The sequence below is a fragment of the Mycobacterium sp. 360MFTsu5.1 genome, assembly GCF_000383495.1.
In the GTDB taxonomy this organism is placed as follows: Bacteria; Actinomycetota; Actinomycetes; order Mycobacteriales; family Mycobacteriaceae; genus Mycobacterium; species Mycobacterium mucogenicum_B.
Window position 1 is genome coordinate 583,662 of sequence record NZ_KB911462.1, and the last position, 89,831, is coordinate 673,492.

89 protein-coding genes (1 of these 89 only partly in view) are annotated in these 89,831 nt (G+C 68.2%); 48 read left to right on the forward strand and 41 right to left on the reverse strand.

The window, feature by feature from the left end:
* Positions 1-170, forward strand: partial view of a bifunctional cytochrome P450/NADPH--P450 reductase gene (locus H289_RS0103090; protein WP_020099284.1) — the end only. The gene continues 2,974 nt to the left of window position 1, outside the view; only the last 170 of its 3,144 coding nucleotides appear in the window; the start codon falls outside the window, past its left edge; the stop codon is at positions 168-170.
* On the opposite strand, the gene H289_RS0103095 is transcribed toward H289_RS0103090, so the two are convergent.
* Complete coding sequence (locus H289_RS0103095) at positions 143-1,414, reverse strand: uracil-xanthine permease family protein (RefSeq protein ID WP_036420053.1); 1,272 nt, start codon at positions 1,412-1,414, stop codon at positions 143-145. The two genes, H289_RS0103090 and H289_RS0103095, sit on opposite strands and share 28 nt — an antisense overlap.
* A gap of 63 nt (positions 1,415-1,477) precedes the next feature.
* Positions 1,478-2,002, reverse strand: a complete 525-nt coding sequence (locus H289_RS0103100; protein ID WP_020099286.1) for a DUF1697 domain-containing protein — start codon at positions 2,000-2,002, stop codon at positions 1,478-1,480.
* Between the two features lie 54 nt (positions 2,003-2,056).
* Here H289_RS0103100 and H289_RS0103105 point away from each other — a divergent pair, with 54 nt between their 5' ends.
* Together H289_RS0103105 and H289_RS0103110 are read left to right on the forward strand one after the other, a co-directional pair.
* On the forward strand, positions 2,057-2,500 hold the full coding sequence (locus H289_RS0103105; RefSeq protein WP_020099287.1) for a PPOX class F420-dependent oxidoreductase: 444 nt from the start codon (positions 2,057-2,059) through the stop codon (positions 2,498-2,500).
* A gap of 18 nt (positions 2,501-2,518) precedes the next feature.
* The gene (locus tag H289_RS0103110) at positions 2,519-2,707 is read left to right on the forward strand and encodes a DUF5302 domain-containing protein (protein WP_020099288.1); all 189 of its coding nucleotides are present in this window, start codon (positions 2,519-2,521) and stop codon (positions 2,705-2,707) included.
* 147 nt (positions 2,708-2,854) lie between these two features.
* Here H289_RS0103110 and H289_RS0103115 read toward each other — a convergent pair whose 3' ends face one another.
* The 3 genes from H289_RS0103115 to H289_RS0103125 are packed head-to-tail and all read right to left on the reverse strand — an operon-like array spanning position 2,855 to position 5,950.
* A complete protein-coding gene (locus H289_RS0103115) occupies positions 2,855-4,144 on the reverse strand; it encodes an acyltransferase family protein (protein WP_020099289.1) in 1,290 nt (429 codons plus the stop codon).
* A gap of 44 nt (positions 4,145-4,188) precedes the next feature.
* Positions 4,189-5,409 carry an MFS transporter gene (locus tag H289_RS0103120; protein WP_051128365.1) on the reverse strand — a complete coding sequence of 407 codons (1,221 nt, stop codon included), beginning with the start codon at positions 5,407-5,409 and terminating at the stop codon, positions 4,189-4,191.
* Positions 5,410-5,419: 10 nt separating this feature from the next.
* Positions 5,420-5,950: a helix-turn-helix domain-containing protein gene (locus H289_RS0103125; RefSeq protein ID WP_029104731.1), complete on the reverse strand. Its 531-nt coding sequence runs from the start codon at positions 5,948-5,950 to the stop codon at positions 5,420-5,422.
* Positions 5,951-6,050: 100 nt separating this feature from the next.
* Here H289_RS0103125 and H289_RS0103130 point away from each other — a divergent pair, with 100 nt between their 5' ends.
* Both H289_RS0103130 and H289_RS0103135 read left to right on the forward strand, forming a co-directional pair.
* Positions 6,051-6,836 (forward strand): aldolase, encoded by a 786-nt coding sequence (locus H289_RS0103130; RefSeq protein WP_020099292.1) that lies wholly within the window; start codon positions 6,051-6,053, stop codon positions 6,834-6,836.
* A gap of 23 nt (positions 6,837-6,859) precedes the next feature.
* On the forward strand, positions 6,860-7,747 hold the full coding sequence (locus tag H289_RS0103135) for a dihydrodipicolinate synthase family protein (protein WP_020099293.1): 888 nt from the start codon (positions 6,860-6,862) through the stop codon (positions 7,745-7,747).
* A 6-nt stretch (positions 7,748-7,753) separates the two neighbouring features.
* Here H289_RS0103135 and H289_RS0103140 read toward each other — a convergent pair whose 3' ends face one another.
* Entirely contained in the window at positions 7,754-8,050 is a 297-nt protein-coding gene (locus H289_RS0103140) for a hypothetical protein (RefSeq protein WP_020099294.1), read from the reverse strand.
* Positions 8,051-8,170: 120 nt separating this feature from the next.
* On the opposite strand from H289_RS0103140, the gene H289_RS0103145 reads away from it, so the two are divergent.
* Positions 8,171-8,749 carry an HhH-GPD-type base excision DNA repair protein gene (locus tag H289_RS0103145; protein WP_020099295.1) on the forward strand — a complete coding sequence of 193 codons (579 nt, stop codon included), beginning with the start codon at positions 8,171-8,173 and terminating at the stop codon, positions 8,747-8,749.
* A gap of 13 nt (positions 8,750-8,762) precedes the next feature.
* On the opposite strand, the gene H289_RS0103150 is transcribed toward H289_RS0103145, so the two are convergent.
* Positions 8,763-9,425, reverse strand: a complete 663-nt coding sequence (locus tag H289_RS0103150; protein WP_029104732.1) for a nitroreductase family protein — start codon at positions 9,423-9,425, stop codon at positions 8,763-8,765.
* 33 nt (positions 9,426-9,458) lie between these two features.
* Here H289_RS0103150 and H289_RS32200 point away from each other — a divergent pair, with 33 nt between their 5' ends.
* The 5 genes from H289_RS32200 (at position 9,459) to H289_RS0103175 (ending at position 12,926) form a co-directional block, all read left to right on the forward strand.
* Positions 9,459-9,608: a DUF1059 domain-containing protein gene (locus H289_RS32200; protein WP_064859942.1), complete on the forward strand. Its 150-nt coding sequence runs from the start codon at positions 9,459-9,461 to the stop codon at positions 9,606-9,608.
* Between the two features lie 172 nt (positions 9,609-9,780).
* The gene (locus H289_RS0103160) at positions 9,781-10,209 is read left to right on the forward strand and encodes a MarR family winged helix-turn-helix transcriptional regulator (protein WP_196809973.1); all 429 of its coding nucleotides are present in this window, start codon (positions 9,781-9,783) and stop codon (positions 10,207-10,209) included.
* A 32-nt stretch (positions 10,210-10,241) separates the two neighbouring features.
* On the forward strand, positions 10,242-10,604 hold the full coding sequence (locus H289_RS0103165; protein ID WP_029104734.1) for a nuclear transport factor 2 family protein: 363 nt from the start codon (positions 10,242-10,244) through the stop codon (positions 10,602-10,604).
* Positions 10,605-10,662: 58 nt separating this feature from the next.
* Positions 10,663-11,403, forward strand: coding sequence for an SDR family NAD(P)-dependent oxidoreductase (locus tag H289_RS0103170; protein ID WP_020099300.1), 741 nt, complete (start codon positions 10,663-10,665; stop codon positions 11,401-11,403).
* A 98-nt stretch (positions 11,404-11,501) separates the two neighbouring features.
* Positions 11,502-12,926, forward strand: coding sequence for a CYTH and CHAD domain-containing protein (locus H289_RS0103175; protein WP_020099301.1), 1,425 nt, complete (start codon positions 11,502-11,504; stop codon positions 12,924-12,926).
* On the opposite strand, the gene H289_RS0103180 is transcribed toward H289_RS0103175, so the two are convergent.
* Both H289_RS0103180 and H289_RS29575 read right to left on the reverse strand, forming a co-directional pair.
* Positions 12,927-13,943 carry an Rv1157c family protein gene (locus tag H289_RS0103180; RefSeq protein WP_020099302.1) on the reverse strand — a complete coding sequence of 339 codons (1,017 nt, stop codon included), beginning with the start codon at positions 13,941-13,943 and terminating at the stop codon, positions 12,927-12,929.
* Between the two features lie 45 nt (positions 13,944-13,988).
* Positions 13,989-14,771, reverse strand: coding sequence for a hypothetical protein (locus H289_RS29575; RefSeq protein ID WP_353583053.1), 783 nt, complete (start codon positions 14,769-14,771; stop codon positions 13,989-13,991).
* 184 nt (positions 14,772-14,955) lie between these two features.
* Here H289_RS29575 and H289_RS0103190 point away from each other — a divergent pair, with 184 nt between their 5' ends.
* The gene (locus H289_RS0103190; RefSeq protein ID WP_020099304.1) at positions 14,956-16,104 is read left to right on the forward strand and encodes a mannosyltransferase; all 1,149 of its coding nucleotides are present in this window, start codon (positions 14,956-14,958) and stop codon (positions 16,102-16,104) included.
* Here the strand turns inward: H289_RS0103190 and H289_RS0103195 are convergent.
* Positions 16,085-16,360, reverse strand: coding sequence for a 4a-hydroxytetrahydrobiopterin dehydratase (locus tag H289_RS0103195; RefSeq protein ID WP_020099305.1), 276 nt, complete (start codon positions 16,358-16,360; stop codon positions 16,085-16,087). The two genes, H289_RS0103190 and H289_RS0103195, sit on opposite strands and share 20 nt — an antisense overlap.
* A 196-nt stretch (positions 16,361-16,556) precedes the next feature.
* Here H289_RS0103195 and H289_RS29580 point away from each other — a divergent pair, with 196 nt between their 5' ends.
* Both H289_RS29580 and H289_RS0103205 read left to right on the forward strand, forming a co-directional pair.
* Positions 16,557-17,444: a hypothetical protein gene (locus tag H289_RS29580; RefSeq protein ID WP_020099306.1), complete on the forward strand. Its 888-nt coding sequence runs from the start codon at positions 16,557-16,559 to the stop codon at positions 17,442-17,444.
* Between the two features lie 73 nt (positions 17,445-17,517).
* On the forward strand, positions 17,518-17,895 hold the full coding sequence (locus H289_RS0103205; protein WP_020099307.1) for a (deoxy)nucleoside triphosphate pyrophosphohydrolase: 378 nt from the start codon (positions 17,518-17,520) through the stop codon (positions 17,893-17,895).
* Here the strand turns inward: H289_RS0103205 and H289_RS0103210 are convergent.
* Together H289_RS0103210 and H289_RS32785 are read right to left on the reverse strand one after the other, a co-directional pair.
* Positions 17,889-18,161: a hypothetical protein gene (locus H289_RS0103210; protein ID WP_020099308.1), complete on the reverse strand. Its 273-nt coding sequence runs from the start codon at positions 18,159-18,161 to the stop codon at positions 17,889-17,891. The genes H289_RS0103205 and H289_RS0103210 overlap by 7 nt on opposite strands.
* Positions 18,162-18,254: 93 nt before the next feature.
* Positions 18,255-18,422: a hypothetical protein gene (locus tag H289_RS32785; RefSeq protein WP_020099309.1), complete on the reverse strand. Its 168-nt coding sequence runs from the start codon at positions 18,420-18,422 to the stop codon at positions 18,255-18,257.
* Positions 18,423-18,490: 68 nt separating this feature from the next.
* Between H289_RS32785 and typA the strand changes: the two genes are divergently transcribed.
* Complete coding sequence (typA, locus tag H289_RS0103220) at positions 18,491-20,395, forward strand: translational GTPase TypA (protein ID WP_020099310.1); 1,905 nt, start codon at positions 18,491-18,493, stop codon at positions 20,393-20,395.
* A gap of 46 nt (positions 20,396-20,441) precedes the next feature.
* Here typA and H289_RS0103225 read toward each other — a convergent pair whose 3' ends face one another.
* Positions 20,442-21,302 (reverse strand): hypothetical protein, encoded by an 861-nt coding sequence (locus tag H289_RS0103225; protein WP_020099311.1) that lies wholly within the window; start codon positions 21,300-21,302, stop codon positions 20,442-20,444.
* Positions 21,303-21,366: 64 nt separating this feature from the next.
* Here H289_RS0103225 and H289_RS0103230 point away from each other — a divergent pair, with 64 nt between their 5' ends.
* A complete protein-coding gene (locus H289_RS0103230) occupies positions 21,367-23,289 on the forward strand; it encodes an ABC transporter family substrate-binding protein (RefSeq protein WP_020099312.1) in 1,923 nt (640 codons plus the stop codon).
* Here the strand turns inward: H289_RS0103230 and H289_RS0103235 are convergent.
* The gene (locus H289_RS0103235) at positions 23,276-24,574 is read right to left on the reverse strand and encodes a chloride channel protein (RefSeq protein ID WP_020099313.1); all 1,299 of its coding nucleotides are present in this window, start codon (positions 24,572-24,574) and stop codon (positions 23,276-23,278) included. The two genes, H289_RS0103230 and H289_RS0103235, sit on opposite strands and share 14 nt — an antisense overlap.
* A gap of 28 nt (positions 24,575-24,602) precedes the next feature.
* Between H289_RS0103235 and mshB the strand changes: the two genes are divergently transcribed.
* The gene (mshB, locus tag H289_RS0103240) at positions 24,603-25,481 is read left to right on the forward strand and encodes an N-acetyl-1-D-myo-inositol-2-amino-2-deoxy-alpha-D-glucopyranoside deacetylase (RefSeq protein ID WP_020099314.1); all 879 of its coding nucleotides are present in this window, start codon (positions 24,603-24,605) and stop codon (positions 25,479-25,481) included.
* Between the two features lie 90 nt (positions 25,482-25,571).
* Positions 25,572-26,024, forward strand: coding sequence for a hypothetical protein (locus H289_RS0103250; RefSeq protein WP_081633287.1), 453 nt, complete (start codon positions 25,572-25,574; stop codon positions 26,022-26,024).
* Between the two features lie 114 nt (positions 26,025-26,138).
* On the opposite strand, the gene H289_RS31680 is transcribed toward H289_RS0103250, so the two are convergent.
* Positions 26,139-27,524, reverse strand: coding sequence for a prolipoprotein diacylglyceryl transferase (locus H289_RS31680; protein ID WP_155944000.1), 1,386 nt, complete (start codon positions 27,522-27,524; stop codon positions 26,139-26,141).
* Positions 27,525-27,737: 213 nt separating this feature from the next.
* Between H289_RS31680 and H289_RS0103260 the strand changes: the two genes are divergently transcribed.
* Both H289_RS0103260 and H289_RS0103265 read left to right on the forward strand, forming a co-directional pair.
* On the forward strand, positions 27,738-30,317 hold the full coding sequence (locus H289_RS0103260) for a bifunctional FO biosynthesis protein CofGH (RefSeq protein ID WP_029104738.1): 2,580 nt from the start codon (positions 27,738-27,740) through the stop codon (positions 30,315-30,317).
* 95 nt (positions 30,318-30,412) lie between these two features.
* Positions 30,413-30,877: a DUF2231 domain-containing protein gene (locus H289_RS0103265; protein WP_020099319.1), complete on the forward strand. Its 465-nt coding sequence runs from the start codon at positions 30,413-30,415 to the stop codon at positions 30,875-30,877.
* Between the two features lie 119 nt (positions 30,878-30,996).
* Here the strand turns inward: H289_RS0103265 and H289_RS0103270 are convergent, their stop codons facing one another.
* Positions 30,997-33,012, reverse strand: coding sequence for an NADPH-dependent 2,4-dienoyl-CoA reductase (locus tag H289_RS0103270; protein ID WP_020099320.1), 2,016 nt, complete (start codon positions 33,010-33,012; stop codon positions 30,997-30,999).
* Positions 33,009-33,575, reverse strand: coding sequence for a PadR family transcriptional regulator (locus H289_RS0103275; RefSeq protein ID WP_020099321.1), 567 nt, complete (start codon positions 33,573-33,575; stop codon positions 33,009-33,011). The genes H289_RS0103270 and H289_RS0103275 overlap by 4 nt, the downstream gene beginning before the upstream one ends.
* A gap of 257 nt (positions 33,576-33,832) precedes the next feature.
* On the opposite strand from H289_RS0103275, the gene fdxA reads away from it, so the two are divergent.
* The 3 genes from fdxA to H289_RS0103290 are packed head-to-tail and all read left to right on the forward strand — an operon-like array spanning position 33,833 to position 36,310.
* The gene (gene fdxA, locus H289_RS0103280) at positions 33,833-34,153 is read left to right on the forward strand and encodes a ferredoxin (protein WP_020099322.1); all 321 of its coding nucleotides are present in this window, start codon (positions 33,833-33,835) and stop codon (positions 34,151-34,153) included.
* Positions 34,154-34,155: 2 nt separating this feature from the next.
* Positions 34,156-35,259 (forward strand): succinyldiaminopimelate transaminase, encoded by a 1,104-nt coding sequence (gene dapC / locus H289_RS0103285; RefSeq protein WP_036420063.1) that lies wholly within the window; start codon positions 34,156-34,158, stop codon positions 35,257-35,259.
* Between the two features lie 25 nt (positions 35,260-35,284).
* Entirely contained in the window at positions 35,285-36,310 is a 1,026-nt protein-coding gene (locus H289_RS0103290) for a TIGR03617 family F420-dependent LLM class oxidoreductase (protein WP_020099324.1), read from the forward strand.
* Between the two features lie 156 nt (positions 36,311-36,466).
* Here the strand turns inward: H289_RS0103290 and H289_RS0103295 are convergent, their stop codons facing one another.
* Positions 36,467-37,393 (reverse strand): LysR family transcriptional regulator, encoded by a 927-nt coding sequence (locus tag H289_RS0103295; protein ID WP_020099325.1) that lies wholly within the window; start codon positions 37,391-37,393, stop codon positions 36,467-36,469.
* Between the two features lie 69 nt (positions 37,394-37,462).
* Here H289_RS0103295 and H289_RS0103300 point away from each other — a divergent pair, with 69 nt between their 5' ends.
* The gene (locus tag H289_RS0103300; protein ID WP_020099326.1) at positions 37,463-40,918 is read left to right on the forward strand and encodes a proline dehydrogenase family protein; all 3,456 of its coding nucleotides are present in this window, start codon (positions 37,463-37,465) and stop codon (positions 40,916-40,918) included.
* Here H289_RS0103300 and H289_RS0103305 read toward each other — a convergent pair.
* The 4 genes from H289_RS0103305 to H289_RS0103320 form a co-directional block, all read right to left on the reverse strand.
* On the reverse strand, positions 40,906-41,925 hold the full coding sequence (locus tag H289_RS0103305) for an isopenicillin N synthase family dioxygenase (RefSeq protein WP_051128366.1): 1,020 nt from the start codon (positions 41,923-41,925) through the stop codon (positions 40,906-40,908). The genes H289_RS0103300 and H289_RS0103305 overlap by 13 nt on opposite strands.
* Before the next feature lie 83 nt (positions 41,926-42,008).
* Complete coding sequence (locus tag H289_RS29590; RefSeq protein WP_138158331.1) at positions 42,009-42,245, reverse strand: hypothetical protein; 237 nt, start codon at positions 42,243-42,245, stop codon at positions 42,009-42,011.
* A gap of 106 nt (positions 42,246-42,351) precedes the next feature.
* Positions 42,352-42,894: an NUDIX domain-containing protein gene (locus tag H289_RS0103315; protein WP_020099329.1), complete on the reverse strand. Its 543-nt coding sequence runs from the start codon at positions 42,892-42,894 to the stop codon at positions 42,352-42,354.
* 23 nt (positions 42,895-42,917) lie between these two features.
* Positions 42,918-43,901 carry an NAD-dependent epimerase/dehydratase family protein gene (locus tag H289_RS0103320; RefSeq protein ID WP_020099330.1) on the reverse strand — a complete coding sequence of 328 codons (984 nt, stop codon included), beginning with the start codon at positions 43,899-43,901 and terminating at the stop codon, positions 42,918-42,920.
* A 141-nt stretch (positions 43,902-44,042) separates the two neighbouring features.
* On the opposite strand from H289_RS0103320, the gene H289_RS0103325 reads away from it, so the two are divergent.
* Positions 44,043-45,440 (forward strand): acyl-CoA synthetase, encoded by a 1,398-nt coding sequence (locus H289_RS0103325; RefSeq protein WP_020099331.1) that lies wholly within the window; start codon positions 44,043-44,045, stop codon positions 45,438-45,440.
* Here the strand turns inward: H289_RS0103325 and H289_RS0103330 are convergent.
* Positions 45,437-46,780, reverse strand: coding sequence for a hypothetical protein (locus H289_RS0103330; RefSeq protein ID WP_502685693.1), 1,344 nt, complete (start codon positions 46,778-46,780; stop codon positions 45,437-45,439). The genes H289_RS0103325 and H289_RS0103330 overlap by 4 nt on opposite strands.
* Positions 46,781-46,938: 158 nt before the next feature.
* On the opposite strand from H289_RS0103330, the gene H289_RS0103335 reads away from it, so the two are divergent.
* Positions 46,939-47,352, forward strand: coding sequence for a TIGR03618 family F420-dependent PPOX class oxidoreductase (locus tag H289_RS0103335; protein WP_020099333.1), 414 nt, complete (start codon positions 46,939-46,941; stop codon positions 47,350-47,352).
* Positions 47,353-47,400: 48 nt separating this feature from the next.
* On the opposite strand, the gene dapD is transcribed toward H289_RS0103335, so the two are convergent.
* Both dapD and H289_RS0103345 read right to left on the reverse strand, forming a co-directional pair.
* Complete coding sequence (gene dapD / locus H289_RS0103340; RefSeq protein WP_020099334.1) at positions 47,401-48,324, reverse strand: 2,3,4,5-tetrahydropyridine-2,6-dicarboxylate N-succinyltransferase; 924 nt, start codon at positions 48,322-48,324, stop codon at positions 47,401-47,403.
* 123 nt (positions 48,325-48,447) lie between these two features.
* Positions 48,448-50,262, reverse strand: coding sequence for an NAD(P)/FAD-dependent oxidoreductase (locus tag H289_RS0103345; protein ID WP_020099335.1), 1,815 nt, complete (start codon positions 50,260-50,262; stop codon positions 48,448-48,450).
* Between the two features lie 114 nt (positions 50,263-50,376).
* On the opposite strand from H289_RS0103345, the gene H289_RS0103350 reads away from it, so the two are divergent.
* From H289_RS0103350 to H289_RS0103375, 6 genes are all read left to right on the forward strand, one after another.
* Positions 50,377-51,423 carry a 2,3-butanediol dehydrogenase gene (locus H289_RS0103350; RefSeq protein WP_020099336.1) on the forward strand — a complete coding sequence of 349 codons (1,047 nt, stop codon included), beginning with the start codon at positions 50,377-50,379 and terminating at the stop codon, positions 51,421-51,423.
* A 14-nt stretch (positions 51,424-51,437) separates the two neighbouring features.
* Positions 51,438-52,232 carry an acetoin reductase gene (locus H289_RS0103355; protein WP_020099337.1) on the forward strand — a complete coding sequence of 265 codons (795 nt, stop codon included), beginning with the start codon at positions 51,438-51,440 and terminating at the stop codon, positions 52,230-52,232.
* A 23-nt stretch (positions 52,233-52,255) separates the two neighbouring features.
* Positions 52,256-53,536 carry a GAF domain-containing protein gene (locus H289_RS0103360; RefSeq protein WP_029104739.1) on the forward strand — a complete coding sequence of 427 codons (1,281 nt, stop codon included), beginning with the start codon at positions 52,256-52,258 and terminating at the stop codon, positions 53,534-53,536.
* A gap of 108 nt (positions 53,537-53,644) precedes the next feature.
* Positions 53,645-54,709: a succinyl-diaminopimelate desuccinylase gene (gene dapE, locus H289_RS0103365; RefSeq protein ID WP_020099339.1), complete on the forward strand. Its 1,065-nt coding sequence runs from the start codon at positions 53,645-53,647 to the stop codon at positions 54,707-54,709.
* Positions 54,706-55,068 (forward strand): RNA-binding S4 domain-containing protein, encoded by a 363-nt coding sequence (locus tag H289_RS0103370; protein WP_020099340.1) that lies wholly within the window; start codon positions 54,706-54,708, stop codon positions 55,066-55,068. Before dapE ends, H289_RS0103370 begins: the two co-directional genes overlap by 4 nt.
* Before the next feature lie 143 nt (positions 55,069-55,211).
* On the forward strand, positions 55,212-56,816 hold the full coding sequence (locus H289_RS0103375) for an ABC-F family ATP-binding cassette domain-containing protein (RefSeq protein ID WP_029104740.1): 1,605 nt from the start codon (positions 55,212-55,214) through the stop codon (positions 56,814-56,816).
* A gap of 159 nt (positions 56,817-56,975) precedes the next feature.
* On the opposite strand, the gene H289_RS31685 is transcribed toward H289_RS0103375, so the two are convergent.
* Both H289_RS31685 and H289_RS29600 read right to left on the reverse strand, forming a co-directional pair.
* On the reverse strand, positions 56,976-57,827 hold the full coding sequence (locus H289_RS31685) for a type VII secretion target (RefSeq protein ID WP_020099342.1): 852 nt from the start codon (positions 57,825-57,827) through the stop codon (positions 56,976-56,978).
* A gap of 70 nt (positions 57,828-57,897) precedes the next feature.
* Positions 57,898-59,598 (reverse strand): hypothetical protein, encoded by a 1,701-nt coding sequence (locus H289_RS29600; protein WP_051128382.1) that lies wholly within the window; start codon positions 59,596-59,598, stop codon positions 57,898-57,900.
* Between the two features lie 59 nt (positions 59,599-59,657).
* Here H289_RS29600 and log point away from each other — a divergent pair, with 59 nt between their 5' ends.
* Positions 59,658-60,221 (forward strand): cytokinin riboside 5'-monophosphate phosphoribohydrolase, encoded by a 564-nt coding sequence (log, locus tag H289_RS0103390; protein ID WP_020099344.1) that lies wholly within the window; start codon positions 59,658-59,660, stop codon positions 60,219-60,221.
* Between the two features lie 11 nt (positions 60,222-60,232).
* A complete protein-coding gene (fadD6, locus tag H289_RS0103395; RefSeq protein WP_020099345.1) occupies positions 60,233-62,014 on the forward strand; it encodes a long-chain-acyl-CoA synthetase FadD6 in 1,782 nt (593 codons plus the stop codon).
* Between the two features lie 52 nt (positions 62,015-62,066).
* Here the strand turns inward: fadD6 and H289_RS29605 are convergent, their stop codons facing one another.
* Positions 62,067-63,161: a glycosyltransferase gene (locus tag H289_RS29605; protein WP_110772312.1), complete on the reverse strand. Its 1,095-nt coding sequence runs from the start codon at positions 63,159-63,161 to the stop codon at positions 62,067-62,069.
* 368 nt (positions 63,162-63,529) lie between these two features.
* Here H289_RS29605 and folP point away from each other — a divergent pair, with 368 nt between their 5' ends.
* The 5 genes from folP (at position 63,530) to H289_RS32205 (ending at position 66,543) form a co-directional block, all read left to right on the forward strand.
* Positions 63,530-64,354 (forward strand): dihydropteroate synthase, encoded by an 825-nt coding sequence (gene folP / locus H289_RS0103405; protein WP_051128383.1) that lies wholly within the window; start codon positions 63,530-63,532, stop codon positions 64,352-64,354.
* A gap of 5 nt (positions 64,355-64,359) precedes the next feature.
* Complete coding sequence (locus H289_RS0103410; protein ID WP_020099348.1) at positions 64,360-65,292, forward strand: glucosyl-3-phosphoglycerate synthase; 933 nt, start codon at positions 64,360-64,362, stop codon at positions 65,290-65,292.
* A 46-nt stretch (positions 65,293-65,338) separates the two neighbouring features.
* Positions 65,339-65,644, forward strand: coding sequence for a DivIVA domain-containing protein (locus tag H289_RS0103415; protein WP_020099349.1), 306 nt, complete (start codon positions 65,339-65,341; stop codon positions 65,642-65,644).
* Complete coding sequence (locus H289_RS0103420) at positions 65,641-66,222, forward strand: DNA-3-methyladenine glycosylase I (protein WP_020099350.1); 582 nt, start codon at positions 65,641-65,643, stop codon at positions 66,220-66,222. Before H289_RS0103415 ends, H289_RS0103420 begins: the two co-directional genes overlap by 4 nt.
* 153 nt (positions 66,223-66,375) lie before the next feature.
* Complete coding sequence (locus tag H289_RS32205; RefSeq protein ID WP_005059648.1) at positions 66,376-66,543, forward strand: DUF3117 domain-containing protein; 168 nt, start codon at positions 66,376-66,378, stop codon at positions 66,541-66,543.
* Position 66,544: 1 nt separating this feature from the next.
* Here the strand turns inward: H289_RS32205 and glgA are convergent, their stop codons facing one another.
* A complete protein-coding gene (gene glgA / locus H289_RS0103430; protein ID WP_020099351.1) occupies positions 66,545-67,714 on the reverse strand; it encodes a glycogen synthase in 1,170 nt (389 codons plus the stop codon).
* 77 nt (positions 67,715-67,791) lie between these two features.
* Here glgA and glgC point away from each other — a divergent pair, with 77 nt between their 5' ends.
* Positions 67,792-69,006 (forward strand): glucose-1-phosphate adenylyltransferase, encoded by a 1,215-nt coding sequence (gene glgC, locus H289_RS0103435; protein ID WP_020099352.1) that lies wholly within the window; start codon positions 67,792-67,794, stop codon positions 69,004-69,006.
* On the opposite strand, the gene H289_RS0103440 is transcribed toward glgC, so the two are convergent.
* The 6 genes from H289_RS0103440 to H289_RS0103465 all read right to left on the reverse strand — a co-directional run bounded on the left by H289_RS0103440 (position 69,003) and on the right by H289_RS0103465 (position 74,607).
* Positions 69,003-69,620 carry a DUF4126 domain-containing protein gene (locus H289_RS0103440; RefSeq protein WP_020099353.1) on the reverse strand — a complete coding sequence of 206 codons (618 nt, stop codon included), beginning with the start codon at positions 69,618-69,620 and terminating at the stop codon, positions 69,003-69,005. The two genes, glgC and H289_RS0103440, sit on opposite strands and share 4 nt — an antisense overlap.
* Before the next feature lie 71 nt (positions 69,621-69,691).
* On the reverse strand, positions 69,692-70,366 hold the full coding sequence (locus H289_RS0103445; protein ID WP_020099354.1) for a methyltransferase family protein: 675 nt from the start codon (positions 70,364-70,366) through the stop codon (positions 69,692-69,694).
* Positions 70,367-70,374: 8 nt separating this feature from the next.
* Positions 70,375-72,012 (reverse strand): ABC transporter permease, encoded by a 1,638-nt coding sequence (locus tag H289_RS0103450; protein WP_029104742.1) that lies wholly within the window; start codon positions 72,010-72,012, stop codon positions 70,375-70,377.
* Positions 72,009-72,932, reverse strand: a complete 924-nt coding sequence (locus H289_RS0103455) for an ABC transporter ATP-binding protein (protein WP_020099356.1) — start codon at positions 72,930-72,932, stop codon at positions 72,009-72,011. The genes H289_RS0103450 and H289_RS0103455 overlap by 4 nt, the downstream gene beginning before the upstream one ends.
* The gene (locus H289_RS0103460; RefSeq protein ID WP_020099357.1) at positions 72,929-73,582 is read right to left on the reverse strand and encodes a TetR/AcrR family transcriptional regulator; all 654 of its coding nucleotides are present in this window, start codon (positions 73,580-73,582) and stop codon (positions 72,929-72,931) included. Before H289_RS0103460 ends, H289_RS0103455 begins: the two co-directional genes overlap by 4 nt.
* Positions 73,583-73,857: 275 nt before the next feature.
* The gene (locus H289_RS0103465) at positions 73,858-74,607 is read right to left on the reverse strand and encodes an O-methyltransferase (RefSeq protein ID WP_020099358.1); all 750 of its coding nucleotides are present in this window, start codon (positions 74,605-74,607) and stop codon (positions 73,858-73,860) included.
* A 237-nt stretch (positions 74,608-74,844) separates the two neighbouring features.
* Between H289_RS0103465 and sigE the strand changes: the two genes are divergently transcribed.
* The 4 genes from sigE (at position 74,845) to tatB (ending at position 78,177) form a co-directional block, all read left to right on the forward strand.
* Positions 74,845-75,678 carry an RNA polymerase sigma factor SigE gene (sigE, locus tag H289_RS0103470; protein ID WP_020099359.1) on the forward strand — a complete coding sequence of 278 codons (834 nt, stop codon included), beginning with the start codon at positions 74,845-74,847 and terminating at the stop codon, positions 75,676-75,678.
* Between the two features lie 90 nt (positions 75,679-75,768).
* Positions 75,769-76,176 (forward strand): anti-sigma E factor RseA, encoded by a 408-nt coding sequence (gene rseA / locus H289_RS0103475; protein WP_020099360.1) that lies wholly within the window; start codon positions 75,769-75,771, stop codon positions 76,174-76,176.
* An 85-nt stretch (positions 76,177-76,261) separates the two neighbouring features.
* A complete protein-coding gene (htrA, locus tag H289_RS0103480; protein ID WP_029104745.1) occupies positions 76,262-77,755 on the forward strand; it encodes a serine protease HtrA in 1,494 nt (497 codons plus the stop codon).
* A complete protein-coding gene (tatB, locus tag H289_RS0103485; protein ID WP_020099362.1) occupies positions 77,755-78,177 on the forward strand; it encodes a Sec-independent protein translocase protein TatB in 423 nt (140 codons plus the stop codon). Before htrA ends, tatB begins: the two co-directional genes overlap by 1 nt.
* 5 nt (positions 78,178-78,182) lie before the next feature.
* Here tatB and H289_RS0103490 read toward each other — a convergent pair whose 3' ends face one another.
* Entirely contained in the window at positions 78,183-78,890 is a 708-nt protein-coding gene (locus H289_RS0103490) for a TetR/AcrR family transcriptional regulator (RefSeq protein ID WP_020099363.1), read from the reverse strand.
* A gap of 140 nt (positions 78,891-79,030) precedes the next feature.
* Between H289_RS0103490 and H289_RS0103495 the strand changes: the two genes are divergently transcribed.
* From H289_RS0103495 to H289_RS0103505, 3 genes are all read left to right on the forward strand, one after another.
* Positions 79,031-80,116 carry an oxygenase MpaB family protein gene (locus H289_RS0103495; protein WP_020099364.1) on the forward strand — a complete coding sequence of 362 codons (1,086 nt, stop codon included), beginning with the start codon at positions 79,031-79,033 and terminating at the stop codon, positions 80,114-80,116.
* Between the two features lie 41 nt (positions 80,117-80,157).
* The gene (locus H289_RS0103500; RefSeq protein WP_020099365.1) at positions 80,158-81,849 is read left to right on the forward strand and encodes an aldehyde dehydrogenase family protein; all 1,692 of its coding nucleotides are present in this window, start codon (positions 80,158-80,160) and stop codon (positions 81,847-81,849) included.
* 228 nt (positions 81,850-82,077) lie between these two features.
* Positions 82,078-82,989 (forward strand): acyl-ACP desaturase, encoded by a 912-nt coding sequence (locus H289_RS0103505; RefSeq protein WP_020099366.1) that lies wholly within the window; start codon positions 82,078-82,080, stop codon positions 82,987-82,989.
* A gap of 4 nt (positions 82,990-82,993) precedes the next feature.
* Here the strand turns inward: H289_RS0103505 and H289_RS0103510 are convergent, their stop codons facing one another.
* The 5 genes from H289_RS0103510 to H289_RS0103530 all read right to left on the reverse strand — a co-directional run bounded on the left by H289_RS0103510 (position 82,994) and on the right by H289_RS0103530 (position 88,738).
* Entirely contained in the window at positions 82,994-83,998 is a 1,005-nt protein-coding gene (locus tag H289_RS0103510) for a beta-ketoacyl-ACP synthase III (protein WP_020099367.1), read from the reverse strand.
* A gap of 28 nt (positions 83,999-84,026) precedes the next feature.
* On the reverse strand, positions 84,027-85,160 hold the full coding sequence (locus H289_RS0103515) for an Mrp/NBP35 family ATP-binding protein (protein WP_020099368.1): 1,134 nt from the start codon (positions 85,158-85,160) through the stop codon (positions 84,027-84,029).
* Between the two features lie 43 nt (positions 85,161-85,203).
* On the reverse strand, positions 85,204-86,715 hold the full coding sequence (locus tag H289_RS0103520) for a lytic murein transglycosylase (protein WP_020099369.1): 1,512 nt from the start codon (positions 86,713-86,715) through the stop codon (positions 85,204-85,206).
* A gap of 119 nt (positions 86,716-86,834) precedes the next feature.
* On the reverse strand, positions 86,835-87,428 hold the full coding sequence (locus tag H289_RS0103525; protein WP_020099370.1) for a DUF1003 domain-containing protein: 594 nt from the start codon (positions 87,426-87,428) through the stop codon (positions 86,835-86,837).
* Positions 87,425-88,738: a magnesium transporter MgtE N-terminal domain-containing protein gene (locus H289_RS0103530; RefSeq protein ID WP_020099371.1), complete on the reverse strand. Its 1,314-nt coding sequence runs from the start codon at positions 88,736-88,738 to the stop codon at positions 87,425-87,427. Before H289_RS0103530 ends, H289_RS0103525 begins: the two co-directional genes overlap by 4 nt.
* Before the next feature lie 25 nt (positions 88,739-88,763).
* Here H289_RS0103530 and H289_RS0103535 point away from each other — a divergent pair, with 25 nt between their 5' ends.
* Positions 88,764-89,729 (forward strand): HpcH/HpaI aldolase/citrate lyase family protein, encoded by a 966-nt coding sequence (locus H289_RS0103535; protein WP_020099372.1) that lies wholly within the window; start codon positions 88,764-88,766, stop codon positions 89,727-89,729.
* The last annotated feature ends 102 nt before the right edge of the window (positions 89,730-89,831 follow it).

Consider the following 89,831-nt stretch of genomic DNA (forward strand, 5'->3'; position numbering starts at 1 on the left):
ACACCCACGTCTATGTATGCGGCGACGGTGCCCGGATGGCCCCCGCGGTGCGCGCGGCGTTCCAGGACATCTACCGCAGCAAGACCGGCGCCGACGACGACGCCGCCCGCGCCTGGCTGGCCGGCCTGGTCAACACCGACCGCTACGTCGAGGACGTCTGGGCAGGCTGACTCGTCCTGCCGCGAAGGGCGATCAGTCCGCGCATGCTGTGGTAGATCACCAGCGCGGCAACGGATCCGAGCGCGATGCCGGTGAACGTCAACGGTCCGGCCTGCCAGGTGAAGTCGGCGATGCCGATGATCAGGGGGATGGCGGCGGTCATCTGGTTGATCGGCTGCGAGAAGTCCACGTGGTTGGTCAGCCAGATTCGCACCCCGAGGATGCCGACCAGACCGTAGAGCACGATGGTCGCCCCGCCGAGCACGCCGGGCGGGATCGCGGAGATAGCGGCACCGACCTTGGGGCACAACGACAGTGCGACGGCCACGGCGGCAGCCACCCAGTACGCGGCGGTCGAATAGATGCGCGTCGCGGCCATCACTCCGATGTTCTCGGCGTAGGTGGTGGTGGCCGAGCCACCGCCCGCGCCGGCCAGCACGGTGGCCACGCCGTCGGCCGCCAGCGCCCGGCCCATCAACGGATCCAGATCCTTCCCGGTCATCTGGCCCACCGACTTCACGTGCCCGATGTTCTCGGCGATCAGCGCGATCACCGCCGGCAGGAACATCGGCAGGACCGCCAGACTGAATGACGGACCGTGGAATTCGGGTAACCCGATCCACGGCGCGGCGGCGATGGCCGCGGTGTCCACATCGCCGAGCGCCAGCGCCAGCAGGTAGCCGATGACAACGGCCAGGAAGATCGCCAGCCGGCCGATGATGCCGCGGAAGAACGCCAGCGTCGCGACCAACAGCACCAGCGTCACCAGCCCGACCAGCGGCCCCTTCTCGAAATTGTGTTTCGCCGCCGGCGCCAGATTGAAACCGATCAGCGCGACGATCGCGCCGGTGACCACCGGCGGCAGCGTCACATCCAGCCAGTGCGTGCCCACCAGATGCACCACCCCGCCGACCAGGATCAGCAGCAGGCCCACGGCGATCAGACCGCCCAGCGCGCTGCCGGTTCCGTGTGCCGCGGTCGCGGCGGTCACCGGTGCGATCACCGAGAAGCTCGAGCCGAGATAGCTCGGCAGTCGGTTTCCGGTAATCAGGAGGAACGCGATCGTCCCGATGCCGGAGAACAAGAGCGTCGTGGCCGGCGGGAAACCGGTCAGCACCGGCACCAGGAAGGTGGCCCCGAACATCGCCACCACATGCTGGGCGCCGATACCGATGGTGCGCGGCCAGCTGAGCCGTTCATCGGGGCCGACGACGGCGGCATCCGGCCCGACCGGCGTCCAGGAGAGCGGAATCATCCGGCCATACTGCCCGACCGGGTTCACTTTCGCTGTCTGTCAGCGCCTTTGGACCGGGATGAACTAGTCGCCTGCAGCCAGCACTTTCTCGACGGTCCGAAGATTGCGGGTGGTGGTGGACGACTTGTAGCGCTTCTTGCCCATGGTTTTGCTGATCGCACTGCTCAGGGTGTCGCCGCGCGCCACCTGCCAATACAGGACGCCGTGACCGCGGCTGATCAATTCGTTGCCCACCGGTTCGAGCGCCGCCAGCTCGTCCAGGACAGCGGGGTCACTGACGAATGTGATGTAGGAATGGTGGCCGTCGACCTCACGCTCGAAGGGGTAGTCCGCCGAGATGGTCCGGAGTTCCTCGATGGGGTACACCAGCACCCAGGCGTCGTAGCCAAACGATTCCCGAAGCGCCGCTTCGGCTTTCGTGCGCACCGTCGCCGCCTTCGCGGCGCTGGACAACACCACGTTGCCACTGGCGAGCAGCGTCTTGACATCGTCGAAGCCGGCCTCGCGGAAGGCGGCGGCGACCTCCGCCATCTTCAGATTCACCCCGCCGACGTTGACGCCGCGCAGAAACACCGAGTAGCGCGTCATACGAACTCCGTCATGACACCCAATGGTAGGCAGTTGCCCCGTACGCTGGGTCCCATGACCCGTCAGGTCTTCGAAGACAAGCTGCTCGCGCTGATCAGCGACAATTCGCTGGGCGTACTGGCCACCATCAAGCGCGACGGTCGACCGCAGTTGTCGAACGTGTCCTATTACTTCGACCCACGGGCCGTCACCATCGGGGTGTCGGTCACCGAACCCCGGGCCAAGACGCGCAATCTGCGGCGCGACGCCCGGGCGTCGATCTACGTCCGATCCGACGACGGGTGGGCGTACGCGGTGGCCGAGGGAGACGCGGTGCTGAGCCCGCCTGCCGCGGCACCCGACGACGACACCGTCGAAGGCCTGATTACCTTATACCGCAACATCTCCGGCGAACACCCGGACTGGGACGACTATCGCCGGGCGATGGTGGCCGACCGCCGGGTCCTACTCACCATGCCCATCACTCACTTGTACGGGCTGCCTCCGGGCGTGCGCTGAACGCGCTAGTCTGCGTGCATGGCCGAGAACTCCGCCGAAGGTTCAGCATCGTCCGACGAGACCAAGCGCAAGTTCCGCGAGGCGCTCGAGCGTAAGAAGGCCGGTTCCGCCGGCGGCACCGCCCACCGGGACGGCGGGGCCAAGCAATCGAAGTCGCACGGCGCGGTCGGCGGTGGGCGCCGGGAGTTCCGTCGTAAGAGCGGATAGTACCGGGTGACGGTGTTCGCAGCCGTCACTGCAGTCACCGGCTGTCTTGACCCATACGACTTCGGAACCCGGTATCGCCGGTGATATCGAGTTCCGAAGTCATGTCGGCCATCTCAGAGCGGTGCCCCGGCGCCGCATGGGCATCGGTCACGCCGTTTGTCGGGCCAGCAGCCGAGCCGCGAGCAGCGCCGCCAGCATCACCGAAACACACTGCAGGCCGGTGTCTTTCAGGCCCCAGCCGACTGACGCCAGGGTGGCGGCGCCGGCGATGACCAACAGTGTGCCGACGGTCGCGCTGCGCCAACCCGGTGCCGAGACCCGGCCGCCGTCCCACAGCGGCAGCGGGTTGTTCTCCAGCGGGCGCAGGAGCAGGAACAGCCCGGCGACCAGCACCGCCATGATCGTCATCTGATAGACGCTCAAGACCAGGAAATGCGGCTGGCCGGGGTAGCGGGGCAGGCCCGCGAGGTCGAAGGCCAGGTGCATGCCGAGCAGGGCGGGCATGTGCCACAGGTACAGCGTCATGGCGCCGGTGTTGCCGATCACCGCGAGGCGCCACACCTGCGGTCGGGCGGCCCAGCGGCTGATGGCCGGGGCGGCCGCAATCGCGAACGCGCACATCATGATTGCGTGGCCGGCCAGCAGCAGCGACGGCGGCGTCATGTTCTTGATGTGCTGCGTCTCGATGCCGACGAGGCTCAGCTCATACGGGCCGATCCAGACCAGCGCCACGTTGACCGCCAGCATCCCGAGGCCCACACGCAGGGCGGCCGTGGTGGTCAGCAGCCCACGGCGATACGCCACCCCGAGCATGCCGGGGATGAGCCACACCACGAAGTTCAGGTAGCCCAGCGCGGCCCAGGCGTGGTCGTTGATGCGGATGGCGTCTACGAGCGAGACCATGGCGTAGGTGCCGGCCACCGAGGCGATGAGCCGGCCGAGGGTCGTGATGCGCGCCAGCAGCGGCACCGCGGCCAGCACCAGCACGTAGGCACCCAGGAACCACAACAGCTGCGTGCTGATGCCGGCGACGGGTTCGTAGACGTGGATCGGCAGCAGCGGCTTGAGGATCAGCAACGCCGCGGCCCAGAAGGCCAGGTAGTAGAACACCGGCCGGTACAGCCGGGTGCAGCGCTTGAGCAGCCATCCGCCCCAGCTCGTCCCGCTCCCGTACGAGCCGACCGAGGCCGCGACGCCGGCGAAGAAGAACAGCGGCATGATCTGGAACACCCAGGTCAGCGCCTGGAACACCACGGACGTGGTCAGCAGGTTGCCCCAGCGGAAGACCGCGTCGTCGATGATGCTGGTCGCCATAATGGTGTGCCCGGCGACGACGCCGACCAGCGACACGATGCGGATGACGTCGATGGCGCGGTCACGGTCGGCCGGCGTGCGCTGCGCGATCTCGGCAGCGGAAGGAAAGACGCGGGTGGTCATGCCTTTGAACGTAAGGGCCCGACCCCTAGGTATTGCTACTCAAATCAGGCTGACCTGCGGCGTTCCTGCCAGAGCACGGCAGCCAGGCAGACGGCTGCCAGGACCGCGATGATGACGGCGAAGCTGACCCCGGCCGCCTGCAGACCCCACCGCTGCGCGGCGAAGCCCAGGCTGACAACCGGCAGCGAGATGGCCACGTAGGCCACGACGAAGTACGTCGAACTGACTTCGGCGCGACGCTCGGTCGCGGTGCCTTCCACGACGGCCGCCAAGCCCCGGCTGAAGCTGATGCCCTGCCCGATGCCGGCCACGACAGCGGCGACCAGCAGGCCGGCCAGCGATGAAAATTGCAGGGCCACAGCCAGAATCGCCATCCCCGCGACCAGGATCGCGCAGCCCAGCGCGACGGCCCGCGGGGGATGCAGGCGCCGCCCGGCCAGTTGCGCGGCGGCGGAGGCGGCGAAGATCGATGCCGCGACAGCACCGCCGACGGCGTGGTTGTCGATGCCGATGACGCTGCTGACGAACGACGGTGCCACCGCCGTGAACAGGCCCATCACCGCGAATCCGGCGAAGGCGGCAGTGGCCGCGAGGACGAAGGTGGCCCGGACCTCGGCGGGGACCGACAGCCGCTGGAAACCGATTCGGCCGGTGCGGTTCGACGTCTCGGGGACCAGCCACACCGCGGCGATGGCCAGCACGGCCAGCACGATGTGCACGAGGAACGGCAGTTGCAGCGGGTGCGGCGCGTACTGCACCAGCAGGCCGGCCACGACGGGCCCGGCGCCCAGTCCGCCGATGTTGGCGATCGTGGCGCCGGCTGCGGCCTGCTCGCGCCGCTCCTCCGGCACGGACTCGACGACGGCGGCCGTCGCGGTACCGGTGAAGATGCCCGCCGACAGCCCGGACAGCAGGCGTCCCACCAACAGCAACGGCACGCTGTCGGCATAGAGGAAGACGACGGCGCTCGCGATGGCGGCCACCGCACCCGCGATCAGCACCGGACGCCGGCCGACGGCGTCGGACCAGCGGCCGAACAGCAGCAGCGCGGCCAGCACGCCGATGGCGTAGGCCGAGAAGATGACCGTCGTCGTCAGGACCGCGAAGTGCAGTTCGTGGGCGTACAGCGCGTAGATCGGCGTCGGCAGCGTGGTGCCCAACATGATGGCGGCGAAGGCGTAGGCCAGCAGCGGAAAACCAAGGCGCGAGGTCACGGTTCGAGTCTGGAGCACGGGTAAGGCAACACGGGCAAGACCCGCTGGCATTCCGTGGCGCTCATCGGACGGTGCGCGGTGGTGCGGGAGACGTCACGACGATCACCTCGGCGGTCTCGTCGCCGACCTGGCGGAGCTTGTGCTGCGTGGCCGCGTCGAAGTAGGCGCAGTCACCTGTGGACAGCTCGACGAGGCGGCCGTCGTAGTTGAGTTCGACGGTCCCGGAGTGCACGAACACGAACTCCTGACCGGGATGCGTCGGATGGGCATGGGCGGCGAACTGGCGGCCCGGGCGCACGACGAACGGCGACATGGCCTTCCCGAGCATGCCCGCGGCGATCGCCTGATTGCGGGCGGTGCCACGGTCGGCGGCGCGTTCAACGGCGAAGGTGGTGACTTCCGGATCGTCGGAAAACAGTTGCGCCACATCGACATCGAGCGTGCGTGAGATTTTCAGCGCGGCGGCGATGGACGGCACGCTCTGGCCGCGCTCGACCTTGGACAGGTAGCTCTTGGTCAGCCCGGTACCGGCTGCCAGCTCCTCCAGCGTCATTCCGCGTTGCTGGCGCACCGCACGCAACAAGCCACTCACGGCACTGAGGATACCGCATTGACTGCATGACACTTTGTGTCCTATGGTCGGCAATGTGTCATCAAGGTGCGGCCACGCACCGAGGCTGAGGGAGGTTCCGATGACCGACACCATGCACGACTCCAAGAGCGAACTGATGCAGCGCGCCGAAGACGGGCTGAACCGCCATATCGCGGAGTCCGAACTGACCGTCCGCGAGAAGCTGGCGCTGACCTGCCGGGCGCTGTTCGATGCCGGCCACGATTCGGGCCTGGCCGGGCAGATCACCGCCCGCGCCGAGGAGCCCGGCACGTACTACACGCAGCGGCTCGGGCTGGGCTTCGACGAGATCACCGCGGGTAACCTGCTGCTCGTCGACGAAGACCTCAATGTCCTCGACGGCGGTGGAATGGCGAACCCTGCCAACCGTTTTCACTCCTGGATCTACCGCGCCCGGCCAGATGTGAACTGCATCGTGCACACGCACCCGTTCCACGTCGCGGCGCTCTCGATGCTCGAAGTGCCCCTGGTCGTGTCGCAGATGGACATCGCGCCGCTGTACGACGACTGCGCCTTCCTGGCGGACTGGCCGGGCGTGCCCGTCGGCAACGAGGAAGGCGAGATCATCTCCGGTGCGCTGGGGGACAAGAAGGCGATCCTGCTGGCCCACCACGGTCAGGTCGTCGCCGGCGCCAGCGTCGAGGAAGCCTGCTCACTGGCCATGCTCATCGAACGCGGCGCCAAGCTCCAGCTGGCCGCCATGGCTGCCGGCACCATCGCCCCGCTGCCCGACCGGCTGGCCCGCGAGGCCCATGACTGGACGCTGACGCCCAAACGCAGCGTCGCCAACTTCGCCTACTACGCGCGCCGTGCCCTGGTGCGCCACCCCGACGCCCTCGACCACTGACCAACAGTAGAAAGCAGACACCCATGACTGAGACACCCACGATTCACGGCATCATCGCCTACCCGATCACCCCATTCACCGCCGACGGTGGCGCCGTCGACACCGAGACGCTGGCCGCCGTCGTCGAGCAACTCGTCAGCACCGGCGCGCACGCCATCGCTCCGCTGGGCAGCACCGGCGAATCGGCGTACCTCACCGAGGACGAGTTCGACGCCGTCGTCGACACCACGGTCGCCACCGTCGCCGGCCGCGTCCCTGTCATCGTCGGGGCCTCAGACCTGACCACTGCCAACACCATTCGGCGCGCGCGGTACGCGCAGCAGGCCGATGCCGACGCGGTGATGGTGCTGCCGATCTCGTACTGGAAGCTGAACGAGCGCGAGATTTTCCAGCACTACGCCAGCATTTCGGCCGCCGTCGACCTGCCGATCATGGTCTACAACAACCCCGCCACCAGTGGCATCGACATGGCGCCGGAACTGCTGGTGCGGATGTTCAACGACATCGACAACGTGCGCATGGTCAAGGAATCGACGGGCGACCTGACCCGGATGCTGCGCATCAAGGAGCTCTCCGGCGGGGCGCTGCCGTTCTACAACGGAAGCAATCCATTGGTGCTCGACGCGCTACTCGCCGGTGCGTCCGGATGGTGCACGGCCGCACCGAATCTGCGCCCGCGGCCCTGCGTCGAGCTGTACGACGCGGTGCGCAGCGGTGATCGGGTGCGTGCCCAGGAGATCTACGACGAACTCGCGCCGCTGCTGCGCTTCATCGTCGCCGGTGGTCTGCCGACGACCGTCAAAGCCGGGCTGGATCTGCTGGGGCGCAATGCCGGTGATCCGCGTCCGCCGCTGTTGCCGCTCGACGAGGACGGCCGCGCCGAACTCAAAGGCCTGCTGGCCAGCGCGTGAGTACGGTTACTGAACCGGGCAGGCGTACTTGCGGGCCACGTCCATCACGCGCTGCTGCGCGCCGGGCCCGATGACGCCCTGTGCGGCCAGTTCGAGATTGATGTAGCCGGGGATGCCGCCGATGCACGCCTGGTGCGCCACGCGCCAGGCGGTGTCGGGGTTCAGGTTGTAGCCGTTGCGCTCCAGGCCCTGCAGGTACTGGTCGAATTCCGGCGTGCCCTGGTCGGGTATGGCGCTGGCCGCGCCGGCCAGCGCCACTGCGGCAGCCACCGCCGCGAAAAATGCCGCGACTGTACGTCTCATGTCCGTCCCCCTACAGGCATGTCCACCGGGTATCGGCTTACACGTTCGCATATCGCGCCGACGCAGAAACTACGAACCGTCGTAATCGGGGTGCGCTCACCAGAGTCCTAGACTGACGTGATGTCGAAGCTGCAGCTGGTTCAGGAGCCGTCCGCCGACGCACTGCTGGAGTCCAACCCGTTCGCACTGCTGGTCGGGATGCTCTTGGATCAGCAGATTCCGATGGAAGTCGCGTTCGCCGGACCGAAGAAGCTCGAGGACCGGATGGGCTCGCTCGACGCCCGCGAGATCGCCGAGTACAACCCTGACAAGTTCGCCGAGCTGTTCGCGCAAACCCCTGCGGTGCACCGCTTTCCGGGCTCCATGGCCAAGCGCGTGCAGGCCCTGTCGCAGGTGATCGTCGACGAGTACGACGGTAACGCCGCGGCCCTGTGGACCACCGGTGACGCCGACGGTAAAGAGGTGCTGCGCCGGCTCAAGGCGCTGCCCGGCTTTGGCGAGCAGAAGGCCAAGATCTTCCTGGCGCTGCTCGGCAAGCAGTACGGCGTCACGCCCGAGGGCTGGCGCGCCGCGGCCGGCGACTACGGGAAGCAGGGCACGCACATGTCCGTCGCCGACGTCGTCGACAAGGGCTCACTGGATCAGGTTCGTGCCTACAAGAAGCAGATGAAGGCAGCGGCGAAGGCCGCCAAGGCCTGAGCGCTCGACGCGATCAGAGCGGCGGACCATCGAACCGCTCGCGGGTGGCGAACTCCGAAACCGGACGCCGGGTCAGCTTCGTCACCTGCTTGACCGGCTTGCCCAGCGGCAGCATGCATGCGACGGCGTAGTTGTCGGGGATGCCGAGGAGGTCGCGCACCTTGGGCTCCTGCGCGACCACCATGGTCGTCAGCACGCCGCCGTAGCCCTCGTTGCGCGCGGCCAGCAGGATGCCCCAGACGAACGGGTAGATCGACGCGCCGCTGATGACGCCGATGCGATCCAGGTGCTGATCGAACGCCGCCGCCACACCGAGATCCAGGCACACGACGAGCACGACCTCGGCGCCCAGCAGCGTCCCGGTGACCATGCCGTCGGGGACCGGCGTGGCCTCGACGACCGCGGGGTCAACACCGCAGGGCTGCAACGGGTTCCAGGGGCCTTCGCCGGCAGCGATCTGCGCGATGTACTGCCGGGCGCCGGGCTTGGACAGCTCGCCCAGCTTCTTGCGGGTTTCGACGTCACGCACCGCGATCACCCGCGCGCCCTGACGGTTGCCGCCACTCGGGGCGAAGCGCGCGTTGTCGAGGATGCGCTCGAGCACCTCGTCGGGCAGGGGCTCGCCGCTGAACTTGCGGACAGCCCCGGTCGTGCGCATGACGTCGTAAATCTCCATACCGACCATCATGCGTATGGGATGGTGATGTGCATGGCTAAGACACACTTGAATTGCCCCTGCGGCGAGGCGATTTCCGGCAGCGACGAGGACGATCTGGTCGAGAAGGCCCAGGCCCACCTCGCCGAGCAGCACCCCGGTCGCGAGTACGACCGCGAGATGATCCTATTTATGGCTTACTGAGCCACCCAAAAAGCGAGCGTGGCTGCCGTTGGGGGGTAGCCACGCTCGCTGCTGTGTAGTCGGGTCGTGTCCGGCCGTCATACTGGCGACCGTGACGCCGAGAAAGGCAGGGGAGCCGACTCCCGAGCGGGGCTGGCTGACGCCGAAGCAACAGCGGGCCTGGGTCGCCTACATGCGGGTACAGCTTCGGATGAACTACGAGATGAACCGGCAGCTGCAAGCCGACTCGGGGCTCTCGCTCGCCGACTACGACGTGCTGGTCGCGCTCAGCGGCGACAACGGCGGCGGCCTGCGCGTCAGTGACCTGGCCGCGCAGATCGGCTGGGAACGCAGCCGGCTCTCGCATCAATTGCGGCGCATGGAAGAACGCGGCTTGACCGAGCGCCGCCCGAGCACCGAGGACGGCCGCACGACCAATGTCGTGCTCACCGCCAGCGGGCGGCGGGCGATCGCCGAGGCCGCGCCCGCACACGTCGACCTGGTGCGGAGTCTGTTCTTCGATCCGCTGCCGGAGAACCTGCTCGGACCGTTCACCGCGGCGCTGGAGCACATTCACGTCAACCTCGATCACAACAGCTCGCTCCCGCCCGCACCGGGCTAAGATTAGGTGATAAATCACCTATAAGGAGCCTCATGAGCGAAGTTATCGCCCGTTTGATGGAAGCCAATCTGCTCGCCGTGTTCGATGAACGCGATCCACAGCTCCGTGCCGCCGCGATCGCGGAGACCTACTCGGACGACGTCACGTGGATCGATGACGACGGCATCACCGTCGGCCACGAGCAGTTGAATGCCAAGGCAGCTGAGCTGCAGGAAAAGCTGACCGGCTTGCACTTCGTGAAGGCCGGCCCGGTGCGCCAGACACGCGGTCTGGGTTTCCTGGCGTGGGAGGTTCGCGCGCCGGACGGTGTCACGGTGGCATCGGGTTTCGACGTCGCAGAGATCGTCGACGAGCGTATCGTTCGGCTGTGGACCGTGCTGGATGCCGTGGAATAGGTGATAGATCACCTATGTTGTGACTGCCGTACAGCACACAACAGTGAGGACAACGATCATGGGACAGCTCGACGGCAAGACGGCACTGGTCACCGGAGGAACGTCGGGCATCGGCCTGGCGACCGCAAAGCGCCTCGCGGACGAGGGCGCGTACGTCTTCATCACGGGACGTGACCGCGCGCGGCTCGACGAGGCCGCTGCAGCCATCGGTGCGCACGGTGTCCAGAGCGACATCAGCAAGCCTGAGGAACTCGACGTCCTGGCCGCCGCGATCGCCGAGCACGGCGCGGGGCTCGACGTCGTCTTCGCAAATGCCGGCGGCGGCGACTTCGCGACCCTCGCCGATGTGACACCGCAGCACTACCGCGACAACTTCGACCGCAACGTGGCCGGCACGGTGTTCACGGTGCAGAAGACGCTGCCGCTGCTCAATGACGGCGCGTCGATCATCCTCGCCGGCTCCACCGCCGCGTCTGAAGGTGTTCCGGCGTTCGGGCTCTACGCCGCATCCAAAGCTGCCATCCGGTCGCTTGGTCGCACGTGGGCGGCCGAGCTCGCCGATCGCAACATCCGGGTCAACACCGTCGTCCCTGGCCCGATCGAAACGCCTGGACTGACCGGCTTGGCGCCGGCCGAGCAGAAGCAGGGTCTGCTTGACGGCCTGGCTGCCCAGGTACCGCTGAAGCGGTTGGGCCGCCCTGAGGAGATCGCGGCCGCGGTGCTGTTCCTGGCTTCGGACCAGAGCAGCTTCATGACCGGTGCCGAATTGGCCGTCGACGGTGGCCAGATTCAGCTCTGACTGCCATATCGGGACGATGCCGTGAGCTGGTTGACCGCGGTATCGTCCCGACGCCACGGCTGGTTTGATCGCCCGAGTACGCGGCTATGCCCCTGGGTATGCACGAGGTTCTGGAACGCGAAGGCAAGTGGGACGTCGATGACCGGTTTCGGTTGCCCGATCTACGCGGCATCGTCGCCGACGCTGACATCGAGCACGACACCGTCGACCTCACCAGCGACTACTACGACACCAGCGACCGTGACCTACTTGCGCACCGCGTCCAGTTGCGTCGCCGCTCCGGCGACGCAGACACGGGGTGGCAGTTGAAGGTCCCGGCGGCCGATGGGCGCGTCGAACTGCACTGGACGTCCACGGAGAAACTGCCCGATGCAGCCGCCGAACTCCTCAGTGGCATCAGCCTCGGCAAGCAACTGGCGAGCATCGCCACGATCCACACCGTCCGAGATCGGTACCGGCTGGCCGAGCCCGGATCCGGCGAACTCTATGCCGAAATTGCCGACGACTCGGTGCGCGCATCGGCGAACGAGCGGCTGCTCGCTTGGCGCGAGGTCGAGGTTGAACTCGGGCCGCACACCCCGTCGATTCCGAAGCGCCTCATCCGCCGTCTGAAAGCCGCGGGCGCCCGGCCGTCGCGCTTTCCGTCGAAGCTCGCCCACGTCCTGCCGCAGATCCGGTCCGTCGAGCACGTGTCGCCCGCGGCGCGCGCATTGCTCCGGTACCTCGACGGCCAGATCGACCAGATCGTGTTGGGCGACATCGAATTACGGCGTGGGCAGGACCCCATCCACGACACGCGGGTGGCGATCCGGCGGCTGCGGAGCACGCTGCGGGTGTTCGGCAAGCTGCTGGATCAGACCTCGGTCGAGCAGCTCGACGAGGACCTGCGATGGTTCGCCGGGCTGCTCGGCGAGGTCCGCGACTGTCAGGTGCAACAGCGCAGATTCGCCGAAGCGCTCGACGAGTTGCCCGAGGAATTGGTCCTGGGTCCGGTCCGGGCGCGCATTCGCAACGACCTGCAAGCGATCGAGTTGCCCGCCCGTGTGCGCGTCACCGAGGCCATGGACTCGCCGCGGTACCGGGCGATGATGACGGTGCTGCGGTCATGGCGCACCGCGCCGCCGGTGGATCTCGAGACGCGCACCGCCGAACTCGTCAAGCGGGCGCGTAAGGCCCAGCGGAAAGCCGATCGACGGCTCGTCGCAGCGCTCGGTGGCGATGATTTTGACTCCGCGCTGTTGCATCGTGCCCGCAAGGCTGCCAAGCGCGCCCGGTATGCCGCGGAGCTATGTCGGGACGTCGGCGGCTCGAAGCAGACGAAGCGAACGGTCAAGCACTACAAGCAGTTTCAGTCGATCCTGGGTGATCATCAGGACACCGTGGTCGCTTCGGGCATACTGCGCCGCCTGGCGCTGGCGAGTGGCACGACGGCCGGCGAGAACGGCTTCACCTTCGGCCTGCTGTACGGCCGCGAACAGCGGATAGCTGACGCGTGCCGACAGCAGGCGCGAGAGATGTTGTGATTACGGCACCACCGACGAACCAATGGTGGGCATGAACTGGCACTGCTTCTCGGTCGTCGTCACCTGACCGAAGATGGTCGACATGATGCTGCCCGAGCCGGTGTCGACGATGGCGGTCAGCGTCGTCGGGCCCTGCGGGTTGATGTCGGCCTGCGGCTTGAGCGTCGCACTGCCCGACTTGCCGGTGGTCAGGTTGACCCAGGTGACGTTCAGCGGCAGCTTCTGCTCGGCGGCGGGGCCGGGCGTGCCCACCGCGGTGAACACGTAGGCGGTCTGGCCGGGGCCGGGGCCCGGGGTCGGAATCTTCGCGGGACCGGCGACGCTGATGGCCGTCGCCAGGATGTTGCCGCCGTCGGCGCCGCAGCCGTTGCTGATCGACGGGTACATGAAGTCCTGCGTGATGGGCGTGCCCGGGCCGAACGCGCCGGCCGGCGCGGGCGCCGGGGCGGCGTCGGGAGCCGGGACCGTCGCGGCGGCCTGGGTGACCGGAGCGGCGGCCGGCACGGCTTCAGGGGCCGGAGCCGGAGCCGGCGCGGGTGCCGGAGCGGGCGCCGGAGCAGGGGCTGCGGCGGGCGCAGGTGCGGGTGCGGCTTCGGGGGCCGGTGCCGGTGCGGCCTCGGCCACCGGGCCGACGGCGTGCACCGGGTCGACGCCCGCGGGCAGGTGGGCCTCGGCGCCCGGCACCGCGCCGGGAGCCGGCACGTGGTTCGCGGCCGGGTCGGCGGCGAACTGGTTCACGGCGTTGGCCAGATTCTTCGAATCCGACGGTGCCGCCTTGTTCCCGGCGAACGCCCGGGCTGCTGCCATGAGCAGCTCCGCGGCACCCGCCGGGTCAGCGGCGGCCTGCTGGATCACCGGGGCGAGAGTCTGCATGGCCGGCAGGCCAGGAGCCTGAAGGCCATCGATGGGCAGCGGCAACGGCAGTGGCGACGCTGGATCAGCGTGCGCGACGGTGGCCGCGCTGATCGTGAGTGCGACGGACGCGCCGAGTGCGACGAACAGCTTCCTCGATTGCATGACTCTCTCCCCGGTTTCGTATCGGTTATCTGGTTACGGCGCGGATCACGGCAAGCCGGAGGTGATGACCGGCGCGAGGCTGGTCAGGCTCATGAGTCCCGGCACGACGCCCGGGATGGCCTGTGCTGCCGGCGCGGCAGCTGCCACAGCGGCGGGTGCGGTGGCCAGCGGCGACGCCGCAGCCGGAGCGGCGAGCGGAGCCGTGGCGGCGGCCAGCGGTGCGGCAGCGGCCGGAGCAGCGGCAGCCAGCGGTGCGGCCAACGGTGCGGTCGCGGCGGCGAGCGGTGCAGTCAGCGGCGAGGTCGCAGCGGTTGCGGCGGTCGCAGCCGGCGCGGCGGCAGCAGCGGGCTGCGGCAGCAGGTTCGCCAGCGGGGTACCGGCCGGCAGCAGCGAGGTCAGGTCACCGGGGAAGGCGACCTGCTTCGGCAGCGGCACGGGCGAGCCCGGAATCTGCGGCAGGTTGATGTTGGCCGACGGGATCAGGCCCTGGGCCGGAGCCGGCGCAGCAGCGGCAGCCGGGGCAGCGGCCGCCGGTGCGGTGGCGCCGGGGACCAGGTTCTGGGGCAGGGTCACCGACGCGGTGGCGGCGGGAGCGGCCGGTGCGGCGGCCGGCGCGCCCGAGGTCAGGGCCTGGGTGACACCCGACAGCGCCTGGACCGGAGCCTGGGCGAGTTCGTTGACCAGCGGCGTGCCGGGCACGACGGGGGCCGGGGCCGCGGGGGCCGGGTCGGCGGCGGCGACCGCGCTCAGCGCGATCGCCACCGGCACTGCTCCGGCGGCGGCAATCATGCTGGTGGCCAACAATTTTCCAGTGGTGCGTGTGCGCATTTTGGGGGTCCTCCCGGTCCAAGTCGTGGCGCGTCATCACCGAAGCTATTCAGTTACTGGTGTTACTCAAGTGACACGTGTGGCATTTATAGATCCGTTACTGATCGGAAGGCGAAGGGTGACCGACCGTTACAGTCATGCGATAAACACCGCCACGCGATCAGTTCTCCGCTGGGCGCCGCTGATGCTGGCGCTCAGCGTCGCTGCGCGCTTCGCCTGGACCTACCTGGTGCCCAACGGAGCCAACTTCGTCGACCTCCACGTGTACGTCGGCGGCGCGGCGACTCTCGGCAGTGGCCACCCGCTGTACGACTACGTCTACGCCGACCAGACGCCCGACTTCCCGCTGCCGTTCACCTATCCGCCGTTCGCGGCGGTGCTGTTCTATCCGCTGCACTTCGTGCCGTTCGGTTTGCTGGCGTTCTGCTGGCAGGTCGGCATCATCGGCGCGCTCTACGGCGTGGTGTGGATCAGCTTGCGGCTCATCGGTTCTGCCGATCCCGCGCATCGGCTGGCCATGGCGTGGACGGCCGTCGGCATCTGGACCGAGCCGCTGCGCAGCACGTTCGACTACGGGCAGATCAACGTCATCCTCGTACTGGGCGCTCTCTACGCGGTCTACAGCACCCGCTGGTGGTGGTCCGGTCTGCTGGTCGGTCTGGCCGCCGGGGTGAAGCTGACACCCGCGGTGACGGGGCTCTATTTCCTGGGCGTCCGCCGGTGGGGTGCTGCGGTGTTCGCGGCCGTCACCTTCGCCGGCACTGTGCTGGTGTCGTGGCTGGTGCTGCGTGGTCAGGCGCTCTACTACTTCACCGACCTGCTCGGCGACGCCAACCGGATCGGTCCCGTCGCGACGTCGTTCAACCAGTCCTGGCGCGGCGCGATCTCACGAATCGTCGGCCACGACGCCGGTTTCGAGCCCGCGGTGCTGATCGCGGTGGTGCTGACGGCCGTGCTGGCGGTGTTCGCCTGGCGCGCCGTCTACGGTCCCGACCGGCCCGACCGACTGGGCGCGCTGCTCGTCGTGCAGTTGTTCGGGCTGCTGTTCTCGCCGATCTCGTGGACCCACCACTGGGTGTGGCTGATCCCGCTGATGATGTGGCTGTGGCACGGGCCGTTCGCGGCGCTCGCTTCCGCGCGGGTCTTGCGCTGGACCTGGCTGGTGCTGCTGCTCGTCGGCGTGCCGTGGCTGCTGAGTTTCGCGCAGCCGACGATCTGGGTGATCAGCCGTCCGTGGTACCTGGCGTGGGCGGGGCTGATCTACCCGGTGATGACGGTGGTGACGCTGGCGTGGATGGCCCTACGAATCAGGCCTAGACGACGAGTCCGTTGATGTCCGTGGCCATCTCCACGTCCTTGTCGGTGATGCCACCTTCGGAATGCGTGACCAGCGTGAAAGTCACTGTCCGCCAACGGATGTCGATGTCCGGATGATGGTCCTTGGCTTCCGCGTGGATCGCCACCCGGCGGACGGCATCGATGCCGTCGAGGAACGCCGGGAACTTCACGGACCTGTGTAGTGCGCCGTCGGCGCGTTCCCAACCTTCGGGCAGTGCGGCGTCTACTTGTTCATCGGTGAGGACGGCCATGGTTTCGAACGTACTCCGGCCCACGCCCCTACGCCGAGAGTGCGGGCTACCGGTGGTGGACCTCGGCGCGTCATCTCGGTAGCCGTCACACTCGACGTGCGGCCGGACCGGCAGCCCACACCTGTCTGTCGATCTGCCTGTGGATAACCGCGTTCGCGTCGGCATTTCTGTCGGTGCCGACTTCCAAAGTGGCGGTATGGACGAGCCTTTCCGCGGATCGGATGCGCTGCGCGCCGGCGTGCTCACCGAACATCGACTCCGCAACTACTTCCGTCCGGTGTTTCGCGATGTGTATGTCGCCAACGACACGGTGATGACCGCTGCGCTCAAGGCGCGGGCCGCGTGGCTGGCAGTCGGACCCGACGTGGTCCTGGCCGGTGTCTCCGCGGCGGCGGTGCATCGCGCCGAATGGCTTGACCCAGACCTTCCTGCCGTCGTCGTGCGCAACGATCGACACTGCCCATCGGGCATGGTCGTCCATTCGTATGACCTTGCGCCGCAAGAAGTTTGCACGGTACGCGGCATGCTTGTCACGACACCGGCGCGTACTGCCTTCGATCTAGGCCGGCTGTTGCCGGCGCCGGAAGCGGTTCCGATTCTCGATGCACTGATCCGATCGACGGTGTTGGAGACATCGGAGGTCTGGGATATTGCGGCTGCCCATCCCGGCCTGCGTGGCGTCCGACGGCTGGGAGGCACGGTCGGTCTTGCCGACGGCGGCGCCGAGACTGCGCTTCAGTCGCGCGTCCGCACGCTGTTGGCGAAAGCAAATCTGCCGCCCCTGGAAACCCAAATTCTGGTGGGTGACGAGCTCGGGCCGGTGTTCACCCGAGCTCACATGGGATGGCGACAGTGGCAGGTGGTCGTCCAGTGCGATGAGGATCTCGACTGGACCTTGGAACGACGATCGTGGCAGTTCGAGTACACGGAGAACCTGGAACGAATCGGGTGGCGCAATGTGTGGGTGACCGCAGCAATGATGCGCGACCCACGGATGGTGGCGTGGCGCGTCAACGATGCGGTTCGAATCGCGCGCCGTCGACTTCCGCTGAATCGCGGCGCCGAACGTGGCGCTAGGTGGTGACGACACGCGGATGGTTGGCGCGGTAGTCCACACATTCGACGTAGCAAGCCGGGTGGCAAGTAGGTTCAGAGCCGTGATCGTCGTCGCCGGAGCCCTCATCGCCGACGCCAGACTGCTGGTCGCTCAGCGCAATCGGCCGCCGGAACTTGCCGGCCTCTGGGAGCTGCCGGGTGGGAAGGTCGCGCCGGGGGAGACCGACGCGCAGGCGCTGGTCCGTGAACTCCACGAGGAGCTGGGCGTCACCGTGGCCGTCGGGGAGAAGCTGGGCGAGGACGTGCCGTTGTCCGACACCGTCACATTGCGGGCGTATCGGGTGTCGACCGACGACGCGCCCCACGCCCACGATCACCACGCCGTGCGCTGGGTGGGCGCAGCCGACCTGGAAGACCTGCCCTGGGTGCCGGCGGACCGCGCCTGGCTCGCGGAGCTGAAGGACGCGCTGACTCAGTAGTGCAGCTTGTCGCCGACGACGCGCGTCGACGCCATCGCCGTGCCGTGCTGCGCGGTGTACAGCGGGTGCAGCAGCGCGGGGTACTTGCAATGCGGGCAGTCGGTCTTCGGCTTGTTCACCGTGGAGAACGCCAAATGGTGACACGCAGCACACCTCACCACGAAGAATCCGCCCGCCCAATTGGCCAATCCGGCGAATATCGCGGCTGTTGCGCCGAGCGCCAGCACGAACCCGATGACTCCGGTCAACACTTCGTAGATGGTCATGACGGCGACCTCCTCGCGCTGGTTTCCCCGAACTGACGAGACGTTTCCACGGTACTCGCGAAACCGGCATCGAGGCAGGTCAATACCTATATCTCAAGCCTTGCGGGCGCGCTTGTAAACCTTCTCGAGATCCTTGCCGTGAACCCCGTGGTGCGCCGCCTTCTGGACCTTGTGCAACACCAGCGGACACCGCTTGCACCGGGGCTTGCTGCGGCAGCACTTCTTCTTCGGTTTAGCCCCGGCGAGCTTGCTGGCCTTCATCGATTAGCAGTTTTGCCAGGCCGTTCGCGGTTTCGCAAACCGACCCCCTCGCTGCGACAATCTTGGGCGTGAGTGAGCAGGCCAGTGCCGGATTCAGAAATGTCGCCATCGTCGCACACGTCGACCACGGCAAGACGACCCTCGTCGACGCCATGCTGCGGCAGTCCGGAGCCCTGGACCGGGGTGACGACTCCACCGAACGCATCATGGACTCGGGTGACCTGGAGAAGGAAAAGGGCATCACGATCCTGGCCAAGAACACCGCGGTGCACCGGCACAACGCCGACGGCACCGTGACGGTCATCAACGTGATCGACACCCCCGGCCACGCCGACTTCGGTGGTGAGGTCGAGCGCGGTCTGTCGATGGTCGACGGTGTCGTGCTGCTGGTCGACGCCTCCGAGGGCCCGCTGCCGCAGACCCGCTTCGTGCTGCGCAAGGCACTGGCCGCGCACCTGCCCGTCATCCTCGTGGTGAACAAGACCGACCGGCCTGACGCCCGTATCGCCGAGGTCGTCGAGGAGAGCCACGACCTGCTGCTCGACGTCGCCTCCGACCTGGACGAGGAAGCCCAGGCCGCGGCCGAGAAGGCCCTGGACCTGCCGACCCTGTACGCCTCGGGTCGCGCCGGCGTGGCCTCGACCGTCCAGCCCGCCAACGGCGAGGTGCCCGACAGCGAGAACCTGGACCCGCTGTTCGACGTGCTGCTCGAGCACATCCCGGCGCCCAAGGGCAACCCGGACGCCCCGCTGCAGGCCCTGGTCACCAACCTCGACGCGTCGGCCTTCCTCGGCCGTCTGGCGCTCGTCCGGATTTACAACGGCAAGCTCAAGAAGGGCCAGCAGGTGGCCTGGATGCGTGAGGTCGACGGCGCGCCCGTCATCACCACCGGCAAGATCACCGAGCTGCTCGTCACCGTCGGCGTCGAGCGCACCCCGACCACCGAAGCCGTCGCCGGCGACATCGTCGCTGTCGCGGGTATGCCCGAGATCATGATCGGCGACACCCTCGCCGACCCCGATCACGCGCACGCCCTGCCGCGTATCACCGTCGACGAGCCGGCCATCTCGGTGACCATCGGCACCAACAGCTCGCCGCTGGCCGGCAAGGTCTCCGGTCACAAGCTGACGGCTCGAATGGTCAAGTCCCGCTTGGATTCCGAGCTCATCGGTAACGTCTCGATCCGCGTTGTCGACATCGGCCGCCCGGACGCCTGGGAGGTCCAGGGCCGTGGTGAGCTGGCGCTGGCCGTGCTCGTCGAGCAGATGCGCCGCGAAGGCTTCGAGATGACCGTCGGCAAGCCGCAGGTGGTCACCCGGCAGATCGACGGCAAGCTGCACGAGCCGTTCGAAGCCATGACCATCGACTGTCCCGACGAGTTCGTCGGCGCCATCACCCAGCTGATGGCCGCCCGCAAGGGCCGCATGGAAGAGATGACGAACCACGCCGCCGGCTGGGTCCGCATGGACTTCATCGTGCCGTCGCGTGGCCTGATCGGCTTCCGCACCGACTTCCTGACCCTGACACGCGGCACCGGCATCGCCAACGCCGTGTTCGACGGCTACCGCCCGTGGGCCGGCGAGATCCGCGCCCGCCACACCGGTTCGCTGGTCTCCGACCGCAGCGGCTCGGTGACCCCGTTCGCGATGATCCAGCTGGCTGACCGTGGTCAGTTCTTCGTCGAGCCGGGCCAGGACACCTACGAGGGCCAGGTCGTGGGCATCAACCCGCGCGCCGAGGACCTCGACATCAACGTCACCCGCGAGAAGAAGCTGACGAACATGCGCAGCTCGACGGCCGACGTCATGGAGACCCTGGCGCGCCCGCTGGAGCTCGGCCTGGAGCAGGCCATGGAGTTCTGCGCCGAGGACGAGTGCGTCGAGGTCACGCCCGAAGTCGTGCGCGTGCGCAAGGTCGAGCTGACCGCGAGCCTGCGCGCTCGCGCCAAGGCCCGCGAGAAGGCCCGCAACTAACGATCCAAGCCGAAAGGCCGGTTGGCGCACGCGTTTTCGCGGAGTGCTAACCGGCCTTCTGGTTTTGGTCCAGCCAGGCGACGCCTTCCTCGGCCGCCTTGATCAGCGCGCCGCGCTCACCGAAGTACGTCGACACCGCGCCGACCCACGGCAGCGCGCTCAAGCGCTGCCACCACTTCGTCGGCTGTGGCCGCTTGGCGATCTCGTCGAACGTCGCGCGCAGGATGCCGGCCAGCTGCCAGACGGTCTTCACGACAACGACCGGCAGCGACGACGTGATGGCCTCCAGGGGCTTCCAGCCGTCCGGCGGGGTTTCGGGAAGCGGGTCCGGTTCCGGGGGCTGCGGCACGTCGAAGTCAGCAGGAAGCTGCCGCCCGCACAACACCGCGGCCAGCAGCCGCACCTGCTCACGCCGATCGGTGACGCCGTATTCGCGGGCCACCGCGCACAACACGATGGCGTCGTTGATGAACCCGGCCAACTCGCTCACCGGCAGCACCCGGGCCAGCCAACCGAACGCGCCCGGTGTGGCCACCAGCAGTGTGTTCAGCGCACCGACGCGGTGCACCCACCAATGGATGCGCTCGTCGCGGCTCAGCCGCTCCCACGCGGCGGTGCCGGGCAGGTCGGCGGCGTTCAGCAGATGGGCGCCCGCGTTCAACGCGCGGTCCGTGGTGCTGGGGCTGCGACCGGCCTCGGCGCGACGGTGCCCCACCCGCAGCCGACGGACCAGGTCACCCACCCCGCGCGGCGGACGCAGCAGGCGGTGGGTGCGCTTACGCAGCCCGATCGGGTCGGCTTGTGACAGCACATTGAGCAAGGGGTTGATGACGGCGACGGCGCGGCTCAGCGCGTCGGCGACGTCGGCGTCGGACAGTGGGGTGTACGGCTTCGGCAGTAGGCCCATACCGGAGATTGTGGACCACATCAGGGGCGAGCGGAACGACGGGGATTTGCATCGGTGGCCTCGGATGGTGGTTCGGGCTCACGGTGCCGATACCCTGACTCTCGTGCCGACCGCCCGCCGCCAGCTGATGACGACAGGCGCACTGGTGTCGGTTCTGGCGCTCGCGGGCTGCACCGTCAGCCCGCCGCCGGCGCCGCGCAGCACCGAGACGACCAAGACCGTCGTCCCGCCGCCACCGAAGATGAGCCAGATCATCATGGCCATCGACTGGATCGGCCCCGGGTTCAACCCGCATCTGCAATCCGACCAGTCGCCGGTCAACGCGGCCATCTCGGCGCTGGTCCTGCCGAGCTCGTTCCGGCCCATCGCCGATCCGGCGGCGCCGTCGGGCTCGCGCTGGGAGCTGGACCCGTCGTTGCTGTTGTCGGCCGACGTGACAAATCAGAACCCGTTCACCGTCACGTACAAGATCCGTCCCGAGGCGCAGTGGACCGACAACGCGCCCATCGCTGCCGACGACTACTGGTACCAGTGGCGCCAGATGGTCAGTCAGCCCGGCGTCGTCGACCCGGCCGGCTACGACCTGGTGACCGGTGTCCAGTCGGTCGACGGCGGTAAGACGGCCGTGGTGACGTTCGCCAAGCCCTACCCGGCCTGGCGGGAGTTGTTCAACAACATCCTGCCGGCGCACATCGTCAAGGACGTGCCGGGCGGTTTCGGTGCGGGCCTCGCGCGGGCCATGCCGGTGACCGGCGGTCAGTTCCGCGTCGAGAGCATCGACCCGCAGCGCGACGAAATCCTGCTGGCGCGCAACGACCGGTACTGGAGCGTGCCGTCGGTTCCCGACCAGGTGCTGTTCCGGCGCGGGGGATCGCCTGCGGCCCTTGCTGATTCGATCCGCAACCGGGACACCCAGGTGGCCCAGGTACACGGCGGACAGGCGACGTTCGCGCAACTCGCCGCCATCCCGGGCGTGCGGACCGCACGCATCGTCACCCCGCGGGTCATGCAGCTGACGTTGCGCGCGCAGCGTCCCGCGCTGACCGATGTCCAGGTCCGCAAGGCACTGCTGGGCCTCCTCGACGTCGGCCTGCTGGCCGCCGTCGGCGCGGGCAGCGACAACACCGTGACGCTGGCGCAGGCGCAGATCCGGACACCGTCGGACCCGGGCTACGTGCCGACGGCGCCACCGGCCCTGGACCGCAACGCCGCGATGGACCTGTTGGTGCGTGCCGGGTACAACATCGAGCCCGACGTCGCGCCACCGTCGCCGCCCGGCATGCCACCGCCACCGGGCCACGATCGGCTGGTCAAGGACGGCAAGCCGCTGGGGCTGGCGATCGGCGTCGCCGCCAACGACCCGACGTCGGTCGCGGTGGCCAACACCGCCGCTGACCAACTGCGCAGCGTCGGCATCGAGGCCACCGTGCTGGCCATGGATCCCGTGGTTCTGTACGCCGACGGACTGGAGCGCGTCGACGCGATCGTCGGCTGGCGCCATGCCGGCGGCGACCTGGCGACCGTGCTGGCGTCGCGCTACGGCTGCCCGGGATTGGACGCGACGGCCGTGTCTACTGCGACGCCGCCGGCACCGACCCAGCAGCCGACCCAGCAGCCGACGTCGGCATCGACCTCGAAAACCGCGGTGCCGCAGCCGTCGACACCGACGGTGACGTCGACGGCGCCGACCCTCCCGCTGCCCAAGCCGCTCGGCGGAGATCAGCTGGTGCAGGCGCCCAGTAACTTGACGGGCATCTGCGACCACGCGATCCAGCCGCGGATCGATGCGGCGCTGGCCGGCACCGAGAAGATCGGTGACGTGCTGAACGAGTTGGAGCCCAAGCTCTGGGCGATGGAGACGGTGCTGCCGATCCTGCAGGACACCACGATCGTCGCGGCCGGGCCGACGGTGCAGAACGTCAGCCTCACCGGCGCCGTCCCGGTCGGGATCGTGGGCGACGCCGGCAAGTGGGTCAAGGTTCCCTGAGCGGTTCGTGAGCCGGCGCCGCAGTAGCGGCCGCCCGCTTGGCTGACTGTTCCCGCAGCAGCCGGATGCCGTGCGACGAGTACGCGGCCACCGCGAACACCAGCAGCAGCCAGATCGGCGGATGCGCCAGTTCCCAGACGAACAACGCCGCGAACGCCGGCGCGCGCTGCGTGATGGCGAGGACGCCCGCCGCACATGTCAGGGCCACCGCGGGTACGTGCAGGTGCGTATCGGCCAGGCCGTTGAGCGCGAACGTCGCGACGGTGCCCGCGGCCGCGCCGGTGGCCAGCGCAGGGGTGATCAGGCCGCCGACGGCGCCGACCCGCAGATACAGCGCGGTGAGCAATGGCTTGAGTATCAGGAGTACCGCGGCGGCGGCGAGGCTCAGTTGCGCGTCGACGCTGACGATCAGCACGCTGCGGCCGTTGCCGGGCAGCTCGGGCCGGTAGATCGAGCAGATGCCGGTCACCAGCCCGGCCAGGGCGACGCCCGGGATGAGCACCCAGGACGTCAGCTGTGGCTTGGGCCCAGCGACTGCCATCAGCTTGTTGAAGACCAGGCCGATCACCACCGCAAGCGGTGCGATGGCCAGCGCCAGCGTGGCGAATTGGTACGACAGTGCCGGATCCGGCCAGATGAGATCGCGCTCGAAATGCGTGACGGGGTGCGACACCGCGACCGCCAGGCTCGACGTGATGAGCGCCGTGCCGACGACCTTGGGATGCCAGGTGCCCATCATGACGCGCGCCGCGAAGAACGCCCCGCCCAGCGGCACGCTGTACACCGCGCCCAGGCCGGCGCCCGCGGCGCACGACAGCAGAATCTCGCGGTCGCGGGCCGTCAACGTCCCGAGCGTCGACGACGTGAGCCGCCCGAGCCACGTCGTCCCGTAGCTGCTGAGCACCGCGGCCAATTGGCGCGGCGCCGTCTCCCGGCCGAGCGAGGCACCCGTGCCGACGGCCAGTGCCTGCAGCGCCGCGTCGGCCGCCATCGGTAGATGCTGCATCGGCTTCGTGCCGGCGATGGTCGCCGACAACGACGGAGTCCCGCTGCGGCGCCGCAGGATCCACCAGCCGAGCCCCGCCAGCGCCCCGCCGATCGCCGGTGCCAGCGCGCGCCGAACCGGCGAACTGGCGCCGATGCCGTCGAGCAGGAGGCCGTACGAATAGTGGTAGGCGAGATGTTCGACGGCGTGCAGCAGTGAGACCGTCAGTGCCCCGGCGACTCCGGCGAGCAGGCCGGTGAGCAGCACCGCACTGCCGAACTCCAGTGCACGTCGCGTCACCCGGTGAATGTATGCCAGCCTGGGGGATATGGAGACCCCACGGCTGCTGTTCGTCCATGCCCATCCGGATGACGAGACACTGACTACCGGAGCGACCATCGCGCACTACGCGGCCCGCGGCGCCGACGTACGGGTGCTCACGTGCACCCTGGGCGAAGAGGGTGAGGTCATCGGTTCGCAGTGGGCGCAGCTGGCGGTCGACGGAGCAGACCAGCTCGGTGGCTACCGCATCGGCGAATTGACCTCGGCGCTGCGGGAATTGGGCGTCGACCGGCCGCGGTATCTGGGCGGCGCCGGGCGTTGGCGCGACTCCGGCATGGAAGGCAGCCCGGCACGGCACCGCCAGCGGTTCGCCGACGCCGACATGGACGAGGCCGTCGCCGAACTGGTGGCGGTGCTGCGGGACTTCCGCCCGCACGTCGTCGTCACCTACGACCCCAACGGCGGGTACGGGCATCCCGACCACATCCAGGCGCACCGGGTGACGACGGCCGCGGTCGCCGCGTCGGCGGGCGACGGTCATCCGGGCGAGCCGTGGCAGGTCCCGAAGTTCTACTGGACCGTGATGGACGGCGAGTCGATGGCCGAAGCCCTCGAATCGCTCAACGGCATCGAGCTGCCCGAGAGCTGGGTGCGGATCCCGGCCACCGCGCTGCCCTTCGACCTCGGCCACCGCATCGACGCCATCATCGACGCGCAGGACAGCCTGCCGGCCAAGGTCGCCGCCATGCGCGCCCATGAGACGCAGGTGACGGTCGAGCCGACCGGCCGGGTCTTTGCCCTGTCCAACAACATCGCGCTGCCGATCAGCGCCCTCGAGCACTACGTGTTGGTCGACGGCAAGCCAGGCGAGCGTGACGACCGTGGTGTGGAAACTGACCTACTCAGCGGGATAAACCTGGCGTGACACCGGGAAGCGGGGGAGTAGGGTAGCCGCCATGGACTCGGATCTGGACCCCAACTTGCAGCACCTGCAGGGCCTCGGCGACAACTATCAGTGGGTCGTCGGTTCGCTGGTTTCGCTGCTCGACAGCATCCCGACCTGACGTCTGTCCCGGTGCGCGCCGACTCCGGTCGGGCGCGTTCGTTGATGCTCGGTGTGCTGGCGCTCGACGGCGTCTTGTCCGCCATTGCCGGCGCACTGTTCCTGCCGCTCTATCTCGGCCCCGTGCCGTTCCCGATCAGTGGCCTGCTCAGTGGTCTCGTCAACGCGGCCCTGGTCTGGGCCGGCCTGCAGTGGACGTCCCGTCCGCGCCTGGCCGCGCTCCCGATGTGGGCCTGGTTGTCGACGGTCGTGCTTCTGCTGCTCGGTGGGCCCGGCGATGACGTGGTGTTCGGCGGCCGCGGAATCATGCAGGCCTCACCGTTGATCTTCTTGCTGCTCGGTGCGACGCCGCCCGGCGTGGTGTTGTGGCGAAATGCCCAGCGGCGCGCCGCATTGCCGGATTAGCGCCCGGGCTCTCTGCACAACTCGCGTCCGGAGTCGTCAACTTTCCTTGACGTCAAGGAAAGTTGACGACTCCTGGTCGACTGTGTGACCAGAGACGGCTGTCCCGGTCCGGGTTCAGCTCTTGGCCGCGTGGCTTGCCGAACCGGCACTTTGGCCGCCGGTCGCGCCCTGCGACTGGCCGGTGCCCTTGTCGCCCTTGGTCTTGCCGCTTGCGGCCTTGTCGCCCTTGCCGGGCTTCGCGGTTCCGGTGGTGCCGGTCGGGTGATCCGTGGCGGCGTTGGTGTTCGTGGCCTCGGTCTTGTCGCCCGCCTTCTTGCCGGGCTTCTTGACGGGCTTGGGTGCCTTGACCTCGTCCTGCGGCTTGGCCGGGCCTTCGGGGTCGCCGGTTGCCGGAGTGCCCGCCTTGGGCTCGTCGGTTTTCGGCTCGGTCTTGGGCTCGGTCGTCGGGTCAGCCTTGGGCTCGGTCTTCGGGTCGGTCTTCGGGTCGGTGGCTTTCGGATCCGCCTTCGGGTCCGCCTTGGGCTCGGCCTGTGGGTCGGTCGGCTGCTGCCCGGCTTCGGTGCCCGTGGTCTGCGTGCTCTTGTCGTCGGACTTGGCCTTGTCGTCCGCCTTCGTCGGCGTCACAGCCGGCGTCTCGGCAGTCTTCTCGGCGGCCTTGTCCGCAGGGTTGTCAGCGGCCTTGTCGGCCGGGGTCTGCGCGGCGGTCGGCGCGAGCTTGCTCGCCGGGTCGGTCTCCGCGGCGACCTTGTCGGCGGCGACCTTGGCGGGCATCAGGCCGGCGGCCAGGCTGGTCAGCGTGGTCTGGACCGTCTTGGCGATCGACTCGAGCGTCGTCTGTGTCGCGGCCAGCGATCCGATGGGCGGCAGCGGCGGAATCGGCGGGATGAGCCACCCGAAGAAGTAGTTGAACTCCGCGATACCGAAGTTGATGACGTCGTTGACCGAGTAACGGATGGCGTTACCGATGCCGTTGACCCACACACCCAGGTTGAGCGGATTGTTCACGATCGGCACGACCGCCTGGTAGAAGATGTTGTCCGAGACCGGCCGGATGAGGGTCCAGTAGAAGATGTCGGTCTGGGCGGCGACCGTGCCCGCGAACGGCACGAACCAGTTCAGCCAGTAGAGAACGTCGGTGGCGTAGTCGACGCCCCAGTCCACCCAGGCCTGAATGCCGGTGTACGCGTTGGTCAGCCAGTCACTGGCCGCGTTCGTCGGGGTGACGACCGGCCCGGCTGCCGACGGTGCGGCCGCCAACGGGTTCGGCCCGACCTTGGGGACGACGCCCGCGGCAGGCAGCTTGGGCGGTGCCGGCGGCGCCATGTTGCTCGCCGCGGCCAGCAGCTTGACCATGGCCTCGGTCAGGTGCGGCTGGACGGTGGTCGGGTGGGCCGGGACCGCGACGTCGGCGGGAACCACCTGGATGGGGGTCAGTGCGAGAGCTGTGGCGGTCGCAGCGGCGGCGCCCGCCATCACATACGAGCGGACAGAAACGGACACCATGACTCCTTGAACTGATCGCGTCCCGACCCACTGAACTTACGCGCTCGTCACCAAATTCGGCTAATAGTCTGCGGGTTTGCTGTGGGTGTCGAGGCATGGGGCGCGCGCCGCGCCGACGAGCTGGCGCTACTGTGGCCGGTATGCCAGGCGCAGTGGTTTCAGAATGTGAGACGCGCGGATGAACGTCGACTTCATCGGGGTTACACGGAAGTGGCTCTGAACCCCCAGAACGGCGCAGACCTGCCTCTTCCCGTGGTCCCACCGCTCGCCGCCCCCGCATCGTCGTCCGCCTTACGTCGCGTGCTGCGCCGCGCTCGTGATGGTGTGGCGCTGAATGTGGACGAGGCTGCGATCGCGATGACGGCCCGCGGCGACGATCTCGTGGATCTCTGTGCGAGTGCCGCCCGGGTGCGTGACGCCGGGCTCGAAGCAGCGGGCCGGCGCGGCGCGACCGGCCGGTTGCCGGTGTCGTATTCGCGCAAGGTGTTCATCCCCGTCACTCATCTGTGCCGCGACACCTGCCATTACTGCACGTTCGTGACGGTGCCGGGCAAGCTGCGCGCCCAGGGCATGGGCATGTACATGGAGCCCGACGAGATTCTCGACGTGGCCCGCCGCGGCGCCGAGTTGGGATGCCAGGAGGCCCTTTTCACCCTCGGTGACCGTCCGGAAGACCGCTGGGACGAGGCCAAGCAGTGGCTCGACGAGCGGGGCTATGACTCCACGCTCGACTACGTGCGGGCCATGGCCATCCGTGTCCTCGAGGAAACGGGTCTGCTGCCGCACCTGAATCCCGGCGTCATGAGCTGGTCGGAACTGTCTCGGCTCAAGCCGGTGGCGCCGTCGATGGGCATGATGCTCGAGACCACGTCGCGGCGGCTGTTCGAGACCAAGGGCCTGGCGCACTACGGCAGCCCCGACAAGGACCCGGCGGTGCGGCTGCGCACGCTCGATGACGCGGGCCGGCTGTCGATCCCGTTCACCACGGGCCTGCTGGTCGGTATCGGTGAGAATCTCACCGAACGGGCCGAGACCATGCACGCGATCCGCAAGTCGCACAAGGAATTCGGGCACGTGCAGGAAGTCATCGTGCAGAACTTCCGGGCCAAGGACCACACGGCCATGGCGGCCACTCCCGATGCCGGGATCGACGATTTCCTGGCCACCATCGCGGTGACCCGCCTGGTGCTGGGCCCGAAGATGCGGATTCAGGCGCCGCCGAATCTGGTGTCCCGCGAGGAATGCCTGGCGCTGATCGGTGCCGGCGTGGACGACTGGGGCGGGGTGTCGCCGCTGACGCCCGACCATGTGAATCCGGAACGTCCGTGGCCGGCGCTGGACGATCTGGCCGAGGTGACTGCTGAAGCGGGTTATGACCTGGTGCAGCGGTTGACGGCGCAGCCGTCGTACGTGCAGGCCGGGGCGGCGTGGATCGATCCGCGGGTGCGTGGGCATGTCGATGCGCTGGCCGATCCGGAGACGGGTTGGGCGCGTGAGGTGAACCCCGTCGGCCTGCCGTGGCAGGAACCCGACGAGGCATCAGAGTCGTTGGGCCGCACCGATCTGCACACCGCGATCGACACCGAGGGCCGGCTGACCGAGACGCGCAGCGACCTCGGTAGCGCGTTCGGTGACTGGGAGTCCATCCGGGAGAAGGTTTCCGAGCTGGCGGCTCGTGCCCCAGAGCGCATCGATACCGACGTGCTGGCCGCGCTGCGGTCGGCCGAGCGCGACCCGGGCGGTTGCTCCGACGACGAGTACCTGGCACTGGCGACTGCTGATGGTCCGGCGCTGGATGCCGTTGCGGCGCTGGCGGATTCGCTGCGGCGGGATGTCGTGGGTGATGACGTCACGTTCGTGGTGAACCGGAACATCAACTTCACCAACATCTGCTACACGGGCTGCCGGTTCTGCGCGTTCGCGCAGCGCAAGGGTGACGCCGATGCCTACTCGCTGTCGACCGACGAGGTCGCCGACCGGGCCTGGGAGGCGCATGTCGCCGGGGCCACCGAGGTCTGCATGCAGGGCGGCATCGATCCGGAGTTGCCGGTGACCGGGTACGCCGATCTGGTGCGGGCGGTGAAGAAGCGGGTGCCGTCGATGCACGTGCATGCCTTCTCGCCGATGGAGATTGCCAACGGTGTCACGCGCAGCGGGTTGTCGGTGCGCGAGTGGCTGACCTCGCTGCGGGAAGCGGGCCTGGACACCATCCCGGGCACCGCCGCCGAGATCCTCGACGACGAGGTCCGCTGGGTGCTGACCAAGGGCAAGCTGCCGACCGCCGAGTGGATCAACGTGGTGACCACGGCGCACGAGGTGGGGCTGCGGTCGTCGTCGACGATGATGTACGGGCACGTGGACACCCCGAAGCATTGGGTGGGGCACCTCAACGTGCTGCGCGGAATCCAGGACCGCACAGGCGGTTTCACCGAGTTCGTGCCGCTGCCGTTCGTGCACCAGTCCTCGCCGCTGTATCTGGCCGGCGGGGCGCGGCCCGGACCGACGCACCGTGACAACCGTGCGGTGCACGCGCTGGCGCGGATCATGCTGCACGGCCGGATTCCGAGCATCCAGACCTCGTGGGTCAAGCTCGGGGTGGAGCGCACGCAGGTGATGCTGCAGGGCGGTGCCAATGATCTCGGTGGCACGCTGATGGAGGAGACGATCTCCCGCATGGCCGGTTCGGAGAACGGCTCTGCCAAGACCGTCGCCGAGCTGGTCGCCATCGCCGAAGGCATCGGCCGCCCGGCCCGCCAACGCAGCACCGACTACTCGCCCCTGGCGGCTTAGCTTCTCCCGCGAGCGGGCGTGTTTGCACGTGCTTTCGCGGTGTGTCGCGTGGGCTTAAAGCGCGCTCACAGGTAGCGAGTGTCAGGCTGGGATCTGTGAACACGATTGGCGACATCCCCGCCCACCCGTTTTTCGTCCACTTCATCGTGGTGCTGGCGCCACTGACCGCCATTCTCGCAATTCTCTGCGCGGTGTGGAGCGCAGCCCGCGAGCGGCTCGTCTGGTTGACGCTGGCCTTGGCGGTCGTGTTGACCGTGCTGACGCCGCTGGCCACGGAGGCCGGCGAGTGGCTGGAGCACCAGCAGCAGACCCGGACACCGATCCTGCACGAGCACACGGAACTCGGTGACACGGCGATCTATTTCGCGCTGGGGCTGCTGGTGGTGTCGTTGGCGCTTGCGTTCCTGCACCGGTGGGGCGCACGCCTCGGTGAACGGCGTGGCGTCGCCGGCGTTGCGGTGGCGGTACTGGCTGTGCTGATCGGCGTTGCCTCGATCTATCAGATCGTGCGTATCGGCGACTCGGGCGCTCGCGCGGTGTGGGGCAGCGGCGGGTCGTAACCCGCCGCACGTGCGCACGGGCTGCTATGCCGAGCGTGGCGCTTGCCGGTGACGACACGCCGCGCGGAGCGCGGCAACGCCCACGCTCGACGTAGGGCCGCGACCCGCGCAGTGGCTGACTAGAGCTTGGCCGCCAGCTCGGTCCCCTGACGGATGGCCCGCTTGGCGTCCAGCTCGGCTGCCACGGCGGCGCCGCCGATGACGTGCGGCTCGATGCCGACCTCGCGCAGCCCCACTTCGAGATCGCGGACCGACTCCTGGCCGGCGCAGATCACTACGTTGTCGACCTCGAGGACGCGGGCTCCGGACCGGTCCGGACCGAAGCTGATGTGCAGGCCGGCATCATCGATCTTCTCGTAGTTCACGCCGGAAAGCTGCTGCACATCTTTGGCTTTGACCGACGCCCGGTGCACCCAGCCGCTGGTCTTGCCGAGCCCGCGACCCTGGGCGCCCTTGGTGCGCTGCAGCAGGTACACCTCGCGGGCCGGCGGCAGCGGGATCGGCGTGGCCAACCCACCACGGGAGTCGCCGCCGTCGGCGATGCCCCACTCGGCGCGCCATTCCTTCAGATTCAGGGTGGGGGATTCATCGACGGTGAGGAACTCGCTGACGTCGAAACCGATGCCGCCGGCGCCGATCACGGCGACCCGCTTGCCGACTGCCGCTCCCGTCAGGGCCTCCGCGTACGACAGCACCATCGGATGATCGATGCCCGGGATCGCGGGCATGCGCGGTGCGACGCCGGTGGCGAGCACGACGTCGTCGTAGCCGGCGAGCTCGTCGGCCGACGCCCGGGTGTTCAGCCGGACATCCACACGGTGCTTGGCGAGCATCGTGGTGTAGTACCGGAGGGTCTCGCTGAACTCTTCTTTGCCGGGAATCCTTCGGGCCAAATCGAATTGGCCACCGATACGGTCGCCGGCCTCGAACAGCGTCACGTCGTGTCCACGCTGGGCTGCGGTGACGGCGGCGGCCAGGCCGGCGGGTCCGGCGCCGACTACCGCGACCCGCTTCGTCACCCGGGTCTTGCCCAGTACCAGGGTGGTTTCGTGGCCCGCCCGCGGGTTCAGCAGGCACGACACCGTCTTGTGCGCGAACGCGTGGTCCAGGCAGGCCTGGTTGCAGGCGATGCAGGTGTTGATCTCGTCGGCGGCATCGTGCTGCGCTTTTCGGACCCAGTCCGGGTCGCTGAGCAGCGGCCGCGCCATCGAGATCAGTTGCACCGCACCGTCGGCCAGGATCTGCTCGGCGGACTGGGGCATGTTGATGCGGTTGGACGCCACCACGGGGATCGTGACGTGCTGCGCCACCGCGTTGCTGATGTCCGCGAACGCGCTGTTGGGTACCGACGTGACGATGGTCGGCACCCGCGCTTCGTGCCAACCGATGCCGGTGTTGATGATCGTCGCCCCAGCGGCTTCGATTTCGGTTGCCAGCGTGAGGATTTCCTCCCACGTCTGGCCGTCTTCGACATAGTCGGCCATGGACAGCCGGTAGCAGATGATGAAGTCGTGGCCGACGGCCTCGCGCGTGCGGCGGACGATCTCGACCGGGAAGCGGCGGCGCTTCTCGGGTGTGCCGCCCCAGGCGTCGGTGCGTTTGTTGGTGCGCGGCGCCAGGAACTGGTTCAGCAGATAGCCTTCGCTGCCCATGATCTCGACGCCGTCGTACCCGGCTTCGCGGGCCAGCAGCGCGCATTTCACGAAGTCGTTGATGGTGCCCTCGACGTCGCGCAGAGCCCGCGGCCGGAAGGGGTTGATCGGGGCCTTGATCGACGACGCGCTGACCGAAAGCGGATGGTACGCATAACGTCCCGCGTGCAATACCTGCAGCAGGATCTTGCCGCCTTCGGCATGCACCGCGCCCGTGATTCGGCGGTGCCGGCGGGCGTCGCTCGATGACAGCATCTCGGCGGCGAACGGCAGCAGCCAACCGGTGCGGTTGGGCGCGTATCCGCCGGTGATGATCAGACCGACTCGACCGCGGGCCCGCTCGGCGAAGTACTCGGCCAGCTTGCCGGTGTCGCGGGCGCGGTCCTCGAGGCCGGTGTGCATCGAGCCCATGATCACCCGATTGCGCAGCGTGGTGAAGCCAAGGTCCAACGGCGACAACAGGTTCGGATAGGGGTTGGTCATGGTGTTCCTTCTAGGGCGAGCAGAATTTCGTCCAACCAGTCCACCGATCCCTGCTCGGCGCGGATACCGCCGCGCAGCACCAGGTATTGGTGCAGCGCGCTGCCGGTGAGCGCGGAAGGGTCGGGGAACTGACGTTTTTCGTAGCCGCGGTAGGTGTCGAGCAGCGCGGCGCGTTCGGCACGCAGTGCGCGAATCTGCTCGCGCAGGGCGGCGGTGCTGTCCGCGGATCCGTAGGTCGCGCCGCGCAGCTTCACCGCGAGTTCGCGGGTGCGGGCGTCGGTCACGGAACTGCCGCGGCCGGTGAGCGGTTCGGCGATCCAGCGTTCGAGTTCGGCCCGGCCGGCGGCGGTCACCGAATAGACCTTCTTGTCCGGCCGGCCGTGCTGCGCGACGACCTCGACACTGACCCAGCCGTCGGCGCCCATGGTGCGCAGCGTCTTGTAGATCTGCTGGTGGGTGGCGGCCCAGAAGTAGCCGATCGAGCGGTCGAATCGGTTGGCCAGTTCGTAACCCGAACCGGCTTGTTCGCACAACGCCACGAGGATGGCGTGGGGGAGGGCCACGGCACGAGCCTAGGTGCTACCGGCGGTCCTATGCAACAAATTGCAAAGGCAAAAATGACACGCGTAAAAAGCTGTGTCGGGAACTAGTCGGACGGTATGTGCAACGTCTAGTATCAGTAACCACGCGCCACCCCTCCCGGGCGGCGCGTAAAGTTAGGTAACACTGAGCCAGACGCTTCGGTACGGGCGCACCATACTGGCGTCTGCTCGTTGTATTCCTGACGAGCCAGCAGCCCACTGGAACAGGAGAACTACCGGTGACGTACGTCATTGCCGAACCCTGCGTCGACGTCAAAGACAAGGCATGTATCGAAGAATGCCCGGTCGATTGCATCTACGAGGGTGCACGCATGCTGTACATCCACCCCGATGAGTGCGTGGACTGCGGCGCGTGCGAGCCCGTCTGCCCAGTCGAGGCCATCTACTACGAGGACGACGTCCCCGATCAGTGGAGCGGGTACACCCAGAGCAACGCCGACTTCTTCGCCGAGCTCGGCTCGCCGGGTGGTGCGTCGAAGGTCGGCCAGACCGACAACGACCCGCAGGCGGTCAAGGATCTCGCGCCGCAGGGCGAGTGACCCTGTCCGCTAGAGCCAAGGTCTCGGCCGCTCTGCCGGTGTTCCCCTGGGACACCCTGGCGGAGGCGACCGCGACCGCTCGTGCCCATCCGGACGGCATCGTCGATCTGTCCGTCGGCACGCCGGTGGATCCGGTGGCCGACGTCATCCGGGAGGCGCTGGCCGCTGCCAGTGCCTCACCGGGTTACCCGACGACGGCCGGTACGCCTGCCCTGCGCGCATCGGCGGTGGCTGCCCTGCAGCGCCGCTATGGCATCACGGGCCTGCCGGAGCAGGCGGTGCTGCCGGTCATCGGCACCAAAGAGGTCATCGCCTGGCTGCCGACACTGCTCGGGTTGGGGGCCGCCGACACCGTCGTGGTGCCCGAGCTCGCCTACCCGACCTATGACGTCGGCGCCCGGCTGGCCGGTGCGCAGGTGCTGCGGGCCGATTCGCTGACCCAGATCGGGCCCCAGGCGCCCGCGCTGGTGTACCTGAACTCGCCCAGCAACCCGACCGGCAAGGTGCTCGGCGTCGACCACCTGCGCAAGGTTGTCGGCTGGGCGCGCGAGCGCGGCGTCGTCATCGCGTCCGACGAGTGCTACCTCGGCCTGTCGTGGGACGCTCAGCCGCTGTCGGTGCTGCACCCCGACGTCTGCGACGGTGACCACACCGGTCTGCTGGCGGTGCACTCACTGTCGAAGACCTCCTCGCTGGCCGGCTACCGCGCCGGCTTCGTCGCCGGTGACCCGGACCTGGTCGCGGAACTGCTGGCGGTGCGCAAGCACGCCGGGATGATCGTCCCGACGCCCGTGCAGTCCGCGATGGTCGCCGCCCTCGACGACGACGAGCACGAACGCGTCCAGCGCGACCGGTACGCCAAGCGCCGCGACGCGCTGCTGGCGGCGGTCCGGGGCGCCGGCTTCACCGTCGAGCATTCCGAGGCCGGCCTGTATCTATGGGCCACCCGCGGTGAGTCCGGCCGCGCGACGCTCGCCTGGCTGGCCGAACGCGGCATCCTCGTCGCCCCCGGCGAGTTCTACGGCCCGGCCGGCGAGCAGTTCGTCCGCATCGCACTCACCGCGACAGACGAACGCATCGCCGCCGCGGTCTCGCGATTGGCTTAGTTCCTTCCCGCTACTGTCCTCGGGCATGCAGGTATTCGCTGCCTTGTCGCCTGAGCTGCCCCTGACACAGGTGCCGGCCTACGTGCGCCGCGTCGAGCGGCTCGGGTTCGACGGATTGCACATCGCTGAGACGACGCACGATTCACTCGCCGTGGCACTGCTGGCCGCCGAACACACCGAGCGGCTGACCATCCGCACGGCCGTCACTCTGGCTTTCGTCCGCAGCCCCATGCTGACCGCCTACGCGGCCTGGGACCTTCAGACGTTCTCGAACGGGCGATTCGAATTGGGTCTCGGCACCCAGATTCGGCAGAACATCGAAGACCGATTCGGTATGCCGTGGAGCGAACCGTGCGCACGGATGGGCGAGTACCTCGGCGCCCTGACCGCGATATTCGAAGCGTTCCGCACCGGCGAGTCGGTGCACCATGAAGGCGATGTCTATCGCATCACGCGCCTGCAGCCATACTTCAACCCGGGGCCGAACAACCTTGCGCCGCCGCGCATCTGGCTGGGTGCGGTGAACGCCGGGATGTGCGAACTGGCCGGCGGGAAGGCCGACGGCGTCGTCACACACTCGACCAATTCCGATCCGGAATATCTGAGAGATGTTGTGCGCCCGGCACTTCGGCGCGGCGCGCAGGCCGCCGGCCGGTCCGCGATCCCGGAGCTCGTGGCGTCGACCGCGGTGGCGACCGGCAGCACCGACCTGCGGGTCGAGCAGGAACGTGAACGGCAGCGCCGCATGCTGGCGTTCCTGCTCTCGACCCCGGCCTACGCGGCGACGCTGAAACGCAAGGGCTGGAACGTGTTGGCCGACGACCTCCGTGCCCTCGTCAAAGCACAGCGGTGGGACGATCTGCCCACGGTGCTCAGCGACGTCGTGCTCGATCAATTGGTGACGGCCGGGCGATACGATCAATTGCCGGATCTGCTGCGCGCCAAGTACAACGGCATTGCGGACGGGGTCGTACTGCCGCCGGTCGGTGTTGACGAGAACGAGGATTTGTCGGTGCAGGCGTGCGTCCGCGATTTGCAGAGCGGAGCGTGAGATGGCCTCGAGGAATTGGTCTGAGGCGGTCGACACGTGCTCGGAATGTGGTACCACCGGCGATACCGGGTTCCGGAGTCGCATGGGTCTGGACAGCCAGTTACGGGTGTGAACACGTGCGCCGCTGGCGGTGGCGACCTCGCTGCCGGTCGGCGTTCAGTCCACATCAAGCTGCGGGGGCACTGCCGAAGCCAGCGCTGCCCGGCACGCGACGATGGCTGGCGTCTTGCTGATGGCGGTTCGCGTCGCCGTGAACACCACACGCCGACGCGGATCGACGTCCACGACGCGTAAATCGGGACGACGCCGGACCCGCATCAGGTCGGGCAGGATTGCGACCGCGTTGCCATTCTCGATCAGGGCGATCTGGGCTTCGAGATCGTCGGTCTCGAAGCGGACGTCGGGCTCGAAACCTGCTTGGCGGCAAAGCTGTTCGGCCCAATGCCGAGAGGCGGTCCCTTCGGGCTCCATGGTCCACGGCAGGTCGGCGGCGTCTTCGACCGAGGAGATGCGGTCCCAGGGGTCTCCGGTCGGTGGTACGGCCAGCCGCAGCAGGTCGGTGGTCAGCGGTGCCCGGTGCAGATCGGGATACGCGCGCGCGGCATGCCCCGGATACTCCTCGGCGATCACCAGATCGAACTCGCGCAGCCAGGTCTCGTAGAGCGCCTGCTCCGGTTCGCGTTGCGACATCGTCACCCGCAGCCGTGGGTGGCGTGTCGCCAATTCCGTCAGCATCTGTGGCATGAAGGCCGAGGCCGCCGATTGGAAGACGGCCAGCCGAACGGTGCCGGACGCCTCGTCGCTCTGCACCGCGACATCGGAGGCGGCCTGCTCGAGGCGCGCCAAGATGACCGCGGTGTGCTCGACGAGTACCTCTGCCGCGGGGGTGAGCCGCAGCCGGCGCCCGACCTTCTCCAACAGCGGCACGCCGACCTCGCGCTCGAGCTGGCTCAGCGCCTGCGATATCGACGACGGGCTTTGGTGCAGCGCCTCGGCGACCTCGGACAACGTCCCGCGCAGGCTCAGCTCGTGCAGCAGGCGCAACCGCCGGGTGTCGAGCAGGTCAGCACGCTGATGTTTCATTATTGTTTAATCTTTTCTGTCAGAAAACATCGCTTTATTTTAAGTGTCTGGCGCGCTCATGATGGGCAGATGACCCAGCTAGGCAGTGACGAAGATCTGCTGACCGATGTCGTGAGCCAGGTCCGGTCCTGGCTCGACGACGCCGCCCACCTGCCCGTCGCCCCGGCCGGCCGACGATTGGCCGACGTCCTGCGCGATCCGCACGGCCTGGATTTCACCGTCGGCTTCGTCGACCGCGTGATCCGGCCTGAAGACCATCGGGTCGCGGCCGCCAACCTGCGCGCCCTCGCGCGTAACGCCCCGGCCTTCCTGCCGACGCACGAACGGCTCTTGATCAAGCTCGGTGCTCTGGTGTCGGTGCTCGCGCCCGGACTCGTCATCCCGGTCGCCCGGAAAGCGTTGCGCCAGATGGTCGGTCACCTCCTCGTCGACGCGACCGATGGCCGCCTCGGCCGATCCATCGCACGGATCCGCAATCGTGGTGTCGGGCTCAACATCAACCTGCTCGGTGAGGCCGTGCTCGGCCAGGCCGAGGCGGCCCGACGGCTGCAGGGCACCGAACGGCTGCTCGCCCGCCCCGACGTCGACTACGTGTCGATCAAGGTCTCGGCCACCGTGCCGCCGCACTCGTCGTGGGCGTTCGACGAAGCCGTCGATCACATCGCGGAGAACCTGCTGCCGTTGTTCACCCAGGCGGCGACCGCGCCGACGAAGAAGTTCATCAACCTCGACATGGAGGAGTACCGCGACCTGGAGCTGACCATCGCGGTGTTCACCAGGTTGCTCGACCGGGCCGAACTGCTGGACCTCGAAGCCGGGATCGTGCTGCAGGCCTACCTGCCCGATGCGCTGAGCGCGATGATGCGCCTGCAGGGTTGGGCCCGCGCGCGCCGCGAGCGGGGTGGCGCGGGCATCAAAGTCCGGTTGGTCAAGGGCGCCAACCTGCCCATGGAACACGTGGAGGCCTCGCTGCACGGCTGGCCCGCGGCGACCCTGCCGACCAAACGGGACACCGACACCAATTACAAGCGGGTGCTGGATTACGCACTGCGGCCCGAGCACACCGCGAATGTGCGTATCGGCGTCGCGGGGCACAACCTCTTCGACATCGCGTACGCGTGGACGCTCGCGGGGCGTCGCGGCGTCCGGGACCGGGTGGAGTTCGAGATGCTGCTGGGGATGGCAGAGGCACAGGCCGAAGCCGTCCGGCGCACCGTCGGCGGTCTGCTGCTATACGTACCGGTGGTGCACCCCAAGGACTTTGACGTGGCGATCGCCTACCTCGTACGGCGGCTGGAGGAAGGCGCCAGCCAGGACAACTTCATGTCCGCGGTGTTCGAGCTGCACGACGACCAGTCGCTGTTCCAGCGCGAGAAGGACCGGTTCGTCGCGTCGCTCGCGGATCTCGTGGGGGAGACCGTCATTCCGGTGCCCAACCGTCGTCAGGATCGCCGTACCGATGATCCGCGCGAAGCGCAGTGCGCCGCCGGCGGCTTCGCGAATGTCGCCGACACCGATCCGGCGCTGCCGGGAAATCGGCTGTGGGGGCGGGCGATCACCGAGCGGATCGCCGCGTCGTCGACCGGCGTGGAGCTGGTGGCCGAGCACACCGTGTCGAGTGCGGACGCGCTCGACGGGATCATCGCCGACGCCGTGACCGCGGGTGCGACGTGGGCGGCGCTGACCGGTGCCCAACGGGCGGAAGTCCTTCGGCGTGCGGCGGCGACGCTGCAGGCGGCGCGGGCGGAGTTGCTCGAGGTGATGGCATCCGAGTGCGGCAAGACGCTGGATCAGGGTGATCCGGAGGTTTCCGAGGCCATCGACTTCGCGAATTACTATGCGGCACAGGCGGAGAACCTGGATTCCGTCGACGGTGCCGGCGCCGTGCCGACGGGATTGGTGGTGGTCACGCCGCCATGGAACTTCCCGGTGGCGATCCCCGCGGGGTCGGTACTGGCCGCGCTGGCCGCGGGCAGCCCCGTCATCATCAAACCCGCCACACAGGCCAGGCGCTGCGGATCCGTTATGGTGCAAGCGCTTTGGGATGCCGGGGTGCCGCGCGACGTGCTGCGGTTGGTGCACCTCGACGAGGGCGAGCTCGGCACCCAGTTGGTGTCCGACCCGAGGGTCGCGCGGCTCATCCTCACCGGTGCATTCGAAACCGCCGAACTGTTCCGCAGCTTCCGGCCCGACCTGCCGCTGCTGGCCGAGACCAGCGGTAAGAACTCCATCATCGTCACCCCGCATGCCGATCTCGATCTCGCGGTGAAAGACCTGGTGTACTCGGCCTTCGGGCATGCCGGCCAGAAGTGTTCGGCAGCGTCGCTCGGCATTCTCGTGGGCTCCGTCGCCCGGTCCGCGCGGTTCCGCGACCAGCTCGTCGACGCCGTCACGTCCCTGAAGGTCGGCTACCCGTCGGACCCGACCGCACAGGTGGGGCCCATCATCGAACCCGCGCACGGCAAACTGCTGCGGGCGCTCACGCAGCTGGCGCCGGGGGAGCAGTGGCTGGTGGAACCCCGCCGGCTCGATGACACCGGCCGGCTCTGGTCGCCGGGAGTCAAGACCGGCGTCCGGCGCGGCTCGGAGTTCCACCTCACCGAGTACTTCGGGCCGGTTCTGGGCCTCATCGCCGCCGCCGACTTCGATGAGGCGATCGCCATCCAGAACCAGGTCGACTACGGCCTGACGGCCGGCCTGTACAGCCTGGACCGCGATGAGATCGAACGCTGGCTCGACCGGGTCGAGGCGGGCAACGCCTATGTGAACCGCTCGACCGTCGGGGCGATCGTGCGGCGGCAGCCCTTCGGCGGGTGGAAGAAGTCGGCGGTCGGTGCGGGCGCGAAGGCCGGCGGTCCGAATTACCTTATCGGGCTCAGCGATTGGCGTTCCGCGCCGGCGCGCCAGACGGCCCCGCTGGCACCGCCGGTGCGCGCGATCCTGGACGCCGCACGGACTTTCGCGCTGGATTCCGGGGAACTCGATTTCCTCGAACGGTCCTTCGGATCCGACGCACATGCCTGGGCGACTGAGTTCGGCGTCGCGCGCGATGTCTCCGGCCTGATGGCGGAGAAGAACGTCTTCCGGTACCTGCCCGTGCCGGTCACGGTGCGCGCCGAGGATGCGGATCCGGTAGCCCTGCTGCGCGTGGTCGGGGCGGGCATTCTGGCCGGCTCCCGCGTGACCGTCTCCACCCCGGCGCCGCTCGCTGCGGCGATCGCCGGCACGTTGGCTACCGCAGGCGTCGTCTACCGAGTGGAAGATTCGGTGTCGTGGCGGAAGACGTTGCGCGACAACGCCCCTGGACGGGTTCGCCTACTCGGCGGCAGCCGCGAACAGTTCGCTCACGACAGTGCCGGCGACGTCGGCATCGCGCTCTACGCGGGGCCGGTTGTCGAAGCCGGGCGGATCGAGCTGCTGACGTTCCTGCACGAGCAGGCGATCGCCGTGACGGCGCACCGATTCGGTTCTCCGACGCCGTTGTCCGAGAACCTCTTCGGTGACGCCGTGCCTCAGAGCGCGTAGGCGAGCTTGAACTTGTCGAGCAGATACGGCCCCGACACCACCGGCTCGTAGCGCGGCGGATTGTCGGCCGTCGCGCACGTGGGGATGCACTCGATGACGGCGTCGAAGTTGGGCTGATGGAAGAAAGGCAGGCTGAACCGCTCGCCGCCCGCGCCGTTGCTCACCACGCGGTGCACGGTGCTGACCCAGCGGTCATTGGTCCACCGGGCCAGCAGGTCACCGATGTTGATGACAAACGAGCCGGGGACAATGGGCACATCGATCCATTCGCCGCGATCACCCCGAACCTGTAGCCCGCGCTGGGATTCGTCCTGCAGCAGGATCGTGAGATTGCCCCAGTCGGTGTGCTGGCTCAGCCGGATTTCGCCGGCCGGCCGATTGTCGGCCGGGTAGTAGTTGGCCATCAGGTTGGAGTTGTGGCGGTCGATCGACGCGTCGAACCAGTCCTCACGCAGACCGAGGGCGAGCGCGAACAGCCGGGACAGTTCGGTCGCCAGCAACTCCATTTCGGCGTAGTAGCGCTCGTAGGCCGCGCGGAATCCCGGGAGGTCGGGCCACCGCTCGGCGACGGCCACCCGCTCGTCGGTCCAGCCGTGGCCGCCCAGTCCCTCTGGGTTGCCCAGCGGGAAGTGGACGAACTTCTCGACCCGGTCCGGCGCTTGATGTTCGGCCTCGACGTCCGCGCCATCGTTGGTGGCCGCGAGCTTGCCCGCGCTGCTGAATCCCCGGGCCAGCGGGTCGCCGGGAAGTGCCCGGACCCGGTCCTTTTCGGCCTGCGGCAGCGCGAAGAAGTCGCGCAGGGCGTGATTGACGTCGCTGATGGCCTTGTACGGCACGCCGTGCCCGACCAGGAGCAGGAAGCCACTGGTCTCGCAGCAGCGGCCGATCGCGTCGGCCACCGCCTGGCGCCGGGTCGCGTCGCCGCTGCGGGCGCTGCTGATATCTATCACGGGGACGAAGCCGTCCTGCAGAACGACGCGGTCGACAATCACTTCTGGTTGGGTCATGCTGTCGACGCTAGAACCTCAACTTAGGTTGAGATCAAGTCCGAAAATTCTTCTCGCGCAACGTCGTCGGTTGGGGAAGCCGATTACTGGCTCTGGTGCACCGTGGTGTCGACCCGTGGCGCCTGCGCGTGCGGCTGGATGTCCTGGAGCCACTGCAGCTGATCGATGCCGTGGTTGTTGTGCGATGCCACAACGGTTTCCGGCAGCGCCTTCTGCGTGTCCTCGGCGAACGACCACACGATCGGAGACACCAGGACTCCGACTCCGAGTGCGCCCGCGAGAACGTAACGGCCCACCGCCTGCCGTCTACTACTACTCATCGTTTTCATGCCGTTGCCTCCTGCTGGGTGCCATGCCCAGATCAACAGGCGCCCGAAACGGCGTCATCCCAGGTGGCGCGATGTTTACCGGAGTTGGCAGGATCGCTTATCGACCCGTATGCAACCGCAACAATGTCCACGCCGCCAACGATTGTGCATCGGTGATCTCGCCGCGGCGGATCATGTCCTCGATCTGATCGGCGGTGAACCACTCGCTGTGCATGTCCTGCTCTTCGTGCTCGCGTTCGTGCTCACCTTCGGTGATGCCGGTCGCGAGGTAGGCCCAGCCGCGTTGGCTGCACATTCCGGGGGCGACGTCGAGCTGGCCCAGCACCTGCCACGTCTCGGCGCGCAGTCCCGTCTCCTCGCGGAGTTCCTGCGCGGCCAGATCAGCGGGCGCGGGCTCGTCCCCAGCCAAGGTGCCCGGCGCGGTGCCCTGCACAAATTCCCAGCGCCGCAACCCGATTGGATAGCGGAACTGTTCCACCATGCGGTACCGGTCGCCGTCGCGGGCGATCACCAGTGCGTATGTGGGTTTGTCCACCACCCCGTAGATGCCGGTGGTGCCGTCGGGGCGGCGGATGTCGTCTTCGCGCACCGACATCCAGGCGTTGCGATAGACCTCACGGGAGCCGACGCGTTCGATCACAACTCCAGTATCGCGGAGTGCCGCTATTCGACCGGGTATGGGCCATCGGAGAAGACCTCCGCGTGGTAACCCTTCGAGCCGACGGACTGGGTGAGAGCACTGCGGAATTCGCGATCCTGTTCGAGTCGCTCGATCAGCTCGGCGAAGGTGTGGCGCGGGTGCCAACCCAGATCGTGCCTGGCGCGGTCGTTGACGTAGACCCGATCAATCGACGGGAACATGGTCCAGCCGCGGCGCCGGTATTCGTCGACGTACCGAGGCAGGTGACGCGCCACGACCGCCGGCGCGTCCAGCCGCAGCTGCGGCAGATCGGCCACGGTGAAGGGCGAGGTCGCGCTGATGATGTAGCGCCCGAAGCCGATGTCTGGCGCGCGCTCGATGGCACGCAGATGGGCTTCCACCACGTCTTCGAGATCGACACGGCGGTAAAGGAACTCGTTGACCTTCGCGTTGCTGTCGTCGTAGTGGTCGCGAATGTCCTTGTTGTCATCCGCCTCCGGGAAGAACCGCGACGTCCGCAACACCACGCAGGGAAGTCCCTGTCGGCGGGCGAAGAGCTCACACAGGTCTTCGGCGGCCGCCTTGGTGACGCCGTAGATGTTCTTGGGTCTGTCCGCGACGTCCTCGGTGATCCACGCGGCGGGTTCGTGCGCGGCAGGAACCAGTGCGTCCCCGAATGCGCTCGTCGTGCTGGTGTAGACGAATCGGGCCACCCCGGCCGCGACCGCGTGCTCGAGCAGGTTGAGCGTGCCGGTGATGTTCGTATCGACGAATTCCTGCCGGGTGTGGGTCGCGACGTGCGGCTTGTGCAGCGTCGCGGTGTGCACGACGGCATCGACCCCGCGTATCGCTTCGGCGACGGCCACCGGGTCGGTGACCGATGCCTGGTGGCGGGTGAAGACCGACGCTGTCGTATCGAGGCCGACGACCTCGTGGTTCGTCTGCTGCAAGCGCAGCATCAGCGCTTCACCCAGGTGACCCGAACTGCCGGTCACGAGAAACTTCATTGTCGCTGGTCCCCGGTTGCCCTGCCGAACGGACGATGTTCCGCCCTCACGGCATCGAACCTATTGGCGTCGACGGCTGAGCGCGAGTCATTTATGACGCGGGTCCTTCGCTGGAATCGGATAGGCGAGTAGCCTCGCGATGTGCTGCTGACCTCTTTGAACCCCGCCGTCGTCGCTGCCGGACACGACCTCGAAGACGCGGTACGTATCGACGGCGCGGTGCTGTCACGCAGCGATCTGGTCGGGGCTGCGACATCGGTCGCCGAGCGGGTCGCGGGGGCGTCGCTGGTCGCCGTCCTGGCACGGCCCACCGCCAAGACGGTGCTGGCGATCGCCGGCTGCCTCATCGCGGGGGTGCCGGTGGTTCCGGTGCCGGCCGATGTCGGTGCGGCCGAACGCCGGCACATGATCACCGATTCCGGCGCGCAGGCGTGGCTGGGCGAGGTGCCTGACGAAAGCGAAGGGCTGCCACACATTCCGGTGCGGCTGCACGCCCGGTCCTGGCATCGCTACGCCGAGCCGTCGCCGGATTCGACCGCCATGGTGATGTACACCTCCGGTACCACTGGGCTGCCCAAGGGCGTCGTGATCAGCCGTCGCGCCATCGCCGCCGACATCGACGCGCTGGCCAAGGCCTGGGCCTGGACCCCCGCCGACACCCTGGTGCACGGACTTCCGCTGTTCCACGTGCACGGCCTGATCCTCGGGCTGCTGGGCTCGCTGCGGATCGGAAATCGCTTTGTACACACCGGAAAACCCACGGCGGCCGCGTACGCCGCGGCGGGCGGCTCGCTGTACTTCGGGGTACCGACGGTGTGGTCGCGGGTAGTGGCCGACGCCGCGGCCGCTGAAGCGCTGCGGGGTGCCCGCCTGCTGGTGTCCGGCAGCGCGGCGCTGCCGGTGCCGGTGTTCGACGATCTCGTGCGCCTCACCGGGCATGCGCCGGTGGAACGCTACGGCAGCACCGAGTCCCTCATCACCCTGTCCACGCGCGTCGACGGCGAACGTCGGCCCGGTTGGGTCGGACTACCGCTCGACGGGGTGCAGACCCGGCTGGTCTCCGACGACGGGACGCCGGTGCGCCACGACGGGGAAACCATTGGCCGCCTGGAGGTCTCGGCGCCGACGATCTTCAGCGGCTACCTGAACCGGCCCGAGGCGACGGCCGAGGTGCTGGGCGACGACGGCTGGTACCGCACGGGCGACGTCGCGGTCATCGACGCCGAGGGCATGCACCGCATCGTCGGCCGCGAATCGGTGGACCTGATCAAATCCGGTGGTTTCCGGGTCGGCGCCGGTGAGATCGAGACCGTCCTGCTGGGCCACCCGGGTGTATCGGAGGCCGCGGTGGTCGGTGTGCCCGACGATGACCTGGGGCAGCGCATCGTCGCGTTCGTGGTCGGGTCGGCGTCGTCGCAGGAACTCATCGACTTTGTCGCGCAACAGCTTTCGGTGCACAAGCGGCCGCGCGAGGTGCGCCTCGTCGACAGCCTGCCGCGTAACGCCATGGGCAAGGTGCAGAAGAAGCTCCTCGTCTAGGGCAGACGACTGGCCGGTCCACCCTCGGTCTCCGGCTGGATCAGCCGGAAGTGAGATTCGCTGCGCTGCATGTGCCGTCGCTGGTAGTCGCCCTCGATGCGCTTGCCGTCGACCATGCCGGTCAACATCAGCCGGTCGGGACCATCCAGACGAAAGTGCAGCACGATGGGCGAATCCGATTCGTGCCTCTTGATCTCCAGTCGGTCGTCGCGGATCTCGAACTGATAGACGGTCACGTAGCCCGCCGGGACCTGGGTGACGAAGCTCGAGTAGTCGTCGACCCGGTCGGCGATCGCGACATTCGTCCATGGCGCCGGCGAGGTCTGCTGCAGCGTCGCCTGCTCGCCTGCCACGGTGAATGACGTTGCGCGCCAGACTCCGTCGATGTCCGATTCCGGGTGCCGAATTTGCTGGTAGGTAACGACGCTGAACGTCGCGACCAGCACGGTGACGACGCCGGCGATGGTGAACTTCGCCACGGTTCCGGTCCGGCGCAACCACTGCGTGCCGGAACCCAACGCCGGCCACAGCGCGACCGGTTCGGGAGTGCCAAGCTGGAATACCGTTCGAGCCAGGCTTTTCCAGTACGGCGTGGTGATCGCGATGGCGATGAACAGCAGCTGGCCGGACACCAGCTTCACCGGGACGTCGTAGAAGAGGTTGAGCAGGAACACCTGGCCCATGGCCACGATCGCGATCAGTGCGCCCAGCAGCCACGTTCGCCGCCACAGCAGCAGGACACCGGCGACGAATTCGACCAGACCGGCGGCCATCGAGTAGGGGTCAGAGGCGCCCATGAAACCCCACAGCGTGTTCATCATGCTGACGTCGCCGACCATCTGGATCTGGTAGCCGGGCAGCATCATGTAGGCCATCTGCGTCGGAATGAGCTTGGCCAGACCGTAGAGCAGCATCGAGACGGCCAGACCGAACCGGGCGAACACCAGCAGCAGTGCGGCAAGGCTGCGGTAGTTCGGCCGATGCCGGTCCAGCGCAGTCCACACCGCGGTGATCACCAGAGCCACCAGGATCCAGCCGAGGTGCAGGCACCACTCCGCCATGGAATCGGCGCCGCCGTTGATGTTCAGGTATGCGCCCTCGCCCCGGGTCACGAAACTGCCCAGGTTTGCGAGCCCTTGAAGAAGCGGGGCCATCAATACGCTCAGGCCCAGATTGCCGTACACCGAGAGGATCAGGATTCCGCCGCCGATGGTGAAGAACAGCCGGAACGCCAGCTTCTGCGCGCCGGTCCATTCGGGTGCCGAGATCTCGTCGGGGTCGGTAGGTGTCAAGGTGTCCGCGTCGCCGGTCGTCGTGCTCACCGGATTGACGCTAGTGATGAATGTGCGCCGATGTCCCTGGGGGAAAACCTCCAACTTCCCGGCGACGATATCCCCGATGGCGCCGACTGTGCGGTTCCGTACGCGGCGTGCGGATCCACGCGCACCAGCTCATTCTCGGCGGGAATGCCACACGCCGCCGCGGCCTTGTAGATCCCATGCAACTCACAGACGAAGCCCGTGCCGTCATCGGCGACGGGGCCAACGCGACGCTCGTGACTCTGAATGCCGATGGCAGCCCGCAGGTTTCGGTGGTGTGGGTCGAACTGCAGGGCGACGAACTGGTCAGTGCGCACCTCGGCGACTACAAGAAGCTGCGCAACATGCGCCGCGACCCGCGCGTCGCGGTCACCATCATCGGCACCGACCGGGGTGCTGCATCAGTGAATCCGTACCTCGCGATCAGCGGTACCGCCCGCATCGTCGAGGGTGGGGCACCTGAAGTGCTGACCAGGCTGACCAACGTGATGGCGCCGGAGTTCAACGGCAAGTTCCCGCCGGCGGGCGCGCCGCCCGGATACCTCACTCGCATCACCATCGAGAAGGTGACGGGCGTCGGCCCCTGGGCATGAAAAAGCCGAGCCCGAGCCGGAATACCGGCTCAGGCTCGGCGTGCAGAACTAGTTGGCGTGCAGCGCCTCGTTGAGCGTGATGCCGGTGCCGTCGCGCTTGACCACCTCGACCGCACCGCTGACCGAGTTCCGGCGGAACAGCAGGTTGTTCGAGCCGGACAGCTCCTTGGCCTTGACGGTCTGACCGTCGGCGGTGGTCACCTTGGTACCGCCGGTGACGTACAGGCCGGCCTCGATGACGCAGTCGTCGCCCAGCGAGATGCCCAGGCCCGCGTTGGCACCCAGCAGGCAGCGCTTGCCCACCGAGATGACCTCCTTGCCGCCACCCGACAGCGTGCCCATGATCGACGCGCCGCCACCGACGTCGGAGCCGTCATCGACGACGACGCCCGCCGAGATGCGGCCCTCGACCATCGACGTGCCCAGGGTGCCGGCGTTGAAGTTCACGAAGCCCTCGTGCATGACGGTGGTGCCCGACGCCAGGTGCGCACCCAGCCGGACGCGGTCGGCGTCGGCGATGCGCACGCCCGACGGCAGCACGTAGTCGACCATGCGGGGGAACTTGTCGACGCCGAACACGGTGACCGTGCCGCGGCGACGCAGCTTGGCGCGGACGGTCTCGAAACCCTCGACGGCGCAGGGGCCGAAGTTGGTCCACACCACGTTGGTCAGCAGGCCGAAGATGCCGTCCATGTTGGCGCCGTGGGGCGCGATCAGGCGGTGCGACAGCAGGTGCAGACGCAGCCAGACATCGTGCGTGTCGGCGGGCTTGTCGTCGAGCGAGGCGATGGTGGTGCGCACGATCTCGGTGCGCACGCCGCGATCCTCGTCGGTGCCGACGAGGGCTTCCAGCTCAGCGGGGACCGGGCCGGCCGCGGCGTCGGCGTTCAGTTCGGGTGCCGGGAACCAGGTGTCGAGGACGGTTCCGTCGGCGGTGATGGTGGCGATGCCGATGCCAGATGCAGAAGTCACGTTGCTAAAGGCTACTGACCCCTCGCCGAGTTGGGGTCACCACCCACTCGCGAGCAGACGCAAAACTGTCGTTGACGCCGTGAAATCGACAGTTTTGCGTCTGCTCGCGGGGAGAAACAGGGCTCACTGCAGGTGATGGACCTCTTGCAGGCCGTATACCGGCGTCGGGATGCCTTCGTACCGGGCCTTGAGCTGCAGTGCCAGGTACAGCGAGTAGTGCCGCGACTGGTGCAGGTTGCCGCCGTGGAACCACAGGTTCTCCTGCTGCGTCGGCTTCCACATGTTGCGCTGCTCGCCCTCCCACGGGCCGGGGTCCTTGGCGGTCCCGCTGCCCAGGCCCCACACCTTGCCGACCCGGTCGGCGATATCCTGGCCCATGAGGTCGGCGGCCCAGCCGTTCATCGAGCCGTAGCCGGTCGCATAGACGACGACGTCGGCCGGCAGTTCGATGCCGTCCGCCAGCACCACGGAGTTCTCGGTGAGGTGCGACACCTGGCCGTGTGCCAGCTTGATCGAACCGTCGGCCACCAGCTCGCACGCGCCGACGTCGATGTAGTAGCCCGAGCCGCGCCGCAGGTACTTCATGAACAGGCCGGAGTCGTCGTCGCCGAAGTCCAGCTCGAAGCCGGCGGCCTCCAGTCGTGCGTAGAAGTCCTTGTCCCGCTCCCGGATTGCGTCGTAGATCGGTCGCTGGAAGTCGGCCATGATGGCGTAGGGCAGTGATGCGAAGGTCAGGTCGGCCTTCTCGGTCGTCATGCCGGCGGCCACCGCGCGCTCCGAGTACAGGTCGCCGAGGCCCAGCTCCATCAGCGAATCCGACTTGACGACGTGCGTCGACGAGCGCTGCAGCATCGTCACGTCGACGCCGTTCTCGTACAGCGCTTTGCAGATGTCGTGCGCGGAGTTGTTCGACCCCACGACGACGACCTTCTTACCGACGTACCGATCCGGACCCGGGTGCTGACTCGAGTGGTGCTGTTCGCCGGCGAAGATGTCCTGGCCCGGAAGTGTTGGCACGCTGGGCTTTCCGGACATCCCGGTCGCCAGCACCAGTTGCGTCGGGTGCAGAGTCAGGCGCTCGCCATCGCGATTCACCTCGACGGTCCACCGGCCGGAAGCGGAATCGTAAGTGGCCGAGACGCATTCGGTGCGCGACCAGTACGGCACCTCCATCACCTTGGTGTAGAACTCGAGCCAGTCGCCGACCTTGTCCTTCGGCGCGAACACCGGCCAGTTGGCGGGGAACGGCAGGTAGGGCAGGTGGTCGTACCAGACGGGGTCGTGCAGGCACAGCGACTTGTACCGCTTACGCCACTGGTCGCCGGGCCGCTCGTGCTTGTCGACGACGATGGACGGCACCCCGAGCTGACGCAGCCGGGCACCGAGTGCGATACCGCCCTGGCCACCGCCGATCACCAGCACATAGGGCTGCTTCTCGCGCCCGAGCGTCGCTTCTTCCTCGGCGCGCTTCTCGGCCCACGAGCGCGGGTCGGGGTCGGACCCGTGCACCGCGCCGAGCACCCGCGTCGCGCCCTTGCGCTCCTCGTGGCCCTTGAGTTCCTGCAGCGTGGTCAGCAGCGTCCAACCTTCGTCGCCGCGCAGCCGCAGGTGGCCCGAGCCGCGCCCGGTGGCCGTCTCGAACTCGATGAACGCCGACGTCACGTCGCCGTCGGCGGTGGCGGGTTCACGCGTCCGGAACCCGGACGGGGTGGTGTCGGCCAGCCGGGCGCGCAGCATGCCGGCGATCTGGTCACGACCCTCGACGGTCTTGATGTTCCAGGTGAAGGCGACGAGGTCGCGCCAGAAGCTGTCGACGGCGAACATTCCGACGACGCCGTCGATGTCCTGTGCGGCCAGTGCCGCTTCGAAGTTGGCGAGCCAGGCCTCGACGCGCTGCTGCGGCGAGATGGCGGTGGTGGGTTCCAGTGTTGCGGTCATGTGACTCAGGACACAGCCAGGGCGCAACCCCCGACAAGAGTTGCACCACGTTGCAGCGTTGCAACCTTCTGCAACTCTGTTGGAGTGTGGCCGCGGTCACATACAACTGGTCGCATGAGAGCAGCTGTCTACTACGGACCCAACAAAGTCTCGGTCGAGGACGTCGCCATCCCGGCTCCCGGGCCGGGCCAGGTGCAACTGCAGGTCGGCTTCAACGGCATCTGCGGCACCGACCTGCACGAGTACTACGCCGGCCCCATCTTCGTCCCCACACAACCGCATCCGCTGACCCATCAGGAACTGCCGCTCACGCTGGGCCACGAGTTCTCCGGCACCATCACCGCCGTCGGCGCCGGCGTCACGGACTGGCGCGAGGGTGACCGGGTGGCCGTCGAACCGATCTACAAATGCGGCCACTGCGGCCCGTGTGCGGCCGGCAACTACAACGTCTGCCAGCAGATCGGCTTTCACGGCCTGATGTCCGACGGCGGCATGGCCGAGTACACCGTGGTGCCGACGAACATGCTGCACCGGTTGCCCGACAACGTCTCGCTGGAACTCGGAGCGCTCGTCGAACCGATGTCGGTGGCCTACCACGCGGCGACCCTCGGCGACGTCAACCCCGGTGATAACGCGATGGTCTTCGGCGCCGGACCCATCGGCATCGGATTGTGGTTCGCCTTGCGCGGCAAGGGACTTCAGGAAGTCTTCGTCGTCGAGCCGTCGCCCACGCGGCGGGCCGCCATCGAAGCGCTCGGTGCCGTCACACTCGACCCGACGGTTGTCGACGTGCCCGGCTTCATCGCCGACCACACCTACGGCGCCGGTGCCGACGCGGTGTTCGACGCCGCCGGCGTCACTCCCGCCGTGGAGACGGCACTGGCCTGTGTCGGATCCCGCAAGCCGATGGTGAGCGTCGCGATCTACGAAAAGCCGCTGCAGACACCGCTTTTGAACCTGGTGATGAACGAGTCCCGCATCCAGGGCTCGCTGTGCTACACGGGCGCCGACTTCGAGGCCGTCATCGCATTGATGGCACGAGGTGCCTACGACACCACCGGCTGGGTGGCCCAGATTCCGATCGGTGACGTGGTTGCCGAAGGATTCGAGGCCCTGCATGCGGGGAACAAGATGAAGGTTCTGGTCGACCCGACACGATGAGCGGAGAAACAGCAATGGCATTGGCGGGGAAGGTAGCCCTGGTCACCGGGGCCGGACGTGGCATCGGGCGCGGTATCGCGCTGCGGCTGGCACGGGACGGCGCCGACGTCGCGCTCGTCGACGTCGAAGCCGATCCGTTGGCGGAGGTGGCCGCCGAGGTATCCGAAATCGGCTGCAAGTTCACCACTTTCGTCGCCGATGTCAGTGATCGGGACCAGGTGTTCGCTGCCGTCGACTACGTGGCGACCGAACTCGGCGGGCTCGACATCATGGTCAACAACGCCGGTGTCGCGCTGGTCGGCCCGCTTGCCGACGTCACACCGGAGGACCTGCAGCGGTTGTGGTCGATCAACGTCGACGGCGTGCTGTGGGGCATTCAGGCCGCGGTCGCGAAATTCAAGGAACTCGGGAACCAGGCGCAAGGCAAGATCAGCAAGATCATCAACGCCTCGTCGATCGCCGGGCACGACGGCTTCGCCATGCTGGGGCCGTACAGCGCCACCAAATTCGCCGTGCGCGCCCTGACCCAGGCCGCCGCCAAGGAACACGCCGCCGACGGCATCACCGTCAACGCCTACTGCCCCGGCGTCGTGGGCACCGACATGTGGGTGGAGATCGACAAGCGGTTCGCCGAACTCACCGGCGCCCCGGTCGGCGAGACGTACGCGAAGTTCGTCGGCGGAATCGCCCTGGGCCGTGCGGAAACCCCGGATGATGTCGCCGGGTTCGTGTCGTATCTGGCCGGACCCGACGCCGACTACATGACGGGGCAGGCCGGTCTGATCGACGGCGGCCTGGTTTATCGCTGACATGCGGAGCACAATCGGCCTTGATGCAGAGTCCGGCCGTGCCTGAACCAGCGGTAGCTGTTGGCGAGGACCCGCGCAGTTACGCGCGGTTGATGTCGGCTGTCTACGACGCGACCATGTCCGGCGGGCGTGCCCCGGCACGGCCCCGCGACGTGATCGGCGAGTCGTGGCAGCGGATGCTGGCCCGCGGCGTCAACCCCGACACCCACATTCCGCCGGTCATCGAATCGTCCGGGCTGGATGCGCTGCGCAAGTCATCGGGTCTGCTCGCCGTGCTCGACGATGTGTCCCGCGGCCTGGAATCCATTGTCGCCGAAGGGGACAACATCCTCGTGCTGGCCGACGCGCGGGGCCGCGTGCTGTGGCGGTCCGGGTCCGCGGCGGTGCTCGGTAAGGCCGACCGGCTCGGATTCGTCGAGGGCGCCAACTGGGGTGAGGGTGCCGTCGGCACCAACGCCATCGGGACCGCGCTGGCGTCCAACCGGGCCGTGCAGGTGTTCTCCGCCGAGCATTTCCTGCGCAGCCACCACGCCTGGACCTGTGCGGGCGCCCCGGTCCGCGATCCGCGCACCGGGCAGGTCATCGGCGTCGTCGACGTCTCCGGCCCGGCCGCGACGGTGCATCCGACCACCGTCGCGCTCGTCGACGCTGTCGCCCGCCTGGCCGAAGCGCACCTGCGCGAGCAGCACGAGGGGACGCTGAATCGGTTGCGGATGGTCGCCGCGCCCATCCTGGCCCGCATCGGCAGTCCGGCGCTGGCGGTCGACGCCGACGGCTGGGTGGCCGCCGTCGACCAGATGCCGCTGCACAACCGGATACTGCTGCCCGACGAACTGGCCCCGGGGCGGGCGTGGATCCCGACCCTCGGGCGCTGCGACGTCGAGATGCTGCCCGGCGGTTGGCTGGTCCGGCCATCGATCGCCGCGGCCGACGACGACGCGACCGCCACCCGCGTCGTCCTGGACCTGCGCGGTGCTCCGGTCCTGGAGATGGCCGGGCAGTTCGGTGGGTGGCGCCATGACATCTCGCTGCGGCACGCCGAAATCCTGCTGGTGCTCGCGATCCACCGGAATGGGAGGTCGGCTTCGGAGCTCGCCGAGGACCTCTACGGTGACCGAAGCCGAGTGGTGACGGTGCGGGCCGAGCTGTCCCGGATGCGAAAGCAGTTGGCGGGCTTGATTCTTGGCAAGCCCTACCGGTTCGGCGACGATGCCGTCATCGACGTGCGCTACCCGGCCGACCGCTCGACGCTGCTCGGCGCCTCGACGGCCCCGGCAATCCGGGCCTTGCGCACCGTCGCCTGAACCGGGGCACCTTCACCTCGCGAGCAGACGCAAAACTGTCGTTTTCGTCGGGAAAACGACAGTTTTACGTCTGCTCGCGGGAGATAGGCGACCGGCTACTCTGGCTGGATGCTGGATCTCACCGCCGACCCGATCGCTCTGACCGCCGCCCTGGTCGACATTCCCAGCGAATCGCGGCACGAGCAGCTCATCGCCGACGAGATCGAGGCTGCACTCAAGGCCCAGGCTCCGCACTTCGAGGTGATCCGCAACGGCGACGCGGTGCTGGCCCGGACCAACCTGGGCCGGCCGTCGCGGGTGCTGCTGGCCGGCCACACCGATACCGTCCCCGCGGCAGACAACCTGCCGAGCCGCCTCGAGGGTGGCGAGCTCTGGGGCTGTGGCACCTCCGACATGAAGGCCGGCGACGCGGTGTTCCTGCACCTGGCCGCCACCATCGCCGAGCCGACGCATGACATCACCCTTGTCATGTACGACTGCGAGGAGATCGAGTCCAGCGCCAACGGTCTCGGCCGCATCGAACGGGAACTGCCCGACTGGCTCACGGCCGACGTCGCGATCCTCGGGGAACCGTCGGGCGGCCTCATCGAAGCCGGCTGCCAGGGGACCTTGCGCGTCATCATCCACGCCACCGGCACGCGTGCGCATTCGGCGCGATCCTGGCTGGGGGACAACGCCATTCACAAGCTCGGCGCGGTGCTCGAGCGGCTGACGGCCTACCAGCCGCGCTCGGTCGACATCGACGGCTGCGTCTACCGCGAGGGACTGTCCGCGGTCCGCATCGACGGTGGCATCGCCGGCAACGTCATCCCCGACGCCGCGTCGGTCACCGTCAACTTCCGGTTCGCGCCGGACCGCAGCGTCGAGCAGGCCCTGGCGCACGTGCACGAGGTCTTTGCCGGTCTCGACGTGCGCATCGAGCTCACCGACTCCGCCGCGGGTGCGCTGCCCGGTCTGACGCAACCGGCCGCCGCCGCGCTCGTGGCCGCAGCCGGGGGACAGGTTCGGGCCAAGTACGGCTGGACCGACGTGGCACGCTTTGCCGCCCTTGGTATTCCGGCCGTCAACTACGGGCCGGGCGACCCGAACCTGGCACACAAGGTCGACGAGCGCGTGACGACGGCGGACATCACTGCCGTCACCGAGATGCTGCGGCGGTATCTGACAAGTTGAGTAGCGTCCGCGTCGACAGCTGGATTTTCGCCGTCCGGATCACCAAGACCCGGTCTTTGGCGGCCGCCGCCTGCCGGGCCGGCCACGTCCGCGTCAACGGCGCCACCGTCAAACCGGCGCAGCTGGTCAGCCCGGGCGACGAGGTCCGGGTCCGGCTCGAGGGCCGCGAGCGCATCGTCGAGGTCATCCGCCCGATCGCCAAGCGGGTCGGCGCGGCCGTCGTGCCGGAATGCCTGATCGACCGCAGCCCGCCGCCACCGGCCAAGGAGACGATGCCTGCCGTGCCGGTCCGCGATAGGGGAGCGGGTCGCCCCACCAAACGTGAACGGCGACAGCTGGATCAGCTGCGGGGGTACTGAGCGGCAATAAATCAGTTGCGCCCGTGAGTACTGTGGGTTTTGCAATTGCTGTCAACCGAGGTGGGCCGAAAACATGCTGGGAGAAGACATCTCCGGATAACCGGAGAACGCCCTCGCCCTGTCACTCTCACGAGAGCTTTTGCATGTCTTCTATCACCTGTTCCCATTTGTCGTTTTCCTGGCCCGAGGGAACCGAAGTGTTCTCGGATCTGTCGTTCACTGTCGGTGCCGGTCACACCGGACTTGTTGCGCCCAACGGTGCCGGCAAGAGCACGCTGCTCAAACTCATTGCCGGAGAACTGCAGCCGACCAGTGGCGGCGTGACCGTCGACGGCACGCTCGGCTACCTGCCGCAGACACTGCCGTTCGCCACCGATCTGACCGTCGCGGAAATGCTCGGTGTGGCACCCGTTTTGGCTGCTTTGACGGCGCTCGCAGAGGGTGACGCATCCGAGGCCGTGTTCGCCACCATCGGTGACGACTGGGACATCGAGGAACGCAGCACGGCGCAGCTGGCCCGGCTCGGTCTCGACGTCCCGCTCGACCGGGTGCTCGGCACGCTGTCGGGCGGCGAGGTCGTCACCCTCGGCCTGGCTGCGCAATTGCTGCGGCGGCCCGATGTTCTGCTTCTCGACGAGCCCACCAACAACCTGGATTCCGCTGCACGGCAACGGCTCTACGACGAGCTGGACCGCTATCCAGGCGTTCTGCTGCTGATCAGTCATGACCGTGCGCTGCTGGACCGCATGGACCGCATCGCCGAACTGCGTGACGGTGACGTCCAGTTCTACGGCGGTAACTTCACGGCGTACCAGGATGCGATCGCTGAATTGCAGCGAGCGGCTGTCGATGAGATGCGTAACGCGGAGTCGCAACTGAAGCTGCAGAAGCGACAGATGCAGCAGGCCCGCGAACGCGCCGCCCGCCGGGCCGGCACCGCGGCCCGCAACGTGAAGGATGCCGGTCTGCCGAAAATCATTGCCGGAAAGCTCAAGCGCAATGCCCAGGAGTCGGCAGGCCGCGCCGACGAGGTCCACTCCCAGCGCGTCGACGATGCCCGGGCGCGCCTCGATGCCGCCGAGCGCGCGGTGCGCGACGACGATGTCATCGCCCTCGACCTGCCGGACACCGCCGTGCCCGCAGGCCGGACGGTGCTGAGCGCGAGGGGCCTGAACATCCAGCGTGGTGACCGAATGCTGTTCGCCGACAACGGAATCGATATCGATGTCCGCGGACCCGAACGGATCGCGCTGACCGGCCACAACGGTGCGGGCAAGTCCACACTGCTGCGGATGATCAACGGCGACCTCCGGCCCGATACCGGCACGCTGACCCGCGGCGACGGCCGCATCGCCTACCTGTCGCAGCGGCTCGACCTGCTGGACGAGCAGCGCAGCGTCCTGGAGAACCTGATGTCCTGGGCGCCGACCTTGAGCATCACCCGCAGGCGGCACCTGTTGGCGCAGTTCCTGTTCCAGGACAACAGGATTGATCTGCCGGTGTCGGTGCTGTCCGGCGGGGAGCGGCTACGTGCGACGCTGGCCTGCGTGCTGTACGCCGAACCAGCGCCGCATCTGTTGCTGCTCGACGAACCGACCAACAACCTCGACCTGGTGAGCGTCGCGCAACTGGAGTCGGCGCTGAACGCCTACCGGGGTGCCTTCATCGTGGTCAGCCACGACGAGCGCTTTCTCGATGCGATCGGCATCGAGCGACGAATCACGTTGCCGGAGCGCGACGCAGGGTGAACTGCTCGGTTTATCGGTAGCCCGCGATTGCCCCTCGGTCTACCCCTGTTTCGGTCGGCGGCCGTCAACTTTCATTGACCGTCAAGGAAAGTTGACGGCTCCAGATCGAACATGCCATACCGAGAGGTGCGGTTGCGGCACCAGCTGTGGCGAATCGCGCTAGATATCCTGCGGCCGGGTCTGGGCCGGGCGGCGTGGCGGGGGAGTGGCGTCGCCCGACGGACCGGCTGCCGGATCCGCGCCCCCGTCACCCGCGACACCGGCCGTGCCACGGTGCTCGACCGACAGAATCCGCTTGTCGTCCTCGCCCTTCTCGTGGCGCTCCGGGTCCCGACGTTCCCGGTCCCGATCATCAGCGTCCGGCTTGTCATGTTCGCCAACGGAATTCACGTCACCGGAGTCGCTCAGTCCGCCCAGTCCGGCTCCGGCCGCGTGCCCGGCACCGACACCGTCCGCCCCACCCAGTCCGCCGAGCAGCCCGCCCAAGACGCCACTCACGCCCTGCGCGATCTGCCCGGGAATCTGCCCCAACGCCTGCGCGACACCCTGCGCGATCTGTCCGGCCTGCTGGCCCACCTGACCGATCGTCTGCGCGGCGTCGCCACCACCGGCGGCCGGCGAACCCGGCACCGCCGCACCGAGCCCGCCCGGCGTACCGGCACTGACGCCGCCACCACCGCCGGGTATGCCCTCAGCGACCGAGGACAGCCCACGTGCGCCCTGCTCGTCACCGGCCCGGTACGACTCAGCAGCACGGTGCAACTGCTCGGACAGCTGCTGACCGGCGGCGCCCGTCGACTGTAGGATGCTGTCGCGTCGCGCCATGACCCCACCCAGCGCCGTATTCATGCCGTGAGCGATCAGCCCGTGCGTCGCCGCAGGACCGGCCGGGCCGACCGACTGGCCAATACCCGCACCGTTCTGGAGCTGACCGAGCCCGGCCGCGACGGCATCGTGCACCCGGGCCATGCCCAGCACACCCTCGGTATTGACGTACAGCGGATCGCCCATGACCTGCCCCTCGAAGATCTGTTGCGGTCAATCCTATGGCGGCGTCGACGACCTGCCCTGCGGCAAATGGTCAGCTGCGTTCGGCGGCGACCTCCGCCGCCACGGCGTGAGCCTGCCTGGCGAACGCACAGTCGACGCCGACTCGGCCGAAACAGTCCGCGGCCCGGACGTCGCCCAACAACGCCGCGTCGTGCAATGCGCGCAGCGCCACCGCTGACTGGCCGCCGCGCTCGGCGGCGCGGAACGCATCGCGGGCGGCAGCGATCGCGCCGTGCTGGTCCCGCCGCGCCGCGTTGGTCCAGGCGCGGGCCAGCGCCAGTTCGGGTGCGAACAGCATCGATTTCAGGCCGTGCCTGGCCTCGGCACGGGCCAGTGCCCGGCCCGCCTCGGCGGTCGCCCCGCGCTGACCGAGCGCCCGCGCCAGCAGCATCCACGCCAGCGGGCCCCACGAATATCCGGTGCGCCCCAGCGCTTTCGCCGCGTCCTGCAGCAATTCGATCGCCGAGTCGAGCTCGCCCCGGGCGATGAGCACGTCGGCCAACAGCACCTCCCCGATGGCGCGCCCGGGCTGTTGGGACTGCGTGAAATCGATCAGCTCCTGCGCCAGCTGCTGAGCTCCCTCCGGCTCACCGGTCAACAGCAGGGCCGTGGTCTGCCCGAACCCACTGGTGAACCGCAACAGCCCCGGCTGCCCGGCGGCCAGCGCGCGCTCGGCGAAGGCGTCCACCTCGGCCAACCGGCCCGTGCGGGCACAGCTCAGCGCCGCCGCCGATGCCGCCCAGCCGATGGCCGTGTCGCTCGGGTCTGGACTGGACAGCACCGAGTCGGCCAGCTGCATGGCCCGGTTGAGGTTGCCGGCGTTCATCGCGAACGTCGCCGACAAGGCGTCCAGGGTGACCTGCGCCGCCGGCGTCTGGACCCGGCTGCGGACGGTGCGCAGGAAGGCCGTCGCGCGCTCGGGCTCGGACAGCATCCAGAACTGGTTGGCCGCGCGGGGCAGCGCCCACATCATCAACGCGGGCTCGGTCAGTGCGGTCGCGTCGACCTCGGCCAGCACGGCATCGGCGTCCAGGCCGCGCCCCTGCCAGGCCAGGGCGTAGCTCAACGTCACCCGGGTGGCCAGGCCGCCGGCCGGCAGCGCGGCCCGCCCCAGCCGTTCCGCCAGTTCGAGATCGCCCAGCCGCAGGGCATCGTCGGCCGCGGCAGCCAGCTCGGCGACGGGTAGGGCGTCACCGCCGTCGAGTGCCCGCACCGCGCGCCGCAGCCGGCCGACGACGCCGTCGCTGTCCAGCGCCGGCTGCGGGTCAGCAGCGGGGGACGCGACGGGAGAAACCGGTCCGTCGGCCGTCACCGGTACCACCAGCCGATCCCGTACGAGTGTCGAAATGCCCTCGGGCAGAGACTGATTCGATTCCGCCGTGACGATGACCCGGGCCGCTCCCGACACGGCGAGCTGGTAGACCAGCGACGCCGACAACCGGTCGAGCAGATGTCCGTCGTCCACGACCAACAGCAGTCCGGTCCCGAGCGCCTCTCGCGCCGCGCGCAACACCTGAACCGTCCGGCCCGTCTCGGGCACCGTGAACAACCGCTCGAAGGCGCCGAACGGCACCCGGGAGTCGGCCGCGGTGCCGGTGATCCAGGCTGCGCGCTCGAAGTCGGGCGCCAGCTCGTCGTATGCGGCCCGCGCGGATGTGGTCTTGCCGGACCCGCGGGCACCGGTCAGCAGCGCACCGGACCGGGTTTCGACGCCCGCTTTGAGCTGGCTCATCACCACGGTCCGATCCTATGGCTGTGCGACGCGCGGGACGGCTCGATTAGCGTTGCGGTGTGACAACCGAAAATGCCTACGCCGTCTGTGTCTACTGCGCCGCCGGTCCCCGTCATCCCGAATTGCTCACCCTCGCGGGCGATGTCGGCCGGGCGATCGCGGCGCGAGGCTGGACGCTGGTGTCCGGTGGCGGCAACGTCTCGGCCATGGGCGCCGTCGCCGACGGAGCCCGCGAGAACGGCGGCCGCACCATCGGCGTCATCCCGAAGAAACTGGTGCACCGTGAGCTGGCCGACGTGAACGCCAGCGAACTGATCGTCACCGACACCATGCGCGAGCGGAAGCAGATCATGGAGGACCGGTCCGACGCCTTCATCGCGCTGCCCGGCGGCATCGGCACCCTCGAGGAGTTCTTCGAGGCCTGGACTGCCGGCTACCTCAACATGCACGACAAGCCGCTGGTGATGCTCGATCCGCACGGCCACTACGACGGCCTCCTGGCCTGGCTGCACACTCTGGTCGACAGCGGCTACGTCCAGCAGGAGGCGTTGGACCGGCTGGTGGTCGTCAAAGACGTCGATGAGGCCATGGCTGCTTGTGCGCCGCGTGACATCGCTCACTAGGCTCACCGGGCATGAGTGACGAGACATCACGCACCGGCGTCGGGCTGCTCGATATTGCTAAGCAACTGCCCGGTTTTCTGTCCGACGCCCCGGTGATCCTTCGGGGCCTGATCACCGGCTTCGGTGCCAGCCCGACGGCGAAGACGTCCATCGGCAAGGTGTTCCAGGAACGCGCCGAAGCCAACAAGGACAAGGTCTTCATCAAGTTCGACGACCAGCGCATCACCTATGGCCAGGCCAACGCGACGGTGAACCGCTACGCGTCGGTGCTCGCGGCCAAGGGCGTCGGCCCCGGCTCTGTGGTCGGCATCATGCTGCGCAACTCGCCCGACGCCGTCCTCCTGATGCTGGCGACGGTCAAGTGCGGCGCGGTCGCCGGAATGATCAACTACAACCAGCGCGGCAACGTCCTGGCGCACAGCCTCGGCCTGCTCGGCGCCAAGGTTCTGGTCACCGAGTCGGACTTCCACGAGCCCGTCATCGAGTGCGGTGCTGATGCGGAGCTCACCAAGGGCCTCATGTCGGTCGAGGAGCTGCGCGAGCAGGCCGTCGGCCAGTCGACCGCCAACCCGGTGGGCACCAGCCAGATCCTGGCCAAGGAGAAGGCGTTCTACATCTTCACCTCGGGCACCACCGGCCTGCCCAAGGCCAGCGTCATGACGCACTATCGCTGGCTGCGCGCCCTCGGCGGGTTCGGTGGGCTGGGGCTGCGCCTGAACAGCAGCGACACCCTGTACTGCTGCCTGCCGCTGTACCACAACAACGCACTGACGGTGGCGACGTCCTCGGCCCTCAACGCCGGTGCGGCGCTCGCGCTGGGCAAGTCGTTCTCCGCCTCGCGGTTCTGGGACGAGGTCATCAAGTACGACGCCACCGCGTTCATCTACATCGGCGAGATCTGCGGCTACCTGCTGAACCAGCCGCCCAAGCCCACCGATCGGGCACACAAGGTCCGGGTCATCGCCGGCAACGGACTGCGCCCCGCGATCTGGGACGAGTTCACCTCACGCTTCGGCATCAAGCGGGTGTGCGAGTTCTACGCCGCCAGCGAGGGCAACACCGGCTTCGTCAACGTCTTCAACATCGACAAGACCACGGGCATCTGCCCGTCGCCCGTCGTCTACGTGGAATACGACCTGGAGACCGGCGAGCCGGCCCGCGGCCCCGACGGCCGGCTGCGCAAGGTCAAGCGCGGCGAACCGGGCCTGTTGCTCAGCAAGGTCAACAACCTGCAGCCGTTCGACGGCTACACCGACAAGGCCGCCAGCGAGAAGAAGCTGGTGCGCAACGCCTTCAAGGACGGCGACGTCTGGTTCAACACCGGTGACCTGATGCGGTCGCAGGGCTTCGCACACGCCGCGTTCGCCGACCGGCTCGGCGACACCTTCCGGTGGAAGGGCGAAAACGTGGCCACCACCGAGGTCGAGGCCGCGCTCGGCGCCGACGACCAGGTGGAGGAGTGCACCGTGTACGGCGTCGAGGTGCCGGGCTGCGGCGGCCGCGCCGGCATGGCGTCGGTGCAGTTGCGCGACGGCGCCGAATTCGACGGCGCCCGCCTGGCCAAGGCGGGCTTCGAGCACCTGCCCGCCTATGCGGTGCCGCTGTTCATCCGGATCGTGCCCGAGCTGGCGCACACCTCGACGTTCAAGAACCAGAAGGTCGACCTGCGCAAGCAGGGCTACGGCGACGAGGTGAAAGACCCGATCTACGTGCTGGCGGGCCGCGACGAGGGCTACGTGCCGTTCTACCCCGAGTACCCCGCCGAGGTGAAGGACGGCAAGAAGCCGCGTTAGCCAGGGATTTGTGCACGATTATCCGCGGTTACCGCGGATAATCGTGCACAAATCACACGGTGGCGAGGTGCGCGCTGATCGCGTCGGCGGCCACTTGGGCGCCGTCCCGTTCGCGGATGTCGGCGCCGATGACGGCCGCCGCCTTGTGGTAGGCGGGGATGACGAGCGCCCGTTGCACGGCAGCCCGAATCTGTTCCACGCCAGCCTTTTTCGGTAGCGCGATGCCGGCGCCGGCAGCTTCGATCGCCTTCCCGACGCCCTTCTGGTCGATCAGCGGGTTGGCCGGCATGATGACCAGCGGCACGTCGAACGACAACGCGCGCATCGTCGTGCTGTGGCCGCCGTGGCCGACCACCAACGACGTCGTCGCGAGGACCTCGTCGTGGTCCAGCCAGTCGTGCAGCGTGGCGTTGGCCGGAACCCGCAACCCCGCGGTGTCGATGCTGGCGCCCGCGGTGACGGTGACGTCGACCGGCAACGGGGCGAGCGCGTCGAGGATGTTCTGCAGCATCGCCCGCTGGCCACCGAAGCCACATGTGCTGAGGCTGACCAGGATTCGCGGCGTCGCGGCTGCGACGGCTGATTTTGGTGTGCCCTGCCAGGCCACCCCGGTATGGACGACCGGCGGTGTGCCGCGCATCGGGTCGAGGTCAGCGCGTGCGGCGACGATCTGCAAGGCCTTGGCCCGCTCCGGAGCCAGCACGTCCAACCCACGTAGCCGTGCGTACCACCCCATCGGGCCGGCGGCAGTGTCCTGAATGGCGCGGTAGAAACAGTGGGCGAACACCACCAACGGGATGCCGCTCTTGATGACGTCCGCGATAACCGCGACCAGGAGCGTGTCGACGACGATGGCGTCCGCGCCGTGGCGCCGCGCGGCGTCGAGCACCTGCGGGCCGAGGCTGCGATCGGTCATCTCGCGGACGAATGTGGTCATGAGGGAGGCCAGCGACCGTGGCGTGGTCGGGTCGAATTCCCTTCCGGTGCTGAAGGTTTCGAAGGAAAAGCCCGCCGTCTCGACGCGTCCGCGGGCGCCGGTGTGGCCGATGAAATGGACGTCGACGCCGCGCTGCCGGAGTGCGCGGGCAACCGCGAGTTGTGGCGGGATGTTGCCGCCGCCGTCGACGATGGCCCACAGGATCTTCATGGCTACCTGCCCTTCGGCGTCGTCCATCGGCGGTCGAGGTGGCTTCGCCCTCACTTGTCAGGCAACGGTCAGATCGAGGGCTAAAACACTGCTTCCCACGATCGCAACTCACTCAGCGAATGTCCAGCAAACCGATGGTTTTTTGCCTCGTCAGGCGCGGCCGGTCCTGCGGTGGTCGCCCGGGGTACGGGCGGCCGCCGCGGAAGATGATCGGAGCTGAAGGTCACCACGTCACGGATGTCTCGATGTCGCGTGCCGCAACCGCGGAATCAGCGGATTTGCGGCAGCCCGATAGCCTGGGAGTCGTGCAGTCCTCCGCAAGGGGCCAGTTCCTGGGTCGCCAGGTGGCCGGCGATCGCGCGCTGATCATGGCGATCGTCAACCGCACCCCGGATTCCTTCTACGACCGGGGGGCGACCTTCAGCGACGGCGCAGCCAAGGACGCGGCGCACCAGAAGATCGCCGAAGGGGCCGACGTCATCGACATCGGCGGCGTCAAAGCGGGACCGGGCAGCACCGTCGACGCCGATGAGGAGATCGCGCGCGTCGTGCCGTTCATCGAGTGGCTCCGCGGCGAATACCCCGACCAACTGATCAGTGTCGACACCTGGCGCGCGAACGTGGCCAAGCAGGCCTGCGCCGCCGGGGCCGACCTGATCAACGACACCTGGGCCGGCGCCGATCCGGGACTGCCCGAGGTGGCCGCCGAATTCGGGGCGGGACTGGTCTGCTCGCACACCGGCGGGGCCGTGCCGCGGACCCGGCCCTTTCGCGTCAACTACGGCGTCACCGAACGCGGTGTGGTGGACGACGTCATCGCCGAGGTCACCTCAGCGGCGCAGCATGCCGTCGACGTCGGCGTCTCGCGGGACGCCATTCTGATCGACCCGACGCACGATTTCGGCAAGAACACTTACCACGGTCTTAGTTTGTTGCGCCACGTAAAAGATCTTGTAAATACCGGATGGCCAGTCCTGATGGCCCTGAGTAACAAGGATTTCGTGGGGGAGACTTTAGGTGTCGAACTGACCGAGCGCCTGGAGGGGACGCTGGCCGCGACGGCACTCGCCGCCGCTGACGGCGCCGCCATGTTCCGGGTGCACGAGGTGGGCCCCACCCGGCGCGTCCTGGAAATGGTCGCGTCGATCCAGGGCGGGCGTCCACCGAGCCGAACAGTGAGGGGACTCGCGTGACCCTAATGCCCGAGATGACTGCCGAATCCATCGCTCGCCATGCGTGGCTGGCCGAACGCAGCTGGAGCCGGCCGACGTGGACCATCGCTGAGCTCGAGGCCGCCAAGGCCGGCCGGACCGTCTCTGTCGTGCTGCCCGCCCTGAACGAGGAAGACACCGTCGCCGACGTCATCGACAGCATCAGCCCGCTGCTGGGTGGTCTGGTCGACGAGCTCGTCGTGCTCGACTCCGGTTCGACCGACGAGACCGAACTGCGCGCCATCGAGGCCGGCGCCCGCGTCGTCAGCCGGGAACAGGCGCTGCCCGAGGTGCCGGTCCAGCCCGGCAAGGGTGAGGCGCTGTGGCGCTCGCTGGCCGCCACCACCGGCGACATCATCGTCTTCGTCGACTCCGACCTGCTCGACCCCGACCCGATGTTCGTGCCCAAGCTGCTGGGCCCGCTGCTGCTCGCCGACGGTGTGCACTTGGTCAAGGGCTTCTACCGCCGGCCGCTCAAGGTGGGTGGCGCGGAAGAAGCCAACGGCGGCGGCCGGGTCACCGAACTGGTGGCACGTCCGCTGCTGGCGTCCCTGCGGCCCGAGCTGACGTGCCTGCTGCAGCCGCTGGGCGGCGAATACGCCGGTACCCGGGAGCTGTTGACGTCGGTCGGCTTCGCGCCGGGCTACGGCGTCGAGATCGGCCTGCTGATCGATACCTACGACAAGCTGGGCCTCGATGCCATCGCACAGGTCAACCTCGGGGTGCGCACGCACCGCAACCGGCCGCTGACCGAGCTGGCCGCGATGAGCCGTCAGGTGATCGCCACGCTGCTGTCGCGCTGCGGCATCAGCGACTCGGGCGTCGGGCTGACCCAGTTCTTCGCCGACGGCGACACCTTCACGCCCCGCACGTCGACCGTGTCGCTGATCGACCGTCCCGCCATGAACACCTTGCGCTGACCCGCCTCGGCGGCGCTTGTCGGTGCCATCCGGCAGGATCGTCGGTGTGACACTGATTCTGATCTACCTGGTGGTGCTGATCCTCGTCGCGGTGGTCCTGTTCGCACTGGGCACCGTGCTGTTCGGGCGCAGCGAGCAGTTGCCGCCGCTGGCGCGGAGCACCACGGCCACCGTGCTGCCCGCGTCCGGTGTCACCGGTGCCGACGTCGACGCCGTCAGGTTCACGCAAACCCTGCGCGGTTACAAGACCAGCGAGGTTGACTGGGTGCTGGAGCGGCTGGCGCAGGAACTGGACTCGTTGCGAGGCGAGCTGACCACGTTGCGTGCACAGACCGCGGACGCCGAGCAATGACCACTCCCGACCGGACCCGGTGCGGGTGGGTCGACATCGGTGAGTCGGCGGATGGGGTGATGTACCGCGATTACCACGACACTGAATGGGGCCGCCCGCTGCGCGGCACACAGGCGCTGTTCGAACGCGTCTCGCTGGAGGCGTTCCAGAGCGGCCTGTCCTGGCTGATCATCCTGCGCAAGCGAGAGAACTTCCGGGCGGCGTTCAAGGGGTTCGACGTGGCCACGGTGGCCGGCTTCGGGGAGAAGGACATCGACCGGCTGCTGGCCGATCCGGGCATCGTCCGGAACCGCGCCAAGATCGAGGCGACCATCGCCAATGCCCGCGTGATCGACGGCGGCCTGGACCTCGACGAGCTGCTGTGGTCGTTCGCGCCGCCGCCGCGGCCGCGGCCGGCTGACCTGGCACAGGTCCCGGCGACCACACCGGAATCGGTGGCCATGGCCAAGGAACTGAAGCGCCGCGGGTTCCGGTTCGTCGGCCCCACCACGGCGTATGCGTTGATGCAGGCCACCGGGATGGTGGACGACCATGTCGAGGCCTGCTGGGTGCCCCGCCACAGCTTGTCGGAGGCGTGACGGGCGGGTCTTTCACACCCTCGGGTAGCGATAGGGAACAATAGACGTAGTTCAGTTGCAGTTCAGTGCCGTGAGGCTACCCACTGAGTGGGTGGTTGCGGCCTTGATCCGGGACCGTGGATGCGGTCCGGGCGCGTGCGGAGGGAGCACCCGATGGCGGCGATGAAGCCCCGGACCGGCGACGGTCCACTGGAAGCAACCAAAGAGGGGCGCGGCATCGTCATGCGGGTACCGCTGGAGGGTGGCGGTCGTCTGGTGGTCGAGCTGACCCCGGATGAGGCCGCAGCCCTGGGCGACGAACTGAAGAACGTCACCAGCTAGTTCAGCCGCAGACGCTCCGATAGATGTCGAGCGTCTGCTGGGCGACCTGCATCCAGGAGAACTCCTCGATGCACCGCCGACGGCCGGCCTGCCCGAATGTGCGGGCCTGTTCCGGGTTCCGGACCAACGCATTGACCGCGTCCGCGAGCCCTGTCTCAAACCCCACGGCATCCGCGGCGTCGTAGTGCACCAGTGAACCTGTGGTGCCTTCGTCGACCACCTCGGGAATGCCGCCGACGTCCGAGGCGACGACGGCGGTGCCGCAGGCCATGGCTTCGAGGTTGACGATGCCGAGCGGTTCGTACACCGAGGGACAGACGAAAACTGTTGCTGTCGCCAGGATTTCGCGGATCTTCTCGATCGGCAGCATCTCCTGGATCCAGTGCACCCCGGCGCGCGTGGCGCTGAGCTCCTTCACCGCGGCCGCCACCTCGGCGGCGATTTCCGGGGTGTCGGGTGCGCCCGCACACAACACCAGCTGCACGTCGGGGTCAAACCGGTGGGCCGCCGCGATGAGGTGGCCGACGCCCTTCTGCCGGGTGATCCGCCCGACGAACGCCACGATCGGCCGGTCCGGATCGATCCCCAGCTCGGCCAGGGTCTGGCCCGCCTCGACCGGGTACCAGTCGTCGGTGTCGATCCCGTTGCGCACCACGTGCACTCGCGCCGGGTCCAGCTGCGGGTAGGTGGCCAGGACGTCGGCCCGCATGCCCGCGCTGACCGCGATGACGGCGTCGGCCGCTTCGATCGCCGTGCGCTCGACCCACGAGGAGATGCGGTAGCCGCCACCGAGCTGCTCGGCCTTCCACGGCCGGCGCGGCTCCAGCGAGTGCGCGGTCAGCACGTGCGGGATGCCGTGCAGCAGCGCGGTGAGGTGCCCGGCCATCCCGGTGTACCAGGTGTGCGAATGCACGACGTTCGGCATGGCGGCCGGTCCGGCGAAGGCGTTGTTGACCATAGCCAGATCCGCCGACAGCGTCGTCAGGGCCGCGTTGGCCCCGGCGAGCAGCGGATCGGGCTGTGCCACGAAGGCGTCCCGGCGGTGCACTCCCATGCAATGGACGTCAACGTCGCACAGCTTCGTGAGCTGACCGACGAGTTCGGTCACATGCACGCCCGCGCCGCCGTAGACCTCCGGTGGATACTCCCGCGTCATCATCGCCACCCGCATGTCGATGACGTTAACGCGTGCGGCGGGTTGGGGCGTATGTCTGGCCGCTTCGGTTGGTGGCTACTAGGTTTGGTGGCATGAGGGAACAGCCGCAGGTGCTGGGAATCGTCTTGGCCGGCGGTGAGGGCAAACGGCTGTATCCGCTCACCGCGGACCGCGCCAAGCCCGCCGTCCCGTTCGGCGGTGCCTACCGCCTCATCGATTTCGTCCTGTCCAACCTCGTCAACGCGCGTTACCTGCGGATCTGCGTTCTGACGCAATACAAGTCGCACTCACTGGACCGGCACATCTCGCAGAACTGGCGGCTGTCGGGTCTGGCCGGCGAGTACATCACCCCGGTCCCGGCGCAGCAGCGCCTGGGCCCGCGCTGGTACACCGGCTCGGCCGACGCCATCTATCAGTCCATGAACCTCATCTACGACGAGGACCCCGACTACATCGTGGTTTTCGGCGCCGACCACGTGTACCGCATGGACCCCGAGCAGATGGTGCGGTTCCACATCGAGAGCGGGGCGGGCGCGACCGTCGCGGGCATCCGGGTGCCGCGCGCCGAGGCGTCGGCGTTCGGCTGCATCGACGCCGACGAGTCCGGCCGCATCCGCAGCTTCATCGAGAAGCCGGCCGACCCGCCGGGTACGCCCGACGACCCCGAGCAGACCTTCGTCTCCATGGGCAACTACGTGTTCACCACCAAGGCGCTCATCGATGCCATCCGGGTGGACGCCGAGAACCACGACTCCGACCACGACATGGGCGGCAACATCATCCCGCAGATGGTCGCCGACGGGATGGCGGCCGTATACGACTTCAACGACAACGAGGTGCCCGGCGCCACCGAGCGCGACCACGGCTACTGGCGCGATGTCGGAACGCTCGACGCGTTCTACGACGCCCACATGGACCTCGTGTCGGTGCACCCGGTGTTCAACCTCTACAACCGGCGCTGGCCCATCCTGGGGGAGTCGGAGCATCTGGCCCCGGCCAAGTTCGTCAACGGCGGCGCGGCGCAGGAATCGGTCGTCGGCGCGGGCAGCATCATCTCGGCGGCGTCGGTGCGCAATTCGGTGCTGTCGTCCAACGTCGTGATCGACGACGGCGCCATCGTGGAGGGCAGCGTGATCATGCCCGGCGCCCGCGTCGGACGCGGTGCCGTGGTGCGGCACGCCATCCTGGACAAGAACGTCGTCGTCGGCCCCGGCGAGATGGTCGGCGTGGACCTGGAGAAGGACCGCGAACGCTTCTCGGTCAGTGCCGGCGGCGTCGTCGCGGTCGGTAAGGGCGTCTGGATCTAGACGGCCGCATCGGGCGAGGGCGGATTTCCGGCTCGTGCCCTTTTCGCCGATCCGCGGCGGCGGAGCAGCGCCACCGCTGCCCAGACCAGCAGCGCCAGCGCGACGACAACCAGCACCGGCAGCACGATCGCGACGATCACCAACCCGACGCTGGCCACGTCTTCGACCGTGCTCAGCGCGGGCGCCGCGAGCCCGCCGGTGGCGACATTCGCGACGGGCCGCACCGTCGACTTGGTCAGTGACACCACGAGTGCGGTGACGGCTCCGATCACCACGGGAATCCACTGACCGGAACTGGCGAATGCCCCCGGGTCGGTGACGGCGGCGGTCTGTGCCGCGGTGCCGGAGCCGAAGACGATGCCGCCAGACGTCGGTCGCACGAACGTCTGAATGGTGTCGTTGATGCTGTCGAGGGCGGGCACCTTGTCGGCGACGATCTCGACGACCAGCAGCACGGCCACGATGCCGATCACCCAGCCGTTGGTCAGCCATGCCCAGGGGTGCGGGAGCTCCACGAGATTGGTGAAGCGTCCCAGCAGGCCCATCGCGAGCAGGGGAATGTAGGCGTTGAGGCCCGACGCGGTGGCCAGGCCGAGCCCGGTGAACAGTTCCACCCGCTCAGTCTCCGGGATTTGTGCACGATTTCCCGCGCTGTCCGCGGATTTTCGTGCACAAATCCCGGGAATCACCAGACGTAGGGGAGCAAGCGATAGCGGACTTTGCGGGTGTAGTCGATGTACCCGGGCAGTTCGGCGCGCAGCATCTTCTCCTCGTCGAAGATCCGCGCCATGAGCGCCGGGGCGGCGGCCAGCACCGGGATCAGGCCCCAGTAGGAGCCCAGTGCCAGCGGGGTCGCGAGCATCATGATGAGCGCACAGATGTACATCGGGTGACGCACGATGCCGTACAGGCCGGTCGAGATGACCGGCTGGTTGTCCTCGACCGAGATGCTCGCGCCCGCGAAGTTGTTCTGGATGACGACCCATTGGGCCGCCAGCAGTGACACTGCGACGACGACGTTGCCGAGGACGACGACGGCCGTCGGCACGTAGGACCACCCGAAGCGCCAGTCGAGCGCGCTGACAACGCCGGTCGCGATCACCGACGCCAGGATCGCCCAGATGGCCACCTTCTGAATCGGGCGGGTCTCGGCCGTCGGGCCGCCATGCATCCGTCGCGCAAGGGCATCGGGATGTTTGACGGCCAGGTACATGCTCGGGCCCATGGTGGCGACCATGAAGACCGCGATGAAAACCCAAGCCTGCCAATAGTGGATAGTGCCGGCCGGCACGCACAGCAGCACCGCGAAGAAGACGATGCCGCCGGCCGCCGAGGCGAGCGCCTGCAGAGCGAGTTTCATGATTTCTCCTACCGTAGGTCACGGCGCCGGAAAGCCAAGGCGCCCAGGATGATCAGAGTTGCGTCCAGAACCAGCAGCCAGACCAGTGGCGTCGCGGTGAAGCTGCCCGATCCCACGCGCGGGATGTGGCTGAACGGATCGAGGTCCAGCACCCAGTGCGGCGAATTCGCCAGCGAACCGAGCAGATACACCGCGATGAAGCCGACCAGGGCGCCCCACGCCACCGGGGCGAACCGCGGCGCTGCCCCGAACAACACGGTCGTCACGGCGATCAAGAGCCAGACGGCGGGCAGCTGCACTGCTGCCGCACCCAGCACCAGGGGCAGTTTTCCGCCGATGTCGTCGGCCGCCGCCCCGTAGGTCAGGCCGGCCAGGAGACCGGATGTCAGCATCGCGACCGTCGTGCCGGCCAGTGCGATGACCAGATAGCCCGTCAGCCAACGGATCCGGCTCACCGCCCCGGCGAGCAGCGTCTCGGCACGCTGGCCGGTCTCCTCCTGATGGGGCCGCAGGGCCAGTGATACCGCGAACGCGGCGGCGACCATGCCGAGCATGTTGAAGGCGATCGCGATGAACGCCTCCTCCAGCGCGCTGGTGCCGCCGAGGCGCGTGATGATGTCGCGTGCCGAGCCGCTACCGCCCAGCTCGTCGCCGATACCGTGCACGACGCTGCCGACCAGCAGCCCGTACAGCCCGAGCCCGACGGTCCACACCAGCACCGAGCCGCGGGTCAGCCGCCATGCCAAACCTGTTGGTCCGCTGAGCATTCCGGTGGCCCGCGGCCGGCCACGTCGCTCGGCGAACATCCCGGCGCCGACATCGCGGGCACCCTGCAATTGGTACGCCAGTACCACCAGGGCGACGGTCAGCGTCAGGTGCAGCGCCAGCACGCCGAACCGGTCACCGGCATACGGGCGGACGAGCAGCGACCAACCCAGTGGAGACGCCCAGGACAGTTCGCTGCCGCCGGCGTCGCCCACGGCGCGCAGCGTGAAGGCGGCGCCGAGGACGCCGAAGGCGATACCGCGGGCGACACGGGCGCTGGCGGAGAGCTGCGCGGCTACGGCCGCGACGGCGGTGAACACCAACCCGGAGGCGGCCAGCGCACAACTGAAGGCCAGCGAACCCAATACGGGCACATCGGTATTCAGGAGGCCGAGGAAACCGAGCAGCCCGGTGAGCAGCGAGCCGCCACCGGTCAACAGCAGCGCGGCGGTCAGGCTCGCATTGCGGCCCACGGCTGTCGAGTCGATGAGCTCGGTGCGTCCGGCCTCTTCGTCGGCGCGGGTGTGCCGGATCATCGTCAGGATGACGGCGACGGCAATCAGCACGTGGAACATGCCGGCTTTCCAGATGCCGGCCGCGCCCAGGCTGTCGTTGTAGATGTTGCCGTATATCGCGCGCTGGGCCGGGCTGGCCATGATGCTCGCGACGAATCCGGCGCGGCCCGCCGCGGTGGGGTAGACGGCCTCGATACTGCCGATGTACACCGTCGACAGCGGCAGGGACAGCAGCAGCACCCACAGCGGTAGAACGATGCGGTCGGTCCGCAGATAAAGACGAAGCAGCCCAAGGGTTCCGGTGAAGCTGGACGCCCCGGCAGCAGGTCGGGAGGGCCGGGCCGGGCGGTCCAGGACGGCGGTCATGCCCGCACCTGCTCGGGTTCGCGGCGGGCCCGGCCGCCGTCGTAGTGCCGCAGGAACAGGTCCTCCAGGGTGGGTGGCTGGCTCACCAGTGATCGCACGCCGGCATCGCCGAGTGCCTTGATGACCGCACCGAGGCTCTCCGATTCGACGCGGGCCGTGAGCATCCTGCCGTCGAAGAAGATGTCGGAAACCCCTGGGAGATGGTCGATTCGGCCCGGGTTGTTGATCATGTCGGCCTTGATGGTGGTGCTCGACAGATGCCGCATCGACTCCAGCGTGCCGGTCTCGACGGTCCGGCCGGCCCGGATGATCGTCACCCGCTGGCACAGTCGCTCGGTCTCGGCCAGGATGTGGCTCGACAGCAGGACGGTGGTGCCGCGGCCCGCGGCCTCGGCGACGCACTGCTGGAAGATGTTCTCCATCAACGGATCCAGACCGCTGCTGGGTTCGTCGAGCAGCAGCAGGTCGGCGTTCGAGGCGAACGCGGAGACCAGCGAGACCTTCTGCCGGTTGCCCTTCGAATACGTGCGGGTTTTCTTGGTGGGGTCCAGGTCGAACCGCTCGGTGAGTTCGGCGCGGCGCTTTTCGTCGATGCCGCCGCGCATCCGGGCCAGCAGGTCGATGGTCTCGCCGCCGGTCAGCGTCGGCCACAGCGTGACATCGCCTGGTACATAAGCGATGTGACGGTGCAATGCCACGGAGTCGGTCCAGGGGTCGCCGCCGAGTAGGCGGACGGAGCCGGAGTCGGCGCGGACGAGCCCGAGCAGGATGCGGATCGTCGTCGACTTGCCTGCGCCGTTGGGCCCGAGGAAGCCGTGCACCTCGCCCCGCTCGACCCTCAGGTTCAGTCCGTCGAGGGCCCGGACCGCCCCGAAGTTCTTTGTCAGGGTGTCGATTTCGATAGCGGCGTTCACATTCACTCCTCAGTGGTGGTGACGATGGGTTTGCCTGCTTCGCGTTGCGCGAGAAACGCCTCGTACATGGTTGGGTCGGCCATCAGGCCGTTGGTGTAGAGCTCGAGCGAGGGGAGCAGCATGTCCTGCGCGTAGTCGTGTAGCACCTGGCGGAAATCTGTCGGGTTGGGGTGCAGCTGGATGTAGGTCAGGAGCGCACCGCCGCTCGTCAGAGCCAGGAACCGGGCGCGCGCCTTGGGGTCGCGGCTGGGTTTGAGGGTGCCGGCGCGCACACCCTCTTCGAGATAGCCCTCGGTGTTGTCGATCATGCTCTGCCACAGCGACTTCGACAGTTCGCCGCCGGTCTGCAGCGCCTGCATCAGATAGGCGGTCATGGGTGCGAAGGATTCGATCTCGGCGAGCTGCGCGAACCATGCGCTCGGGCTGGCGTTCTGCATCGACTCGGTCTTGGCGACCCGGACCGTTTCGATGACGTAGGCGTCGCAGGCTTCGCGCAGTTTCTCCTTGGAGCCGAAGTGGTGGATCACCAATGCCGCGCTGACGCCGGCGGCCGCGGCGATGCTGCGAACGCTCGCCGAGAACCCGTGCTGGCCGAACTGCTCGATCGCCGCGTCACGGATGCGGGCGACGGTGGTGAGGTCCTCGACTGAACGCATGTTTAGTACGCTAAACACGCGTTCAGTCAGTCGTCAAGCGTCTGACCCGTCAAAGAGCCGTAAAAGATTCGACAGAAACGTCAACGGCACGGCGTGAGCTGGCGCGTACCGGCCGCTGACTCTGCGGTGAGGGTGTTGCCTACTCGGCCTTTTGCGCCGTGAGCGCAGGGTCAACGAGGGGCCGGGCGGTGCCGACCGTTGATCCTGCGGTGGCGGTGCTGCCTACTCGGCCTTTTACGCCCTGAGCGCAGGGTCAACGCCGAGCAGAGGAGCAGCTAGTCGCGGACCGCGGCCAGGAGCCCGTCGCCGAGCGGGACCAGGACCGGGGTCAGCCGCTCGTCCTCGGCGATGGCGCGCGTGGCCTCCCGCACCGCCGTCACGTCGCGGTCGTTGGCGGCGGCGTCGCCGGCGCGACCGCCGAGCGCGGCGCGGTGCACCACGATCACGCCGCCCGGTCGCAGCAGGCGGACGCCCTCGGCCACGAACTGCGGTTGATCGACGGGCTCGCCGTCGATGAAGACCAGGTCGTAGGACTCGTCGGCCAGCCGGGTCAGGACTTCCTGAGCGCGTCCCACGATCAGCCGGGTCCGGGACGGTCCGACACCCGCGGCGACGAACGCCTGCTTGGCCAGCCGCTGATGCTCGGGCTCGACGTCGATGGTGGTCAGCACACCGTCTTCGCGCATGCCCGACAGCAGCCACAACCCGCTGACGCCGGCACCGGTGCCGACCTCGACGACGGCCTTGGCCGACGCGATCTTCGCCAGCACACTCAGCAGCGCGCCCACCGCCGGGGTGACGGGGTTGGCCCCGCTCTCCTCGGCCCGCTCCCGGGTCGCGGCGGTGATGGGTTCCTCGGTGATGGACCTTTCGGCGTGCTTGACGATGGCCTCGGCCGTGCTCGGCTTGGGTGCGGCAGCAGCGACGGGCTGGGCCGGTGCCTGGGCGGGTGTCGCCGGAGCCGGCTGCGCCGGGTCAGGCGGGTTGCTACCGGCCGAAACCGTCGGGTCATCGGTGCTGGACATGTGCGCAGCGTAACGAACGCCCAGCGTGCCGCCGCTCAGTACACGCGCAATACGGCCGCGCTCTCAGGCGGCAGCCGGACGATCCTGAGCGGCCGCGCGCCACGCCCGGGAGCGAAGGTTAAGTTTTGGCGAACTCTCCGTGGGTATTCGCAGGTCATGGAGCTGAAGCCGGGTTTCTCAGGAAAAGTTCAGTTTGCTCATACATCAACCTCACCAGGGTGGGGAACCGTAATCGCCATGCACGCGAGTGTGAACGATCTGCAAGCCGATTCCGGACTCCGGCAGTCGCCGGACATCCGCGGAATCGGGAATATCGGACTTCAGGTACCGGTTTCTGCTGATGCGTCATGTGCCAACGACGCGGAAACTATGGAACTGGAGATTGCCACGACCGCCATGCCGGCCCCCACGAAGCTTGCCCCGACCCACATGTCCCATGTCCCGGTCGCCGAAGCCGAGGTGGATTGGGCTGAAGTCAGCGATGAATTGACCGGCACCGCCGTCTTCGATGCCACGGGCGACGTGGCCACCATGCCGTCGTGGGACGAGCTGGTCCGCCAGCACGCCGACCGCGTCTACCGGCTGGCCTACCGCCTGTCGGGTAACCCGCAGGACGCCGAAGACCTCACCCAGGAGACGTTCATCCGGGTGTTCCGCTCGGTGCAGAACTACCAGCCCGGCACCTTCGAAGGCTGGCTGCACCGCATCACCACCAACCTGTTCCTGGACATGGTCCGCCGCCGCACCCGCATCCGCATGGAGGCGCTGCCCGAGGACTACGACCGCGTGCCCGCCGATGATCCGAACCCCGAGGAGCTGTACCACGACTCGCGGCTGGGACCGGATCTGCAGGCCGCGCTCGATTCGCTGCCCCCGGAGTTCCGCGCCGCCGTGGTGCTCTGCGACATCGAAGGTCTGTCGTACGAGGAGATCGGCGCGACGCTCGACGTCAAGCTGGGCACCGTGCGCAGCCGTATCCACCGTGGCCGGCAGGCTCTGCGCGAGTACCTCGCCAGCCACCCGGGTGACTACTCCGAGGCGGCCGCGGCCATCTCCGCCAAGTCCGCCTGAGCGTTGTGACGTATCCGTCCCAGGTTGTCGCGCTACATTCAGTAGTAACGGCAACACGGACGAAGGCGTGGCGCGGAGAGGAGCTCGGTGATGGTCGACCGGGGACAGTTGTTCCGTCGTGCGTTCTCCTGGCTGCCCGCACAGTTCGCCTCCCAGAGCGACGGACCCGTCGGCCCACGCCGCTTCGGGTCCACGGAGCACCTGGCCATCGAGGCCATCGCGGCATTCGTCGACGGTGAGCTTCAGATGGGTGCGCACCTGCGCGCCGCCCATCATCTGTCCCAGTGCCCGGATTGCGCCGCAGAGGTGGATGCGCAGGGTCAGGCGCGGAGCGCGTTGCGCGATTCCTGCCCGATCATCGCGCCCAATTCCTTGCTGGGTGCGCTGGCGAACATCCCGAATGACGCATCGGTGCAGTTCGCGGATATCCAAGCGGCCGGGATCGAAGACGGGGACTTTGCCGATCGGCCGCCGCGGGAACGCCGTCGTCGCCGGTAGGGTTGAGCCTGAATTTTTGAGTGACCGCCTCGCCCGCTCAGGCGGGCCGTGCGGACAGAGCCAGTAGATGGGGAGTGCAATACCGGTGACGAATCAGGACATGTCCGGCGATCGCCCCCGTCTGGCTCCGCGTCCGGTGACGCGCACCCCGGTGGACCCGGCGTCGCAGCGCGCGTTCGGCCGGCCTGAGGGCTTCACCGGTTCGTTCCTCGCCGAGGATCAGATTCGCAATCAGGGGGAGTACACCCCCACCAACCAGGCACCCGATCCCGTGCTCGCCGAAGCCTTCGGCCGGCCCGGTGGCGGCGTCGATTCGTTGCAACGCCACCCGGCCGACGCCGGTGCGCTGGAAGCCGAGGGCCAGGACGACGACGATGCTGTCGCCGACCCGTGGCGCGATCCGTCGGCCGCGCCGTCGCTGGGCACCCCGGCGCTGCCCCCGCCGCCGCCGGTCGTGGTGGCCGCTCCCGTCGGCAAGCTCGGTGTCCGTGACGTGCTGTTCGGCCGCAAGGTCTCGATGACGGCCCTCGCCGTGCTGGCTCTGCTGGCGTTGGTCATCGGCACCCTCGGCGGCGTCGTCGGGCGCAAGACCGCCGAGGTGGTCGAGGCCTTCACCACCTCCAAGGTCACCTTGAAGACCAGTGACGGCGGCGACCTGCCCGAGGGTCGGTTCGCGAAAGTCGCTGCTGCCGTTGCGGATTCGGTGGTCACCATCGAGGCGATGGGCGACACCGACGGATCGCAGGGCTCCGGCGTCGTGGTCGACGGCCGCGGCTACGTCGTCACCAACAACCACGTCATCTCCGACGCGGCCAAGAACCCCAGCCAGTACCACATCTCCGTGGTGTTCAACGACGGCAAGCAGGTTCCGGCGAACCTCGTCGGCCGGGACCCGAAGACCGACCTCGCAGTGCTGAAGGTCGACAACGTCGACAACCTGACCGTGGCGAAGTTCGGCGACGCCGAGAAGGTCAAGGTCGGCGACGAGGTCATCGCGGCGGGCGCCCCGCTGGGTCTGCGCAGCACCGTCACGCACGGCATCATCAGCGCGCTGCACCGCCCGGTGCCGCTGTCGGGTGAGGGCTCCGACACCGACACCGTGATCGACGGCATCCAGACCGACGCCTCGATCAACCACGGCAACTCCGGTGGCCCGCTGATCAACATGAACTCCGAGGTCATCGGGATCAACACGGCCGGAAAGTCGTTGTCCGACAGCGCGAGCGGTCTGGGCTTCGCCATCCCGGTGAACGAGGTCAAGGCCACCGTCGAGGTCCTGATCAAGGACGGCAAGATCTTCCACCCGACGCTGGGCCTCAACGCCAAGTCGGCCAGTGACAAGGTCGCCTCGGGCGCCCAGGTCGTGAACGTCGTCGCCGGTAGCCCGGCGGAGAAGGGCGGCGTCCTCGAGAACGACGTCGTGGTCAAGGTCGGTAACCGCAAGGTCGCCGACGCCGACGAGTTCGTGGTCGCGGTGCGGCAGCTGCAGATCGGTCAGCCGGCGCCCATCGAGGTGATCCGCGACGGCCGGCACGTGACGCTCACCGTCGTTCCCAACGCAGACACCCCGGCCAGCTGATGTTCGGCAACATCGGATGGGGCGAGATGCTCGTGCTGGTCATCGCGGGCCTCGTGATCCTCGGCCCGGAGCGGTTGCCCGGCGCCATCCGGTGGACGGCCGGCAGCCTCAAGCAGGTGCGGGAGTACCTCAGCGGTGCGACCAGTCAGCTGCGTCAGGATCTCGGGCCGGAGTTCGAGGACCTGCGTCAGCCCCTCAGTGAGCTGCAGAAACTGCGCGGCATGACGCCGCGCGCGGCGCTGACCAAGCATCTGCTCGACGGTGACGACTCGTTCCTCACCGGGGCCTTCGACACCCCGGCGGCGCCGGACCAGACCAAGCCGCTGACCACGCCCGAGGTCAACGGCGTCCCGCCCACGACGGGCGCCCCGGGGGCGGCACCGCAGTCGCAGACGCCGCAGTTCGACCCCGACGCGACCTGACGCCGCTAGAGGTTCAGGGCCTGTAGGCGCGCCGGATCCCGGTAGCGATCCGCATTCTCGGCGATCTCCGCGGCCGGCGGCAGGATTTCGTCCGCGGCGACGTAGACGCCGCCCGCGCGCAGTGAGTCGTCGAGCATCAACCAGATCCAGCGGGTCAGGTCGTCGACCAACGCGTCCTGCGTGTCGCGCAGCGGCTGTTCCAGCCAGTGCCCCGCGGCGGTCTCGACGAGGCCGACGATGCCGTATGACAGCCGCTCGGCGTCGGCCTTCACATCGAAGGCGGCCACGTACACCTTGAGCACCGCGGTCAGCAGGTTGGCGATGGTGATCTTGATGTCGGCGAACGCGTTGAAGCCCTCGTCGATGGAGCATCGCTGCAGATAGCGGTACAGATTGGGGTGTTGGGTCAGGAACTGGACGTGCGCGCTCACGCCGGCCTTGACGATCAGCGCCATGCTGCCCTCGGGCCGCCACACCGGCGCGAGTTCGGCGGTGATCATCTGGCTGGTCCGGTGTGCGACCTCGCGTTGCAGGTCCGAGGCGTCGACGAAGTGCCGGTAGAGCTTGGTGCGGCTGACGCCGACGTGCGCGGCGATCTGCTCGGTCGAGGTCTGGGGCCCGTGTTGCTCGATCACGACGAGGGCAGCGTCGATGAACTCAGCGCGCCTGCGCTCGCGTTGGCCGGCCCAGCGACCGGTGGTGGCACTCGCCATGGCTCCTTGTTTACCTCATGTACCTGCTCGGGAGTGACCTGATGCAGCCAATCAGTGGGAGTCTAGCTATCTAATGGTACGTGGCGTACCATCTACGGAACCGCGCCAGTGGGCGCCTTCATGTTCAAAGGGGAACGACGATGGATGCTGTCGCCACTTTTCGCCGCGTTGCCGGTCTGCCGGTCGCGGACACGAAGCTGACGCCCGCGGTCGACTACGGGTTCTTCGGACCCGACTCCGTCACCTGGCGGGTGTGGAGCTACCCGACGTCGCTGCTGCTGGGCTTCGCCCGCGCCGTGACCATCGAGCACCTCGACCCGTACCTCGCCGCGGCCGTCGACGCCAGCGGCCAGGTGTACGCCCGCACCCGGCTGCGCTACGACCGCACCATGCAGTACTTCGCGCTGGTGGCCTTCGGTGACGCCGAGGCAGTGCTGGACGCCTCCGAGATCCTCGTCAAGATCCACGGCAAGGCCATCGGCACCGAGCCGATCACCGGCAAGCAGTTCGACGCCAACGACCCGTACTCGCAGCTGTGGATCCACCTGACCGCGTGGCACTCGATCCTCTACACCTACGAGATGTTCGGGCCCGGCAAGCTGACCGAAGCCGAGGAACTGCAGTACTGGGAAGAGTGCGCGCGGGCCGCGGAATTCCAGACCATCAACCCCGACGACGTGCCGCGCACGCGTGAGGGCATCCAGCAGTACTTCGAGCAGTACCGGCCGCAGATGGCCGGCTCCGAGGTGGCCCAGAACATGATGAACTACCTCGTCGACCTGGGCTATCACATCCTGCCCGAGCGGGTGCCGAGCTGGATGCGCCGCGTGTTCAACTGGCCAATGCGCCGGGCGATCATCGCGACCATGCCGAAGTGGATGCGCACCCTGGGCGGCATTCCGCAGAACTACTCCGACGACGTCGTCGCCAAGCTGATCGCGCGTCCGTTCCTGCGGGCGGTCTCCAGCATCCCGCGCCTGGAACTGGCGATCCTGGACTTCACCACCCCGCACACCACGCCGATCGTCGGCCCGACGCTGATGAAGATCCCGGCCCAGAACCCCGTCACCTACACGCCGGCCGAGGCCCGCGCGAAGTGGGGCCGGACCACGCCGTTCGAGCAGTACCAGCAGCTCGTGGCCAAGCGGGCGCTCGGCCAGGGCCCCAAGCCCTACGAGCACAACCACAGCGACGCGCTGCTGGAATTCGAAGCACACGCCGGCTGATTCCGGCCCATACCGACCGCACCACCGGGAGAATTCAGTACATGACGGACATTGCGTACACGGCCCTGGTGGACCAGGCGCTGAATGAGCTCGCCGAAGGCGAGAAGGCCTGGGCGGCAACATCTCTGGCGCGGCGGCGCGAGATTCTCGATGACGTGCAGCAGTTGGCTGTGCAGCACGGCGCCGAGTGGGTCGAGGCCGCGGTCCGGATCAAACAACTGAATCCGGAGTCGCCGCTGGTCGGCGAGGAATGGATTTCCGGCCCGTACCCGCTGGCCGCCGGGGCCGCGGCGTTGTCCGCGAGCCTGGCCAAGCTGGAGGCCGGCAAGAGCCCGCTGGACGGGGCCGACTTCGGCACCGCCGCCGGTCGCACAACCGTGAATGTGTTGCCGCTCAACGTCTTCGACAAGCTGCTGCTGTCCGGGTTCAGCGCCGAGGTGTGGTTGCAGCCGGGCGTCAGCCGCGACGAGGCGCTGCGGACCGCCGGTCTGGCGCAACGGGATCCGGGCAAGACCAACGGGATCGGCGTCGTGCTCGGCGCCGGCAACATCACGTCGATCGCGCCGCTCGACACGGTCTACGAGCTGATCGCCAACAACCGCGTGGTGGCGCTCAAGCTCAACCCGGTCACCGATCCGATCCTGCCGGTGCTGACCAAGGTGCTGGCGCCGCTCATCGAACTCGGTGCGGTGCGGATTCTCACCGGTGGCGCGGACGTCGGCACCTACCTGGTGCAGCACGACGCGGTGGACCACGTGCACATGACCGGCAGTGCGCTGACCCACGACGCCATCGTCTTCGGCGTCGGCGAAGAGGGCGCCCGGCGTAAGGCCGCGGGCGAGCCGATCCTGCACAAGGACATCACCAGCGAGCTCGGCGGGGTGTCGCCGACCATCGTGGTGCCCGGCAAGTGGAGCAAGGCCGATATCGCGTTCCAGGCCAACCACATTGCCACGCAGCGGCTGCACAACAACGGCTACAACTGCGTGGCGTCGCAGGTCGTGGTGCTGTCCTCGAAGTGGGCGCAGCGTGACGAGTTCGTCGCGGCCCTGACCAAGGCCATTGCCGCCGCGCCCAAGCGCGCGGCGTACTACCCGGGCTCCGATTCCCGGGTCGCCAGTGCCGAGGCCACGTATCCGACGGCCCAGCGGCTCGGTGACCGCGTCCTGGTCGTGGACCCCGAGGACCGCACCGCGCTGCTCAACACCGAGTACTTCTCGCCGGTGTACGGCGTCGTCGACCTCGACAGCGACGGCGTCGAGTTCCTCCGCGAGGCGACCCGCCTGGCCAACGAGGACTTCGTCGGCACGCTGGGCGTCAACATCGTCGCGGCGCCCGCCACCATCAAGGCGCTGGGGAAGGCCTTCGACGCCATGATCGAGGCGCTGCACTACGGCACCATCGCGGTGAACGCCTGGACCGGCGTCGGTTACCTGACGCCGCACGCCACCTGGGGCGCCTTCCCCGGGCACACGCTCAATGACGTGCAGAGCGGAATCGGCGTGGTGCACAACGGTTTCCTGATCGAGAAGCCCGAGCGCACCGTGGTGCGGGGGCCGTTCCGCCCGTCGCCGCGCTCGCTGATCGGTGGCGAGCTGTCGATCTCGCCCAAGCCGCCGTGGTTCGTCAACAACCGCACGGCCGCCTCGACCGGTCGGCTCCTCACCGCGTTCACCGGCAAGCCGAGTTGGGCCAAACTGCCCGCGATCTTCGTCTCCGCACTGCGGGGCTGACGGGTTTCCCGGGGGTCAGCAGGGCAAAGCCCGGTCTGTGGTCATGCCACGGACCGGGCTTTTTTCTTGAAGTGGTCGTCACCATCTGGTCATCGAACGCTAACCTACGCTACCGTAGGTTACGGTACCGTAGGTTACGGTACCGTAGGTTACGGTACCGTAGGTTACGGTACCGTAGGTTCGACAAGGTATGGACTTGACGCCGACCATCGATGAAGGGATTGACCCATGGACACCCAGGCCGCCGTGCTGTACGAACTGGAGCCCGTCGTCGCGCAGAACCTCGACCGGCACCTCAAGATGTCGCGGGAATGGTTCCCGCATGACTACGTCCCGTGGAGCCGCGGGCGGGACTTCGCGTTCCTCGGTGGTGAGGACTGGCAGCCGGAGGACTCGCCGCTCGATCCGGTCGCCAAGACGGCCCTGACCGTCAACCTGCTGACCGAGGACAACCTGCCGTCGTATCACCGCGAGATCGCCACCCGGTTCTCCCGTGACGGTGCCTGGGGCACCTGGGTCGGGCAGTGGACGGCCGAGGAAGGGCGCCACAGCATCGCGCTGCGGGACTATCTGGTTGTCACCCGCGGCGTCGATCCCGTCGCTCTGGAACGGCTTCGCATGGAACACACCGTCGCCGGCTACGACGCGGGAGAGCGGAGCGCGCTGTCGGTGCTGGCCTACGTGTCGTTCCAGGAACTGGCCACCCGCGTCTCGCACCGCAACACCGGCCGGGCGTCGGGTTGCCCGCTGGCCGACCAGCTCCTGGCCCGCATCGCGGCCGACGAGAACCTGCACATGGTCTTCTACCGCAACCTGGTGGCCGCGGCGCTGGACATCGCCCCGGACGACGCGATGGTCGCCATCCGCGATGAAGTCATCAACTTCGCCATGCCGGGCCTGGGCATGTCCGACTTCACCAAGAACGCACTCACCATCGCCAAGGCCGGCATCTACGACCTGCGCATCCACCACGACGACGTGCTGGTGCCGGTGCTGCGCTTCTGGAACATCTTCGAGCGCAACGATTTCGGCGCGGTCGGTGAACGGGCCCGCGAGGAAATGATCGGGTTCCTCGGGATGCTCGACGAGCGCGCGCGGTTCTACGAGGAGAAGCGCAAACTGGCCGCCACGGCCGGCTGAGCGACTATCCGGGGAGCCGGATCACCTGGGCGGCGTAGGCCAGGCCCGCGCCGTAGCCCAGGAGCAGCGCCACGCTGCCGGGCTTGGCCTCGCCGGTGTCCAGCAGCGTGTACATCGCCAGTGGAATCGACGCGGCCGAGGTGTTGCCGGCATCCTGGATATCTTGGGCGACAACAGTTTCCGGATTGAGTCCGAGTCCCTTGGTGAGCAGCTCATTGATCCGGCCGTTGGCCTGATGGGGGATGAACACGTCGATGTCGTCGACCGTCAGGCCCGCGGCCGCGATGGCGCGCTTGCCGACGTCGACCATCTGGAAGGCCGCCCAGCGGAAGACGGTCTGGCCTTCCATGCGCAGGAAAGGCCTTGGGCCGGAAGGGTTCTCGGTGTAGTCGATCCAACTGAGGTCCTGCACGATGGCACTCGACTGCTCGCCGTCGCTGCCGGCGACGGTGGGCCCGATGCCCTGCTCCTCGGTCGGTCCGACGACCACCGCGGCGGCGCCGTCGGCGAAGATGAAAGCGTTGCTGCGGTCGGTCATGTCGATGGCATCGGACAGCTTCTCCGAGCCCACCACGAGGATGCGACGCGCGCTACCGGCCCGGATCATGTCGGCGGCCACGCCCAGCGAGTAGCCGAATCCCGCGCAGCCCGCGGCGATGTCGAAGGCCGGAATGCCCTGTGCGCCAATCTCGGTGGCGACCTGCGGCCCGCACGGCGGGGTGTTGCGGAAGTTGGTGCTGGTGGCCACGATGACGGCGTCGATGTCCGAACCGGACAGCTCCGCCGCGGCGCAGGCGCGCCGTCCAGCCTCGCATGCCATCGTGACGGCGGACTCGTCGGGGCCGGCGAACCGGCGGTTCTTGATGCCCGTCCGGGAGTAGATCCACTCGTCCGACGAATCGATGGTCTCGCAGATTTCGTCGTTGGTGACGACGCGGCCGGGGCGGTAGGCCGCCACGCTCAGCAGGCCGACGTTCTGTGCGCCGCTGCGCGTATGGATATGTGTCACTTGTGGATTCCTGTCGGACGGGGGAGGCTCAGCGCCCAGCCGGGTCGAGCCCGAGCGACATACCGGCCAGTCCGCGCTTGCGGCTGGACAGTTTGTCGGCGATGCCGCGCAACGCGGCGCCGGCGGCGGTGTCCGGTCCGGACAACACCAGGGGGACACCGGTGTCGCCGGCGCTCACGAGCTGCGGGTCCAGGGGGACCTGGCCCAGCAACGGAACCTCGGCACCGACTGTGCGCGTGAGGCTTTCGGCGACCTGTGCGCCGCCGCCCTCGCCGAACAGCTGCATCGTGGTGCCGTCGGGCAGGGTCAGTCCGGACATGTTCTCGACCACGCCGACGATGCGCTGACGGGTCTGGACCGCAATGGCGCCGGCGCGCTCGGCGACCTCGGCGGCGGCCATCTGCGGTGTGGTGACGACGAGAATCTCGGCGCCGGGGATCAACTGCGCCACCGAGATGGCGATGTCGCCGGTGCCGGGCGGCAGGTCGAGCAGCAGGACGTCGAGGTCACCCCAGTACACGTCGGCCAGGAACTGCTGCAGCGCGCGGTGCAGCATCGGCCCGCGCCACACCACCGGGGTGTTGCCCTGGGTGAACATCGCGATGGAGATGACCTTCACATCGTGCGAAACCGGCGGCAGGATCATCGAATCCACCTGGGTGGGGCGGTCCTGCACGCCCATCATCCGGGGCACCGAGTGGCCGTAGATGTCGGCGTCGAGGAGGCCGACCGACAGGCCCTTGGCGGCCAGCGCGGCTGCCAGGTTGACTGTCACGCTGGACTTGCCGACGCCACCCTTGCCCGACGCCACCGCGTACACCCGGGTCAACGAGCCGGGCTGGGCGAACGGGATGACCGGTTCCTTGTCGTCGCCGCGCAGCAGCTTGCGCAGTTCGGCGCGCTGCTCGTCGTTCATCACGTCGAGGGTGACCTTGACGGCCCCGGTGCCCGGCACGTCGGTGACGGCCGCGGTGACCCGATCGCTGATCTCGGTCTTCTTCGGGCAGGCCGACGTGGTCAGGTAGATCTCGACGTGCACCGCGCCGTCGGACTCGACCGTCACGTCCTTGACCATCCCGACCTCGGTGATCGGACGGCGCAGTTCAGGGTCGATGACTTTGCCCAGTGCGGCGCGCACGGCGGCTTTCAGCTCAGCAGACATTACTCGCGAGTTTATAGCTGCCGGTCAGCGCGCCGGCAGCTGGTCACGGTAGGACCGGGAACGCGGGCGGCGGCGGACCCATGGCTTCCGCGGGCAGCGGGCCGGCCGGGGCCGGTGCTGCCGGGACGGCTGCCGGGCCGGGCGCGGGTCCCGGTGCGGCGCCGACCGGGCCGGCGGCGGGGGTGCCGACGCCCACCGCGGTGACCGGGATCGGTCCCGGACCAGCCGGTGCCGGCGCGACGGGCGCGGGTGCGGGTGCGAGCGGGGCCGGCGGCAACTGGAACGGCGGCAGGCCGAACGGGTTCGGCGCCGGTGCGTCCAGTGCCGGTGCGTCCGGGGCGGGGATGGGCACAGCGCTCGGCGCGGGGCCGCCCTGCAGGCAGAACACCGCGCAGTTCTGTTTCGGTTCGGCGGGCCCGGGCAGCGGACCCATGCGCCCCATCTGCAGCGCGGGCGTCATCGCGAGCGGGTCGTCGGACGGCAGTCCCATCGCGTTGATCGGCAGCCCCGGCCCGAGCCCCTCGGGGTTGTCGAGGTGCTGGTCGCCGATGGCGGGCGGCGGGCCGACGATCGGCGGCAGGTCGACCGGTGCGATACCGGTGACGTAGGCCTTGGCCCAGCCCAGCACGTTCTGGGCGTAGGGCATCGAGTTGTTGTAGCGCAGGATCGCGGTCAGCACCTGGGACGGATCACGCAGGTTCAGCCCGCCGCTGCACAGGTACCGGGCCGCGGCCAGGGAGGCGTCGTAGACGTTCTGCACGTCGGGCTTGCCGTCGCCGATGGCGTCCGAGGCGTACCGGGCCCAGGTGCCGGGCAGGAACTGCATGGGTCCCAGCGCCCGGGCGTAGGTCACCCGCCCGGCGGAGATGCTCTGCACGATGACCTCGTTGCCGGCCAGCGTGCCGTCGAGGACGGGCCCGAGGATCGGGGTGAGCGCGGTACCCCGCGCGTCGGTGGCGCCGCTGTTGGCGTGGCCGGACTCGATGCGGCCGATACCGGCCAGCAGGTTCCAGCTGATACCGCAGCCCGGTGCGTTGGTCGCCATGATCTTCTCGGCGGTGCGGTACGCGTTGAGCACGACGGGCGGGATGCGCAGCCCACCGGGGGCCATCACCAGCGACGCCGGCGGCGGCGACAGCGCGGTGGTGGGGTCCATGTGCAGCGCGCGGGGAATCTGATCGGACGCGACGACCGTCATGCCCGCCCGATTGCGGGGGCCGGGGGTCGTGGGTGTGACGGCCGCCAGCGGCGTGACGCCCGCGGTGGCGGTGTTGTGGACGGTTGTTTGCCGAGTCGGCGCCGAACCGCCGACGGCAAGCATCAGGACGAGTGGCGCGACGACCGCGACACCGGCCAGCGGCCGGCGCAGCGCCTTGGCGATCTGCCGGCGACGGCCGGGCCCGGCTTCGGTGGCGGCGTCGATGTCATCGCCCACGGCGGCGTCGTAATCCTCGATGGCGTCGTCGACCGGCTGGCCTTCGCCGGGAAGTGCGTCGAATTCAGTAGTAGGCGCAGCGTTGTCCGCGGAATCAGCGGTGTCGCCCCCGATGTGCACTAAGCCATCCTATGAAAGTGGAATACCGGAGTGACCCCGGTGACATGTGTTGTGATCCAAGTCACCATACCTACTCCGCGGTCGGTTGTCGTACTAATGATTCCGGAGAATGGAATCTCTCATTCGGCCGCGGTGGCGGAGTCGGCGGAGTCGGCCGCGGCGCCGCTGAAAGCGTCGTCCTCCTCGACCGGCGGCCGGGTTTTTCCGGCCTTGCGTTTGCCGGATCCGCCCTTGCCGCCGTTCTGCTGAGCAATCAACGTCCGGAGCTCGTCGAGTTCGCGGCGGAGGTAGTCGCGGGTGGCCACCTCGCCGACGGCCAGCCGCAGCGCGGCCAGTTCGCGGGCCAGGAATTCGGTGTCCGCCTTGGTCTGGGCCGCGCGCCGGCGGTCCTCTTCGAGCGACACGCGGTCCCGGTTCTCCTGGCGGTTCTGCGCCAGCAGGATCAGCGGTGCGGCGTACGCGGCCTGGGTCGAGAACGCCAGGTTCAGCAGGATGAACGGATACGGGTCGAACTGCAGGCTGATCGCGATGAGGTTGAACGCGATCCAGATGACCACGATCACCGTCTGGATGAGCAGGTACTTGCCCGTGCCCAGGAACCGGGCGATCGACTCGCTGAACCGGCCGACGGCCTCCACGTCGACCCGCGGGGTCAACCGGAAGCGGGAGGTGCGCGGGATGTCCAGGCGCTGCCGCGCCGAAGGCTCGCTCACCGGCCTGCTCCCGAGATGTTGTCAGTGATGGCCTGGGTCGAGTCCGACCCAGGTTCGTCCGCGCTCCGCCAGCCCGACGGCAGCAGGTGGTCGAGCAGGTCGTCGACGGTGACGGCGCCCAGCAGATGGCTCTCGTCGTCGACCACCGGCGCGGACACGAGGTTATAGGCGGCGAAGAAGCGCGTGACCTCGGCCAGCGAGCTGGTCGGTGACAGCACCGGCAGATCGGTGTCGAGGATGCCGCCGACCTGGGTGGCGGGAGGCTCGCGCAGCAGCCGCTGGGTGTGCACACAGCCCAGGTAGTGGCCGGTCGGTGTCGCGGTCGGGGGCCGGGTGACGAACGTCAGCGACGACAGCGCCGGCGTCAGCTCGGGATCGCGGACGCGGGCCAGCGCCTCGGCGACGGTGGTGTCCGGGGTGAGCACGACGGGTTCGGGCGTCATCAGACCACCGGCGGTGTCCGGGGAGTGCTGCAGCAGTCGGCGCACGGGCTCGGAATCCTCGGGGTCCATGCGGTCCAGCAGCACGGCCGCCCGGGTGGCGTCGAGCTCGCCGAGGAGGTCGGCGGCGTCGTCGGGGTCCATCTCCTCCAGCACGTCGGCGGCGCGCTCGGTGCCCAGCTGGTTGAGCAGCTCGGCCTGTTCGGGTTCGGAGAGCTCCTGCAGGATGTCGGCCAGGCGGTCGTCGTCGAGGGCCTTGACGACTTCGTGACGGCGCTTGACCGGAAGATCGCGCAGGGCGTCGGCGACCTCGACGGGACGCTGCCCCTCGAACTGCTCCAGCAGTTGCGCCACGCCCTGTCCCGGCAGCGCGAGCGCCGACGGCGTCAGCCCGGTGACGTTCTTCCAATCGACGACGTGCACCGTGGTGCGCCGGCCCAGGCGGCGGTGACGCACGGCGACGCGGGTCACCAGCCAGTCACGCGACCGGGCCTGCTCGATCGCGAGGTCGACCACGACGACGTCGATGCCGGCGAGCTGTTGCAGCTCCGGGTCGGTGACGCGGACGCGGGTGTCCAGAATCTGCCCGAGTACCAGCGCCTCGCCGGGGCGCTGCTCGAACCGGCGCAGCGAGATGGTCGCTCCCGTGAGGGTGACCGAGTTGTGCTCGATGGAGGTCACCCGCAGGATCGGGACGAATATCCTTCGGCGCGTGGTCAATTCCACGACGAGGCCCAGCACCCGCGGCTGCTGGCGGACGATGCCCATGCTCACGACCACGTCGCGGACCCGGCCGACCGACTCGCCGTCGGGGCCCAGCACGACCAGTCCAGCGAGTCTGGCCACGTAGACCCTGTTGACCGCCACCATGCTCCACAGGGTAGAGAGTGGGGTCGTGGAGAACCTGTATCGGCCCCGCCGTACCTGCCTGTCCGTTCCGGGTAGCAGCGACAAGATGATCGCGAAGGCCAAGACGCTGCCGGCCGATCAGGTGTTCCTCGACCTCGAGGACGCGGTGGCGGCCGACGCCAAGGCCGCGGCGCGAACGCGGGTGGCGCAGGCGTTGTGCGAGCTCGGCTGGGCGGGCCAGCTGCGCGGCCTCCGGGTCAACGACTGGACCACGCCGTGGACGTACGCCGACGTGATCGAGGTCGTCACCGCGGTGGCGCAGGGCGGCGGCGTGCTCGATGTCATCGTGCTGCCGAAGGTCAGCGACGTCTCGCACGTGCAGGCCCTCGATCTGTTGCTGACGCAGCTCGAGCGCACGCTCGGACTGCCCGTCGGCCGCATCGGCATCGAGGCCCAGATCGAGGACGCCAAGGGGCTCGTCAACGCCCACGCCATCGCCGGCGGGCCGCGGGTGCAGGCGCTGATCTTCGGGCCGGGTGATCTGATGGCGAGCCTCAACATGCGCACGCTCGTCGTCGGTGAGCAGCCCGTCGGTTACGGCGTCGGCGATGCCTATCACCACGTGCTGATGACGATCCTGGTGGCGGCGCGGGCCCACGGCATCAACGCGATCGACGGCCCGTATTTCAAGGTGAAGGACACCGAGGCGTTCACGCGCGTCGCCGGGCAGACCGCGGCGTTGGGGTACGACGGCAAGTGGGTGCTGCACCCCGACCAGATCGCCGCCGGAAACGAGATCTTCAGTCCGCGGCAGGCCGACTACGACCATGCCGAGCTGATTCTCGAGGCGTACGAATGGCACACCTCGCAGGCGGGCGGGACCCGCGGCGCGGTGCTGCTCGGTGACGAGATGATCGACGAGGCCAGCCGCAAGATGGCGCTGGTGATCGCGGGCAAGGGCCGCGCCGCCGGGATGACGCGCACCGGCGAGCGGTTCAGCCCGCCGGCGTGACCGCGCCGGCTAGCTGTACTGACCACGGACGTTAGGTACGGCGTGGCGTGGTGACATGAAGAAGACCTCCGAGTGAAGTGCGAGCTGTCGAGGAACGCACCA

Bases quoted from the DNA above. Each gene is read 5' to 3' on its own strand.
- H289_RS0103095 (WP_036420053.1), bottom strand. From the start codon at position 1,414: ATGATTCCGCTCTCCTGGACGCCGGTCGGGCCGGATGCCGCCGTCGTC.
- H289_RS0103100 (WP_020099286.1), bottom strand. From the start codon at position 2,002: ATGACGCGCTACTCGGTGTTTCTGCGCGGCGTCAACGTCGGCGGGGTG.
- H289_RS0103105 (WP_020099287.1), top strand. From the start codon at position 2,057: ATGACCCGTCAGGTCTTCGAAGACAAGCTGCTCGCGCTGATCAGCGAC.
- H289_RS0103110 (WP_020099288.1), top strand. From the start codon at position 2,519: ATGGCCGAGAACTCCGCCGAAGGTTCAGCATCGTCCGACGAGACCAAG.
- H289_RS0103115 (WP_020099289.1), bottom strand. From the start codon at position 4,144: ATGACCACCCGCGTCTTTCCTTCCGCTGCCGAGATCGCGCAGCGCACG.
- H289_RS0103120 (WP_051128365.1), bottom strand. From the start codon at position 5,409: ATGCCAGCGGGTCTTGCCCGTGTTGCCTTACCCGTGCTCCAGACTCGA.
- H289_RS0103130 (WP_020099292.1), top strand. From the start codon at position 6,051: ATGACCGACACCATGCACGACTCCAAGAGCGAACTGATGCAGCGCGCC.
- H289_RS0103135 (WP_020099293.1), top strand. From the start codon at position 6,860: ATGACTGAGACACCCACGATTCACGGCATCATCGCCTACCCGATCACC.
- H289_RS0103140 (WP_020099294.1), bottom strand. From the start codon at position 8,050: ATGAGACGTACAGTCGCGGCATTTTTCGCGGCGGTGGCTGCCGCAGTG.
- H289_RS0103145 (WP_020099295.1), top strand. From the start codon at position 8,171: ATGTCGAAGCTGCAGCTGGTTCAGGAGCCGTCCGCCGACGCACTGCTG.
- H289_RS0103150 (WP_029104732.1), bottom strand. From the start codon at position 9,425: ATGGAGATTTACGACGTCATGCGCACGACCGGGGCTGTCCGCAAGTTC.
- H289_RS32200 (WP_064859942.1), top strand. From the start codon at position 9,459: ATGGCTAAGACACACTTGAATTGCCCCTGCGGCGAGGCGATTTCCGGC.
- H289_RS0103160 (WP_196809973.1), top strand. From the start codon at position 9,781: ATGCGGGTACAGCTTCGGATGAACTACGAGATGAACCGGCAGCTGCAA.
- H289_RS0103165 (WP_029104734.1), top strand. From the start codon at position 10,242: ATGAGCGAAGTTATCGCCCGTTTGATGGAAGCCAATCTGCTCGCCGTG.
- H289_RS0103170 (WP_020099300.1), top strand. From the start codon at position 10,663: ATGGGACAGCTCGACGGCAAGACGGCACTGGTCACCGGAGGAACGTCG.
- H289_RS0103175 (WP_020099301.1), top strand. From the start codon at position 11,502: ATGCACGAGGTTCTGGAACGCGAAGGCAAGTGGGACGTCGATGACCGG.
- H289_RS0103180 (WP_020099302.1), bottom strand. From the start codon at position 13,943: ATGCAATCGAGGAAGCTGTTCGTCGCACTCGGCGCGTCCGTCGCACTC.
- H289_RS29575 (WP_353583053.1), bottom strand. From the start codon at position 14,771: ATGCGCACACGCACCACTGGAAAATTGTTGGCCACCAGCATGATTGCC.
- H289_RS0103190 (WP_020099304.1), top strand. From the start codon at position 14,956: ATGCTGGCGCTCAGCGTCGCTGCGCGCTTCGCCTGGACCTACCTGGTG.
- H289_RS0103195 (WP_020099305.1), bottom strand. From the start codon at position 16,360: ATGGCCGTCCTCACCGATGAACAAGTAGACGCCGCACTGCCCGAAGGT.
- H289_RS29580 (WP_020099306.1), top strand. From the start codon at position 16,557: ATGGACGAGCCTTTCCGCGGATCGGATGCGCTGCGCGCCGGCGTGCTC.
- H289_RS0103210 (WP_020099308.1), bottom strand. From the start codon at position 18,161: ATGACCATCTACGAAGTGTTGACCGGAGTCATCGGGTTCGTGCTGGCG.
- H289_RS32785 (WP_020099309.1), bottom strand. From the start codon at position 18,422: ATGAAGGCCAGCAAGCTCGCCGGGGCTAAACCGAAGAAGAAGTGCTGC.
- H289_RS0103225 (WP_020099311.1), bottom strand. From the start codon at position 21,302: ATGGGCCTACTGCCGAAGCCGTACACCCCACTGTCCGACGCCGACGTC.
- H289_RS0103230 (WP_020099312.1), top strand. From the start codon at position 21,367: ATGGTGGTTCGGGCTCACGGTGCCGATACCCTGACTCTCGTGCCGACC.
- mshB (WP_020099314.1), top strand. From the start codon at position 24,603: ATGGAGACCCCACGGCTGCTGTTCGTCCATGCCCATCCGGATGACGAG.
- H289_RS0103270 (WP_020099320.1), bottom strand. From the start codon at position 33,012: ATGACCAACCCCTATCCGAACCTGTTGTCGCCGTTGGACCTTGGCTTC.
- H289_RS0103290 (WP_020099324.1), top strand. From the start codon at position 35,285: ATGCAGGTATTCGCTGCCTTGTCGCCTGAGCTGCCCCTGACACAGGTG.
- H289_RS0103295 (WP_020099325.1), bottom strand. From the start codon at position 37,393: ATGAAACATCAGCGTGCTGACCTGCTCGACACCCGGCGGTTGCGCCTG.
- H289_RS0103300 (WP_020099326.1), top strand. From the start codon at position 37,463: ATGACCCAGCTAGGCAGTGACGAAGATCTGCTGACCGATGTCGTGAGC.
- H289_RS0103305 (WP_051128366.1), bottom strand. From the start codon at position 41,925: ATGACCCAACCAGAAGTGATTGTCGACCGCGTCGTTCTGCAGGACGGC.
- H289_RS29590 (WP_138158331.1), bottom strand. From the start codon at position 42,245: ATGAGTAGTAGTAGACGGCAGGCGGTGGGCCGTTACGTTCTCGCGGGC.
- H289_RS0103320 (WP_020099330.1), bottom strand. From the start codon at position 43,901: ATGAAGTTTCTCGTGACCGGCAGTTCGGGTCACCTGGGTGAAGCGCTG.
- H289_RS0103335 (WP_020099333.1), top strand. From the start codon at position 46,939: ATGCAACTCACAGACGAAGCCCGTGCCGTCATCGGCGACGGGGCCAAC.
- H289_RS0103345 (WP_020099335.1), bottom strand. From the start codon at position 50,262: ATGACCGCAACACTGGAACCCACCACCGCCATCTCGCCGCAGCAGCGC.
- H289_RS0103350 (WP_020099336.1), top strand. From the start codon at position 50,377: ATGAGAGCAGCTGTCTACTACGGACCCAACAAAGTCTCGGTCGAGGAC.
- H289_RS0103355 (WP_020099337.1), top strand. From the start codon at position 51,438: ATGGCATTGGCGGGGAAGGTAGCCCTGGTCACCGGGGCCGGACGTGGC.
- H289_RS0103360 (WP_029104739.1), top strand. From the start codon at position 52,256: ATGCAGAGTCCGGCCGTGCCTGAACCAGCGGTAGCTGTTGGCGAGGAC.
- dapE (WP_020099339.1), top strand. From the start codon at position 53,645: ATGCTGGATCTCACCGCCGACCCGATCGCTCTGACCGCCGCCCTGGTC.
- H289_RS0103375 (WP_029104740.1), top strand. From the start codon at position 55,212: ATGTCTTCTATCACCTGTTCCCATTTGTCGTTTTCCTGGCCCGAGGGA.
- H289_RS31685 (WP_020099342.1), bottom strand. From the start codon at position 57,827: ATGGGCGATCCGCTGTACGTCAATACCGAGGGTGTGCTGGGCATGGCC.
- H289_RS29600 (WP_051128382.1), bottom strand. From the start codon at position 59,598: ATGAGCCAGCTCAAAGCGGGCGTCGAAACCCGGTCCGGTGCGCTGCTG.
- fadD6 (WP_020099345.1), top strand. From the start codon at position 60,233: ATGAGTGACGAGACATCACGCACCGGCGTCGGGCTGCTCGATATTGCT.
- H289_RS29605 (WP_110772312.1), bottom strand. From the start codon at position 63,161: ATGAAGATCCTGTGGGCCATCGTCGACGGCGGCGGCAACATCCCGCCA.
- folP (WP_051128383.1), top strand. From the start codon at position 63,530: ATGGCGATCGTCAACCGCACCCCGGATTCCTTCTACGACCGGGGGGCG.
- H289_RS0103410 (WP_020099348.1), top strand. From the start codon at position 64,360: ATGCCCGAGATGACTGCCGAATCCATCGCTCGCCATGCGTGGCTGGCC.
- H289_RS0103420 (WP_020099350.1), top strand. From the start codon at position 65,641: ATGACCACTCCCGACCGGACCCGGTGCGGGTGGGTCGACATCGGTGAG.
- H289_RS32205 (WP_005059648.1), top strand. From the start codon at position 66,376: ATGGCGGCGATGAAGCCCCGGACCGGCGACGGTCCACTGGAAGCAACC.
- glgA (WP_020099351.1), bottom strand. From the start codon at position 67,714: ATGCGGGTGGCGATGATGACGCGGGAGTATCCACCGGAGGTCTACGGC.
- glgC (WP_020099352.1), top strand. From the start codon at position 67,792: ATGAGGGAACAGCCGCAGGTGCTGGGAATCGTCTTGGCCGGCGGTGAG.
- H289_RS0103445 (WP_020099354.1), bottom strand. From the start codon at position 70,366: ATGAAACTCGCTCTGCAGGCGCTCGCCTCGGCGGCCGGCGGCATCGTC.
- H289_RS0103450 (WP_029104742.1), bottom strand. From the start codon at position 72,012: ATGACCGCCGTCCTGGACCGCCCGGCCCGGCCCTCCCGACCTGCTGCC.
- H289_RS0103460 (WP_020099357.1), bottom strand. From the start codon at position 73,582: ATGCGTTCAGTCGAGGACCTCACCACCGTCGCCCGCATCCGTGACGCG.
- H289_RS0103465 (WP_020099358.1), bottom strand. From the start codon at position 74,607: ATGTCCAGCACCGATGACCCGACGGTTTCGGCCGGTAGCAACCCGCCT.
- sigE (WP_020099359.1), top strand. From the start codon at position 74,845: ATGCACGCGAGTGTGAACGATCTGCAAGCCGATTCCGGACTCCGGCAG.
- rseA (WP_020099360.1), top strand. From the start codon at position 75,769: ATGGTCGACCGGGGACAGTTGTTCCGTCGTGCGTTCTCCTGGCTGCCC.
- tatB (WP_020099362.1), top strand. From the start codon at position 77,755: ATGTTCGGCAACATCGGATGGGGCGAGATGCTCGTGCTGGTCATCGCG.
- H289_RS0103490 (WP_020099363.1), bottom strand. From the start codon at position 78,890: ATGGCGAGTGCCACCACCGGTCGCTGGGCCGGCCAACGCGAGCGCAGG.
- H289_RS0103495 (WP_020099364.1), top strand. From the start codon at position 79,031: ATGGATGCTGTCGCCACTTTTCGCCGCGTTGCCGGTCTGCCGGTCGCG.
- H289_RS0103500 (WP_020099365.1), top strand. From the start codon at position 80,158: ATGACGGACATTGCGTACACGGCCCTGGTGGACCAGGCGCTGAATGAG.
- H289_RS0103505 (WP_020099366.1), top strand. From the start codon at position 82,078: ATGGACACCCAGGCCGCCGTGCTGTACGAACTGGAGCCCGTCGTCGCG.
- H289_RS0103515 (WP_020099368.1), bottom strand. From the start codon at position 85,160: ATGTCTGCTGAGCTGAAAGCCGCCGTGCGCGCCGCACTGGGCAAAGTC.
- H289_RS0103530 (WP_020099371.1), bottom strand. From the start codon at position 88,738: ATGGTGGCGGTCAACAGGGTCTACGTGGCCAGACTCGCTGGACTGGTC.